Here is a 115,343-nt window from a genome sequence, read left to right on the forward strand (position 1 = left end):
AGTGAGGGGCAACGCAGCTATAAGTGTTTTTTTTTATTAGAACTCCACCGTAAGTCCGATTGACGGTAAAACTGTTCCACTTTCCTGTTTTAAATACTTCATTTTATATCTTTGTTCTCCAATGGGAGCAGAAGGATTTTCAATAACTCCTGTACTCATAATCACATCCTGCTGTTTCAGTTTGCTTCCTGTTATATTCTGTATATCAATGTAAAAGCCTACCATGCAACGATGGAAATAGAAAGACTTATCTATACGAACATCGAATTGGGCAAAGTTAGGAAGTCGTTCCGTATTATACTTTGAATAATCATAATAGGGACGTCCTTGCGCATTCCATGCTTCAACCAATGAAGACTTATCTTCGTCATAAGGAGTATAAGGGGCACCACCGATATAACTGAGTTTGCCTCCAATGCTCCAACGGCGAGGCAGATTGTAGGTGCCACTGACGTTGAGGATAAAACGATTATCCCACGCAGAGGGGATATTACGGAATTCACTACGGAATAATGTGAGTGAAGATACAAAATTAAATTGTCCCGGTACTTGCCAACGCAACATGGTTTCTATGCCATAAGCTCGTCCACGCTCTGTAGGAATCAGTACTTCATTACCTACAGTACCATAATCATCTCCTTTACATGCCAATGGGATATTATCCCGTACGGAAAGGGGCATGCGTCCATATTGTTTGAGGAATCCTTCTGCCGAGATCATCAACCTGTCCTCCAAATGCCAATCAAGCCCAAGACTGGTTTCCAAAACCTGCATGTATTTAAGGTTCTTATTTATATAGATGCCGTCATTGTCTTTAAATCCTAAAGCTGTATATGGGGGGAGTTGATAGTATAAACCTGCACTTCCACTTAATACCCATTGTTTGGTAAGATCATAGGATAATGAAAAACGGGGAGAAAGTTGCTTCCATAACTCCTTCATTTCCTGATTGTAATTATTGCCATCTGTCCGGATACCTGCTGAAGCGGAGAACCGTTTGTTCGTGCTGATATAGTCTGTGGAGAAGAAGCCACCCCAGCTGAATATGTTCAAATCAGTATGGTAAATAGAACTGGAACTGAGTATCCGTTGTTTGGTGCGGTTGGTATAATTAGAATAATTTACTTCGGCACCTTCTTTCAAAGTCCATTGCCCCAGTCTTGTTCGATTTTCGAAACGAAAGGTAGTCTTTTGCTCTACAGATCGCAGACGGAGGGTTAGATTATCTTCGGAAGAATCATCGTTATTCAGATATTTCACATTACGGTTATTCAGATAATTATGACTTAGCGTGAGTGTCTGTACGTGTTTTCCTGCATAATGGCGATAAGATGCTCCTATGGTGAATGTTTCCTGATGAATGGTAGGGAGATAACTTAATATATATTCCGCATCTTCTCCTTTCTCGTCCGTGTTCAGTTTCATTTTATCAATTCCTACCAGACCCAGTACAGTCAGTTCATCATGTGCTGATAATTTTGTCTTTAGTTTGAATTGCCCGTCAATGAAATTAGGCAGGAAAGGTAGGCCCAATGCCTTGAATAATAATTGCAGATACGATTGTCGGATAGAGAACAAGTACGTCGTTTTATCACTCAGATGTCCGTTACCACTGAAGGATACTTCGGAAGCTCCCAAGGTTGCTTTATAAGTCTGTTTATCCGGATTACCATCTCTCAAACGGAAATCTAATACAGAACTCATTGCTCCGGAACGATCCGCAGGAAATGCTCCGGTATAGAAACTGATTTCCCGTATCAAATCTGCATTAACGATGCTAACCGGGCCACCTGATGCTCCTTGTGTAGCAAAGTGATTGATATTCGGGATTTCTATTCCATCCATATAGAAACGATTTTCCGAAGATGATCCACCCCGTACAATCAAATCGTTTCTGTATCCGATAGGTGAGAACGATACACCTGGATATGCCCGCACAATTCGCGAAATATCCCGGTTTCCACCCGGACTTTTTTCTATCTCTTGTAGCCCAATAATACGCATACTTACCGGACTCTCCACCGTTTTCCTGAAAGGAGAGGGGGTAACCACAATTGCAGCCAGCATATTTTCATCTTCTTCCATCTCAATCTCAATGAAAGGTGTAGAGGCAGAAACCAGATACTCGGAAGTTACAGCACTTTTATATCCTATCAGCGTTGCTTCGAAACGATAAATCCCAGGTGGTACTTGTTCTATATGGAATATACCCAGTGAATCTGTGGATGCTCCTTTTCCTGGGATACCTGTAACCACTACATTGGCGTATGCTACCGGTTGCCGGGATTGTTTATCAATGACTTTTCCGCGCACGGAGTAGTTGACTGTAGCAGCGTAGATGCACACATTGCACAGTAGCAGTGAAAGTGTCAGTATAATCAGTATAATATGTTTGCTTGTTGTCATATATGCAAATATAGATATTATTGATATATAATAGATGGAATGGGGGTATAAAAAAACTGTCCGGAAATTATTCCGAACAGTTCTCATTTGTTGTTTAGCTGTAAGATTAATATCTTCCACCGCGGTCGCCGCCATAGCCACCACCACGATTGCCGCCGCCGTAACCACCGCCACGGTTGCCACCGCCGTAACCGCCACCACGGTTACCGCCGCCGTAACCACCACCACGGTTGCCGCCTGCGGGTCTTTCTGTTCTGGGGCGAGCTACGCTTACTGCGATATTCTTGCCTTCAAATTCTGTTTCGTTAAGAGTGTCAATAGCCTTCTGACCTTCTTCATCATTCGGCATTTCTACGAAGCCGAAACCGCGTGAACGTCCCGTCTCTCTGTCGTTAATAATGTAGGCTGAAGTTACTTCGCCATACTGTGAAAATAATTCCTGTAAGCTGTCACTGTTTGTGTTCCAGCTTAAGTTTGCAACATAAATGTTCATTTCTTTTTGTAAGTTAAAATTGTTATTTATTAATGATTGAGATCCGCACGGCGTTCATACCTCGCGTACCGCGTTCAATTTCAAATGTAACGTTGTCTCCTTCTGTTATACCTTCAGGAGCAGAAGTAATATGGAAAAAATATTTTTCACCACTTCCTAAATCTTTTATAAAACCATAACCTCTGGATACATTAAAATGTTCAATGCGTCCGTTTAAAGGCAGAATTTCTTCTGCTTCGCCTTTTTTAGGAATTGATATTTCTATTTCAGAAGCATCTATTTCCTCTTTAGGCTTTACACCTTCGGGTGTAGAATGAAGAATACCGTTTTCGTCTACGTATGCCAGCATCTCTTCGAAGCTACGGCTACCACTGCTCAAGCGTTCTTCTTTTCTTTTCTGTTTTTCTTCTCGCTTACTCTGTTTCGCTTTTTCTCTGTCTCTTTTACTTGATGTTACTCTTTTTACTGCCATTCTAAAATTATTATATATTATGCAGTTTAAAAACACTGCACTTAGTTTTTCTGCATGCAATCATTCAGGACTAGCATACAACAATTGAATCGTATAATGAACAAAGGAGCTGATTGTGAGGTCAAATTTGGAATGGAATAATTTGCGGAATCCCGCAAAGGCAAACATGCACAAAGAAGATTTCAGAATAAACCCTATTGTTTATGGTACAAAGATACAGATAAAAATGAGCTATCCATTTGTTTTTTCAATTATTTAAAGCTGTAGCTACTTATTTTTTTATGTACATTTGTGCTTCTTAATATAAACACATAGCAAAAATGAAGAAAATTTTATTGTTAGGTTCCGGTGAACTGGGTAAGGAGTTCGTTATTTCTGCCCAACGCAAAGGCCAATATATCATTGCCTGCGATTCCTATGCCGGAGCGCCTGCCATGCAAGTGGCTGATGAGTGTGAGGTGTTCAGTATGCTTGACGGCGATGCTTTGGAACGTGTAGTACGCAAACATCAGCCGGATATTATTGTACCGGAAATTGAGGCCATCCGCACAGAGCGTCTTTATGGTTTTGAAAAAGAAGGTATTCAGGTAGTACCCAGTGCGCGTGCTGTGAATTTTACTATGAATCGCAAGGCTATCCGTGATCTTGCTGCCCAGGAATTGGGCTTGAAAACTGCTAAATATTTTTATGCCAAATCTTTCGATGAGTTGAAAGCTGCTTCTGAGAAAATTGGTTTTCCTTGTGTGGTGAAACCATTGATGTCTTCTTCAGGAAAAGGACAGTCTCTTGTGAAGAGCGCGGATGAACTGGAACATGCCTGGGAATATGGTTGCAACGGTAGTCGTGGTGATATAAAGGAACTTATTATTGAAGAATTTATAAGGTTTGATAGCGAAATAACTCTGCTCACTGTAACGCAGAAGAATGGTCCTACATTATTTTGTCCTCCTATCGGTCATGTGCAGAAAGGAGGAGACTATCGTGAAAGTTTCCAGCCGGCTCATATTGATCCTGCTCACTTGAAAGAAGCACAGGAAATGGCTGAAAAAGTAACACGCGCTCTGACGGGTGCCGGTCTTTGGGGAGTTGAATTTTTCTTGAGTCATGAAAATGGGGTGTATTTCTCGGAACTTTCTCCGCGTCCACATGATACGGGCATGGTGACTTTAGCCGGTACACAAAACCTGAATGAGTTTGAACTTCATTTGCGTGCAGTACTCGGCCTTCCCATTCCAAATATCAAACAGGAAAGGATAGGAGCCAGTGCTGTTGTTCTCTCAACGATTGCCAGCCAGGAACGTCCGAATTATAGAGGTATTGAGGAGGTAACAAAGGAAGAAGATACCTATATTCGTATTTTTGGTAAGCCGACAACACGTGTTAACCGTCGTATGGGAGTAGTGTTGTGTTATGCCCCTCTGAATTCAGATTTGGATGCATTACGGGACAAAGCAAAACGTATTGCTGAAAAAGTAGAGGTATATTAAGATTTACTTTCTATATAATAAGATAACAGTTGTCACATTCTTTGCGACAACTGTTGTCCTATTTCGCAACTACTATTTCAACATCATATCCGATAAAAAGTCCGCTTTCAATGACTCCGGTAATCGCTTTTAAATTTTCTTCCAAAGAAGGGTCAATATAACTGAAGCGGGTATCAAGAATAAAATTACCATTTTCAGTCAGAACAGGTCCATCTTTTCCACCGGCAAGACGCAGTGTTATTTCAGAAGCTCCTAATCGCCGCATCTCACTCTCTACAAAAGTCAATGCGCTTGGAAATACTTCTACAGGTATTGGAAAGCGGCTCCCCAAATGATCAACCAGTTTTGTGTCGTCAATAATAATGAAACTCTTACCACTACTTTTTATCAGAAGTTTTTCTTTAAACATGGCTCCACCCCGTCCTTTTATCAGACTCCGTTCCGGATCTACTTCATCAGCACCATCAAAAGCCCAATCCGGACGTTTATTCCAAAGAGTAGTTTGTGGTATACCCAGTTGTATGCAGCTCATGGAAATTTCAGCAGAGGCAGGGATAACCTCTATGTGCAGAGATTCTTTGCGAATACGTTCCGCCAATGCAAATAATGTAAGGTAGACAGTAGAGCCGGAACCAGCCCCAATCACATCACCTTCTTTCGCCATTGCAGCAATTTCTTGCGCTACGATTTCTTTTCCTTCACGATTGATAATTGCATTCGACCATTGCAAATGATTTATCAGTTGATTATCCCATTTCATAATTGGAGTGTTAATCGTTATTGTCTTCCTCGTCGTCAGTCAGATTGTTCAACTCTACTTCAAGGTCAACTAACTCTTGTTCCCAAATTTTTCTGATGTTTGCCGGCGTATCTTTGGGAGCTTCTTTGATACGTTTTTGAGCTAATGATACTTCATGCTCCAGCTGTGAACGTCTGCTCATAAGTCATTCTTTTATATAGTTATATAAGTAAATTACACATTATTCTGCGTATTTGTTTTCATTTTTTGTAAAAACTATGTGTTATCCGAATAGCTCGGGATAGATTTCTCCATCACCACCGGATACATCAAGACTCTGTAGTAGTTTACCGTCAGGAGCATAGAAAAGCTGAATTTCTTTGTCGGAGTTATACTCTTCTATATCGATGATTACTACAGTAGGCATTTTGGGGAAGGTAATTATCTTTATATATCTGATTCGTATGGGAGGTGTCTCTGTCTGCATGAATGCTTTAGCTATGGGAGCAGGGACGTCCTCCAGGCTTCCGACATTTGTCTCTGTCATTATCCACTGGGCATTGTTGCCGAACCAAACGTTCATTTCGTGGTTATCCGATACGAATCCGGCAATATGGTAATCATTTTTATGTTCCCATTCTACGTTCGCTACTTTAGGGTACATCTTTCTGAATACTTCCTGCACCTTTTCGGGTGTATTGTCGGCATGCACAGAGACAGATATCAGCAACAATATGCTTCCCAATAAATTGATTTTAAACTTTTTCATAATCAAGGTCTATTTTTGCTTGTCATTAGAAACAACCTGAGGAGGCTTTTGTTTGCGGTTTTTTTGATCCAATGAAACAATTCGTTGAGTCTGCGATATCAAGTATCGTTTAATGTACTGTTTTTTTTAAGTAACCCGTTGGCGGGATTACCGGTTTCTTCCTTGTACCCGGAAAGGGACAAAGCCGGACTTGGAGCATACTTGATCCGTACCAACTCCGTACCAAATTCGGTTGAAGGTACCTCTATACGGGAATGGTACGGAGCAAGTAGGGGCTTGATCCCTTTTTGGTGCGTCTCTGACAGGAGGCTGAGTCATTTCTAATCCCTTCGGTATATTCTTAATTCCTGTTTAAAATATAGCGTTATTTCCGTCTTTTTCTTGGCAAACTGTTAACAAGGTGGATGCAACTATTAAACCTTGTTGTAAAATGCAGTGAAATGACTCTGAAATTTGGAGAAATCAAGAAAAGCCGTACCTTTGCAATGTGTTTTTCATAGTATTAGATTTAAGGTTAACAAAAGATTGGCTGTCTGGGATAGATAGCCTTTTTTTATGTCTTCTTGTTACTACTCTTCTCCAAGAAAATCATAGGACGGTGCAAAGAACAGAGTTCCTGTAATTGCAGTACTGAAATCCAATAAACGATCGGTGTTACCTACCGGATTTCCAATAAACATACTTTCCAGCATCTGACGCGTAGTACTGAATGTGCTTGCATAACCTATAAAATAGGTTCCATATTCTCTTTTTGCTGTATTTGCAAATGGCATATTGGCACGTACTATTTTAAGATCATCACCAATATTAGCAACTGCATTGTGAGCATTCGCCGGTTTTTCTTCATCCGATAACTCCACATCATTGAATTTACGTCGGCCTATCACTTTTTCCTGTTCTTCTACCGAAAGGGCATTCCAGGCATCCATGTCATGAATATATTTCTGCACAAATACATAACTTCCACCGGCAAAATCAGGATCTTCTTCACCAACTACGGCAAAGTGATAAGGATTTTCGTCTACAGCCGGAGATTCTGTTCCATCTACGAACCCAATGATTGCTTTGCCATCCATATATCTAAAACCATGAGTTTCATCAATAGCTTCAACAGCGCCTTTCAGCTTTTCATCAATAATAGAGGCAAACTCGTAACATAACCCCATTTGCTTAGCGCGGATATGAAACAATATATCACCAGGGGTAGATACTGCTATTTGTTTACTTCCCTTGATTTCCTTAAAAACTTCCAGTTCTTTGGGCCTACCTTTGCCTGGGAAAATACGGTCCCATACGTCTGCACCAAAGCTTATCGTGCTACTGAACTGTGCATCGGGAAAACGGTTACGCATACTACGTATTAATGCCGAGAAATTGGCACATACATCTTTTACTTTCTCAACTGAATCAGGAGATTGATTTAATTTGTAAACAATGAAAATGGCATTTTCGCCTTGTCTTTCAGTTACATCCTGTGGGGTGTTTCCTGCGAATGGATTTTGGTGTGAATTCATGCTTTTTCCTTTCATTAAATTTATACTTCAAAAGATAACTTGCTAAATGTTGTTTTGTTCATACAAAAATAACAGAATTCCTTCTTTGTATCTGTTGGTGAATGTTTAAGCAACGTTAAATGGATGTCGCTTTTTTGTTCTGATTGTAGTAATAATAGTTCAAAAGGGTATAATTTATAGAAAAAACGTTTTCATAGAGTACAATCTGAAAGTTTTTGTGTTTACATTTGCAAAGTTGCTTATGTAACTATCCCGTTAGAATTAAGATTTGAAGCTTTGAACAAAAACTATTCAATAGGTGTTAAGCTCATAGCAGCGGAATGACAAGAACGCGACTCGAAGAGTTTAGAAAAAGAGAAATTATATAAAAAGATTGCTTATGTCACAAATTATCGGACATATCTCTCAGGTCATCGGACCGGTAGTAGACGTCTATTTTGAGGGTACGGATGCCGAATTGATGCTTCCAAGTATCCATGACGCACTGGAGATAAAAAGATCAAATGGAAAAACATTAATCGTAGAAGTGCAGCAACACATCGGCGAGAACACGGTGAGAACCGTAGCCATGGATAGTACAGACGGCTTGCAGAGGGGTATGAAAGTGCATCCCACAGGCGGTCCTATTACTATGCCGGTGGGCGACCAGATTAAAGGTCGGTTAATGAATGTAGTAGGTGATTCCATCGACGGTATGAAAGAGCTAGACCGTGCCGGTGCTTATCCCATACACCGTGATCCTCCTAAGTTTGAAGATTTGACTACCGTACAAGAGGTGCTCTATACAGGTATCAAGGTTATCGACTTGCTGGAGCCTTATAGCAAGGGGGGCAAGATCGGTTTGTTCGGTGGAGCTGGTGTAGGCAAAACAGTACTGATCCAGGAACTCATCAATAATATTGCCAAGAAGCAGCATGGTTTTTCTGTGTTTGCAGGAGTAGGAGAGCGTACCCGTGAAGGTAACGACCTCTTGCGTGAAATGATTGAATCCGGTGTGATCCGTTATGGTGAGGAGTTCAAGAAAAGTATGGAAGAAGGAAACTGGGACTTGTCTAAAGTGGATTACAATGAAGTGGAGAAATCACAGGTTTCTTTAATATTCGGTCAGATGAACGAACCACCCGGTGCGCGTCAATCTGTGGCATTATCCGGACTGACAGTAGCTGAGTCTTTCCGCGACCAGGGTGCTGAAACCGGTGGCTCGCGTGATATATTGTTCTTTATAGATAATATTTTCCGTTTTACACAAGCTGGTTCCGAAGTATCTGCTTTGCTGGGACGTATGCCTTCGGCTGTAGGTTACCAACCAACGTTGGCTACTGAAATGGGTGCAATGCAAGAACGTATTACTTCTACCCGCAATGGGTCTATCACTTCCGTGCAGGCTGTATATGTACCTGCCGATGACTTGACTGACCCGGCGCCTGCTACTACCTTTACGCACTTGGATGCTACAACGGTGTTGAGTCGTAAGATTACTGAGTTGGGTATTTACCCTGCTGTTGATCCTTTGGAATCCACTTCACGTATTCTTGACCCGCATGTTGTAGGAGAAGAGCATTATGAAGTGGCACAACGGGTGAAACAAATCTTGCAGCGTAACAAAGAACTACAGGATATTATTTCTATTCTTGGTATGGAAGAGCTTTCGGACGCCGACCGTACATTAGTGAATCGTGCACGCCGTGTACAACGTTTCTTGTCGCAACCGTTTGCAGTTGCCGAACAGTTTACCGGTGTACCGGGAACGATGGTGCCAATAGAAGATACTATCAAAGGCTTTAAGATGATTCTGGATGGTGAGGTGGACTATCTGCCCGAACCTGCTTTCCTGAATGTTGGTACGATTGAAGAAGCAATAGAGAAAGGCAAGAAGTTATTGGAACAAGTAAATGGTTAAAAATTAGAAGAAGGGAAAGAGGCTATGAAGAAGTTGTATTTGAACATAGTGTCTCCTGAAAAGGAAATATATAATGGAGAGATTGAAAGTGTAACGCTGCCTGGAACGATAGGAACGTTTACCATTCTTCCGCAACATGCACCCATCGTGTCCTCACTTCGTGAAGGAAAGGTGATATATGTACCGGAAGGGGGCGAAGAACAGACTCTTGATATCGAAGGTGGGTTCGTTGAGTTAAGCGGTGGAGTGGTTTCCGCCTGTGTTGACTAATGTTTCCTTTTCCGGAATTATCTTTTATTTCTAATTTTTAATTTAGTACTATGAGTATCAGCTTGACAAAACGCAATTTCTTATACCAGATCACCCTGTTAACGTTAATAGCAGGATGGGTGGGCGCAGGGATTTTACATTATCTATTACCTGGACACTATTTCGGAGGATACCCTTTTATTCCGGTGTATTTCTTCTTGTTCGGTTTTTTCGAAATATCTATGTTCGACGCGTGTCGTAAACATGCCCCGCAGAAGATGTTGCTGCTTTACATGGCGATGAAAGTGATGAAAATGTTGCTCTCCGTGATACTCTTGGTGGTGTATTGCTTTGCAGTACGTGAAGAAGCCAAGTTATTTCTGTTGACATTCATCCTTTATTACATAGTCTATTTGATATATGAGACGTGGTTCTTCTTTACTTATGAAGTAGGAAAGAAACAGAAAAAAGAAAAGAAAAATGAGACAAATGCGTAATCTATTGACTGGAATACTCCTGATGCTGGGAATGCTGTTCACCACTCTGCCCGTTGCGGCACAGGGGGGTGAAGCGGAGCTTGACAGCATAGCCAAACGGGATGATGTCACTTCTGCCGAACAGAAAGAAAATACGGTAGATGTGAAAGAAATCGTCTTCGGACATATTGGCGATGCTTACGAATGGCACATCACCACATGGGGAAAGACGCATGTTACTATTCCGTTGCCTATTATCGTATATAGTTCGCAGACTGGCTGGCATGCTTTTCTCTCTTCTCGTTTGGAAGAGAATGAAGGTTCTTACGAAGGATTCTCTATCGCCCCGGAAGGTAGTAAATACGAAGGTAAAGTGGTAGAATATGACGCAGCTGGAAATGAAATACGTCCTTGGGATATTTCGATCACCAAAGTGACGTTGTCATTGCTGATTAACAGTGTATTGCTACTGATTATTATTTTGGCTGTTGCTCAGTGGTATCGAAAACATCCGCAAGGCAGTGCAGCCCCGGGTGGCTTCATCGGTTTTATGGAGATGTTTATTATGATGGTGAACGACGATATCATCAAGAGTTGTGTAGGGCCGAAATATCGGAAGTTTGCACCTTACCTGCTGACAGCGTTCTTCTTCATCTTTATAAATAATATCATGGGGTTGATTCCCATCTTTCCGGGTGGAGCCAATGTGACAGGTAATATCGCTATTACGATGGTGCTGGCACTCTTTACGTTTGTTGCCGTCAACCTGTTTGGAACGAAAACTTATTGGAAAGATATCTTTTGGCCGGATGTGCCCTGGTGGTTAAAAGTACCTGTGCCGATGATGCCTTTTATTGAATTCTTCGGTATCTTTACCAAGCCGTTTGCTTTGATGATCCGTCTTTTTGCCAATATGTTGGCCGGGCACATGGCAATGCTGGTATTGACGTGCCTCATCTTTATTTCTGCCAGCATGGGTCCTGCATTAAATGGTACGCTGACCGTAGCCTCTGTGCTGTTCAACATCTTTATGAATGCGTTGGAGTTGCTGGTAGCATTTATCCAGGCATATGTATTCACTATGTTGTCTGCCGTATTCATCGGATTGGCCCAGGAAGAACATAAAGAAGTTAAAGTGAAAGAAAACAACAATTAATAATAAACCATTTAAAAATTAAGAATTATGTTACTATCTGTATTATTGCAAGCTACTGCAGCTGCTGCTGGAATTAGTAAATTGGGTGCAGCACTTGGCGCCGGACTTGCCGTTATCGGCGCAGGTTTAGGTATTGGTAAAATTGGTGGTTCAGCTATGGAGGCTATTGCCCGCCAGCCGGAAGCATCAGGAGACATTCGTATGAACATGATTATTGCCGCTGCATTGATTGAAGGCGTTGCCCTGTTGGCGGTAGTTGTGTGTCTGTTAGTGTTCTTCTTATAATTAAAATATAGATAAATTATGTCATTGTTATTACCCGATAGTGGTCTGCTGTTCTGGATGCTTTTGTCATTCGGCGTGGTGTTCGTGGTGTTGGCGAAGTATGGCTTTCCTGTCATTACCAAAATGGTAGAAGGTCGTAGAACCTACATTGACCAATCGCTGGAAGTGGCAAAAGAAGCTAATGCGCAACTTCAAAGGCTGAAAGCTGAGAGTGAAGCATTGGTTGCTGCTGCCAATAAGGAGCAAGGGCGCATTCTGCGGGAGGCGATGCACGAGCGTGACAAGATTATCGTCGAAGCACGCAAGCAGGCGGAAGTTGCCGCGCAGAAAGAGCTGGACGATGTGAAGAAGCAGATACAGCAAGAAAAAGAAGAGGCAATACGTGATATTCGTCGCCAGGTTGCCGTGCTTTCTGTAGATATTGCGGAGAAAGTAATCCGTAAGAATCTGGATGAAGAGCACGAACAAATGGAGATGATAGACCGGATGCTGGACGAAGTGCTGGCAGCCTCAAGAAGCAATTAAGTAGCGATAAAGCGATTGGCGATGAGTGATTAGCGTAATGCTGATTATGAATCGCTGATCACTAATAATTAAAGGAAATGGATATAGGAATTGTTTCGATGCGATATGCCAAAGCGTTGATAGAATACGCGAAAGATACGGGGGCAGAAGACCGCGTATATCATGAATTGCGTATGCTGGAACGGAGCTTTCGTAAGCATCCTGATTTACGTGAGGCGTTGGATAATCCCATTTTGAAAATCAAGGAGAAGTTTGCTCTGATTTGCACCGCTGCTGTAGGCAATGGAGAAGTGAGCCGGGAATTTTCCCGCTTTATCACCCTTGTGCTGAGAAATCGGCGGGAGTACTATTTGCAGTACATCTGTCTGACTTATCTCGACCTATACAGGAAGTTGAAGCATATTGGCGTAGGAAAACTGATTACCGCCGTACCTGTGAGCCGGGATGTCTGGGAACGCATTCGGAATAGTGCTTCTGCTCTGCTACATGCACAGATGGAGTTGCAAACTGAAGTTGATCCTTCTATTGAAGGAGGTTTCATATTTGATATTAACGATTTCCGCCTGGATGCCAGCATTGCCACGCAACTTAAGAGAGTGAAACAACAGTTCATTGATAAGAACAGAAGAATTGTATAAGCACTAATCATTAATCACTAAAGAAACATGTCTGAAAATATAAAAGTAAGCGAAGTCTCCGATATTCTCCGTCACCAGTTAGAGGGAATCGATACCCGTGTGCAGTTGGATGAAATCGGTACGGTGCTGCAAGTCAGTGACGGTGTGGCACGTATCTATGGACTGCGCAATGCCGAAGCAAACGAACTGTTGGAGTTCGATAACGGTATCAAGGCGATTGTGATGAATCTGGAAGAGGACAACGTAGGTGCTGTTTTACTGGGCCCTACAGATAAAATCAAAGAAGGCTACGTCGTAAAGCGTACCAAGCGAATTGCTTCCATTATGGCGGGAGAGGGTATGCTGGGGCGTGTTATAGATCCGCTGGGAGCACCACTGGATGGTAAAGGACTCATTGGTGGAGAACTATGTGAGATGCCTTTGGAACGTAAAGCACCGGGGGTTATCTTTCGTCAGCCTGTAAATCAGCCGTTGCAAACCGGATTGAAGGCCGTGGATGCTATGATACCTATCGGTCGCGGACAACGTGAGTTGATCATCGGTGACCGTCAGACGGGAAAGACGGCTATTGCTATCGATACGATCATCAATCAACGCGCCAATTATGAGGCAGGAAACCCTGTGTATTGTATCTATGTAGCTATTGGTCAGAAAGCTTCTACGGTCGCTACCATTGTAAACACATTGCGTGAATATGGCGCAATGGATTATACGATTGTTGTTGCTGCTACGGCAGGTGATCCGGCTGCGTTGCAGTATTATGCTCCGTTTGCAGGTGCTGCCATTGGTGAATATTTCCGTGATACCGGTCGTCATGCATTGGTAGTTTATGATGATCTTTCTAAGCAGGCTGTAGCTTATCGTGAAGTATCACTGATTTTACGCCGTCCATCAGGACGTGAAGCATATCCGGGTGATATCTTCTATCTGCACTCCCGTTTGCTGGAGCGTGCTGCGCGTATTATTAATCAGGAAGAAGTGGCACGTGAAATGAATGATTTGCCGGAAAGCCTGAAAGGTAAAGTGAAAGGTGGCGGATCACTGACTGCATTGCCTATCATCGAAACGCAGGCAGGAGACGTATCTGCCTATATTCCGACGAATGTGATTTCTATCACCGACGGACAGATATTCCTTGATACTGATTTGTTTAACCAAGGTAACCGTCCGGCTATTAACGTAGGTATTTCCGTGAGTCGTGTGGGTGGTAATGCTCAGATTAAGGCGATGAAGAAAGTGGCCGGTACATTAAAGATAGACCAGGCGCAATATCGTGAACTGGAAGCATTTACAAAGTTCAGTGGCGATATGGATCCTGTTACAGCACTGACCATTGATAAGGGACAAAAGAATACCCGTTTGTTGGTTCAACCGCAATATAGTCCGATGCCGGTAGAGAAGCAGATTGCCATTCTTTATTGTGGTACTCATGGACTGTTGCGTAATGTTCCGTTAGATAAGGTGACTGATTTTGAACGTAGTTTTTTGGAAGCACTTGAAATGAATCATCGTGCGGATGTACTCGATGTACTAAAGAGTGGTGTCATTGATGATGATGTTTGTAAGAAGATAGAGGAAACTGCGGATCTCATGTCGAAACAATATTTGGATTAGTGATTAACGTTTAGTGACAAGTGATTAGTGGTATGCGCTCATGTGCCGCTTATCACTAATCATTAATCACTTACCACTAAAAAAGATGCTATGGGTTCTTTAAAAGAAGTAAAAAACAGAATAAACTCCGTCAAGAGTACGCGTCAGATTACATCGGCGATGAAGATGGTGGCATCCGCAAAGTTGCACAAAGCACAATCGCGGATTGAGAATATGCTGCCTTATCAACAGAAACTGAATGAAATTCTGACAAACTTCTTGTCTACAGATGCCACGTTCGAGTCGCCTTATACCGAAGTGCGTCCTGTAACGCGGGTAGCGGTCGTGGTTTTCTCATCCAACAGTTCGCTGTGCGGAGCTTTCAATGCGAATGTGGTAAAGAAGCTTGGAGAAACGCTGGAAGAATACAAATCACTTGGTAAGGAGAACATCCTGATATATCCTATAGGAAAGAAGGTGGAACAAGCTACTAAGAAGTTAGGCTATACATCGCGAGGAAATTATCAGGGAATGGCAGAGAAACCATCCTATGTGCAAGCATATGAACTTGCTGGATTGTTGATGCAAGAGTTTGTAGAAAAACAAATCGACCGTGTAGAGCTGATCTACCATCACTTCAAGTCGATGGGGTCACAGATACTAACGCGTGAGGAATATCTTCCTATTGATTTAAGTAAGGTGGAAGCAACTGCTGCAACAGAAGGATCGGGAAAACGCGGTTTTCAGAATGATTATATAGTGGAGCCATCTGTCGGACAACTTATTGCAGATTTGCTGCCAAAGGTGTTGAGCCAGAAGCTTTTTACTGTACTTCAAGATTCCAATGCCTCTGAACATGCTGCCCGTACACTTGCTATGCAGACTGCAACAGATAATGCGAATGAACTGATACAAGATTTGACGAAGCAATATAATAAAAGCAGACAGCAAGCGATTACAAACGAATTATTGGATATAATCGCGGGAAGTCTCAAGTAAGAAAGCTACGGGTTACAAGCTACAAGCTACGAGTGCCTTTCGGAATATAGTGCAGCCACTTGTAGCTTGTAGCTTTTTTCATTTTTATGTAAAAAGATGTGCCGATAGGGCTTTTCCTCTTTTATTTATGTTACCTTTACACCTCCAAACAACATTTATGAAATAATGGAACAAAACCCGGAATTGTCACTTGCATGGCAATTTATAGAAAATACAGGCACTCATCTCTTCCTGACCGGTAAAGCAGGTACTGGAAAAACTACATTCTTGCGACAATTGAAGTCCGGAAGTCCTAAACGTATGGTTGTTCTTGCCCCGACAGGCATTGCGGCTATTAATGCAGGTGGTGTAACTATTCATTCTTTTTTCCAGCTACCTTTTGCTCCTTACGTACCCGATACTTCATTCAGTGCGGATGGTAAGGCACAATACCGTTTCCGTTTCGGAAAAGAGAAACTTAACATCATGCGTAGTATAGACCTGCTTGTGATTGATGAGATCAGTATGGTACGTGCCGACCTCTTGGATGCGATAGATGATGTGTTGCGTCGTTTCCGTGACCGTAGCAAGCCTTTTGGTGGTGTACAATTATTGATGATCGGAGATTTGCAGCAACTTGCTCCGGTTATCAAAGACGAAGAATGGCAGATGCTAAACCGCTATTATGATACTCCCTATTTCTTTTCCAGCCATGCATTGAGGAAATCGGAGTACTGTACCATTGAATTGAAGAAAGTTTATCGGCAGAGTGATACTCATTTTCTGGATATGTTGAACCGTATCCGGGAGAATCGTTGTGACAAAACTTTGTTGGATGAACTGAACTGTAGATACATTCCAAATTTCAATCCTGCGAAAGAGGAAGGATATATCCAACTTACCACCCATAATTACCAGGCGCAACGTATCAATGAATATGAACTGGCACAACTGCCCGGACGTTCTTTTACCTTTCGCGCCCAGATAGATGGAAAATTCCCGGAGTATTCTTATCCTACTGATGAAGTACTGGAGTTAAAACGTGGTGCGCAAATCATGTTTGTAAAGAACGATTCATCCGGTGAACACCGTTATTACAATGGCATGATCGGTGAGGTGGTAAATGTATCCGCTTTAGGCATTGAGGTGCGTAGTAAAGGAAGTGAGGACGTCTTTATGCTGCAAGAAGAGGAATGGACCAATGCAAAATACGTGCTGGATGAAGAGACAAAAGAGATTACAGAAGATATAGAGGGAGTCTTCAAACAATTCCCACTGAAACTGGCATGGGCTATAACCATTCATAAAAGTCAGGGGTTGACGTTTGAGCGTGCAATAATTGATGCCAGCGCTTCCTTTGCACATGGACAGACGTATGTGGCTCTGAGCCGTTGCAAGACGTTGGAAGGTCTGGTATTAAGTGCTCCATTATCTGCCAGGGCAGTAATCAGTGACAGTGCTGTGGATACCTTTACAGAAGATGCACGTAGAAATGAGCCTGATGAAACGCGTTACCGGAGATTGCAACAATCGTATTTTCTGGAATTGTTATCAGGATTGTTTGATTTCTTACCATTGGAACTGGCATTGAAGCGTTTTGTGAGGTTATTGGATGAACACTTGTACAAACTCTATCCTAAACTGCTGGTTGAATATAAATCAGAAACGGAACGTTTCCATGAGAAGGTTACGAAAGTTGCTCAAAAGTTTAGCTTACAATATACTCGCCTGGTTGATGGTACAGCGGATTATGCTACAGATAAAAGTTTGCAGGAGCGCATTCACTTGGGAGCAGAATATTTCAAAGAACAATTGACGCCCTTGGATGCCATCAGAAGTAGTACAATTGTAGAGTCTGACAATAAAGAGCTAAAGAAACAGTTGAAGGCTGTCAGTGAAGAGTTGGATGATTTGCTTCTCTTGAAAGTCGATTTGCTGGAATTCGTAATTGATAAGGGATTCCATGTAGGCGAATATCTGAAACAAAAGTCCGTCCTCTCCATTGACGATGCCGCATCGGGTAAGGATAAAGGAGAAAAACGCGGCGGCAACTTTTCCGGAAGAAGAAAACGTAAAGAGGAAACTGAAGACGGTGGAAGTAGTTCTGCACGTAAAAGGGCGGCAACTGTGGAAGTACCTTCGGACATCCTGCATCCCGAATTGTACAAGCGTCTGGTGGCATGGCGCAATGCAGAAGCATCCCGGTTGGGATTACCGGTATATACTGTAATTCAACAAAAGGCAATTCTCGGTATTACGAATTTATTGCCGGAAGATAAGACCACTCTTCTCCGCATTCCTTACTTTGGTAAAAAAGGAGTGGAAAAGTATGGAGATGAACTCTTGGAAATGGTACGAATGTATAAAAAAGAAAGTGGGATTGCGGAAACGTTGTTTAGTGATTAGTGGTGAGTGATTAGTAGTTGGAATGTTATACAAACTTGGCTAATCACTCATCACTAAACACTAAACATGAGTCTTATCCCTTCTTCCAGAGTGTGTGGCTGGTATCCTAATTCCCTGCGTGCTTTTTCTATGCTCAATCCACTGAAGCGGGGGCGGGGAGTTGCTTCTTCCATTTGCTTGGTGGTGACTGGCAGAATTAAAGAATAGTCCAGGTTCAGGATATCTGCTATGCGGTAGGCAATATCAGCTATTGTCAGACATTCCGAACCACAGATATGGAAGATGCCATTATTAGGATAGTTTATCAGCTTCTCTATTCCTTGCGAAACATCACCTACATAAGTTGCTGTACGCCACTGGTCGGAAACGACTCGTATTTCTTCGTTGTTTCTTAAACGGTCGGCAACCAATTGTAGTACATTTCCATGTTGTCCCGGTAAGGCAGCGCCATAGACTACTGCTACACGGGCAATGGCGTAATTACTACATAACTCAGCTGCCCGTTTTTCACCTTTCAGCTTGGTGACACCATAATAGTTGACTGGATCAGGCGTATCTACTTCCGTATAAAGCTGCGTTGTATCTCCATTGAATACAAAGTCGGTAGAAAGATGGATAAGGCGTGCAGCGGATGCTTCACACCGGAATGCCAATTGTCCTACAGCATTGACGTTGATACTATCCGCTTCCTCATGGTGAGCTTCGCAATAATCAGGAACAGATAAGGCAGAAGTGTTGATCACTACATTAGGGCGTACTTCCCTGAACAGTGCACTTTGTTCTCCCATCTGGCAGATGTCTGCACTGATAAAACGATAATTTCCAGAACCGGGAGCAATGTCATCATGCAGGGAACAGCCCGTTACAATGTATTCGTCGTTGCGCGACAAATCATTTAATATCCGGCGTCCTGTAAACCCGTTGGCGCCTATAACCAAGATTTTTTTCTTCATATTCATATCTTCTTTAATAAGGTGCTGTTCTTCCTTGTTGCACTTCGATTCTTATGCCGAATGATCCATTCGCTGATTTCAGTTCAAAAGCGCCTTTAAAATTATTCCGTTCCCACGGTAAAGCAGAAGGATTTGGAACTTTCCATCCGTCCTTGTTGTATTCTCCATAGGTATTGATACGCATGCCATTCTTCAATCGGAAACTTCCCATCTGCAGGTTTTGAGGAGATGAACCAAAACCTGTCAATCCGAAAGGATTCATACTGTATAGGGTGGAACTACCCAAGCTAAACAGGTGTGAGTAGCCTTGAGAGTAGGTTCTGTTCGGGTCCAGGCGAAATAAGAAACTATAATCTTTGCTGGCATCCGGAATTTCCAATTTCATTTTAGGTACTTGGGGAGCTGCCATCTTCATTAAATTCATATCCAGAAGAAAACCATCAAAATCCTTTGTTTCCGGCATATTCATACTACGCACGCTGTCAGCAGGTATTTCATTCTGAGCATTTACCCGGAAGGAGAAAAGACAGAAAAGTATGATTAGTCCTATATATTTCATTACTTAATAGCCTTTATTTAATGGCGAATATATGAAATAAGTATGAATTATGGAAATATATAGCATTTATTAAAATAAAAGTTGTATATTGTATACGGTTGTTTGGAAATAGTTATTATCTTTGAGGTGTAAATAATTGAATTAGTAGATAAGCAATCTATTTTGTTCCTCTCTAACCAGTAAATGAACGGGCTGTATCTCGTGTAGAAATGCAGCCCGTTTTCTTATTTCCGTAACAGAAGTTTCAGTTGATGATAAGTTTGTATCCGATGCCTCGGACATTGACAATGCGGATACGTTCGTCCTTGGAAAGTTTATGCCGTAATTTAGTGATGAACACGTGCAGGCTGCGCGAATTGAAGAAGCTGTCGTCCCCCCAAAGATCGAGCAGGATATTCTGGGTATTCACTACCTGATTACGGTTTTCGCACAGGCGCTTCAGTATTTCGGTCTCGCGGTGGGAGAGTTCCTGCTCTATTCCGGTATGGGACAATATCTGTGTGACAGAGTTGAAATGGTAATCGCCTATCTCGAAACAAGTTTCTTCTTTCTTCGGTTCCTCTTTAAATGTAAATGCTTTGCCTACCAGCGCTTTAATGCGCACGATAAGTTCCTGCATGCCGAAAGGCTTTTTCAGATAGTCGTTGGCTCCGAGTTCAAAGCCTTCCACCACATCGTTGATGGAAGAACGGGCAGTGAGAAAAAGTACCGGAGTTCGTTTGTCGGTTTGGCGGATGTGGCGTACCATTTCAAAACCATCCATACGGGGCATCATAACATCTGCTACCAGTACATCAGGGCGTAAGTCGAAGAACATACGCAGACCTTCCTCGCCATCGGCAGCAGTATGGATGATGAAGTTCTGGCCTTCTAGTGTATCTTTGATAATCATGGCGAGGGTTTGTTCATCCTCAACCAGCAGTACCTTGATTTTGTCCATATCTTGATTCTTTTTTATAACAAGCAATGTAATGCATCATAACAAGCAACGTTATTCAGATTCTTATTGTAAAAGTACTTCCTTTTCCCGCTTCACTTCGTACGGTTACAATTCCACCGTGCTTTTCTACCATTGTCTTTACGTAGAAAAGCCCCAGCCCGTAGCCTTTGGTATTGTGGATATTTCCTGTCGGAACCCGGTAGAATTTATCGAAAATGTGAGGCTGTTTATCCGTAAGGATACCAATACCGTGGTCTGTAACCGAGATTTCCACTTGTTCCGTTTCCTTTTTCCGGCAACAGATCATTATGTCGGCTTTATCCGGAGAGTATTTGATGGCATTATCTATCAGGTTACTCAGAATATTACTGAAGTGTGTACGGTCGGCAATGATTGTCAGGTCTTCCGGTGCAATGTCGAGATTGATTTCTACAGGCTTACCTGCTTTCAGTTTATGCTGTTCGATGAGTGCCGGGAACAGATCGTGCAAACTGAGCGCCTCCGGATGCAGACGGAAGGTTTTACGGCGTTCCATACTCATGGAGAGAATTTGTTCCACCAGTCCGCTTAATCGCTGTAGCTGTTCCTGGCAGATACCCAGATACTTATCCCGTTGTTGCTTGTCTTCTGCCAGATTAAAATTAAGCAAAGCATCGTTGGCGGCATACGCCACGGCAATAGGTGTTTTCAGTTCGTGGGTGATATTGTTGGTAAAGTCGCTCTTCATCTCTTCCAGTGTTTTCTGCCGCAAAATGGTGCGGATAAGAAACCAGAAGGAGAAGCCTAATATAATAAGGATAACGAATGATGTGGTAAGAATACCGCTCATCTGCCGCAATACAAGCTTATAAATAGGTTCTATCGTGAGGCGGTAACTTTGATTGGAGTGAATGTCGAAAGCATAATTATATTGTTTCGCTTTTTCACTGGGTATGTATCCGGGAGTCCCGACAATGGCGATCGTATCAATGTAAACCAGCGTTGAGTCCAGATCCGCACCGGAATGAAGGCGCTCCAGTCGGTAGGGAAGTTTAAGCCCCCGTTCTTGCAGATAGGTATTGAGCAGACTGTCATAAACGGCTATATCAGGTTCTATAAAAATATCCAGTCCCGAGTGCATTCCACGTTGGATGAAAGTGGCAAGTTCCACCATACTGCTTTGGTCACGCAGCATCATGTCTATTCCACCTTCGGCTCTTAAAGAAGCCTGAGGTTCATCCTCATTAATCACTGTATCTTCCAGGACCTCTTTTACTGAATCTCTTTCTGCCCAGACTGAAATATTTGTGCCTTCCTGTTCCCGTGTGAAAAGGATATCTCTTGTCGAGTCATTCGGATAACTTACTAATACACTGTCATACTTCATAGGGATACCTTCTTTTAAAAGTGAACGACTTCCGGCACTGTCTGTTTGGTTAACAGTTGTACTGCTGCGGACAAATGATTTTCCGGAATCGGAATTGTATCCTGCTGAAACCTCTACGGAACCGTGGGCTTTATTTTCTTTTTGCATCTCCTTTACACGCAGCATCATCTCATTATAATCACTCATGCGCATGGCTTCTACGATGCTTTGTTCCAGTTCGTGCTTCATCGTTTTGTATAGCCCTGTGATCCAGTATGCCTGGTAAATAAAGATACCCAGCAGAGAGATTATGACTAATATGGCAATAGGTTTGAATGGCAGTTTCATGTAGCTCTTGTATTTATATGGACAAAGATAGGAAAGATAACCACTACATGTATGAACGGTAAGACTAAATAACACTTCAGATAACACTAGATAAGACTACGTAAGTTCCGGATAACACAAAGTCCGGAAGATTTCACCGTACTTTGCAGTGCAAGAGCTTAAGGGATGATTCGGTTTTGCACAAGGCATCTTTTGCAAAAGATATAGGGATAATCCAGTTCGTTCCCTTGCATAATTGGGTGCTAACCTTGGTCAACAGGTCTGTCAACCTTGGTTAACAGGCTTGTCAACGTTGGTTAATAGGCCTGTCAACCAAGGTTAACATCCAATAATATCTAAGTCTGAACACATTTATGTCGTATCTAAAACAAATGAACATGAGGTCTTATTACTATCTTTCCCTGATGCTATGTGCATTGAGCGCAGGAGTTTCCGCTCAGGAAATAACGAAAAGTATGGATATTGAGAGCGAACGGACGCTCAGCGCAGACAGTATTATAACACAAGACAAGCAGCTGGACAGTCTTTATCAATCTCTTCCCGAAATAATGATTACCGGGCAACGTCCCATCGTGAAAGCGGAGCAAGGTAAACTGGTGTACGATCTTCCGCGCCTTATCGGTAATCTACCCGTAGATAATGCTTATGACGCTGTGAAGGAACTGCCGGGCGTAACCGAGATGAATGGCGGGTTGATGTTGGCAGGGCAGGGGGTAACTGTAATATTGGATGGCAAAGTTACCACCATGAGTACCGAACAGCTTTATTCTTTATTGAAAAGCATCCCGTCCAGTCGCATTGAGAAGGCGGAAGTGATGTACAATGCTCCGGCACGCTATCAGGTGCGGGGTGCACTTATCAATATCACACTGAAACAAAGCGCCGGAGGCCCGTCCTCTTGGCAGGGAGAGCTTTATGGCAAATATAATCAGAAACATTACGAGAGCTTCAACGAACGTGCCAGCCTGATCTATAACGGAAACAAATTCTCAGCAGATTTTCTTTACTCACACAACCACGGACGGGGATATTCTTTAACCGATAAAGAAGCTATGCACTCTCTGGCGGACGGTTCGGTTCATCACATCACAACCGATGAGATGGGCCGGAGCCGTTCACATACCCATAGTTTCCGGGTAGGGGCGGATTACAATATTGCCAAGGATCATCAGCTGAGTTTTGTTTATAATGGAAGTTATTCGACTTACCACAGTCTGATGGATATTTACGGTACGCAGCAGTCCAACACCCGTAGCAGCAGTACTGATTGGCTGCACAACGGGCGTCTGGATTACCGTACACCTTTCGGACTGAAAGTTGGTGCTGAATTGACTTATTACCGTTCTCCATCCGATCAGTTATTGCATAGCAGCATGCAAGGTGAAGAGCTGGCCTTTTATACTGAAGACTGTCAGCGCATCAATCGCTGGAAATTCTTCCTTGCCCAGGAGCATAATCTGGGGCGTGGATGGGGATTGAATTATGGTGCCGTTTATACTACCAGTATCGACCACAGTTATCAATATTATTATGATACGGAGAAGGGTGCGGGAACAAAGGCAGGTGTAAGCACAGGTATTCCCGATAATATGCAATCCCGCCGTCGCGAACAAACTCTGAACTTCTATGCGGGTTTCAATAAAAGTTTTGGTGATAAACTTTCCTTGGATGCTTCGCTTGCCGTGGAGCATTATAAGACACCGGTATGGAATCAATGGGATTGGTATCCTACCATTAACCTAAGTTATATGCCCGCCCCCGGCTATGTTTGGCAATTGGCTTTGAGCAGTGATAAGGATTATCCTGATTATTGGGCGGTACAGGATGCTATTTCTTATCTGGGCGGTGGATATTCTGAAATACATGGGAACCCGTTCCTGAAACCGGCTCAGGAATATCAACTTCAGTTGACACATATTTTGAAGAGTAAATACATCTTCAGTGCATGGTTTAATCATACGAAAGATTACTCAGTCCAGACTCTTTATCAATCCTCCGAACGTCTGGTGGAGATCTATAAGCATTTGAATTTTAATTACCAGCAACAAGCAGGATTACAGGCTTCTATACCATTTGATATAAAGCAATTGTTAAATTCTCGTTTAACTTTGATTGGTGTATGGCATCATGAGAAAGATGAGGATTTCTGGGATATTCCTTTCAACCGGAATATTTGTTATGGTATTGCCGTACTGACAAATACTTTCACTCTTTCTAAGAAGCCTGATCTGAAACTGACACTGACGGGAATGGCTCGTAGTAAAGCGACTCAGGGAATTTATGATTTACCGTCTTCAGGGTATGTAAATGCTGCTTTGCGGTATGGCTTTGCCAAAGGAAAGGCTATTCTGAATCTTTATTGCAATGATATCTTTGAGACGGGACAGATAAAACCACGCATCCGTTTTGGTACGCAGAACGTGACGAATGATTATACTTGTTTCAGGGAAATCGGGGTGTCGTTTACGTATAAATTCGGAGGATACAGGGAGAAGAAGAGGGAGGAAGTGGATAGGTCGAGGTTTAAATAGTGACGAGCTACAAGTAGTTCTGCATTTTCATAAATATTCAGATAGCCTTCAGTTATCAGGATATTAGGAAGTTCCTCTAAAAATCTGAAACAGAAGGGTGTATAAGGATTTTAGTTGCGAGCATACATTTCTTTTAATTTGCGTTTACACTGTATGCGGAAATCCTCAACGGTTAGTCCCTGTTCCCATTCCTGCTCAAATTTATCTTTTTGTGCAATGCGTTCTTTCACAAACTCCAATACAGAATTTAATTCTTCCGGTTCGTCTATACGCATTATACGATTGACCAATTGAATCTTCATCGCATTTATATCTCCGTAGATACCTGACGGTTCGAAAGCGTTCGTTTGTTGCACTGGAATATCAGAATATTTTTTGGTCTCTTTCTTTCCCATATCTATCGTTTTTAATAATCGTTTCAATGATAGTACAAATATAGCATGTTTGCTTTATCTTTCAATGATTTGCTGCCATTTAAATGAAGAACTTATTTTTTTATGATTACTAAAAAGCATTCCGCACACTATAAAAATCAGAATCTTTTGTCCCTTCCTCCTCTATATTTCTTAATTTTGTCGGAACAAAATGAAGTATCAACCTTCCGCACACTCAATCTCAAAATGACACTGCGGAACTTAAATTATCGTATTATGATTAACAGATTCGTCTTGAACGAAGTATCCTACTTCGGACCGGGTGCCCGCGAAGTGCTCCCACAGGAAATTAAACGTCTCGGCTTGAAAAAAGCCTTTGTATCTACCGACAAAGATCTGATTAAATTTGGTGTAGCTGACAAGGTGCTTTCCGTACTGGATAAGGCAGGCATACCCTATGTTGTATTCAGCGATATTAAACCAAATCCTACGGTTAGTAATGTAAATGCAGGTGTGAAAGCGTTTGCAGAATCCGGTGCCGATTTTATTCTGGCTATTGGTGGTGGTTCTTCCATCGATACATCAAAAGCTATCGGCATTATCACTAATAACCCGGAATTCAGTGATGTGGTTTCTCTGGAAGGAGTGGCGCCGACTCAGAAGAAATCCGTGCCTATCATTGCTCTGCCTACTACAGCAGGAACGGCTGCCGAAGTGACTATCAACTACGTGATTACCGACGAAGTGAATGAAAAGAAGATGGTATGTGTAGATCCGAATGATATTCCTGCCATCGCCATTGTAGATGCCGAATTGATGTACACTTTGCCTAAAGGGCTGACCGCTTCTACGGGATTGGATGCATTGACACATGCTATTGAAGGTCTGATTACTAAGGGAGCTTGGGAAATGAGCGATATGTTTGAAATTAAAGCTATCGAAATGATTACCCGTTATTTGGAAACGGCCGTGTTTGAGCCGACAAATGCAGAGGCACGTAATGGTATGGCGGTAGCGCAATATATTGCAGGTATGGCATTCTCTAATGTAGGTTTGGGCGTTGTTCATGGTATGGCACATCCATTGGGTGCTATTTTTGATATACCTCACGGTGTGGCTAATGCGTTGTTGCTGCCTATCATTATGGAATTTAATGCTCCTGCTGCACTTGATAAGTATGTGGAAATTGCTAAGGCGATGAAAGTATATAAAGAAGGTATGAGCCAGGAAGAAGCTGCACGTGCTGCCGTAGATGCGGTGAGAGCGCTGTCAGTAAGAGTAGGTATTCCGCAACACCTTTCTGAATTAGGTATCAAGGAAAGCGATCTCGACAAGCTGGCTACGGCTGCTATTGCCGATGTTTGTACACCGGGTAATCCTCGCGAGGTGACGAAGGAGATTATTCTGGATTTATACAAAAAAGCGTTGTAATAAGTGATTAGGGGTTAGTGATAAGTGATTAGTCTCCTTGCGGCATTATAGCGTAGCACTAATCACTTATTAAACTATCGGGAACAGAAGTGTAAACGTGCTTCCTTCTCCCACTTTTGATTGCACCGTAATGCTTCCATGATGCTGGTGCATGATTTGGCGCGAGATGGTTAACCCGATACCTGAACCGGTCGGTTTTGTGGTGAAAAATGGAATGAAAATACGTTCCTGAACTTCCGGATCGATGCCGGTTCCATTATCAGTAACACGCAGGAAAAGGTGATTTCCTGGAGTGATGCCCGCGGAAAGAGTGATTTGTGTCGCTTCGTTTTCGCGGGCATTCCGTATCAGGTTGATAAGTACCTGTTCTATTTGCTCTTTATCTGCAATCAGGCGCAACGGAACGTTGGGAAGAGAGAGGTGTAGATCATCTGTATCATTTTGCATCAATTGAACGACTCCTTTCAGCAGTTCTCCGGCATTATAAAGTTTTAATAAAGGGTGGGGCAGGTGCGATACTTCCCGGTAGCTATTCATAAAGCGTACTAGACCGTTCCCTCTGCGACCGATGGTTTGCAACATCTGTCTGATTTCCATTTTGGTTTCTTCGTCACCTTCCAGACTGTCGGCGTGCTTGGCAAGAAGTTCTGTAAGCGAAATGATGGGAGTAATGGAATTCATAATTTCATGTGTCAGTACACGGATTAGCTTTTGCCAGGCTTCCGTCTCACGGTTATCCAGGGCAGAATGGATATTCTTCATTCCGGCAATCAAGAGTTTCCTGCCTTGAATGACAAACTCCATACCGGAAAGAGCGAATTGCACAGTCTCTTCTTCCTGTTTGATTTGCCATACGGACAAATCGCCTGCTTTCAGTGTATGCAGCTTGGCCGGGAGATCGGGGTGAAAGTCGACCAGATCATTTATCGTATGCGGGCAATCGATATGTATCAGACGTTTGGCTGCATCATTGACCCATTCCATTTGCCCGTCGGGCGTATAAACAAGAATAGCCATGTCTATATGATTGGCAAGTGCCTGAAAATACTGCAATTTGCTTTCTTTCTTTTGCAGGTTATTCCGGTAATGTTCAAGGGCATCCTGCATTTCGGTCAGCAGTTCTTCGGGAAGAGGCTGGGTGGCATTGAGATTGGAAGTGGGAGAAGAAAGAAATTCAGAGTAGCGCACAGCCCAGATAAACTGGGCCATGGCACGCGCAGAACGTAAGATATACCTATATATGGTATAAGCAACAAACGCCGTGAGGCAGAGTGCCACAAACAGGCTAAAATAAAAGCCGTGTACAGCCAACCAAGCTGAAACGAGGCAACATATCAATAATGCAATTGTGAGCCAAAGAGGCGTTTTTACCCAAGTTTGACTTTTCATAATCCGAACTTTTCAATCCTTCTATAAAGTGAAGTCCTTGTGATTCCCAGCATTTCTGCTGCCAATGTAATGTTACCGCCACACATTCTCATTACCTCATTGATCGCATCCTTTTCCATCCGTTCCAGATTATACTTATCTTTTTCAGATACAGTATTCGAAGATCGGGGGCTGCGTAACATGAAATCATCTGGAGCCAGCATGGTTCCTGTAGAGAGGATGACGGCACGTTCGATGGCATGCTCCAGTTCACGCACATTGCCCGGCCAACGGTAAAGTTGCAGCGTCTTTCGTGCTTCTTTGGAAATTCCCCGAAGCTCTTTCTTATACTTCTTCCGATAGCGTTGGAGAAAGAAATCGGCCAACAGGAACAGGTCGTTTCCCCGTTCCCGCAAAGGCGGAATACGAATTTCAATCGTATTGATGCGGTACAGTAAATCCTGGCGGAATTGTCCGTCGTCGATGGCGCTGTATAAATCCGTATTTGTGGCACAAATCAATCTTACATCTACAGGGTAGGAGGTGGTAGAGCCGAGCCGTGAGCTCTTTCTTTGCTCTATGACCGAAAGTAACTTCGCTTGAAGCGGAAGACTCAGATTGCCGATTTCGTTCAGGAACAACGTTCCGCCTGAAGCTACTTCCACACGTCCCGGCTTATTCTTGCGGGCGTCGGTAAATGCACCTTTTTCATATCCGAACAATTCGCTTTCGAATAACGTATCAGGAATACTTCCTAAATCGATAGGTACGTAGATCTCATTCTTGCGGGGGGACTGTTCGTAAACATAGCGGGCAATCAAGTCTTTACCTGTTCCGTTTTCTCCCAGGAGCAAAAGGTTCGCATCTGTTTCGGAGAACTTTCTTATCGTCTGAAAAATAGCTTGCATGGCGGCAGATTCACCGATGACGCGCGTTGGCTCAAGGGGAAGGGTCAAAGCTTCTGTTTGTTCTTTTAAAGTCTCCTTCTGTTGTTTCAGGGTTTCTACTTCCGTTCGGCTGAAACTGAGTTGCAGTGCGGAGGAGACGGTGGCTATCAGTTTCTCGTTTTGCCAGGGTTTGGGAATGAAATCTGTGGCACCTTGTTTAATGGCTTGAACTGCCTTTTCCGTATCCGCATAGGCGGTAATGAAGATAACAACAGCTTTCTCGTCCAGCTTCAGTATCTCGTTCAACCAGTGGAATCCTTCCTTTCCACTGACGGCATCCCGACGGAAATTCATGTCAAGCAAGATGACGTTGAAGTGGGTACGAGAGATGAGCGGCAGCAATTCACGTGGGTCAGTTGTCATAGTGATACTTTCTACCAAAGGACGCAGTAGCATTTTCAAGGTGAAGAGAATGTCTTCATTATCGTCTACAATGAGTATCTTTCCTCGTTTCATCATACTTAAAGTTAAGTTTAAAATGTGCGGATACAGGGCTCTTTTCCGGACATGTACAAAGATAGGTAAAGTTTTTGAAAAAGAAGTGTACGGAAGCGTGCATTTGGTGTACGATATCGTGCAATTTTGTGAAATGATATTGTGCTTAAGTAAATGAAAAACAATGTATTATTCTTTTGGTATAGTTCTTGCGAAACTTCCGTAGAAGAAAGTCTTATTCTAATAAATGCGATTATGATAAAGCATTATATAAAAGTTGCACTCCGGTTGATCAAGCGGAGCTTCCTATTTTCTACCATCAATATGCTGGGCTTTGTATTTGGCATGACGGCAGCATTTCTCATTTACCTCTGGGTGATAAACGAGCTGACGTATGATAATTGTTTTCCGGATGCAGACCGTATTTCCAGAGTGATAGAAGTGAGCCGGGAGACGAGTGGCGAGGTAAAGGAATCTCCTGAAAGTATACGCTCACTTGTGAAAGTTTTTAAGGAAGATTTTCCACAAGTAGAAGATGCGACAGCTATCAAATATGAAGATAACCTTACACTGGAGACAGATGATGAGAAAAGAATAATTGGTAAATATGTCCATGTGGACAGTACGTTTTTTCATGTCTTTCCCTTCCCTATAATAGAAGGTAACCCCGAACAACTATGGGATAATCTTGATAATGTTGTATTATCCGAGGTTATGGCACGAAAACTATTTGGAAATGCTTCTGCCATAGGAAAAAAAGTGAAAAGAAACTATGTTGGACGGACTGATGTACACACTGTTGTTGCCGTGGTTAAGATACCTGCGAAAAGTCACATACAGTTTGATGTTGCCTTTTCGATAGATGCATACGGTCTCTTCTCCATGGGGTGGAATTGGGATAGCATGCGTCGTGGAATGCATGTTTATGTAAAAATGAAACAGGGTGACGAGGGTAAGTTGTATCGTCAGGAGCAAAGAACAATGAGGCATGCTCTCAAAAAGTTTGGTGAGAAACGAACGCTATTGCGTTTCCAGCCGATAAGAGATATTCATCTACATACAACTTTCTCTGATGAAAACGTTAAGAATCATGGTAGCCTTGCCACTATGTACCTATTTGTGGCGTTAGCCATTCTGGTCATCTTTATGGGTGCATTCAATTTCATGACACTTTCCACAGCTCGGGCGTCACTACGCTATAAAGAAATAGGGGTGCGCAAAGTAACGGGTGCCAAACGGAAAACACTTATTACACAGTTTCTCTCAGAAAGTTTAGTACAATCATTTATTTCTCTGGTACTTGCTTTAGCTCTGACGGAACTTATGCTGCCTCTGTTCAACCAAGCTATGGAAACTGCTATAACATTAAGAATGAATTGGGATATTATTTTCTATATTCTGTTTGGTATTATAGGCATAGGTTGTTTGGCTGGTGCTTATCCAGCATTTTATCTTTCATCAGTCAATCCGTTGCTTGCTTTCAAAGGCGGACGAAAGACCGGCAAGAAAGGAGGGCTTATCAAAGGATTGGTTTGCATCCAGTTTTTCATAGCTATAGTATTGATGTTGATGACTTTCATTGTACTGAAGCAACTTCACTTCATGGAGAATAAGGATTTGGGACTTGACAGAGAGAATATTGTCTCCATCCATACAAGCTTATGGTACGAAGTTGCTGATTTCAAACAAGACTTATTGAGGAATCCCGATATTAAGAGTGTTTCGATGGGTTCGCCTATTGAAAGTTTTGGAGAAGGAAATCTGGAAAAGAAAAACGGACAAGCGGCAATCAGGTGGACAGATATAGATGGAAAGACAGATTCGTTGCAAATGATGGAGATATGGGCGGATGGTGATTTTGTAAAAACTTTCGGATTACAATTATTGAAAGGGGAGTTGATGGATTCTTATTTTGAGAATTACTGGATGCAGAGTGATTCTGATAAGCCTGTTCAGCCAACGATTGTCATCAATGAAACAGCATGGAAAGCGATGAAAGTTGCTGACCCGATAGGTATGGAAGTCTATAAAGAATTTAGTGGATGGGCCGTGAAATCCCGTATTGTTGGTGTGGTGAAAGATTTTAATTTTCAGTCATTGCGTGAGAAAATGAAACCTGCTTATATATACTATAATCCGGAGTGTCTGGGCGATATGTATATTAAGATAGCCCCCGAGCGTAAACAGGAGACTTTGAAATATATTCAGCAGAAATTTGAAGAATGGGCGGTGCGTGATGATATTTTCGTCAAAGAATTCAATTATCAGTTTTTCTCCGATACTCTGAACAAGAATTATGCCAAAGAGCAGCAACAAAGCCGGATGCTGTTATTTTTCACCATCATTGCCATTGTTATTGCTATGATGGGGGTATTCGGGCTGGTTGCTCTTTCTACCGAGCAGCGGACTAAAGAGATAGGTGTCCGCAAAGTGAATGGGGCTCATTCCGACCGCATAGTACGGATGTTCTGTTTGGAATATCTTCGCTGGATAGGCATTGCTTTCGTGATGGCTTGCCCGTTAGGATATTTCTTAATGCATCGTTGGTTGAGTGAATTTGCTTATCAAACGCCCATTAGTTGGTGGCTATTCCTGTTGGCAGGGGCAATGATAGCGGGTATTACTTCATTTACTGTCTTTGGACAGACATGGCGGAAAGCATCACAAAATCCGGTAGAATCATTGAGGTATGAGTAAGATTCATTTCATACATAATGAAAAATAGATTTGGATATAATGATAACGAGATTTGATTATAATGAAAAAAATAAATTGAATATGATAAAGACTATTGGACTCAGTAAGATATTTCGTACGGAAAGCGTGCAGACCACTGCATTGAATGAAGTAAGTTTGGAAATCAATCAGGGAGAGTTTGTTGCCATTATGGGACCTTCCGGTTGTGGTAAGTCTACCTTGCTGAATATGATAGGTTTGCTTGATAGCCCCACTTCCGGTGAACTTTGGTTTCTGGATCAGGAAGTTTCCCACTACTCCGAGAATGACCGTACGGATTTGCGTAACGGAAATCTTGGTTTTGTATTCCAAAGTTTCAATCTGATAGATGAACTTACAGTCTTTGAAAACGTGGAACTTCCTTTGCTCTATGCCGGAGTGTCCACGCGTGAGCGTGTGAAACGTGTCAATGAGGCTTTGGAGCGTATGCAGATAGCTCACCGCACCGAGCATTATCCGCAACAACTTTCCGGTGGACAGCAACAGCGTGTGGCCATAGCGCGTGCCATTGTTACCAATCCACGTATTATCCTCGCTGATGAACCTACGGGAAATCTGGATTCTACGAACGGTAATGAAGTGATGAGCCTCCTGAAAGAACTGAATCGTGATGGGGCCACTGTTGTTATGGTTACCCACTCTGAAGAGAATGCCCGTGAAGCAGAAAGAATCATACGGATGATGGACGGATATATATTGACTGAAAGTAAAAATATTCGGGTAGTAGATGCTTAATATTAAAGTAAACAGGTTATTACGAAATAATCGTAATTTTGTTTGCCGATCTCGGAGAAATCATATAGTTTTGTACGTAGATATATAATTTTATAACTAAACAGCACGTATATGAAGAAAGAGATTGTAACGCTGTTCTTAATGGCAAGCGTTTGGGCAGCACAAGCTCAAGGGACTTTTACAATAGAAGGGCAAGTGAAGAATGTAGAAGACGGAACTTTAGTCACCTTGTTTCGTTTAGATGGAAATGTGGGCAACAGTATCGGCGTTGATACGATTCGTAACGGACATTTTCGTTTTCAGGCAGAAACATTGGGAAATGAAACTGAAATAGTGGACATAATGGGAAGAAGTGACAAGTTTCCTTCTATGAGCTTAAGACTTTGGGTTCGTTCGGGAGATAATATACAGATAAGCGGTGAAAACACACTGATACGGACTTGGGATGTGAAAAGCACTGTTCCGGAACAAGTGGCTAATCAGGCTTTTATAAACGACTCACGCGAATTGTGGAATGAATATCAGCGCAATGCTTTATTGCAGCGTGCATACCGCCGGAAGTATGCAGGAAGTGCGGTGGACGAAGAAAGACAGGCGATACGTGCACAAGCTGATAGTTTACGAAAGCTGGAAGATGAAATTACGATCCGTATTGATGCCAACACTATAAAACGTATGAAGCAGATTCCTGTTGACGATATTTGGCTGGAGCACTTGGAGAAGCTGGCAATGTCAGCAAAGTATACGGAAAATTATCCCTATAAAGAAGAAGTGATTGCTCTCTATGAAGGACTGACCGATGAAAAAAAACAGACCAATTTGGCAATGAATACATATACATATCTCTTTCCTCCCCAAGTAGTGGAAGTGGGTGATGAAATGGCAGATGCTGATTTGTATGATCTGGAAGGGAATGTACACCACTTGGCTGATTTCAAAGGTAAGTATATCATGTTGGATTTCTGGAGTCGTGGTTGCGGTCCGTGTCTTATGGCTCTACCCGAAATGAAGGAAGTGGCTGAGATGTACAAAGATCGCCTGACAATAGTAAGTCTGAGCATCGATACCAAGAAAGGTTGGGAAACTGCCTCTAAAACCCATGAAATGACTTGGCAGAATCTGAATGAATTGAAAGGAAGCAATGGATTATTTGCCAAATATGGAGTACGTGGAATACCCAATTATGTCCTTATTTCACCTGAAGGACGCATCGTAGAAAATGGTTCGGATATAGTGCACACAGCTTGAAACGAAAATTTCGCCGCCTGTTAAATGCAAACGAATATGTGATGAGCTTAGGGGAAGAGAATGGACATAAAGTGGTGAACTTCCCGAAGGTGAAAAAAAGCAATAACGATATTCCTGAAATTCGCCAGGTTATATTAACGGATACTGCCACGATTCTGCGGATTCGTGCCTATTATATACCGAAATACTGGATACAAATAATGAAGAATATCCAGTTAGTAGCGGATAATGGAACAGTGTGTCCTGTTCTTCGTTCGGAGGGTATTCCTTTAGGGGAAAAATTCTACATGCCGGAAAGTGGGGAAGCTGATTATACTCTTTATTTCGCTCCATTGCCGGCCGGAACACGTTCTTTCGATATGATCGAGCCGGAAGGTTCAAACTCGGATCGTATAGAAGGTATCGCTTTGACACTTGAATAAGACAGCAGAGGCTTTCTTATTCTAAAATCTTGCTATCTGCACTCTTTTTCGTACTTTTGTAACTTTCAAAAAGAAAGTTTTATTTAAAGAAGTTCTCTGTATGAAATCAGACATTGAAATAGCCCGCAGCATAGAGCTGAAGAAGATTAAGCAGGTAGCCGAGAATGTAGGTATTCCACGTGAAGAAGTAGAAAACTACGGACGGTATATTGCTAAAATCCCTACACATCTGATTGATGAAGAAAAAGTGAAGAAAAGTAACCTGATTTTGGTAACTGCTATTACCGCTACCAAAGCAGGTATTGGTAAAACTACAGTTTCTATCGGTCTGGCTTTGGGATTGAATAAAATTGGTAAAAAGGCGATTGTTGCTTTGCGTGAGCCTTCATTAGGACCTTGTTTCGGCATGAAGGGGGGGGCAGCAGGTGGCGGTTATGCCCAGGTGCTTCCTATGGAAAAGATAAATCTGCACTTTACAGGAGATTTTCATGCCATCACTTCGGCGCACAATATGATATCCGCATTGCTCGACAATTATCTTTATCAGCATCAGGCGGATGGATTCGGGCTGAAAGAGATTATCTGGCAGCGTGTATTGGATGTGAACGACCGTTCTTTGCGTAGTATTGTCACGGGTTTAGGTCCCAGTACGAACGGTATTACCGAAGAATCCGGCTTCGATATTACCCCTGCATCCGAAATTATGGCTATTCTTTGTTTGGCAAAGGACATAGACGACCTGAAACGACGGATTGAGAATATTATTCTTGGTTTCCGATTTGATGGTTGTCCATTCACAGTGAAGGAGTTAGGTATTGCTGGAGCTATTACTGTATTGTTGAAAGATGCCATTAATCCGAACTTAGTTCAAACTACCGAAGGATCGGCTGCTTTTGTTCATGGAGGTCCATTCGCCAATATTGCACATGGTTGTAACTCTATTCTGGCAACGAAAATGGCCATGACTTTCGGCGACTATGTTGTAACGGAAGCCGGCTTCGGTGCTGACCTCGGTGCGGAGAAATTTTATAATATCAAATGCCGTAAAAGTGGATTGCAACCAAAGTTGACTGTGATTGTTGCCACTGCACAAGGTTTGAAAATGCATGGAGGTGTCAGCCTCGATCGTATTAAAGAGTCCAATATGGAGGGATTGCAGCAAGGGTTCGGTAATCTTGATAAGCATATACGTAATCTGCGTTCGTTCGGTCAGACGGTGGTGGTTGCTTTCAATCGTTTTGCCAGTGATACGGATGAGGAAGTGGAAGCGATCCGTCATCACTGTGAGGAAAAATTAGGCGTTGGTTTTGCTGTCAATAATGCATTTGCAAAAGGTGGAGAAGGAGCCGTGGAACTTGCTAATCTGGTAGTGGATACTATTGAGAAAAAAACTTCCGAACCTTTGAATTTCAGTTATAGTGAGAATGATAGTGTAGAACAAAAGATAGAGAAGATAGCTTGTAATCTATATGGTGCCAGTGTGGTGACTTATAGCATTCATTCACGCAAAATCATTAAACTGATAGAGAAGATGGGCATTGGCCATTATCCAGTTTGTATAGCCAAAACTCAATATTCTTTCTCTGCCGATCCGAAGATATATGGTGCAGTGAATAATTTTGAATTCCACATCAAAGATATTGTAATCAATAACGGTGCGGAAATGATTGTTGCCATTGCAGGAGAAATTTTACGTATGCCGGGACTTCCCAAAGAACCGCAGGCTATGCATATTGATATTGTGGATGGAAATATAGAAGGGTTGAGCTAAATCAGCTATTAGACATAAAAAAGAAATCCGCAGCCTGATGAAGACTGCGGATTTTTTATAACTAAAAGCTTTTATATACGTTTTCTTAGTATGCAAACAGCGGATATTTTTCCATAGTCTTATTCACGCGTGCGCGAACTTCGGTAATAACCGCTTCATTTTCTACATTGGACAGAACCGTTTCAATCATTTCTGCAATTTCCAGCATCAGATCTTCTTTAGCACCACGAGTAGTGATGGCAGGAGTACCCAGACGGATACCGGAAGTTTGGAATGCAGAGCGGCTATCGAACGGAACCATATTCTTGTTTACAGTGATATCGGCAGATACCAATGCTTTTTCAGCAACTTTGCCTGTGAGATCAGGATATTTGCTACGTAGGTCGACCAGCATAGAGTGATTATCCGTACCACCTGAAACGATTGTAAAGCCACGGTCGATTAATGCTTGTGCCAGTACGGCTGCATTTTTCTTCACTTGAGCAGCATATTCTTTGAATTCAGGTTGCAGGATTTCACCGAATGCAACAGCCTTTGCTGCAATAACGTGTTCCAACGGACCACCTTGGATACCCGGGAATACGGCTGAGTCGATCAACTGAGACATCATCTTGATTTCACCTTTCGGTGTTGTTTTTCCCCAAGGATTAGGGAAGTCTTTGCCAATCAAGATGATACCACCGCGAGGACCACGCAAAGTCTTATGGGTAGTAGAAGTAACGATATGAGCATACTTCACAGGGTTATCCAGCAATCCGGCTGCAATCAGTCCGGCAGGGTGAGCCATATCGATCATCAGGATAGCACCTACTTTGTCTGCGATTTCGCGCATACGTTTGTAGTCCCATTCGCGGGAATATGCTGAACCGCCACCGATGATCATTTTAGGTTTTTCGCGCAAAGCAACTTCTTCCATCTGGTCATAGTCTACGCGACCGGTTTCCTTATTCAGATTATATTCACAGGGAGTATAGATAATACCGGAAGTATTTACTAAAGAGCCGTGTGAGAGGTGACCGCCGTGAGCCAGATTCAATCCCATGAATTTGTCACCCGGATTCAATACAGCGAGGAATACAGCTGCATTAGCCTGTGCGCCTGAGTGGGGTTGCACGTTAGCCCATTCTGCACCAAAGATTTCCTTTATGCGGTCGATAGCAATTTGTTCGCTCTGGTCTACTACTTCGCAACCTCCGTAGTAACGTTTGCCAGGATAACCTTCTGCATACTTGTTAGTGAGACAGGAGCCCATTGCCTCCATTACTTGGTCACTTACAAAATTCTCTGATGCAATCAGTTCAATACCTTTGAGCTGACGTTGATGTTCTTTTTCGATGATATCGAAAATTAAATCGTCTCTTTTCATTTTGCTTACTTAGATAAGTTTGATAAATCTGTGTTCTCTTATTAAGCGCACAAATTTACGGTAAAAAAATGAATAAACTGTCAGAAAAGACAGAAATTTACTTTCTAAAAGAATACTCCAAAGGAAAAGCTGAGCACATTGTCTCGTCGGTGGAAACGTATTTCGTCGGCAGGTGGATCACCTTCGACGACACCGTCATCATAAGTCACTTTGCGCGATATATTATGTAATCCTATATCATAACGGAAGTCGAAGAAAATGCGGGAAATGGTGACGGCCACTCCAAGGGTGAAGCTGAGGTTCAATGGCCGCAATCTTTCACTGATTCCCTGCTGGTCAAAATTCTCAAAAGTGACTTCGCTTTTTTTATTCCAGATATAACGGAACTTTGGACCGCCGAATACAGCCAGGCTATAAGGCCCCTCCTTGATAACATTATATCCATAGATCACAGGAATATCTACGCTGTGAATGGATGACGTAATAGATGCCATTTCCAAAGGGGCATCCTCTGCGGCAGGTTTTTCGAAAGTAATGTTGCAACGGTTGATATTGTAGGATATTTCCGGTTGCAGGAAGTGGCGTTCAAAGTTGATACGCATGAAGACAGAACCGAAATAACCTATCTTATAGTTATTCTGCACCTCGTCTATTGTGATACCGTTCAATGTAAGGTTGGATACAAGAAAAAGGGAAGAGGTGAAGCCACCTTTAATACCGAAGTTCACCGGACGGTCATGGTGATGTTTGCTCAGAGGTTCTTCAACCGCCGTGCCAGGCACAAGATGAGATTGCCCCCACATTGTAGCGGGGAAAAACAAAAGGCACAGGATAAATATTTTCAAAACTTTGTTCATCACTTATCACTAACCGTTAATCACTATCTTTTCTTCTCAACAGACCAGCCAAATTTACCGATCTTTTCACCTAATTCATAGTACCCTCCATGTACATAAACTAGTGGATTAGCTTCCGCCAGCTCCAGTTTTCCGGTTTCCGTATTCAGGTTCCGGTCGTCGGCACGTACGTTTACCACATCGGCAATAAACATATCATGCGAGCCGAGTGACATGATTTCCTTTACACGGCATTCTATACACAAGGGGGATTCTTCAATAAGGGGAGCTTTGACCACAGTACTTTTTCCCGGTGTCAGATGCATTTCTTCGAACTTATTGTAGTCTTTCCCGGAACGTACGCCACACCAATCCGTTGCACGCGCCATATCTTTGGTCGTGAGATTAATGACAAACTCCATATTCCGTTTTAGAATTTCGTAGGAGTAACGTTCTGGGCGTACTGAAATATAGCACATGGGCGGGTTCGTACAAATCGTTCCCGTCCATGCAATTGTTACTATGTTGTATTCTTCCGGAGTGCTTCCGCAACTTACCAATACGGCAGGAAGCGGGTAAATCATTGTTCCGGGCTTCCAGTCTTGTTTCATGACTAAAGAGTTACGAGCTTTTATATTATTTCAATTTCGTTCCTGTTTTGTTCTTTCTCGCAATAGTGACATCGGATCACGCAATTTTCCTTATCCACTACATGGAATAACGTCGCCATGGGTTCGTTGTTCGTGATACATTTGGGGTTGGCACACTTTACAATGCCGCGAAGTTCTTCAGGAAGGCTAACTTCACGTTTTTCCACCACTTCATAATCCCGGATAATATTCAGCTTCACATTAGGTGCTACCACGGCGATGCGATTAATTTCATCATCGCAGAAAAATTTATCCGCAATTTTAATAATGCCTTTAGTACCCAGCTTTCCGCTTTTGAGATTAAAGCCAATGGTGATATTGTTGTTCATGTGTTCCAGTCCCAGTAAAGAGACTACAGTGAACAGATTTTCAGAGGGGATATGGTCGATAACGGTACCGTTTTCTAATGCGGCAACCTGCAATTCTTGTTTTTTTTCGCTCATCTTTCAATTTACAATTTAGCAATTTACAAAGTACAATTTAGGCTTTCACCTCATCCAGTGTAATGCCTAATACATCGCAGAGGATAGCCTCACGAGCATACAGACCGTTTTGAGCTTGCTGGAAGTAGTAAGCTTTCGGATTATCGTCTACGTCATAAGCGATTTCATTGACGCGGGGCAGGGGATGCAGAATACATAGATTAGGACGGGTATGTTCCAGCATTTTGTTGCGCAGGATGTAGACGTTCTTCACCCGTTCGTACTCCATGAGGTCAGTGAAGCGTTCACGCTGCACACGAGTCATGTAGAGGATGTCGGCATCTGCTATGGTTTCTTCCGTAAAGTCCGTATGTTCCACGTACTTGATGCCATGATCGCGGCAGTAAATTTTGTATTCTTCGGGCATTCTCAATTCATCAGGAGCTATGAAGTGGAAAGTTGGGTTGAAGTGACGCATTGCCATCAGCAGTGAGTGTACGGTACGGCCATATTTGAGATCACCAACGAGGAAAATATTCAGGTTTTCCAGTGTACCCTGGGTTTTGTAGATGGAGTAGAGGTCGAGCATCGTTTGTGAAGGATGCTGGTTGGCTCCGTCTCCGGCATTGACGATAGGCACTGTGGTTACTTCGCTGGCATAGCGGGCTGCTCCTTCCAGATGATGCCGCATCACGATGATATCGGCGTAGTTGCTCACCATTTTGATGGTATCTTTCAGGGTTTCGCCTTTCGAAGAACTCGTTGCTTTTGGGTCACTAAACCCGATTACGCGGGCTCCTAAGCGGTTGGCTGCTGTTTCAAAACTGAGTCTTGTACGGGTGGACGGCTCGAAAAAGAGGGTTGCAACCACTTTCCCTTCCAGCAGCCTACGGTTGGGACGGGCTTCAAACTGCTTCGCCATTTCGATCATGTAGAGGATTTTTTCCTTGCTATGCTCGGCAATGGTGACTAAACTTCTGTTTTCCATATCGTTCGTTATTTTGTTTCTTTTCGAGAGTTCAAAGGTACGGAAAAGATGCGGAGTACGGAAGAAAGACGGGAGAAAATAATGAAAAAAAATATCTCATGAGACGAAAAAAACAATCCCATGGGATGAAACTGCTCATACGGTGAGATGGATGCCGGAATTTGTTTGGATCATTACCGGCATCAGCAGCAACTTTTCTTTTTCTTTTCTGCTGTTGTTATTATATAAAGAATATATAAGAAAGAAAAATGCACTATTTGTTTTGACTAAAGTATTGAATGATAGTGATTTATTCTTCATTTTTTTTACTTTTTTTCTAAGCGAAAACAGCATGGGAACGGTCGATTTCCAAATGAAAATGCCTCTAAAATGCTCAATTCTCCCCACTTTTTGGTCACCAAAATGCCATATTCTATCCCCTCAAACGCCACACTTTATCATCGGAAATGCCACACTTTGTGCTTGCTGAAGTGTGGCGTTTTACCCGTTAAAATGTAGTATTTCCGATGATAAAGTGTGGCGTTTTAAGAGTTTTCTATAGAATTTATAAGGGTGTTCCAATATAATTCCGTACCTTTGCCTTGTTATTTTTACAGGTAATCTATTTTATTGATTTAGTGAATTTACAGTAATAAACATGATAAAGAACATCATAAAAATCCTTTGGATATTCTTAGCCGTCATAGTATTGGCTTGCGTCACTGTTTTCTTCTCCATTGCTAAAGGTTGGATAGGCTATATGCCTCCTGTTGAAGATCTGGAAAACCCTAATTATAAGTTTGCTACACAAGTTTTCTCGGAAGACGGGAAGGTACTTGGTACTTATTCGTTTAGCAAAGAGAACCGTGTATATGTGGGCTATAATGATTTATCCCCCAATGTCATCAATGCATTGATTGCAACAGAAGATGTGCGTTTTGCCGAGCATTCCGGAATTGATGCAATTGCTCTGTTTCGCGCCATTGTGAAGCGTGGTTTATTATTCCAGAAGAATGCAGGTGGAGGTAGTACGATTACCCAACAATTATCGAAGCAGCTCTATTCGCCCAGCGCGGACAATGTAATGGAACGTTTGTTTCAGAAGCCCATTGAGTGGGTAATTGCAGTGAAATTGGAGCGTTACTATACCAAGGAAGAGATACTTACGATGTATCTTAATAAATTTGACTTTTTAAACAATGCAGTCGGTATCAAAACTGCAGCCAACACTTACTTTGGCTGTGAACCTAAAGATTTAAAAATAGAAGAAGCTGCCACTTTAGTTGGTATGTGTAAAAATCCGGCTCTTTATAATCCCGTTCGTTTCAACGAGCGTTCACGCGGACGCCGTAATGTGGTGCTCGATCAAATGCGTAAAGCAGGATATATCACTGCCGAAGAATGTGATTCACTGCAAGCACTTCCACTGACTTTGAAATATACCCGTGTTGACCATAAAGAAGGTATGGCAACCTATTTCCGCGAATATCTGCGTGGAGTATTAAATGCCAAGAAGCCTGTGAAGGGAGATTATCGAGGTTGGCAGATGCAGAAATTCTATGAGGATTCTCTTGACTGGGAAAATAATCCTTTGTTCGGCTGGTGTGAAAAGAATATGAAGAAAGATGGTTCAAAATATAACCTTTATACGGATGGTCTGAAAATCTATACGACTATTGACTCCCGTATGCAGCAATATGCAGAAGAGGCGGTAGAAGAACATTTGAAAGAACTGCAAGGCTATTTCTTCAAAGAAAAGAAAGGACGTAAAAAAGCGCCTTACAGCAACAGGATCACGCAGGAGCAGGTAGATGAAATCCTTGCCCGCACCATGAAACAGTCTGATCGTTATCGGACCATGAAGAAAGCCGGTGCATCGGATGCTCAAATTGAAAAGGCTTTCAATACACCTGAAGAAATGTCGGTATTCACCTGGAATGGTGAAAAGGATACGATCATGACGCCTATGGATTCTATCCGTTATTACAAACACTTCCTTCGTGCCGGTTTTATGTCAATGGATCCGCACAACGGACATGTAAAGGCGTATGTAGGCGGGCCTAATTATAATTACTTCCAATACGACATGGCAATGGTAGGACGTCGGCAGATTGGTTCTACTATGAAACCTTATGTATATTCACTGGCTATGGAGAATGGATTTTCTCCTTGTGATGAGATGCGGCATGTGGAGTTTCAGGGCTTCGATGAGAATGGTAAACCTTGGGCGCCTCGTAATGCAAATAATAAGCGTTACGGAGAGATGGTGACTTTGAAATGGGGACTGGCTAATTCGGACAACTGGATTACGGCGCGATTGATGAGTAAATTAAACCCGTATGAGTTAAAACGATTGTTACATAGTTTCGGTGTGCGCAATCGTGAGATTGTACCTTCTATTGCTCTTTGTCTTGGTCCTTGCGAAATCTCGGTAGGAGAGATGGTAAGTGCATATACGGCATTCCCCAATAAAGGAATTCGTGTGGCACCTATGTTTGTAACCCGTATAGAAGATAGTGATGGCAATGTACTGGCTACGTTCTCTCCGGAAATGGAAGAAGTTGTCAGCGTTTCCAGTGCTTATAAGATGTTGGTTATGCTGCGTGCGGTAATCAATGAGGGAACCGGTGGACGTGTTCGTCGCTTAGGCGTGAAAGCCGATATGGGTGGTAAAACTGGAACAACTAATTACAATGCAGATGGCTGGTTCATGGGCTTTACCCCTTCATTGGTATCCGGATGTTGGGTAGGCGGTGAAGAACGTGACATTCACTTCGATGGTATGACGCATGGGCAAGGTGCTTCTATGGCATTGCCTATCTGGTCAAAATACATGGTAAAAGTGCTTGGAGACAAAACACTGGGATATGATGAAAGTGAGACATTCCAACTCCCTGAGGGTTTTGATCCCTGTAAGGATAACGGAGACGTTGATCTGGAACCGGCATCGGAAATCGGTTTGGATGACTTCTTTGATTAAAATTCAAGTGTCGGTCTAAATTATTGATTTCGAAAGTGGTTTATACAATCAGCATCGGTAGTAACGAGCAACGGAAAAAGAATCTTTCGTTGGCGCGGAAGCGGTTGAAAGAACTGTTTCCCGGTATTCGTTTTTCTACGGAAGAAGAGACTAAACCGCTTTATTTCCGGCGTTCATCTTTATTTTCCAATCAGGTAGCACGTTTTATTTCCAATGATGATGCGGCGGAAATAACTTCTTGCCTGAAAGCTATTGAACGGGAAGCGGGACGGATACCTGAAGAGAAAAAACAAGAAATAGTCCGGTTGGATTTGGACTTATTATCATGTGATGATACGGTCTATAAACCCGACGATTTAAAAAGGGATTATATTTGCCGGGGATTGAAAGAGATAGAGTAATTTTAAATGGGTACGCGTATCTATTAAATCGTAAATATAAACATGTTGAAGTTTTTAGGAATCATTCCCGCCCGTTATGCATCCACGCGTTTTCCTGCAAAACCGTTGGCCATGCTGGGAGGTAAAACTGTAATACAGCGAGTATATGAACAAGTGGCAGGTATTCTGGACGATGCTTATGTGGCCACAGATGATGAACGGATCGAAGAAGCTGTAAAAGCTTTCGGAGGTAAAGTAGTGATGACTTCTGTGAATCATAAAAGTGGCACGGATCGTTGCTATGAAGCATATACTAAAATAGAGGGAGACTTTGATGTCATAGTCAACATTCAGGGTGACGAACCTTTTATTCAACCCTCCCAACTGGAAACTGTAAAAGCTTGCTTCGACGATATTGCGACCCAGATTGCTACACTGGTGAAACCTTTTACTCCTGAGAATGGATTTGAAGCTTTGGAGAATATCAATTCTCCGAAAGTAGTGCTGAATAAGAACATGAATGCACTCTATTTCAGCCGCTCCATTATTCCTTATCAGCGAAATGCGGAAAAACAGGATTGGCTGAAAAATCACACTTATTATAAGCATATAGGATTATACGCCTATCGTGCTGAAGTTTTAAAAGAGATTACTTCGTTGCCGCAATCTTCACTGGAACTGGCAGAATCGCTGGAACAACTTCGCTGGCTGGAGAATGGTTATACCATTAAAGCCGGTATTACCGAAGTAGAGACCATTGGCATTGATACTCCCCAGGATTTGGAAAAGGCTGAAGAATTCTTGAAAATATGTTAGACAGAACTATCCAGCCCCGTATTTGTGAGCCGGAACAACTGGCAGTGCCATCTCCCGAATGTCGGGTGATGAAAAATGGCATACCTTTATATATACTCAATGCCGGGGATAATGAAGTAGTCCGAATTGATCTGTTGATAGAAGGTGGACGCTGGCAACAGAGCCAACGTTTGCAGGCTTTGTTTACCAACCGGATGCTGCGCGAAGGTACCCGGCGTTATTCAGCCGCGGCCATTGCCGAAAAGTTGGATTACTATGGTGCCTGGTTGGAGCTTTCCAGCTCGTCCGAGTATGCTTATATCACTCTTTATTCTTTGAATAAATATCTGCCGGAAACTTTAGATGTTTTTGAATCTATCGTAAAAGAACCTCTTTTCCCTGAAAAAGAGTTGGGAGTGATTATCGACAGTAATATCCAGCAATTTCTTGTGAACTGCTCCAAGGTGGACTTTCTGGCCCATCGCACTTTGATAAATGCCGTATATGGCGATACGCATCCGTGCGGGCAATTAGTGCAGAAGGAAGATTATCATTTGATCAACCCTTCTGTCTTGCAATCGTTTTACGACCGATATTATCATTCCGGAAATTGCAGTATCTATCTTGCGGGAAAGGTCAGCGAAGACGCTATCCGTCGTATTGAAACTCTTTTTGGAAGTGAACCTTTCGGTAAAGATTTCCGGAAGCCGGAAAAACTGTCTTATGTTCCGGTAACTTCTTCTGAGAAACGTATTTTTACCGAGCGTGCCGATGCAATGCAAAGTGCTGTTCGCATGGGAATGCTTTCTTTGGATCGACGCCATCCTGACTATTTGAAAGTTCGCGTTCTGGTTACCTTGTTCGGAGGGTATTTCGGTAGCCGTTTGATGTCTAATATTCGTGAAGATAAAGGATATACGTATGGTATATCTGCCGGTATCATGCCTTATCCCGATAGTGGACTGTTGGTTGTCAATGCAGAGACTGCCAATGAATTTGTAGAGCCGCTTATCAAAGAAGTTTACCATGAAATAGACCGTCTGCAAAATGACCTCGTACCTGTCGAAGAACTTGCCATGGTGAGAAACTATATGTTGGGCGATATGTGTCGCAGCTATGAGTCTGCCTTCTCACTGGCGGATGCCTGGATCTTTATTCATACTTCCGGTCTCCCGGACTCTTATGTGAGGGATGCCGTAGAAGCTGTGAAGACAATTACTCCTGCCGAGATACGTGAACTTGCCTCACGCTATTTGTGCAAAGAGACATTAAAAGAAATCGTATCCGGCAAAAAAATGTCATAAAAGAAGTGGAATACCCCTTCCTTTTAGCAGATTAATTGTATCTTTGTGCAAATACTATATAGGACGTGTAACAAGTTGCTACGTTTACACGTCTTATTATTAAAATCGCTAATTTATAATTTTCAATGAAATATCTATATACTGCACTCATTCTGGTATTCATGTCCCAAGGCGGGGCGACGGCCCAGGAAAAGAAATTCGGTTTCTTCGACAAAGTAAAAACAACTTTCTCTTCTGAAATAAAGATAGGAACTCATACCTTCAAAGACGGTTCCGTATATACGGGTGAAATGAAAGGACGTAAACCCAACGGAAAAGGTAAGACGGTTTTCAAAAATGGCAATGTCTACGAGGGTGAATATGTGAAAGGAAAACGTGAAGGATATGGTACTTATACATTTCCTGACGGCGAAAAATACGAAGGACAATGGTTTCAAGATCAGCAACACGGTAAGGGTATCTACTATTTCATGAACAACAACCGTTATGACGGCATGTGGTTTCAGGATTATCAGCAAGGCAAAGGTACAATGTACTACTATACCGGTGATATTTACGAAGGAGACTGGGTGAATGATAAACGTGAAGGTCAAGGTACATACACTTGGAAAAACGGTTCCAAATATGAAGGTTCCTGGAAGAATGATAAGAAAGAGGGTAAAGGTACTTTTGTCTGGAATGACGGCTGTAAATACGAAGGTGACTGGAAGAACGATGTGCGTGATGGAAAAGGAACTTTCGAATATGCCAACGGAGATAAATATGTAGGCGACTGGAAAGATGATATGCAACATGGCAAAGGTATTTACTTCTTCCACACCGGCGACCGCTATGAAGGTGCGTATGTGCAGGGTGAACGTACCGGAGCCGGTATTTATTATCACGCTAACGGCAATAAATATGTAGGAAACTTCAAAGACGGCATGCAACACGGAAAAGGTGTGTTTACTTGGGCAAGTGGTGCGGTCTATGACGGCGACTGGAAAGATAACCAACGTGACGGCCGTGGAACATATAAATGGAATGTAGGTGATTCTTACGAAGGTGAATGGAAAAATAACCAGTTCAATGGTCAGGGAACCCTGATTATGACAGACGGAACTAAATATAAAGGTGGTTTTGTGAATGGTATGGAAGAAGGTAACGGTATACAGGAGGATAAAAACGGTAATCGTTACGAAGGCTTCTTCAAGCAAGGCAAAAAGCACGGTCCTTTTGTTGAAACGGATAAAAACGGGAAAGTAATAAAAAAGGGCACGTACAAAATGGGAAGACTGGAGTAGAGATTAAGATTTGAAACTTTAAATAAAAAATGAAGGCTGCGCAGTATATTGAATTGCGCAGCCTTTGTTTTTTATATCCAATTCTCTATTAGATAATATACTGCGAACTGATAGACTCATTATTCACCACTCTCTTAATGGTTTCTGCAAACATATCAGCAATACTGAGTTGTTTTACTTTCGCGCATTTCTTAGAGTAGGGGATACTATCGGTAAATACGATTTCAGTCAGACTGGATTCCTGTACACGGAAAGATGCCGGATCGGACATTACACAGTGGCTTGCAATAGCGCGTACTGATTTAGCACCAGCATCCAACATAATGTTAGCTGCTTTAGTGATAGTACCGGCTGTATCTACGATGTCATCTACCAATACTACGTTCTTATCGGTTACATCACCGATAATCTGCATGGATGCAACTTCGTTTGCTTTCTCACGTGATTTGTTGCACAATACCAGGGGAACTCCCAAATACTTTGAGAATGTGCTGGCACGTTTGGAACCACCCACATCCGGCGTGGCGATTACAAGATCTTTCAGTTTCAAGGACTCGATATAGGGTAGGAACACTGCCGAAGCATACAAGTGATCTACCGGAATGTTGAAGAAACCTTGGATTTGATCAGCATGGAGATCCATCGTAATCAAACGATCGATACCTGCTACTGAAAGTAAATCAGCTACTAACTTTGCGCCGATAGAAACGCGAGGTTTGTCTTTTCTGTCCTGTCGTGCCCAACCGAAATATGGAATGACTGCAACAACGCTTTTAGCAGACGCTCTTTTAGCTGCGTCGATCATCAGCAGAAGTTCCATTAAATTGTCGGAATTAGGGAAGGTGGATTGAACCAGGAATACATGTGCGCCACGAATTGACTCTTCATAGGAAACAGCAAACTCACCATCAGCAAAGTGGGTGATGTTCATCTTTCCCAGAGGGCAATCAAGGCTTGCGCAGATTTTCTCTGCAAGGTATCTCGAGTTAGTTCCGGAGAATACCATTACGGGTGCTTTTTCGCTCATTTTGTAATAGATGTTACCTATTTGTTTAATACGGCTGCAAAGTTATGAATTTCCCGCTACATTCTACAAGACTTATTGTAGAAAAATCTTTTTTCTTTCCCGGATTTATTTGTAGCTTTGCTAAGTGAAACGGTTTCCTCATATACGATTGGTGGGCTTACTGTGTTTTTGCATAGTAATGATTTCTTGTGTGGGTACTGCTCCCACCAAGGAAGTACATCTTATCGATTCGCTCAACCAAGTGGCTTATTCTTATCGTTATAAAGACCTGGACTCTTCTTGTCATGCTGCCACACAAGCTTATGGAAAAGTGAATCTGTATAGTCAGGGGAAAGCGGAAGCATCCAATAATCTGGGCTTTTGTGCTTTTATGCGCATGGATTTTGAGAAAGCGGAGAAATTTCATAAAGATGTGTATAGTCTGACAAAAAATGAACTGGAACAGCTGGTTGCCGATATCGGACTGATGAAAATCTATCAGCGGACAGCCATGAATAAAGAATTTTATGACTATCGGAACAGTGCCCTCCGCCGCATGAAACGTATAGATGAAGATAACAAGCTCTTCGTAGATAAGCACGAACGGTTGAGATTGAACTATGCATACTCCGAATTTTATATTGTTTCCGCTGTCTATTACTACTATCTGCAACAACGTCCGGAAGCGGTGGCTTCCATCAACGAAATCTATCCGCAAGAAGAACTTGCGGCAGACACGAACCAGTTATTGTATTATCATTATATAAAAGGATCAGCGGCGCTTTGTGAGGGCGAAACTGCAGACGAACGTCGTTTACGTGAATTCGACGAGCTGTATACAACGTGGAAATTGGCATCCCGTGGAGGATACTTGTATTTTGAAGGTAATGGAGTGCAGGGGCTTGCTAACCTGATGGCGTCTCCCGATAATTATGATTTCTTCCAAGGCAGGCGGTCTCATGCATTGAAACAGTTTGGTGTACCTGTGGATTCCCTGTTGCCTATGCATTTAGGACAATTGGCTTTGAAGAAATTCAAGCAATATAATGATGTGTATCAGATAGCCGGTGCCTATGTCTCTATTGGGAAATATCTGAATGCGCATGATAACTATGCCGAAGCATTGGACACTCTGACGCTTGCCTTAGAATGTGTGAACAGCCATCATCGCCGTTTTTATGATTGCCATGATAGCCTGGATTGGTTGAAAACCTATGATATGCGGGATACCATTTCTTCAGAAAAAGCATGGATAGAGCGTAAGTTACGAACCGTTCCAGAATGGATTTCACGTATTCGCGAACAACTGAGTGTTACGTATGCCGGACTGGAAATGAAGCAACACTCCGATTATAATCGCAATATTTATCTGGATATTCTGGAAGATACCCGTCAGGATAAGGAGTTAGAAAGCCGCTATCAGGCTTTGGAAAGTGAAGCCCGGCAACTCAATATTTTACTCTTCTTCGTGATTGTCGGTTTTATACTGGTGGTTATATTCTTTTGGATATTCAATAAGCGGTCTAAAGAACGTAATCATGTCCATTTGCACCGTTTGAGGCAGATGTTGGACATTTGTCAGAAAATAACTGCTTCTATTCCCACGGACGCGCAGACGGAAGAAGAGATTGTAGATGCCATTCTTTCTGCTGTGCAGACAGATATAGAGGAACTTTTCAGTGTAAAAGACATCCGGATAGAAGATGGGCAGTTGGTATTACCCAAACGTCTTACAAAGGATGAGAAGGCAATACTACATGTGATTGCTCCTTATATTACATGGGCGCTTGACAACGGTATGACTTCCATCTCGCTGGGTGACGAACGTCGCCGGTTGGAGAAAGAACGGTACGTGTACGAACAGCATATAGCCGGAAATAAACGTCAGAATCTTATAAAGAAAGCGTGTATGGCCATTGTGAATGGTATTCATCCGTATATAGACCGTATTATTAATGAAGTACATAAACTGACGGAAAAGGGTTTTATCCATGACGAACACATCAAAGCTGAAAAGTATCAATATATGGACGAATTGGTGACAACCATCAATGAATACAATGATATCCTTGCTTTATGGATTAAAATGAAACAGGGTAGCCTGAGCTTGAATATAGAAACATTCGGATTGAACGAGCTTTTCGATCTGATACGGAAAGGAGGCCGTGCCTTCGAAATGAAGCAGCAACAACTGGAAGTGACGCCAACGGATACCTGTGTGAAAGCTGACAAGGCATTGACGTTGTTCATGATAAACACGCTTGCAGAAAATGCCCGTAAATATACTCCAAAGGGAGGCAAGGTAAAAGTCTATGCAAATCCGACAGAAGAATATGTGGAAATCTCAGTAGAAGATACTGGTTATGGCCTTTCAGAAGAAGATGTGACGCGTATTGTCGGTGAGAAATTGTATAATTCGCAGGAAATAGGCGTACAGGATGCTGCCGACCGGGAAGAACTACTGAAAAACAAAGGGAGCGGCTTCGGCCTGATGAATTGTAAAGGTATCATTGAGAAATACCGGAAGACGAACGAAGTATTCAGAGTCTGTTTGTTCAATGTAGAAAGTACTTTAGGGAAGGGCAGTCGTTTTTATTTCCGTTTGCCTACAGGAGTGCGTAAAACTTTGATGGTATTTCTGTGCATATTCTTTTCTATAGGCATGAGTTCATGCAATAAAGCAGTAGAGGAAGCGGTGATGCAACCGGATGAAATCTATGCGCAAACGGCTCAGGATTCTTTGTCATTAGCTGCGGAAAATGAGTTTGAAGCTCTGTTGAATGAGGCGTCCGACTATGCCAATGATGCCTATTATAGTAATGTGGAAGGAAATTTTGAACAGGCTTTGGAATATGTAGATTCTGCCATGTCTTGCCTGAATGCGCATTATAAGAGGTATGCCCAGGAGCCGCAGCGCTATATGTCATTGAGAGGAGAAGGGGAGCCGGGTGAGTTATCCTGGTGGAATGATCTTTTCAATTCGGACTTTCATGTCATTCTGGATATCCGGAATGAGGCGGCTGTCGCTTTTCTTGCGTTGAAACAATGGGATGCATACAGTTATAATAATGCCGCTTATACGACTTTGTACAAATTGCTGGGTGAAGATCAGTCTTTGGAGGAATATTGCCGTCAGTTGGAACGTTCCACCAATAATAAGATGGTGGGGGTTATCCTGTTTATCGGACTTATAGCTATGTTGCTCTTGGGATATTACATCCTGTATATTCGCAAACGTCTTGTAAACCGTTGGAATCTGGAACAGGTTTTGGAAATCAATAGACAGATCTTTGCTGCCTCCCTGATACAAGTTCCCGAAACAGAAGAGGCATTGCAACGGGAAGAAGATACCCTGAAAGCTATTCCTCAACGTATCGTTGACGAAGGCTTTGATGCCGTAAATGAGTTGCTAAGTATTGATCGGTTGGGAATCGCCGTTTATAATGAAACGACACATCAACTGGAATATGCGTCAAATTCTATAGAAAAAGAGTTGTCCTCTACGGGAGATAATGGATCATCTGCGGCAGAAGATGAACTTTGGAAGGAAGTAGTTCAACGCTGTTTTGAACAGCATACTCAACTGTCCGCACCGGGATTTGAAGCTTTGCCTTTGGTGGTGGATGCTGCGGGTGATTCGCGCTGTGTGGGTGTGTTATATCTAGAACGGCAAGAGAATGTTGATCAAGAGACAGCTCATCTATTGCTGGAATTGATTGCGCGGTATATAGCGATTGTGGTCTTCAATGCAGTTGTGAAACTGGCAACAAAATACCGCGACATCGAAGCTGCGCATGAAGAAGCACACCGGGCGTCATGGGAGGACGGTATGTTGCATGTGCAGAATATGGTGCTTGATAATTGTCTTTCCACCATCAAGCACGAGACAATTTATTATCCGAATAAGATCAAGCAACTCATTGGTAAACTCCGTTCAGGTATTCTCTCTGAAACGGAAGAAAAAGAGACGGTTTCAGCTATCAGCGAATTGATAGAATATTATAAAGGTATATTTACCATCTTGAGTTCGTGCGCATCGCGACAGTTGGAAGAAGTTACGTTCCGTCGCGGGATAATTTCCGTACCGGAGTTGTTTGCTCTGGCAGAAAAGTATTTCCGTAAAGCAAATAAGGGAAAAGGGGTTGCTGTATCTTTCTCTACAAGAGCTATTGATGAAAGAGTGGTCGGAGATTTTATCCAACTCCGCTTCTTATTGGAGAATCTGATAGACGAAGCCTTGTCTGTTCCTCTGGATGGAGAAATACATTTGGCGGCAGCAGTAGACGGAGAATATATTCGTTTCCTTTTCACTGATATGCGAAGGACGAAAACCCGTGAGGAATTAAATCAACTTTTCTATCCAAACCTGGAACGTATGACGGCAACAGGAGAAAAAGGAGAGTTGCAAGGTACGGAGTATCTCGTCTGCAAGCAGATTATTCGTGACCATGACGAGTTTGCTGGAAAACGTGGCTGTCGCATCAATGCTGAACCGGCTGAGAATGGCGGATTTACAGTTTATTTTACGATACCGAGAAGAAAATAAAATTAAATAATATGGAAGACAAAAAATTCAAAGTAATTATTGTAGAAGACGTCAAGCTTGAACTGAAAGGAACGGAAGAAATCTTCCGCCATGAAATACCCAACGCGGAAGTTATCGGTACGGCCATGACCGAAAGTGAATTCTGGACATTGATAGAGGCCGGAGTTCCTGATTTGGTATTGCTGGATTTAGGGTTGGGTGGTTCTACTACTATTGGTGTGGATATCTGCCGGAATATCTTTAAGCGCTATCCGGGAGTACACGTACTCATATTTACCGGAGAAATTCTGAATGAAAAGCTTTGGGTGGATGTTCTGAATGCGGGTGCTGACGGTATTATTTTGAAAACAGGTGAGCTGCTTACGAAAACAGATGTACAGGCAGTAATGGATGGAAAGAAGCTGGTTTTTAATTATCCTATTCTGGAAAAAATTGTAGACCGTTTCAAGCAATCTGTTGCGAATGATGCTAAACGTCAGGAAGCGGTTATCAGTTATGATATTGATGAGTATGACGAACGTTTCCTACGCCATCTGGCATTGGGGTATACCAAAGATATGATTGCTAACCTGAAAGGCATGCCTTTTGGAGTTAAATCTCTGGAAAAGCGTCAGAATGATTTGGTAAACCGTCTGTTTCCACAAGGAGAGCGGGTAGGAGTGAATGCAACCCGTCTGGTTGTGCGTGCTTTGGAACTCCGTATTCTTGATATAGATAATCTGGAAGCAGATGATGAATAACAAATGGCGTCTACCGCATCCGGCAACAATGTTTCTCTTGTTGACGCTGGCTGTCATTGTCCTATCATGGATATTTGACATTTACGGCCTGAGCGTGTTTCAACCGCAAACAGGGGAGGAGATACGGGTACAAAGTTTGCTTAGTCCGGAAGGTGTTCGTTGGCTGTTGCGGCATGTGGTTACTAATTTCACGGGGTTTGCTCCGCTGGGCTTGGTAATTGTGGCTATGTTTGGTATCGGGGTGGCACAACATTCAGGTTTTATAGATGCTTGTATCCGCGGTGGGGCACGTCGTAAGCATAATCTATGGCGCATGGTGATACTGGTTATTTTCTTGGGATTGCTTTCCAATATAGTAGGTGATGCCGGATATATAATTCTTTTACCGATTGCAGCAACTTTATTCCATTCGGTCGGGCTGCATCCGGTTGCAGGTATTATTACGGCATACGTTTCTGTTTCGTGTGGGTATAGCGCTAACCTGATGCTGAGTACTTTGGATCCTATGCTTGCTGCCACTACCCAGGAAGCTGCGGACATGGCAAATGTATCACCTGGAAATACAGGGCCTTTATGCAATTACTATTTCTTGTTTGCATCTACTTTTTTGCTGGCTTTTATTATTTATCAGGTAACCCGCCGTAATCTTCTTCCGGCTTTGGGAGAATATGCCGGTCATATTCGTTTCAATGGTTATAAGCAATTATCCCGTAAAGAACGTCGTGCTATGATAGGTGCAGTATCTATCGGGGTGATTTATACAACCGTGATTCTTTGGGCTACTTTCTCTTCATGGGGTATTTTGCGTAGTGTGAATGGTGGTCTGATCCGTTCTCCTTTTATAGAGGGCATTCTGTTTCTGCTTTCTTTTGGTATCGGGCTTATGGGGATGGTTTATGGCTTTGCTTCCGGTCGTTATCGTACAGATGGAGATGTGATTGAGGGGCTTACTCAACCTATGAAATTGTTGGGTGTTTACTTTGTTATCACTTTCTTTGCTGCTCAGATGTTTGCGTGTTTCGAGTATTCTCATTTGGATAAATGTATAGCCATTATGGGAGCGGACATGCTTTCGTCCATCCATCTTGGGAGTTTATGGATACTCATTCTATTTATTCTCTTTACAGCACTTGTGAACCTTATTATGGTTTCTGCCACTGCCAAGTGGACTTTCATGTCCTTCATCTTTGTTCCGTTCTTTGCCAATATGGGGATTTCTCCGGATATGGTGCAATGCGCCTTTCGTATTGGTGACAGTGCCACCAATGCCATCACTCCTTTCATGTTCTACATGCCTCTTATCCTTACTTACATGCAGCAATATGATAAGCAAGCGACCTATGGTTCATTACTGAAATATACTTGGAGATACTCTCTCTATATATTATTAGCCTGGACTTTGTTATTTATTTTATGGTATGTAACTGGTTTACCATTAGGATTATAACATCTAATCGGATATAAAAGTATCTATTTACAAAATATTTTCTGCGTAAAATCTTTGCAAATTTCACAGAAAAGCGTACCTTTACACCGCAATTAAGGATGGTTCCGTAGCTCAGCTGGATAGAGCAACGCCCTTCTAAGGCGTGGGTCTTGCGTTCGAATCGCAACGGAATCACAGAAGAAAAGTCGCAAATCGCTAATAAATAAGCGTTTGCGACTTTTCTATTTCATTAATTAGGGTAATTCTGTAGAATACGGGGATTTTTCTGTATGATTTATTTTCATTCTGAATATAATCTATTTTGATTATGTGCACAATTTGTTTTTCTCATGCTGTTTGTCTCTAGATAGTTCCCCTTGAAATTTACGTAAAATAACATTTGTTACAGCTGTCCTAAAAACTACAAAAAAGTTAAAATGGTTTTGCTTCTATAGCTATGAACACTAATTTTGGAATATCAACTTTTAAAATTTAAAGCACATGAAAAAATTTTTGTTATCTATTGCGCTGTGTTGTGCAGCAACTAACTTTTTTGCGCAAACTACAGAACCTGGAAATCTAATTAACGAAGGAAAGGCAGCACTCGAAGCCAAAAATTACCAGGAAGCATTTACAAAATTCAGTACCTACCTGACACAGACAAACAATCAGGACTCTGTTATCGCTTACAACTGCGGCGTTTGCGCCGATAAAATCAAAAAACCGGAAGAAGCTCTCAAGTATTTTGATATTGCTATTCAAAAGAAATATAATCTGGGAAATGCATATGTAGGTAAAGCCGGTGCATTGAAGGATTTGAAAAAAGACAGTGAGTATCTTGCCACTCTGAAAGAGGGTATAGAAGCAGCTCCGGAAAACAAGACATTGAAAAGACTTCATGCTAATTATTATCTGAATGCCGGTATCAAAGCACAAAAGGCTAATAAACTGGATGATGCTGAGGAAGCTTTCAAACAAGTACTTGCTGACGATGAAAAGAATACCAATGCATTGTACAGCTTGGGTACACTTTCTTATAATAAGGCAGCTTTAGTTTTGAAGAATGCAGCACCATTGGCTAATTCAGATAAAGCTAAGTACGATGCACAGAAAGAAATCGCTGACAAGAACTTCCAGAATGCTAAAACGTATCTGGAACGTGCACTCCCCTTACTCTCGGCAGACAAACCTCGTGAAAAAAGTATGATAGATAATATTAAGAAACTATTACCGCAAATTGAAGCGCAATTGAAATAATCTATCGAAAAGAAGAATAAAAAAGCCGTGTTGGAATTTCCCGACACGGCTTTCTTATTTATAGTATGTTATTTATTTCGTTTTCTTCAATACTACTGCTGTACGGGCAGGAATATATAACTTCAACCATTCCTTCTTCTCTTTTTCATAAAGAGGATCAGCAATAGTGAAATGTTTTACAGTGTCATCAGTCAATCCATTACCGCCATAAGCAGGATTATCCGTATTCAATACTACTTCATATGTGCCCGGAGAAACCAGGAAGCCATAATCGGTAAATGACTGTTTGGGATTGAAATTGAACACAAAGACATAATCCTTACGCATATATGCCAATACCTGATCGCCGTCATTGTGCCAGATTTCCTGAACAGGTGTTGCCTGGAACGCTTTCACGCTCTTAATGATTTTGAGCATACCAGCATCAAAGTCAGCCATATAGTGGTAAGTAAGATTCTTGTTATCTACCAGATCCCACTGACGGCGGGCATACTTGCATGACCATCCATTACCTTCACGTGGAAAATCAATCCATTCGGGGTGACCGAATTCGTTGCCCATGAAGTTAAGATAACCACCATTGATAGTACTTGAAGTCAGTAAACGTATCATCTTGTGAAGAGCAATACCACGATTTACTGTGTAGTTTTCATCGCCTTTCTGCATATGCCAGTACATATCGGCATCTATCAGACGGAAGATAATCGTCTTATCACCCACTAATGCCTGGTCGTGACTTTCTGCATAAGATATGGTCTTTTCATCTTTACGACGATTGGTTACTTCCCAGAACATGCTGGACGGTTTCCAGTCTTCGTCTATTTTTTCTTTGATGGTCTTGATCCAATAATCGGGGATATTCATCGCCATACGGTAGTCGAAACCATAGCCGCCGTCTTCAACTTTAGCTGCAAGACCGGGCATTCCCGATACTTCTTCGGCGATCGTTATTGCTTTGGAATTTACTTCGTGGATAAGTTTGTTGGCAAGTGTCAGGTAGCAAATGGCATTGTCATCCTGATGGCCATTGAAATAGTCTCCATAATTACAGAAGGCTTCACCCAGTCCGTGACTATAATAGAGCATAGATGTTACACCATCGAACCGGAAGCCGTCGAATCCGTATTCCTCAAGCCAGTACTTACAGTTGGAGAGAAGAAAATGGATAACTTCATTCTTTCCATAGTCGAAACAAAGTGAGTCCCAAGCCGGATGTTCACGTCGTGCGCCGGGGTAGAAGTATTGATTCGGATCACCGGCAAAATTGCCCAAGCCTTCCACTTCATTCTTTACTGCATGAGAATGAACGATGTCCATAATCACTGCAATACCCAATCCGTGTGCGGTATCGATCAACTCCTTCAATTCTTCCGGAGTACCGAAACGGGAAGAAGCGGCAAAGAAACTGGATACATGGTAACCGAAACTACCGTAGTAGGGATGTTCCTGAATTGCCATGATTTGAATGCAATTGTATCCGGCTTTAGCTATGCGCGGAAGAGTTTTTTCACGGAACTCGTTGTAAGTTCCTACTTTATCTTCCTGTTGCGCCATACCGATGTGGCATTCGTAGATAAGCAAAGGATCCGTATTAGGTTTAAATGTACGCTTCTTTACTTTATATGGCTTTTCCGGTGACCAGACCTGCGCACTAAAAATCTTGGTTTGCTCGTCTTGTACCACCCGTGTTGCCCAGGCAGGAATACGTTCTCCGCAACCGCCTTCCCAATGTACAATGAGTTTGTATAAATCACCGTGTCTCATGGCATCTGCCGGAAGTTTGATTTCCCAAACACCATAATCCTTACGTTTCAGACTGTACTTCTTCAGTTCTTTCCATTCATTGAATGTGCCCACCATAAATATTTCTGTGGCGTTGGGTGCCCATTCACGGAAAATCCAGCCGTCAGCAGTACGGTGAAGTCCGAAATATAAATATCCCGAGGCAAAATCAGACAAAGTCTGTTTCCCTTTGTTCGTCAGTTCAGCCTCTTTGTCTAATACATGCTGATGACGGCCTTTGATGGCATCTTCGAAAGGTTCCAGCCAGGGGTCGTTTTTGATCAAATTCAATGTTTCCATAAAGGATGAGTTTTTGATTGATTGGATTATTATGCTTTCACTTTCACAATGACTTTCTTCACACCGTCAGGAGAAATGCCGGGAGCATGTCCGTCTTGAGGGAAGAATATAGCAAACATTCCAGGTTTTACAGTGATATAAGTTTCAGCCAGTCCTTCGAAGAAAGTAATATCTTTCTCTGCATTGTAGGGAGCATCAGCCGGTACGCAATCTTTTCCTGCGGTATAGCCCATTACTTCCGCACCGGAGAGAGGAATCTGGATATCTATAAATTCATTGTGTGTTTCCAGTTTGGCTTGTTCTTTAGCTTTAGGGGTAGTTTGAGCTACGTTTACAACCAGGTCTTTACCTTTCAGTTCGGTTTTGCCAACTTCCATTGCGTTCAAGTCATGCGATTGCAAGAATTCAATAGCTTGGGCGAACAAGGGGTTCAACGATGCATATTTTTCTAAATTTTCTAATCTATCTACTACCATAGCTTTAATGTTTTAAGTTAGTTATATTATTATCAAATTTTATTCAAAGTCGTCAATCGTGTAGTTCAGGAAATCAGCAAAAGGTTTCATTTGCTTGAAGATTTCCGCCGTACGATCTACGCAATCGGATGCCAGAAAGAAGCTGTCCGGTTGATTGCAGTAACAGGTATATTCCTTGCATTTCAGATATTGTACATATTCAAAATCCTTTGGAAACCCTTTGGGAGCTGTTTTCAGGAAATCTTCGCCTATTACCGGGAAGTATTGCTTGAAATCCGGATTTTCAACTATACCGCGAAATTCGTCTATGTTATCATACACTGCCTGTCGCACGGCTTTCAACGTCTTAGGAGGCAGGCAATAGCTACCACCTGCCAACAGACAGTTGCCCGGTTCAATGTGAACATAGTAACCGCAGTGGTCTGATTTCTTACCGCGGGCGTTGATGTATCCGCCCAAATGAGTTTTATACGGGGTCTTGTCCTGCGAAAAGCGCGTATCACGATAAATCCGGTAAGTACAGTCTTTGACTTGAACGCCACGAATACTTTCATCGAAAAGCGAGATACGGGTAATTATAGCCGATAACAAGTTCTCAAACTCCCCACGGGCTTCTTCATACAAGTCCTTATGAGCATTGAACCATTCGCGATTATTGTTAGCGGACACTTCTTTCAAGAATTGAAAAATAACAGGGATGTTCATATTGGTATTTTCCTTATTATCTGACAAAATTACGCATAATTTTCCTAACATGCTACAAAGAGGGACAAAAAAAGCATCGGCTCTGGTAAACCGATGCTCCTTACACATTTATCAATCAAACAGACGCTTCTGTTTTTGATGTACTTACTTATCACAAGCGGGTACAGTCTCCTTTAATTAATCTTATATCTAATACTATGAAAAACACAATTATATAACACACCTCCACAGAAAAAGTTCGAAGGGGTATGTGCGTTTTTATCATTTGTTTATATCTTTGTAGAAAAATTATACGAACGTATGGAATATAAGTATGATGAGGAAAGTGTGAATGCCCTGATGAAGTGGGCTGAGAACACACAGTTACCCAAAGAGTTACAGCTAAGTGAGGCCGAAAATATTATGAATCTTAAGCAATATGTGGTGGCAAATATAAATGATATCAAAGCACATTACCCGGATGAGTTTTACAATCCAGCCATTACGCGTCTGTACAGACTGAAGGAAAAACTGGAAGGAGAAAGAACCACGGAGTAGAACAGAACTCCGTGGTAGAAATCTTATTATAGCTTGATTTTCAACATCTTTCCACTGTATCCCTCTACTGAGATTTCCGTAGCCTTATAAGGCAGCAAACTAATACTTTCCGTCTTTCCGGTTAACAAATCTACTGCCGGATAAATATCCATCTGCGGTATTTGCAGGAAATCAAAGGCATGAGAAGGCACATTGATAGCTACATCTACTGAAATGTGGTCAAAGTTCACGATAATGAACAACAATTCTTTTCCAGCTTTGCGCAAGAATGTGTATTGCTTATGCTCATTGAAGCGCCAGCCATTTGTGTTGGCATACATCAGATCGAAGAATTCTCCTTCAGTGATTGCTTTTTCTTTGTTGCAAAGCGTCAGGATGCGTTGGTAGATACTATAGATGTGTTTTTGGTCTTCCGTCAGCATCTTGCCATCGAACTTCCCACCATTCCGCCAGCGACGAATGGTATCCACGCTCCAATAATCAAAAATAGTGGTACGCCCGTCTCTGCCACTGAAACCTTCACTATCCATGCCCAGTTCACCGAATTCCTGCCCGAAATAAATCATCATCGGATTGGTATTCATACAAGCTGAAACAATCAATCCCGGAATGGCTTTACGCGGATTTCCGGCGAAGAAATCAGAAGCAATGCGCTGTTCGTCATGGTTCTCCAGGAAATTCATCATCCGTTTCTCGATGCCACCCAGACTTTGCCAGGAACGGGTAATGGCCATAGCCGAATCATAGCCGCAAATCACATTGCGAAGCGTATCATAAAGCCCTACCTTATCATATAGATAATCAAATTTTCCGCGGAATAAGTAATTCTGATATTCTGCCGGATTATAAACCTCTGCAATGAATAACAAATCAGGATGCTTCTCTTTCACTTGTGGAATCACCCATTCCCAGAACTCAACCGGAACCATTTCCGCCATATCACAACGAAAACCGTCAATATTCTTGTCTGCCCAGAAAAGAAGGATATCTAGCATCTTTGTCCAGGTGTCCGGAGTGGGATTGAAGTGACAGGTTCCACCATTCTGATAGTCCACTCCATAATTCAGTTTTACGGTTTCGTACCAGTCGGTGATATTGGGATAAGCATCGAAACGATTGTTCCCCGTAGCCTTGGCAGGACATTCTTTATAAGGTTCCGCAGCCGATCCTTTCATATCAAACTGACCGTGCAATTCGGATTGAGGGATATAGTAAAAATTATTATATGGGCTGAAAGCGTAATTAGGATCATCATTTGCACCCAACTGTGAAGTTCCGTCAGGTTGTGCATCCGAATGATATTGGCGGGCAACATGATTCGGAACAAAATCAATAATGACTTTCAGACCGCTACGATGAGTACGTTGTACCAGATTTTCAAATTCCTTCATACGTTCCTGTACATCGTTTGCCAAGTCCGGATCCACGTCATAATAATCCTTGATGGCATAAGGAGAGCCTGCTTTTCCCTTAACAATAGCCGGATGATCGGGACGTATGTTGTAACGGCGATAATCCGTTTGCGTGGCATGTTCTATGATACCGGTATACCAAATATGGGTGGCTCCCAACTTCTTTATTTCATTGAGTGCCTTGGCTGTAAAGTCCGCCATTTTACCGCATCCGTTTTCCGTTATGTTCCCGTTATTGATGCAGTGATTATGATTGTTACCAAACAAGCGCGTAAACACTTGATAGATAATCATTTTTTCATCTTTCCCCATTCTATTTTTTATTTTATGATTTGATAATTACTTTCATCTTTCCAGATGGTTCCCTGATCCGCTTTCAACTGATCCAGAAGAGTGTTAGCGGCATTGTATCCCTGCATAAATATCTCTTCTGCTTTTTCCAGTTCGGTATTGCTGTATCCCTCCAGGTTATACGGTTCTATTAATAAGTCCGCTTTTTCCCGTTCAGGGAATGTATTGGCACGGAACATGAAGTGGTAGGAACGCATGGCAATACTTACAATATTCATCTTATATTTGTGCGCCAGTAGCGGACTAACATTTACTGCCACCACTTTGCTGCAAACACGCCGGATGGTAGATACAGGTAAGTTCATAAATACCCCACCATCTACATAATGCGTTCCTTCTATTTTTACAGGAGAGAAGAGGACAGGCATACAGCAGGAAGCTGCCACACGTTCGGCAATATTCCCTTTGTGGAAATGCACCACACGTCCGTGATCGAGGTCGGTTGCAGTGATGATGAGAGGTATTTGCAATTCTTCCATCGTCTTTGCTTTCAGATTGGTTTTCAGGAAATCAATAAATTCGCCTAACTCGAACAATCCCACTTTTGGTATGACTAATTTGGTCAGGTCCTGGAACTTATGCCCGGAGAAGTAATCCAGCACTTTATGCGGTTCGTTGCCGTCTGCATAAAACACGCCTGCCAAAGCCCCTGCGCTTACTCCCGAAAGGATATTAGGTTTGATGTCATGTTCCAACAATGACTGCATCACGCCCAGATGCGCGAAACCCTTGATAAAACCACCGCTCAAAGCATATCCTATAGGATATTTGTTCGTAAACCAATTATTTGATGTTGCCTCCATGTAAAAAAACTACCATATATTTGTTCGCCACGAAATTAGTGATTTTATTGTAGGTTGAAAGTAAAAAGGGAGAAAAATGTGCTAAGTATAGAGAAAAAGCAACGCCTGCCCCCAATTTATTCAATCGAAGACAGGCGTCAGTGGGAATCGGGAAAATATTTAATCAAAAGCCGAAATCATCCACCTGAATTTCTTCCTGATGATTATCGGTGAAGGGTTTAGCCTCTTGCTGTACGGCATTTCCTTCGATGTATACGGCGCGGAAGGGGCGGGCAGGGCAGACGTATTCACAACCGCCACAACCTACACAAATTTCCGTATCTATATGAGGAATTGTCAATCCGTCCTTGAAAGGAATCATCGACAGAGCTTGCGTAGGACAATGTTCCGAACAAGCCCCACAACTGGTTCCGTCACGGTAGACGATGCAGTTCTCTTCGATGAAGACAACTTTACCCATCTGTGTCAGGTGTTTCTGCTCTTTCGTCAATGGCAGGATAGCTCCATTCGGACAGACATCCCCGCATACGGTACAATCAAAATTACAGAAACCTTTTTCAAAGAAAACGGTCGGCTGCATCATTCCCCCTAAACCATACTCCATAAAAGCAGGCTTCAGTACATGAGAGGGGCATTTGCTGACACACAGGTGGCACGAGGTGCAATGTGCCTGAAAATGTTCCTGACTGATAGATCCCGGCGGTGTTATAGGCGTCTGACGTTTATCACTTTTCATTCCGGCTGCCGCAGCTGCTACGTTCTGGGCTTGTGCCATAACTTTAGGAGTTGCGGCGGCAGTTGTCAGCCCGGCAAGTAAAAAACGGCGTTTGGAAGCGTCAGTCACCTGTTTCTCTGTTTTGAGGGGAGTGGTATAACTAAGTGCATTCTGGCGACATTCACCCAGACAATCGAAACAATCTACGCAACGACTGTAGTCAATAGTCTGTTCCGGACTATTAATACATGAGGCTTTGCATTTAGTGGCACACAGTCCGCAATGATTGCATTTTTCTGTATCGATACGTACTTTAAACAGTGAGAAGCGACTCAGAAAGCCAAGCAACGTACCTACCGGGCATATTGTGTTACACCAGGTACGTCCGTATTTCCATGCCAGAAAGCCAATCACCAAGAACGTTAACAGTCCGATAATAAAGGACGAGATGCTCAGGAGAGAAACGTCCACCTGATAGAAAGTATAGTTATTGAAACTTGAAAATATGCTTTCCAGCAAATTGTTCCCTAACATATACACAGGTTTAAACACATTGGCCGTCATACGCCCGAAAGCGCTGTAAGGATCGAGCAGACCTAAAACGACCGTAAAGCCGAAAAGAAAAGCTATAGCCGTTACACCCAATACTCCCCAACGCAGTATATTCCTGGCAGGTGAGTAGCGGAAACGTTTCTTTTTCTTAGCCGTTTTCTTGGAGATCCAGGTCACTATGTCCTGAAAGATACCCATCGGACAAAGGGTGGAGCAATAGATACGACCCAATAACAAAGTGATCAGTACTGCCAAAATAATAAAACTGAGTGACATCAATGCCGGTACAAACTGTATATGCGCCAGTCTGTGGAAACTATTTGGCAATATTTCCGCAAAATCCAGAAAATAAAAAGTTATCAGCCCGAAGATGACAACGGACAGTATAATACGTGCTTTTCTCAACATAAATGTGTATACTTTATATAGCTTGAATTAAAGTCTAATACGCTTTACATTCAGCTTATCCAAATCCATCGTTCCAATCTTTAATGCCTGTCCGTTAGCGAGGTGCGCCACACTTTCAAGTGGCATTTCGCGAACCTGGTTAAAGAATTTGGTGGCGGCTGTATCTACGGCTACAATGTCCTGTGAAATAAATAATCCCTTGGTTAATACTACATCCGAAGCAGAACGTCCTCGCGGGCCATTCGTTTTCAAAACGCGATAGGCATCCACCACATTCAGCACTGCTTTTTTATCCATTGTGCAGATATCGGCAATACATTGCTGCAAGTCGTTGGAATGGAAGAAACCGCGATCCCAGACAATACCCATGTGATTCTTCATGGAAATCGTCAGATTGGCACCTCCATGGTTTTTCAGGATGGGTACATTGATCCATACATCACTATTCAGAATGGCTTCGTGTACCTTGGCACTTTTCATGCGTACACCTTTGGGCAATGAAACTGGTTTGTAATAGCTTTCCAGATGAGCCGGCATAACCTTGGCACCCGCAGCTTTGGCAGCTTCTTCAATGCCACTGTTCTTGTAGCACTTCTGCCAGTCATCGCAAGTATGATCAAAAACCGTAACCTCCTTGGCACCTGCGGCAAGACATTGCTTCACAATTTCCGCAACGAGCTTCGGATTCGTATTACCGGCCAGTTCGGGCACTTTATCCCAACCGATATTCGGTTTAACCACTACCTTTTGTCCCGGTTTTATAAACTGTTTCATGCCACCTATTTCTGTAATAGCACGCCTGAACATCGTTTCCGGTTCTCCACCCATCACAGCTACCAGATCCACCTTGCCACCGCCAGCATTTGTCAACTTTTGCGCCAGTATGTCCATTGCTTCGGAACGCTGCACGGTCATCACCGCACCCGTTACCGCCAGAGTTTTTAAGAAATCTCTTCTATCCATAGGCTCTTTTTGAATTATTAATTACTAATTATTAATTACTTATATGATCCACGGGAACTTAAAACACGTCTCGTCAAACAAGGCATAATCTGCCGTACCATTGACTGCGAATGTTTTTATCATACGTGCCTCTTTTAGTAATTCGCACGCCAGACGAATGGTAGAGCCTGTCTTAATACGGTCATCTACCAATAAGATGCTTTTATCTTTAAAATCAAAGTCAACCGGAGTAAGCAACTGGGGTGCATCGTACTTCGGATGTTGGTATTCATCCCGCAAATTGATACGTAGCAGATGCACTTCTTTTTGCAATCGCTGGTTGATGATACCTGCCGGAACGATACCGCCATTAGCAATAGCCACGATCATATCAAAATCATCGTGGAATTCAATTGTGCGGAAGCGTTCCAGCACTTCTTCCATTGTTTTTGCCATATTGATATGGGAGATAGTCTATTATTAAAGTTTGGAAATAGCTTTCAGCAGAGCGTAACCACCGAACCATTGGATCAGCATACCCGGAATGCCGATACGGAAATCTTGTACGGCCAGGAAGAAGTTACCACATATAGCCCATTCAAAAACAGTGCCTATCACCTGGTAAGCAAGAATCACACCAAGCAATGCAACTAAGGATATCTTTTTTGTATATCGTGCAGCAAATGCAGCGGCTCCTGCAAGCAAACCGGATTTAATGAGCAACACAGGCAATGCGGCGGCAGCGGGCATGCCAAACAATAAATGATTAATCACCGGAGAAAGTAAAGCCGTAAGCAGTCCTACACGGAAGCCGAATTTATAGGCGGCAATCAGTGTAAAGAAATAGATAGGCAGCAAAGTCGGTCCACCCATGGGAACCAAATGGCAAAGCTGCGGCAATGCTATATTTCCTGCAACAAATAGGAATACGAATAAATAGGTCTTTACGTTGCTGAACGACAAAGAGTAGAGTTTAGCAGATGTTTCCATTATTCAATAAATTAGATTTTAATTTGTTATTATTATGTTTCTTCAAAATACAAAAGTAGGAGATGAGCGTTCATTTTGTTTGAAGATTTGTCTCAATCCTTACAGGTTTTGTATCGGTATGTTTGTATTAAGACTCTTTTGGACGAAAAAGGTTTAAATCTTCACCAATTCATATTGCATATTGCCCAATCCGATCTTTCCCGCATGGCGCAATCCGGCCAGCCAGTCCGTATCCGGGTGCATCATGTGGAACTTGTCATGGCCGCACAAATCATCGTGCTCATGTCCGGCAGAAAGGCGGTTACCTGTGTGCAGTATAGGAGCTTGGATGACCATATCCGCGCATGCTTTATCCAGAGCCACCGGGTCTGTAGAAGCCAGAATACCGAGGTCGGGAACAATAGCAGCATCATTATGATTCCAACAGTCACATTCCGGAGATACATTCATTATAAAACTGATGTGGAAGTTGGGCTTATCTTTCACTACGGCCAGTGAATATTCGGCAATCTTATAGTTTAAGCGTTCGGACGTATCTTCATCGCCCATAATGGCGCCGTCATACTGGCACAAGGCGACACACTGTCCGCAACCTACGCATTTAGTGTAATCTATTTCTGCTTTGCGTCCTGCATTCAGGTGTACGGCATCGTGTGCACAGTGCTTCACGCAGATATTGCAGCCGATACAACTTCCCGTATCTATTTTGGGTTGAGAGGCCGAATGTAGTTCCAATTTTCCGGCTACGCTGGCACAGCCCATGCCTAAATTCTTTAAAGCTCCGCCAAAGCCGGCCTGTTCGTGCCCTTTAAAGTGATTCATGCTGATGATAATATCCGCATCGGCTATGGCAGTACCAATCTTGGGGGCGGTACAGTACTCACCGTTCAAGGGAATTTCCCGGCAATCCGTACCTTTTAATCCATCTCCGATGATGACCTGGCATTGGGCGGATATAGGATTATAACCGTTTTCCATTGCGCTTTGCAGGTGATCGACGGCATTGGCACGACGGCCTGAATATAGTGTGTTACAGTCCGTCAAGAAAGGTTTTGCACCATTGTTGCGCAATAGGTTTGCCATGCGAGCCGCGTAGTTCGGACGAAGATAAGCAAGGTTTCCCGGCTCACCGAAGTGAATCTTGATAGCGACAAAACTGTCTTTTAAGGGTAGCTGTTCAATACCTGCCCGCTTTACCAGGCGCTCCATCTTATCCAGAAGATTGGAAGTAGGAGAGGTACGCAGGTCTGTGTAGTAGACTTTTGATGTTTCCATATTACCTATTTATAGTTATAATATGTGCAAAAATAAGAGATATTATCCATATAAATAGGTATAGAAACAAAAAAAGTAGCGAAGTTCTTTCGCTACTTTAATTTGGCATTATCCTAACGGATCATCCTCTATACCACCGTCACCTCCCTGGCTACCGCCGCTACCGTTACCACCGGAACTGCTTCCATCCGTATAATCTGTATCAATGGGAATGGCGCGGGTTACGCTCATTTCTCCCAAAGTACGTTGGAAAATCTTCCCTGAAGTGAATACAATACGCTTACGTACTATATTGCTTGCCGTAACACCTTCTGCGGTATCCGCACTTTTGGCCTTAATGGTGGGGCGAAAGATGCCGAACTCTCCCAATTGAACGCTCTTTCCGTCATCAATATCCTCCGCCATCATATCAACCAGACCGCTGACTACCAAATCTACCACTTTTCGATGGACTCCGCAAAGTCGACTGACCTTTGCACACGTTTTACTAAAACTCATCTGTCCCGAACGTACAGATTTTGCTACATACTTCTCAGTCTTTGTGTCGTCAAAGCCAAACACTCTCTTGGTCACTACATACTCTAAAGCCATAATAATTAAAGTTTAATAGGTTGAAAAAATAAGGTTTACTGTTGTCATTTGTTTCAGATGACTTTGCAAAGGTACTATACGGCACAAGGGAGATTGTCCCCTTTCGGTACCTTTAAACAAATAATTCGGAGGAAAATATTAATATACATTTCTATCTAAATAAGAACCAATACTTTACCCCAAATACCGTGCGATTCTTTTTTTATCTTTTTATCGTAAAACCTATATATTCACCTTTTAGATTTATAAACTTTATAATAATTCATTATGCAAATAGATGCAAGCATAATCACTATTCCAACAATTTGCAGGGAACCTATTTGCTCTTTCAACACTATTCTTGCACAAATAATGGCAACGGGAAGCTCTACAGTCATTAGTATAGAACTGATACCGACACCAATCTTTGAAATGCCGGAGGCAAACAAGGCTGTCGGAACAGTCGTACCCACAACGGCAAGAAATATAGCCCAACAGAAGAATTTGTCATTTAGATAATCACTTGACAGAATTATTTCACTGTTTATTGAAAATAGACACAATGAAGATCCCATCATTATAACCATGCTTTTAGTTTGCCAACGAACACTCTTGCTAACCCGACTGTTGGCTATGATATACACGGTATAAGTGAGTGAAGAGCTTAATGCAAACAGGACGCCTTTCATCGAAAACTCCCATGCTTTTGCCCCAAGGATATTTCCAGCCATTATCGTTCCGACCAAGATAAATGAAACAGTAATCAATTCAGGTTTGGACGGTTTGCTTTTAAATATAAGCCATTCCAACAACAGGCTGAACCATGTGAACTGCATAAGGATGACGATAGCCAATGATGCCGAGATGTAACTTACGGATTCATAATAAAAGAAATTTGTTAGTCCGATAGCACTGCCTGTAAAAAGTAAGAATATAAAATTGCCGAAGGTCAACTTACCCTTGATATTCTTTCTTGTGGAAAAAGCATATATTGCAAGTAATAAGGCGGCGATAAAAGCCTGCCAAAAAGATATTTCAGCGGCATTGAAGCCTTTTGTGTACGATAGTTTCACAAAGGAAGACATCGTACCATACATGGTTCCACCGAGCAGAACCATGAAAATGTATTTCAGATTTTTCATTTCAAAGTTGTTTTTATATTAATAAAACCAAAAGATTTGGCTGAACAACCTTGAATAAGGAATAGGTATAATCCTTCTATTCCAATACCCTTGAAAGGTAGGAAAATGATATAAATGGAATCCGGTTGCTCAGCTTTTAGACTGCTACCGGGGGATTGTTTGTAGTAAACAGGTTATTGTAATACATCTGTAGTTCTCTTAAGAATATCTGCAAAGATAGGAAAAAACACGATAAATAGTACTACCTTTGTATGTTTAACAGTAAATACTAGTACTCACCAGATATTGAAGAATCAGATGAATAGCAATTATAAAGTTGGGGATTTAATTTATGATGCGAATATTTATGATGGAATGAATACCCATATAGATGATTTGCTATTTTACAAGCGATGGCTGCCTAAAAACAAGTCTGCCTGTATACTTGAACTTTGTTGCGGTACAGGCAGACTTACTATTCCGATAGCACAGGAAGGATATGATATCAGCGGGGTAGACTACACTGCTTCTATGCTTGAACAAGCGAAAGTAAAAGCTGCCGGAGCAGGATTAGAAATAGAATTTATTGAGGCTGACATCAGAATTCTCGATTTAAAGAAGAAATATGACCTTGTCTTTATTCCTTTCAATTCGATCCATCATTTATATCAAAATGAAGATTTGTTTAAAGCATTACGTGTGGTTAAAAATCATCTCAAAGCAGGAGGCATATTTTTGTTAGATTGTTTTAATCCCAATATCCAATACATTGTAGAACATGAAAAAGAGCCAATAGAAATTGCTGAATATACCACCAAAGATGGGAGAGAAGTATTGATAAAGCAGATGATGCGATACGAGAGCAAAACTCAGATAAATCGCATAGAATGGCACTATTTCATTAATGGTGAGTTTGATTCTGTTCAAAATTTGGATATGAGGCTATTCTTTCCTCAAGAGTTAGATTCATACCTGGAATGGAACGGTTTTGAAATTCTTCATAAGTTTGGCAGTTTTGAAGAAGAAGCATTTTGTGATTATTCGGAAAAACAGATTTTTGTTTGCCAATGAGCTATTAATGAATAATATGAAAGAACTATCTACAAGAAAGCATGAGAATCATAGATCATAAACCTGTTTTATTTGAAAAGTCCGCTCATAACATTTGGACCGACCCGTATATTCAGCAGCAGATATTAAAAGATCACCTTGATCCGCAATCTGATGGTGCCAGCCGAAAGCGGGAATCAGTTCTGAAGATAGTGGATTTCATACTCCAGCACACAAAGCCCCAAAGTCATTTGCTTGATTTAGGTTGCGGTCCGGGACTGTACACATCGCTTTTAGCAGATAAGGATTATATGGTGACGGGCATTGATTTTAATAAAGCTTCTATAGAATATGCCATTGGAAAACGGGAGGAAATCAACTATATTTTGGGTGACTACATCAATAATTATCCTATGGGTAAGTACGATGCAATCACCATGATCTATTGTGATATGGGAACCCATCCGGATAGTGATCGCGACCGATTGCTGGACAATATATATTTTTCGCTGACTGATGGAGGTATTCTCATTTTTGATGTTTTCTCGGAAGGGATTATTGATGACAGACAGGAAAGCCGGGATTGGAAATATGCCCCTTGCGGTGGGTTCTGGAATGAAAGTGAATATTTACTTCTAAGCCAAACATTCCATTATCCGGAGAACAAAGTTTTTGCATATCAATATAACCTGATACTTGAAGACACAGCCAAACATTTCATCATTTGGGAAAGGTATTATTCGGAGGAAGAAATAACAAGTATATTGAAAAAGGTAGGATTCCGCAAAATTACACTTTCAATATATAATGGTTTATTCTCCCAAGCGGAAATCGCTAACATTATCGTGAGACAAAGAAATTTCTTCAAAACGACTTGTGCAGCTGCCTTTTTGAGGACACTGGCTACTGATGCCCAAATAGATGTTCTTGGGATAACAATTCTTGTATAGACGAACCATGTTCCATCTTTTCTTGTCGATGGAATAATAGCTGGCAATGGTTTTTGTATCAGATGAAATCTTCAGGTAAACAGATGAAACATCTAATTTATCATGATTATTATCATCGGATGTTCCTTGTGTTCTTACTGTAACAATACGGTGGTTACCGTATTCATCCTGTTCAAATGCCAGTTTCTGCCAGAGTGAATCACAAGAATATACAAAAAGGTCAGCTGCATTATACAATCCCTCCGTTGTGAATTCCGGAGTAACCTTGGCTATTAACGTAAAAGGTTTCGTGTTCTCAACGGGGACAAGCAGAATAGGAAGCGTTGTATTTGACAGTTTTCCATTCGGGTCACTGAAGAAATCCAGTCCTTCGGCACAATGGAATTCCAATGCGCCATCATCAAGCAGTTTCACGCAATTTTCAGCTCCATTGATGGCATTAGTGAAAGTGATGTTTCCCGCACTGATTTTGCAATCTGTAACTTTGTTCATAACTGTTTCGTTCATTGTTTGTTGAGACTCATCTTGCTTAGCAGAATTGTTAGATTGGCAAGAAGCCAATATGATGCTTCCTGCAAGAATTACTTGACAAATAGTATTACTTTTCATTGCTTAATAGATTATGAATGATTAATTTTTTGCAAAAATAGTCTGTTTCGACCATTCACACAATGGTGAAAAATAACCAAATTCATAAAGGGACAATAAACTGGTTTGGGAAAGCATCACGAATTAGTGATATACAGCACATCGATATTCTGATTACACGAAAAGTCCGGTTAGTTGAGGAACAATTAGCTTATGGAGATGTTTTTAATCTTATACTATAGAATTAATTCTATGGGTATCCTGAAGTTTTTTAGCTCTAAGGAAAAGTATAATAGTATTATAACATTTTACAGCATTATGAATTTAGACGAAGTCCTCCATTATCGTCGCTCTGTGCGAGCGTATGACAGAACAAAACTGATAGATCCGGAACGAATAAAACATTGTCTGGAATTGGCAACATTAGCTCCCAACAGCTCGGATATGCAGTTGTGGGAGTTCTATCATATCACTCAGCCCGAATTACTGGCAAAGGTTTCAAGAGCTTGTCTCGATCAGAAAGCCACTTCTACAGCTTCACAAATAGTCGTTTTCGTGGTGCGGCGTGATTGGTACAGGAAACATGCGCGGTTTGTACTTGACTTCGAGCGGGAGAATATCCGGCGTTACAGTCCGAAAGAACGTCAGGCCAAACGCATCAAAAACCGGGAATTATACTATGGCAAATTGATGCCGTTTGTTTATGCCCGTTTCTTTGGAATTTTGGGATTATTCAGAAAACTACTGGTTAATATCATCAGCATTTTCCGCCCGATAATGCTCGAAGTCTCCGAAAATGATATGCGCGTGACTGCCCATAAATCTTGTGCACTCGCTGCTCAAACGTTTATGATTGCTATGGCAAACGAAGGGTATGACACTTGTCCTCTGGAAGGTTTAGATAGCCGTCGGCTAAAAAGGATACTGAAATTGCCTCATGGTGCTGAAATAAATATGGTTATCCCCTGTGGAATACGGGACGGAAATAAAGGAATTTGGGGAGAACGGTGCAGAGTACCATTTGATGAAGTTTATCGTAGAATTTAAAGTCGTTTTTTGATTATCAGTTCATGCTATATGTCAGGTATTGTAAAAATGTAAAGTTCGTTTATACTAAGTAAAATAGAATATATCATAGTCTCAAATATAGACAAATTATAGGCGTTTTTCTGCCTTGTTCAGCTTCCTGTTATTCGTTTTTTAAGAATAACGGGAACGTTTTTAAAGAATGTGCTCAACGTTTATTAAAAACGTAAAAAGCCTCTTTTAGGCCTAAATTTGATAAATATCAACAAAAAAGGCGGTGATTCTTATGAAGAACAACCGCCTTTTCTATTTATTATCTATTATTATTCCGGGAATGGATCACCCAGATTCTCTATTATCAGCCCGTATTGCTTGGGAGAGAGCCAACGATGATTATAAGGCTGATAGCCCGTTTCAACTAAAGCAGTCGCCAGATTTGTACACCTTTTAATGCTTCGTTGTAAAGATCTTACCGCATTTTTCGGAGTGGAACAACCGGGGAAATACATACCGGCCAATTCGGAGAAAGAAAGAATCAGTTTTGCCATTTGCTAAGGTTTTAGGTTTAATATTAAAATTCAGTTTTTTAAAGCTCTACAAAGATACTACATCAGAAAGGCGAAGTCAAGTATTTGGGTTGGTTTTTCCGACTTTTATTTTTTCTTTTTTTATTCTTCTCATTTTTCTGAGATAACATCTTGTATATTCGTTTTTTTTTATAAATTTGCCCAATTTACAACATAACAAAAAACAATATGCGACACTCTTGTATTTCCTTTCTCGGCATCTCTCTTTTTCTTCTCACGGCTTGTTCCGGAGAAAAAGGTTCACATGATCAGGTTTCTACAGTCAGTATTGATAAAGGCGTCGAACACTTTGATGCGGACTACACTTCGGCACAATATCAATCTCTTTTCAAAAATCCGAAAACGATTCGGTTGGAAACGAATGATAAATGCTTGTTGAGTGCTAATGCGTACCTGCTTAATGTGACTCCAAAGTACATAGTTATCGGAGATAAGACGAGTTTTTATTTCTTTAATGCCGAAAACGGTTCTTTTCTTTCTGTGATGGACAGGAAAGGAAATGGACCTGAAGAATATGCCGACATCTTTTCCCGCTTTTTTGATGAAGAAAAAGAGTTGATTTATGTTGCTACTCCTAATAAGACTAAATTATATAAGCCGGACGGGACTTTCGTCAGCGAATACCCCAAAGATAGTATATCCAACTTTATTGGTGTATCCAACGGATATTGGGGAACCTACAAAAGAGAATATCAGAAATCGCACTTAGTAGCCTTCTTTGATAAGGACTGGAACATGAAACAATCTTTCTTTCCTTTCGATGTTGAATCGGTGACGGGCTTTTCGGGTGGCTACATCGTGCCCAGATTCAGAGACGGAAACGACCAAGTGTGTATTGTGATTAATGATACGCTGTATGCCAGCAGAAAGGAAAAACTCATTCCCGCTGTGGCCATCAATCAGGGCAAACTAAAGATGCCGACAGATTTGAATGGCGATCTTGAACGTATGCTTACGGAAGGGAAGTATTGCATCAAAGCGGAAAATGCTTTATTGGTGAATGGCCTGTTGTTTTATGATTTCTTCTGGAATGAGAGCAGGCATTATACACTATGGGATACAAATAGCGGGGAATTGTTGACTCATTCGGAAAAAGGATATGTCATGCCTTATAATGAGAAAGCAATTGTAAATACTCCCGTTTCCCTTATCCGGAACAACAAGGCATATACATTGCTTTCTATTGATAAATTGGTTCAATATGGTTTAGCTAATGAGGAGGATGACTCAAATCCTACATTGCTCTGTGTGGATTTAGGAAACTGAAATATAGTGTCCAGCAAGTCCAACCAATGTTCCCAATATTACGGCATTGAATGCTATTATTGGCAAAGATTTCTTATCCGAATGTCCTACTTGAATAAGCATCGGGATAGTTAGTGCCAAGCCTACAACACCTCCTTCCAGCCACCAGGGAATATGAGGTATGTCTACATTGAGAATAATGATTGAAACAAAGAAGTAATGGAAAAACGCCGAAACGGTGGAGTAGCGGGGAAGTTTCTGCATAATCATAGGAATGATGTCTATGACTCCGGCAATCAATCCGATAATTGCCGAGAAAAATAATTTGTCCATGTCAGATATTATTTAGTTAGTGATGAAAAATCATCTGTTTTAAGCAGATTGAAAAGATATTCTTTGGCTTGCTGTTTAGAAGAGTGTCTGAGTAAGTTTGAATACAGAGCTGTCGCGGCATCAATGTTTTCCATGGCAGACTTCGATGTGGAGATTCTCTCCGGTACCAATGATGATGAGTAAGGCAGGGCAGGATCGATACGATGTTGGCTGAGGGCATAATTTACCCGGTTCATACAGTTACATTTCTTGCCTCCTGCGTGCTCGCAATATTCTGACAGGAAAGAACTCATTACTTTTCTGGAGCGTGACAGCCGTTGCCTGAAGTTGTCAGCCGACAATCCTGTAATCTCACTTCCCAGCCGGCTGTCTACATCAAACATGGTTCCCAGAATGAAGATTAACCTGTCAAATGGATTTAAGCATTGAAGCAAAACGTTGGTGCATGACAGTTTCAGCTCTTCCGAGAAAATCTTTTTCTCAGCCAGATTCGTTTGGTCAACTGAAGAGGCGACATATCTGTCTATATCACTCCCGAAGATTTCAAAAGACAAAGGATGATTTGCGAAGTCTTTATTCTTCTCATTGATTAAATGGTTTACGGCTATTTTATACACCCATGTCGAAAATAAACTTTTTCCTTTATAAGAAGAAAGGCTTGTGATGACCTTTATCAGAATGTCTTGCTTTGCGTCTTCGGCATCTTCAATCCGCCCGAGCATGCGCAATGACAAATTAAACACCGGGCCTTCAATATTTTCAATGATTGCTTCTAATGCCTCTTTAGAGCCATTTATCGCTTGGTCCACATGATAAATTTCTATTTCCATGATTTCTGTTTTATATATTTAGACATGGGCCGAAGAGGATTGTGACAGTCATTTGTGTTTTTAACATTAAAAAAATGCAGAGACTATTCTTTTTATCGGATAATCTCTGCAATACCACATACATGCTTTACACTCAGCGGAGTTTTATAGTGATTATAATAGAATGAATTTCTATTCTATAACATAGCTGTAATTTGCTTCTCCAGTGCTTGTTTGATGAAAGCATTGATAGAGATACCTGCACGCTGTGCCAGCATTGCGATATGGCTATGTATCTCAGGAGTCAGACGAACATTTAATGATCCTGAATAGCTTTTGTGCGGTTGTACCCCTTCTTCTTCACAATAAGCCAGATAATCATCGACTGCTCCATGAAATGCTTCTGTCAGTTCTTGAACACTCTGTCCTTCGAAATTAACCATTCCATTTATTCCTTCTATTTTACCGAAAAAAACGCTGTCTTCTTCACTGAAGTTGACAGACCCAATGAAACCTTTGTACCTTAATGTATTCATAATAATACTCCTTTCTTCATTTTATAAAACCTGCATCCATCAAATCATTTAATACTTGTTTCATTGCATACCCTTTGATAAGGTTGCCGGGATGAGGTTTGTGAATCATTATAGGGCGTTTGTCTCCATTCTTAAAGATAACTCTCGAACCGGAAGTTTTACCTTTATTCGATTTTTCATAACCAAATATCGACAACAAGCGTTCCATTTCTTCAAATGTAAAATTTGCTGGTAACGACTTGAAACGTTCGATAAGTTTTTCTTTTGTTCCCATTCATTTATAAGTTTCAGCAAATGTAACTACAAAATAGTTACAATCCAATAATAGGGGGTATAAAGTATGTCAAAAGGAGATACATCCGTAATATTGGTTATATATTCCGTAATTTATATACCTGCATACTGGGTAATACTCCGTAATTTTGTATCATTGCAATATGCTTCCCGAATCGAAGCGTTTGCTACGGAAAAGTAATCTATGTTTGAACTAAATAATATATCGTATGAAAAGACTTACATTCTTTATGGTAGCGATTATGGCGTTATGTTTGACCGCAATCGCACAGAAACAAAGTTCTAAGACATTGGTTGCCTATTTCTCGGCAACGGGAACAACAGAAAAAGCAGCCAAGGTCGTTGCTGAAGTCACAAGTGGTACTCTCTACGAAATACAGCCTGCGAAGAAGTACACCTCTGCTGATCTGGATTGGCACGACAAGTCCTCACGCAGCAGTGTGGAGATGGCGGATGCTAAATCACGTCCTGCCTTAAGCTCCAAAGCGGAAAACCTGGCGGACTATGATACTATTTATATTGGTTTTCCCATCTGGTGGAATTTAGCTCCGAGAATCATTAATACTTTTATAGAAAGTGGTGATTTTTCAGGTAAGACAGTGATTCTGTTTGCCACGTCGGGCGGAAGCAGTATCTCCAATTCCGAAAAGGAATTGCAGAAAACTTATTCCAATTTGAAGTGGCAGAAAGGCAAACTGCTGAACGGTGCAACCAAAGAAGACATTAAACAATGGACTCAAAAATAAATTAGTATGAGAAAGAATTACGGAGCAAAACCCTTTTCCTATCCGCAGCCGGTGTTTATCATCGCTGCTTATGATGAAAATGGACTCCCCAACGCTATGAATGCGGCTTGGGGTGGTATCAGTGAAATGAAAGAGATCAGTATTTGCATCAGCGAAGGACACAAGACCACTGCGAATATCCTGAAGCGCAAAGCATTTACAGTAAGTATGGCGGAAGTGGGGCAGGTTGTTGCATGCGATTATGTAGGTATCGTTTCCGGCAATAAGGTAACGGATAAATTCGCCCGTGCAGGCTTCCATGCCACCCGTTCGGAGTTCGTGGACGCTCCGTTGATTGACGAACTGTCCGTAGCGATGGAGTGCAAACTGAAAGATTATAATCCCGAAACCTGCATCTTGCGTGGAGAGATCGTAAATGTGAGTGTAGACGAGCGTGTACTTGATGAAAACGGGAAAGTAGATGCTTCCAAAGTAGCTCCTATCATCTTCGATCCGTTCAACAATGATTATCTGAAGGTGGGCGAAAAGGTGGGTAAGGCTTTTTCGGATGGTAAGGCATTGAAATGATTCTAAAATCAGGTCTTCCCCAAAAATATTCCTCAAAGTATGACTTAAATACTTTGAGGAGTACAGAGCAATGATATATTGTGATCGTTTCTGTCAAACGACTTCATTATCAATTTGTTTAATCACCCTGCAAGGATTTCCTACGGCTACGCAGTTGTCAGGAATAGAGCGAGTTACTATACTGCCGGCACCTATGACACTGTTTTTTCCAATTGTCACTCCTGGTAGGATTATCGCACCACCACCAATCCACGCTCCATCATTTATTCTTACGGGGAGTGCATAGGTTTTGCAAATACCTTCTCCTGCTTCCCAATCCGCTACGACTCTTTCTTGCAATTTGGTAGAGTGGGTGGCGGTGTATATCTGTACATTGGACGCTATCAACACATTGTCGCCTATCTCAATGATGTTATTGTCTACAAACGTACAGTTCATATTGATGATAACCTGATCACCGATGAAAATATGCTTCCCGTATTCACAATGGAAATCAATATCAATATGGACATGTTCTCCCATTTTGCCAAACAAATCATGAAAGATTCGCTTTCTCTGTTCCGTGTCGGCATAGTCCGTTTCATTTAGCCGCTTCAACAATCTTTTAGCATTCAGCGTCATATCTGCCAATACTTTGTCACCGCCGTTGAACGGTTCTCCGGCTAAGCACTTTTCCAATTCTGTTTTCATATATTGCAATCTACTAATTTTTAGAGCATTCCAATTACTATGGAGGTGAATTACTCGTCACATTATGTGACAAAGATAGGAAAAAGATGTTTCCCTCCATAGCTTTATCTTTTTTATTGAAATCCATAACTCTATATATGAATAGGGAAATCTCCCTAAATAATAGGGAAAAAGATAATATTATATGTTTTTCTCCACTTATATTTGTAGCAACATAAAAAGTAAAAAACAATATATGCAATGAAAACAATAAAACTGACATTAGCACTACTGGCATTTATGATTGGCATAAATAGCTGCGCCAGCATTATCGGATCGAGTAAAGACATCATGATGAGTGTCCAAAAAGGGATGACCCAAAAAGAAGTTTCTTCCATACTTGGAAAACCACAATATCGCCGTTTTGACCAAGAAACAGAGCAGTGGGAGTATGTGAAACTTGTTGCCGGTGGCAATTTATCTACTGTGACTACATCGATTGTCATAGATTTCGTAAACGGGCGTGTTGTAGGGATGAATTCTTTTAACACAGCTCCTCATCCGCCTGTTGCTGTATATCCTGCTATTGAAGTAGGTGATGGAACTGCTTCCTCCCGTCCGCACGTTAGTGGTGGAAGAGGGATGAATGAGAGGGATTTCCAGTCGCTTTACAACAAAGTGAAGAGCAAACCTTTCAAGGACGACCAACTGGAATTATTGGAAGCCGGAATCGGTAACAGAGGATTGAGTTGCAAACAGTGTGTGCGGATGATGTCGATATACCGGTTTGATGACGACAAACTGGAAGTTCTGAAAATTATAGCTCCGAATATCTCCGATCGGGAGAATTATGACGAGATAATCGATGCACTCGATTTCATCTCCAGTGAAGAAAAAGCAAGAAATATTTTGGGAATAAAAAAGTAAAATGATACCAGGATCTATAAGCGAACTCAAAAACTAAACTTCATATATTTCAACGGAAAGGCGGCAAATCCACGCGAGGAAATACCGCCTTTTACTTTGTATGAAGTTATACTGTCATTTATTCTTTTCGGCAGATACAACCCGCCAGATGGTCGTTAACGAATCCCGCAGCCTGCAAGTGGGCGTAGCAGATCGTAGATCCGAAGAACTTGAATCCTCGTTTTTTCATATCCTTGCTCATGGCATCGGATTCGGGAGATGATACCGGAATCTCACTCAAGGACTGAAAGGTATTGATGATCGGTCTTCTATCGGGAAAGAACGATAGTGTATATTCATAGAAACTACCGAACTCCTTTTGTATGGCGAGGAATAACCTTGCATTTGTGATGGTCGATTTGATTTTCAGACGGTTCTTTACGATGCCATCAAAGTGCATCAGCTGTTCGACATCTTCATCGGTCATTTGTGCTACCTGTCCGGCATCGAAACCACAGAAGGCTTTGCGATATCCCTCGCGCTTTTTGAGGATGGTTATCCAACTTAATCCGGCTTGGGCGCTCTCCAGCACAAGAAATTCGAACAGTGTCTTGTCGTCGGTTACTAAATTTCCCCACTCTTGATCATGGTATTTCACATACAGTTCGTCAGTTCCGCACCAACCACAGCGTCCGTTTACAAAATCTTGCATAATTATAGTACTTATAATGAATGTACAAATATACTTGATTCACAACGGCGTGCCAAATTTCAATAAGCTATTTTACGATGGAAATCATTTTCCACGTTTCCCGGGTTTTCTTATTTCAGATTCTCGTTGAAGAATGCCACCAATTTATCGAATGGTTTGCATTTACGCGGTTCATGTTGTACATTGTAGAGGCAACAGTAGCCTTGATGCGTGTGTCAATAGCAGCTGCATAAAGTGCCAGACCGCCCCATCCGCAAATGCCGATATATCATCTCATCTCCATCGGTCGGGGCATTTATTTTATAATCCATAAGAATACTTTTTAAGCGCTTTCTGCAAAAATAGCATAAAGCGGAGAATTATTCTTTTGAAATCTGTTTTTTCTTTCTGATTGCGTCTCATTTCGCAAGCCTTCTTCTTAACTGGTGTTTTATTCTCGCTTTTTATCTTTATCTTTGTCACTGAGCATACTCTGTATGCTGATCTGAATGTTCCGCAATATGGATAAGTTCATTCCTCTGAACTATATCTCGTTTATCAATTTTAATAAAGATGGTAAAGCAAAGGTGAAACTGAACGGCGAAACTTTTTTATAGATGCGAAAGGAAATCGGGTTGAATAAACATGAAAATAACTTCAATAAGCTTATGATCGATAAGGATGAAATTGTATTAAAGCCTTTACTTAACGAAGATATACCATTGTTTGACAGGTGCTTGAGTAAAGATTATATCTATAAGTGGCTGTGTCCAGATGGGGAAGAACAAAGAAAAGTCTGGATGGATGAAGTAAACAACAGAAATGGCAAGTATGAAACGGGAACTTATTTATTTATCTTTTTCAGAATATTCCGTATGGTAGTCTTAACGCCCGTGGAATAATATTCGGTATCTGCATTCTCTAATATGAGTTGTAGCTCTTTCAAAAGTTCCGGCTCAGACTTGCAAAGCTGGTAAGCCATTCTGATAGATAATGCCTGCACACCGATACTTTCTTGTGGGGCCAACATATGATCCAGGCAATAATTCAGCAAATCGACAGAGGCAGGACCAGATGTAGGTACATTATATAATATAGACAGCAACAACCGTTTGGAACCATCATGTTGGCAGACCAATAATCGCTGAATAATATCATCCAGCAATGGAACAAACCAGCCGGGATGCTTCTCACTTACTTTCTCACATACCCATATAGCCCGCCATGAAACGACAATTTTATCGTCGGAAATCAACCGATATATATCTTTAAGGTATTCCGGATGCAGGCATATTTCCTGCACCAGCTTATCTATTGATAGTTTGCAAAGAGGCATTGCAAGGGTGTTTCTGTATTCGTCGATTTTCTCCATCTATTCTGTTTATTTATAAGAAGAAACAAACTTAGCAAAAAACTGTGATATTTTTAATGATAACCATAGAAACCTTCGTTTTTGCTAATATCCGATCCGGAGAACTACGGGCATTCTTTATTTTAGGATAAAAAATGTGCAAAAACACATTTGTAGGGATTACGCCCCATAACGAATCCCCAAAAGCTCCGACAACACCTACAAAGGCGATTCATCTCTTGCGAACCCTACATTTGTACGTTTTTATATATCAATAATTGTATGTAATTTCGTACCATATTTAAGAACGATACAACTGCTGAACAGCTTTCCCCCACACTATGAAGCCCTTCTATCCTTCCTGAATGAAAACTAAAAAATAACCAACTCATTAAGCATGAAAAAAATAACATGGTTTAAACACCCAAACGACCTGTCGAACGACAAAAGGTTATCCGCACTCATCGACCACGAAGGAGGAAGAGGATTCGGAACGCATCTGTATGCTATCAATAGAACTACAACTCATCCACAAAAAATGGCACGGAAACTGCACTGGATTTGCCAGACAATTGGCAAGAAACTGATAGAGAACTACCAAACAACTGACAAAGAACTACCAAACAACTTGGAAACTCTTTGCAAAAACAAAGAGAAACAATATGATGATAACTACCTGAATACCAGTGATAAAAACAGAAAACCCGCCCTCGTGCGCGTAAGAGTAGAAAAGAGTAGAGAAGAGTAGAGAAGATAAGAGCAGAGTAGATGAGAGTAGAAAAAACGACTTCGTCGTTAAAAGAACGGCGACGAAGGAGAAGTACAAGCTACGCAAAATGCCATGCCCCTTTCCCGCTCCTGGGGGGAACTGATAGGCAGCCTAACAGAAGGCAGCGAATGGAAGGACAGAGTCTGCAACCCAAGCCCTCCCAATGCCACACCTGAGCGGGGCAAATGCCACACCTGAACAGGGTAAACGCCACACCTGAACAAGGTAAACGCCACACCTGAACAAGGTAAACGCCACACTTCACGGTCGTCCAAGTGTGGCATCGACACCCGCGAAGTGTGGCATTGCGGACGTTGAACCCCAGCATTGGAAAACATTCAACTGAAAAATAAACTTAAAAACAATTCAACTGAAAATGAGATACTTTCATCAATACGGAATCGATACCAAAGGCCGCAACAGCGATGGTAAGATCAAAAACATCTGCCCTCAGTGCTCTATGTTTTTTGTTTTACTGAATATAAAAAAAGACCGCTCTTGTGAAAAAGCAGTCCTTTATATGTTTTATAACAACGTATATCCTTCCGGATTATGCAATACCGTGAGCAGATACCTCCGGTGCAATCTTCTTGATCAGACCTTGCAGTACAGCACCTGGGCCACATTCTGTGAAGTCGGTAGCACCATCAGTAACCATATTCTTAACAGTCTGCGTCCAGCGTACAGAAGCTGTCAGCTGAGCAACGAGATTCTTCTTGATTTCTTCCGGATCAGTATGAGGCAATGCATCTACATTCTGATAAACCGGACATTTGGGAGCGTGGATTTCAGTAGCGTTGATGGCTGCTTCCAATTCAACTTTTGCAGGATTCATCAGCGGAGAGTGGAAAGCGCCGCCTACCTTCAAAGGCAAAGCACGTTTTGCTCCGGCAGCTTTCATCAGTTCGCATGCCTTGTTGATGCCTTCGATAGAACCGGAAATTACGATCTGTCCCGGACAGTTATAGTTGGCTGCAACGCAAACTTCACCTTCAGCGGTTACTTGCTCGCAGATTTCTTCTACTTTTTCATCGGAGAGGGCAATGATAGCCGCCATTGTAGAGGGCTGTATCTCGCAAGCTTTCTGCATAGCCATAGCACGGGCATAAACCAGCTTCAATCCATCTTCGAAACTCAATGCACCGGCAGCAACCAGAGCAGAGAATTCACCCAATGAGTGACCGGCAGTCATCTCAGGCTTAAAATCATCACCCATACAAAGTGCGGAGATAACGGAGTGAAGGAATACGGCAGGCTGAGTAACCTTCGTCTGACGCAGGTCTTCGTCCGTACCGTTGAACATAATATCCGTAATGCGATATCCCAGGATATCATTGGCTTTTTCAAACAATTCTTTTGCTAAAGCGGAGTTTTCATACAGGTCTTTTCCCATTCCTACGAATTGGGCACCTTGACCCGGAAATACAAATGCTTTCATACTGTTCTTGTTTTAGTGGTTAATTAAAAAAGTGGTGCAAAGGTATAGCTTTTTCTGATATTGACCGCACAAACGAAGGATTTTTGTGCAATAAGCTATTTTAACTCCCTCCCTTCTCCGAACAGAGGGAGTTGGGAAGTAGAGGGATAGATGAGAAAAAAATCTTTTTATGGCACTTCAACTAAAATACAATAAGAGGTACTTGTCTTTTTAATCTTCCGATATACTAAAATCCTTAAAAATAAAGCACTTCACTCTTATTGTACTTCCTACAATTACCTGATTCTTCCGTTTATCAATAATACATATTGTACTTTCAACGATAAGGATATGTTCTGATATTGTAAAATATACGATATGTATTATATTGAAAAATAGTGCTTTATAACATGATAAAAATTAAGTTTTTCACGCTTGCGTATTCAAAAAACCTGTTTATATTTGCAGCGCTTAAACATGGATATTATGCAAAACATGGAACATAAAACCCCATTAGCGAACAATCATATATCAGTAGACTGTGTAGTGATTGGCTTTGACGGAGAACAATTAAAAGTTCTGTTGATAAAACGTGTAGGTGAGGAGCAAGGTGAAATTTTCCACGATATGAAGCTTCCCGGAAGTCTGATCTATATGGATGAAGATTTGGACGAAGCTGCCCAGCGTGTGTTGAATGAACTAACGGGTTTGAAGAACGTCAATCTGATGCAATTCAAGGCATTCGGTTCTAAGAATAGGACAAAAGACCCGAAAGACATTCATTGGCTGGAACGCGCCATGCAATCAAGAGTGGAACGTATCGTTACGATTGCTTACCTGTCACTGGTGAAGATAGATCGGGCACTAAGTCGAAATCTGGCTGATTTCGAAGCATATTGGGTGGCATTGCAAGATATTAAGGCATTGGCTTTCGACCATAATCTGATTATTAAAGAAGCACTGGTGTATATCCGCCAGTATGTGGAGATTAATCCGTCAGCCTTGTTTGATCTGCTTCCCCGTAAGTTTACAGCATCACAACTGCGTACTTTATATGAATTGATATATGGCAAACCTATTGATGTACGGAACTTCCACAAGAAAATAGCGATGATGGAATACGTTGTTCCATTGGAGGAAAAACAACAGGGAGTTGCCCACCGTGCCGCACGCTATTATCGATTCGATAAGAAGATATATAATAAGGTAAGAAGATAAGTATTAATAAAATAATTCATAAATCAAAACTCATAATTAATACCATGTATTTATTAGGCTATGACATTGGAAGCTCGTCCGTAAAAGCGAGCCTGGTAAACGCCGAAACCGGCAAATGTGTATCTTCTGCTTTCTTCCCGAAGACAGAAGCGGCAATCATTGCAGTTAAACCGGGTTGGGCGGAACAAAATCCCGAAAGTTGGTGGGAAAATCTAAAGCTTGCCACACAGGCTGTCATGAATGAATCGGGTGCAAACGCAGGTGAAATCAAGGCAATCGGTATCTCTTATCAGATGCATGGATTGGTATGTGTGGACAAAGACCAGAATGTGTTGCGTCCTTCCATTATCTGGTGTGACTCGCGTGCTGTGCCTTACGGACAGAAAGCTTTCGAAACGCTGGGAGAAGGGAAATGTCTCTCACATCTGTTGAACTCTCCGGGTAACTTCACTGCCTCTAAACTGGCATGGATCAAGGAAAACGAACCGGCCATCTACGAACGGATTTATAAGATTATGCTGCCGGGTGATTACATCGCCATGAAGTTGAGCGGTGAAATCTGTACCACTGTTTCCGGACTTTCGGAAGGTATGTTCTGGGATTTCAAGAACAATCGTGTAGCCGACTTCCTAATGGATTATTATGGTTTCGATAACTCTCTGATTGCGGACATCAAACCCACATTCTCTGAACAAGGCCGTGTGAATGCTGCCGCAGCAAAAGAATTGGGATTAAAGGAAGGTACACCGATCACATATCGTGCAGGTGACCAACCGAATAACGCTCTTTCACTGAATGTATTCAATCCGGGAGAAATAGCTTCTACAGCAGGCACTTCTGGCGTTGTATATGGTGTGAACGGTGAAGTGAACTATGATCCGAAATCACGCGTAAATACATTCGCTCATGTAAATCATACGGACGAACAAACCCGTCTGGGTGTGCTGCTTTGCATCAATGGTACAGGTATTCTTAACTCTTGGGTGAAACGTACGATTGCTCCCGAAGGCATCTCTTACAATGAAATGAATGTACTGGCATCACAAGCTCCTATCGGTAGTGCAGGTATAAGTATTCTGCCCTTCGGTAACGGTGCGGAACGTATGCTCGAAAACAAAGAGATCAACTGCTCCATCCGTGGCTTGAACTTCAATCTGCATGGTAAACAACACATTGTGCGTGCAGCTCAGGAAGGCATTGTATTCTCATTCAAGTATGGTATAGATATTATGGAAGGTATGGGCATCCCTGTACAGAAAATCCATGCAGGCCATGCAAATATGTTCCTTAGCTCCATCTTCCGCGATACGTTGGCAGGTGTGACGGGAGCAACGATCGAACTATACGATACGGACGGTTCGGTAGGTGCAGCCAAGGGAGCGGGTATCGGTGCAGGTATCTATAAGGATAACAACGAGGCATTCGCAACGCTGGAAAAACTGGATGTTATCGAGCCTAATCAGGCTAAGCGCCAGGAATATGCAGATGCCTATGCACGCTGGAAACATCGTTTGGAAAAATCAATGGCAAAATAATGCCAACTTAATTCTCCTCTGAAAACGAGGAGAATTAAAGTAATACAGTTAACAATCAAAACATAATTAACCCTTTAAAATTCAATTAAAATTATGGCAACAAAAGAGTATTTTCCCGGAATAGGAAAGATTAAATTCGAAGGTAAAGAGAGTATGAACCCGATGGCATATCGTTACTACGATGCTGAGAAGGTAATCATGGGTAAGAAGATGAAAGATTGGTTGAAGTTTGCTATGGCTTGGTGGCACACTCTCTGCGCAGAAGGTGGTGACCAATTCGGTGGCGGAACGAAACAATTCCCTTGGAATGGTGACTCTGACGCTTTGCAAGCAGCTAAAAATAAATTGGATGCAGGTTTCGAATTCATGCAGAAGATGGGTATCGAATACTATTGCTTCCACGATGTAGACCTGATTTCTGAAGGTGCAAGCATCGAAGAATATGAAGCTAATCTGAAAGCTATCGTAGCTTATGCAAAAGAAAAACAGGCTGAAACTGGTATCAAGCTGTTGTGGGGTACTGCTAACGTATTCGGCCATGCACGTTATATGAACGGTGCTGCTACCAATCCTGATTTCGACGTTGTAGCACGCGCTGCTGTTCAGATCAAAAACGCTATTGACGCTACAATCGAACTGGGTGGTTCAAACTATGTATTCTGGGGCGGTCGCGAAGGTTATATGTCTTTGCTGAACACTGACCAGAAACGTGAAAAAGAACACCTTGCAAAGATGTTGACTATCGCTCGTGACTATGCACGTGCTCGTGGCTTTAAAGGTACTTTCCTGATTGAGCCGAAACCGATGGAACCGACAAAACATCAGTATGACGTAGATACTGAAACGGTTATCGGCTTCCTGAAAGCTCACGGTTTGGATAAGGATTTCAAAGTAAACATCGAGGTTAATCACGCAACTTTGGCTGGCCATACTTTCGAACACGAACTAGCTGTAGCTGTTGACAACGGCATGTTGGGTTCTATTGATGCTAACCGTGGTGACTACCAGAACGGTTGGGATACTGACCAATTCCCTATCGATAACTACGAACTAACTCAGGCTATGATGCAGATCATCCGCAACGGTGGTTTGGGCAATGGCGGTACTAACTTCGACGCTAAGACCCGTCGTAACTCTACCGACCTGGAAGATATCTTCATCGCTCACATTGCAGGTATGGATGCTATGGCACGTGCTCTGGAAAGTGCAGCTAAATTACTGGAAGAATCTCCTTATAAGAAAATGTTGGCTGACCGTTACGCATCATTCGACGGTGGCAAGGGTAAGGAATTCGAAGAAGGCAAATTGTCTTTGGAAGATGTTGTAGCTTATGCGAAAGCTAACGGCGAACCGAAACAAACCAGCGGTAAGCAAGAATTGTATGAAGCAATCGTAAATATGTATTGTTAATATAATAAAGGTGGTAGGGTGACAGAGTGATAAGTGATATCACTCTATCACCTTTATCACTCTACTACTTATCTCTTTATCACTTTTTACTCATTTATCAACCTAATCTTTTTTATCATGAATGATGCTAACAATGGTAGTAAACTCTACCTATATTCTATTACAACCGTTGCCATTCTGGGAGGCCTACTGTTCGGTTACGATACGGCGGTAATCTCGGGTGCGGAGAAGGGCTTGGAAGCTTTCTTCCTGATGGCTACGGATTTCCAATATGACAAGGTGATGCACGGTATCACTTCTTCCAGCGCACTTATCGGCTGTGTGATCGGTGGTGCTCTTTCCGGTTTCTTCGCTTCCCGCCTGGGACGACGCAATTCGTTGAGACTGGCATCCGTGCTGTTCTTCCTGTCTGCATTGGGTTCTTACTATCCTGAAGTTTTATTTTTCAACTACGGTGAGCCAAACATGGAATTGCTCATCGCATTCAATTTGTATCGCGTATTGGGCGGTATTGGTGTAGGTCTTGCCTCTGCCGTATGTCCGATGTATATCGCAGAAATTGCGCCTTCTAATATTCGTGGAACGTTGGTATCTTGTAACCAGTTTGCCATTATCTTCGGTATGTTGGTGGTTTATTTCGTTAACTTCCTGATTATGGGCGATCACACGAATCCTATTATTGATAAAAGCGCTGAAGGCATATTGTCAGTGAATGCCGCTTCGGATATGTGGAGCGTACAAACAGGCTGGCGTTATATGTTCGGTTCGGAAGCATTCCCGGCTGCATTATTCGGTTTCCTCCTTTTCTTTGTACCGAAGACTCCGCGTTATCTGGTGCTGGTACATCAGGACGAAAAGGCATACTCTATCCTGGAGAAGGTGAATGGTGCAAGCAAAGCAAAAGAAATTCTGGCAGAAATCAAGGCTACTTCCAAGGAAAAGACAGAGAAACTGTTCTCTTACGGTGTGGCAGTTATCGTTATCGGTATTTTGCTTTCCGTATTCCAGCAGGCCATTGGTATCAATGCCGTACTCTACTATGCTCCGCGTATTTTTGAAAATGCAGGTGCTGAAGGTGGTGGTATGATGCAGACTGTCATCATGGGTATTGTAAACATTGTATTTACTCTTGTAGCTATCTTTACTGTAGACCGTTTCGGACGCAAGCCGTTGCTGATTATCGGTTCTATCGGTATGGCAGTAGGTGCATTTGCAGTGGCAATGTGCGACAGCATGGGAATCAAGGGTATCGTTCCGGTTCTTTCCGTGATTGTATACGCAGCTTTCTTTATGATGTCATGGGGACCGATTTGCTGGGTATTGATTTCAGAAATCTTCCCGAATACCATCCGTGGCAAAGCCGTAGCTATTGCAGTAGCTTTCCAATGGATTTTCAACTATATCATATCCTCTACATTCCCGGCACTGTACGATTTCAGTCCGATGTTCGCATACAGCTTGTATGGCATCATCTGCGTTGCAGCCGCCTTCTTCGTTTGGCGTTGGGTACCCGAAACGAAGGGTAAGACTCTGGAAGATATGAGTAAACTTTGGAGAAGAAACAAGTAAAATTCTCTCTCCTTTAAGATCTTATGAATGTAAAAAGGTGCAACTGAAACTATCGGTTGCACCTTTTCTTTTTTGATAAATATAAGTTCCGAATCTTTAATTGAACACGTATCGCAGGCCAATTTGAAGCTTCCAACATTCACTGTAATTCAGGTTTCGGGTGAAGCTTTCGGTAGGATAGTTACCGTCACTGTCTTTGTACATAGAGAAAACAGGAGTATTTCTTTCACCCGTACCCTTATAGGTAAGGATGCGTCCACCGTTAGCGCCGGACATGTTCTTTGTTACGCCCCATTTGCTGTTCAGTAAGTTACCTATATTCAGGATATCCAGGCTGAGTTGCAGCGTATTCTTAGTTTTGCCAATCTTCACGAAGAAGTCGCGGCTCCAACGGAAATCAAAGCGGTGTATCCAAGGAGCACTTGCCGAATAAGCTTCGGCATATTCGCCTTTATGCTTCTTCAGATAAGGGTCTTGATTCACGAACTTCCAGAAAGCATCTGCATCTTCAGCACTCGTGAATTTGATTTCATCTTTCGTCTTCGGGATATAAATGAGGTCATTGGTCACACCGTCACCGTTCATGTCATTAGAGTACATAAAACTGTAGCTGCCGGATGAGTAACCACTGTAAAAGAGGCTGAAATTAGAAGTACTTCTTTTGTTTACGTGTACACGCCAGTTAATGGAAGCTATTACACGGTTGGGAGTAACGTAACGTGAACGCATCAATCCTGAATTATTCGGACCGTTGATGGAAGGCATGTTTGTCCACGCAGAGTTGGCATCTGAACCGGGCATCCCACTGATTTCCTTGGATTCGGTGTGCGTGTAGGCGGCCATGATATTCACATTTTTCGCAGGTTCGGCAAATACGGTGATATTGCCTGTCCAGCCCCATCCTTTGGATGTATTGGTCAAGACGTTTGCACTGTTGATATTGGTGTGTTCCAAATAGTTTTCAGGATAGATGTAGCGCTCGTCTGGACCGTTGAAGCGCTGCCACGTATCTTCCGGACTCTTTATATTATAGTTAAATTGACGTACGGCATTGATATCTTTGGAGAACATACCCTCTAATGTAACGGTAAGAGGGAAGGAGGCGGGTATCTGATAATCCAGGGCAAGGGAGGTCTTCCACACTTGCGGCATTTTGAAATCAGGATCGATACCTACGATACCGCTTGGCAACACACCTTCTTCGGGAGTGATGGTAGTGGGAAGTCCTAATGTAGAAATCATTTGGTTTACGTCTATTATCATGTTACCTTTCAGTAACTCCAGACGCGGATCACGGTTTATAACTTTACCGTCCTTATATCGTGTGGTGATACTTACCAGATTCTGGATCATTCCGGAATTGGTTGGCATATTGGTAAAGAATACCAAAGGAATACGTCCTGTGAAAAATCCCGAACCACCACGCACTTTCAGGGTTTTATCATTGAATACGTCCCAAGTAAAACCCAGACGTGGTGAGAATTGCAATTTACTGTCAGGCCATGCACCTGTATCGATGTGCATGCCGTTAAAATCCAAATCATAAATAGCCTGATTGCGCATTAATTCGTTCAGGAAACTCAGGTTGTCCATACGTATGCCCGCAGTCAGTTTGAAGTTATCGCGAATGTTCCATTCATCTTGCAGATAGACGCCCAACTGGCCGAAATTCACATCAGCAGAAGGCTTTGTATTTCCGTTGTAGCCATAAGCCAAGGCGAAAGATTCGGGAGCAGCTCCATTTTTGAAATCCTCGAAGCTGGAGTATCGGTAATATCCTGTTCCGTTGCGCATGTAAGAGTTACTCGCCTTCTGGTGTTCGTAACTGATACCGGCTGTTAATTTATGGGTACCCAGGTAATAGGTGAAGTTGTCTACGATGGTCGTCACCGTATTCTTCACTTTATTATTGTAAGTAAACAATTCATAGCCGGCCGTCATATATGGTTCCAGAATCTGGTTACCCTCATTGTTATATCCGTACATGATGTCAATGAAAGGGAACAAGCCGGAATTTGTACCGCGTTCATCCGTCATATCACTGTAAGTAAATAGCAGCTGATTGGATATGGCAGATGTAAAACGGCTATTTAATTCGGCAGTAACAGAGTTTACAATATTCTGCAAGGAATAGCAGGAATTAGCGTATGACATGGAATATTGGGAAACACGGTCATAAGCCAGGCGATATCCGGTATTTCCGGAACTTCCATTTGGAGCATTCCAAGTTTTGTTGTTTGTAAAGTTATAACGTACGCTCAATTTATTCCCTTTATCTATATTCCAGTCGATACGCCCCAATAGTTTCAGATTAGTGATATTGGCAGGAAAGTTAGTGAAAGAACCGGTGTCATAACCATATTTGTCTTTTAGTATCTGAGAGAATTCAACCATATCTGCTGCTGTGGCACGGGAGATGGTAGAGTTGTTAGGAGTTTCACCTTCTTGGGCAGCGCGCCATTTTACAACCTGCTGCGGACTCTTTTCATACTCTACATTTGCAAAGAAGAACAGCTTGTCTTTAATGATAGGACCACCCAATGTAGCACCGTAAACAGTCTTGGACTCTTCGGCACGCGCCCCGAAATCAGTATTGCCAATTTTGTTACCGCGCATCACTTCATTGTTGAAGTACATATAAGCGCTGCCTCTGTAAGCGTTTGTACCCGATTTCGTAATGGCATTAATGCCTGCACCGATAAAGTTTGCCTGACGCACATCGTATGGGGCAATCACAACCTGTACTTCATCAATGGCATCCAGTGAAATAGGATTTCCACCTCCGGGCAGATTAGAAGACAAGCCGAAGTTATTATTTAAGTTCGCGCCATCTACCGTGAACGTATTGGAACGTCCGTCGCGGCCTCCAAAATTGTTTCCTGACGCATACGGGGAAATGCGGGTAAAATCGCTGATACTACGGTTAATACTGGGCAATGTGGTGAGCTGCTCAGAAGAAACATTGGTAGTAGCTCCTGTCTTTTCAGCACTGAACTTTGACTTGCTGGCTGTAATGGTGATTTCTCCCAATAATTCCGAAGCTTCGTGCAGGGTTACATTCAAAGAATAAGTCTCACCCAGTTGCAGCTGGATGCCTGTATAGATTGCAGTCTGATAACCTACATATGATACCGTTACCTTGTAAGGACCACCGGAGCGCATGCCTTGCAGACTGAAACGTCCGTCTATATTGGTAACAGCACCGTAACTGGTTCCGGAAGGTTCGTGTACGGCTACAACCGTAGCACCGATGACAGCTTCTTCGTCAGCCACCACTTTACCACTCATTCCGGCAGTAGTTACCTGTGCCTTGAGCATTCCTGTAAGGGAAAGCAAAAGCACAAACAGGAATAACATCTTTTTAGCCATGATTTTTTTAATTTAAAAAGGAATAAACTGAAAGTTGTAGAAAACGATGCAAAAGTATAAAAAAAGCAAAATACTCTTATTCCTAAAGTGTTAAATCCTCATTTCTTTTTTTGCAGAGTCACTTTCTCACAAAAATGTTTATTCCGGGAGACAATGTATAAGTTTAAACCGTACCTTTGCAGCGGATTTAACTTTTGGTATAAAAAAGAGACATTATGGACTCATTGAAAATCAACAAAGTACAGTTGCGTAATTTACAGATAGAAGACTACGAGCAACTGGCGCAATCATTCACCCGTGTATATACGGATGGAAGCGATGTGTTTTGGACACACAAACAAATTGAAAAACTCATCCGAATTTTCCCCGAAGGACAGATTGTAACCGTGGTAGACGAAAAAATTGTCGGCTGCGCACTTTCCATTATTGTGAATTACGATGATGTGAAGAACGATCATACTTATGCACAGGTGACGGGTAAAGAAACCTTCAATACCCATAACCCTAAAGGCAATATATTATATGGTATTGAAGTCTTTATTCATCCCCAATACCGTGGGCTCCGGCTGGCACGTCGTATGTACGAATACCGCAAGGAGCTTTGTGAAACTCTGAACCTGAAAGCTATTATGTTCGGTGGACGTATTCCCAACTATTATAAATACTCAGATCAGCTTCGCCCGAAAGAGTATATAGATAAGGTAAAGCAGAAAGAAATTTTCGACCCTGTATTGACCTTTCAGCTTTCCAATGATTTCCACGTACGCAAGGTAATGCGCAATTACTTGCCGAATGACGAGGAATCCAGGCATTATGCTTGTCTGTTGCAATGGGATAACATTTACTATCAGGAACCCACAGAAGAATATATTGCACCGAAAACCACCGTGCGCGTAGGATTGGTGCAGTGGCAGATGCGTAGTTATCAGACACTGGATGACCTGTTTGAACAGGTAGAATTCTTTGTGGATGCCGTATCCGATTATAAGAGTGACTTCATTCTTTTCCCCGAATACTTCAATGCCCCACTGATGGCAAAATTCAATAATGAAGGGGAGTCACAGGCCATTCGCGGACTGGCGGCTTATACAGAGGAGATTAGAGAACGATTTGTAAAATTGGCTATCAGTTACAACATCAATATCATTACGGGTAGCATGCCGCTCATTAAAGAGGATGGACTTTTGTATAATGTAGGTTTCCTTTGTCGCCGCGATGGTAGTTTTGAGATGTATGAGAAGTTGCACGTCACACCCGATGAAATAAAAAGCTGGGGATTAAGTGGCGGAAAGGCTTTGCAGACATTCGATACGGACTGTGCTAAGATCGGCGTACTGATTTGCTATGATGTGGAATTTCCGGAATTATCCCGTATTATGGCAGACCAGGGTATGCAGATTTTATTCGTTCCTTTCCTGACGGATACGCAAAATGCTTACTCGCGTGTAAAGGTATGCGCCCATGCCCGTGCCATCGAAAATGAATGTTTCGTTGTCATTGCCGGTAGTGTAGGTAATCTTCCGCGTGTGCACAATATGGATATTCAGTATGCACAGTCAGGTGTATTTACCCCCTGCGACTTTGCATTCCCAACGGATGGCAAGCGTGCAGAAGCCACACCGAATACAGAAATGATACTGGTATCCGATGTGGATCTGGATTTATTGAATGAATTGCATACTTACGGCAGTGTACGCAATCTGAAAGACAGAAGAAGCGACTTGTATGAGGTAAGGATGAAGAAATAAAACAATCGGATTATTTATTCATTTTATTGAAACGTAGCCAGACAATATGTATTTCCGTATTATTGTACCAATAATAAATTCTACATAGAGGATGAGATAGAATAGACCTATATTTCTTGTCTTTTCCACGTTTTTCGAGCTGGCCAACAGTGGGCATTAATAAAATCTTGCACATCGCTTCATCTACATTCTTTGCAAAGGTGACAGCGAATTGTATTCCCAGATTTACAGCATACCAATATGCAGTCTTTTGAAATACGGCAAGTGCCCGCTTTGTCCAGATTACTTTAAGTTCAGCCATAAATTGAAAGCGGCTTTTACTTCTTCATCAGTAGCAATACCGCTGGCTTCTGACTGTTTTGATTCTTTTTCAAATTCCTCATCAGTATATTGGCAGGGTATAGGTTTGCCTATCAGAAAATTCTCTTTTTCAAGTTCTTCTGCAAATTCCCTGTCAAGATGTGTATATGCAAATTCTTTGGCACGTTGATAACGCTCCTCAAAGCTTTCCTCATCTTTATCGAGCATGCTGCTGATTTTAGACAATAGCACGGCATCGTCCATTTGTTCTATTCTGTCTTTTATGTGATTGCGCAAGGCATTCAGCATCGGACGGCTATAGTAAGTTGCAGCTGACTCTTTTACTTTTCCCATAACATAACGTTTTGTACAAAGTTACACTTTAATGCCACAGTAACAAAAGAAATAAATCTTTTTATTTCTACTTTATCTCGAATCTCACCAGCATCGAATAATTCAGTTTTATCGTACGGAAAGCATCGTAAGCTTCTGACTGTGATGAACTCACATTGCTCTGAGCTGCAAAATACCGGGGATAACCTGCACTTTCCTGCGGTTCGACAATGCGGATGACATCTCCCAGGCGTTTGCCTAATGCTTCCACCAAATATCCTGCTTTCTTTTGTGCAGCTTTCAGTGCCTCTATCTTACCTTGTTGCCGATAAACCTGCATATCTTTATTCTTCAGTTCTCCGATGCGCATGTAGCTGATGCCTTTCATATCGATAACCTTTAGAATCTCATCAATCTGACTAAAATCGGTCAACGTAATATCAAACCGTTTAGATACCAGGAATTCAAATCCGCGTTCACGCCAATAATCACCTACCTCTTGTGTACGGATGGCGTCTTCCGGAATCCCAATCTTTCGCAAGGCAGCTCTCAAATTTCTCTCTATTCCGATCAATGGCACTTTAGTCCGATAATTCTCCGGTTTGGACTTTCCGTCAAATTCCTCTTCCCAATATTCTTTAATCTCGATAAGATAATGAATCTCGTCGGGCACAAGAGTTATTTCCGAAGTTCCAGTAACTTCGATATACTTCGCATTATCAGCCTCCTGACTGAATGCAGTGCTATAAACCAATAGAAATACGGCAAATAATAAAAATCTAGTTTTCATAATAGTATGTTCTTTTGAGAATTATACTTGCAATGATACAAAAAAAAGAGGATATTGTGATAATCATCTACTCTCATTTCAAGAATTCATACAAGAAATGTGATATCCTGAGATAACGGCAGAGTCTTTTTAGTTCTTATTTTTAATTGCCCATTCTTTTTCGATAGCTTGGCGAATCATTTCCAGATTATCCCAATTCCTGCCACCGGAAGCGTGCCAACGATTATTAGTAGGATTACAACGGCTATTATAAGCCATGTGCGGATTTCCGAGCTTCATATCGGATTTTTTGATTTGCAAAGTTACGGATGTGACAGAGAAAGGACAAATTTCAATCAGGAAAAGATAATAACTGGAACTTGTTTTTACCTTGAACGAGGTAAACTGACGTTAATAAATAAACTACCAATGCTCTCTTGAAAAAACTCTTTCTTTTCTCCTACGCATTTCATAAATAAATGATTTCTTTTAGAGAAATGAATTAAGTCCATAAAATGCTCTGAAATCATGACAAGTAAAAAGTCTTATTAATAACCGCAAACAACGTTTTTAAAGAATAACCGAAACGTTTTTTAAGAACGTATCCAACGTTTATTAACAGTGTAGAAATGAGCTTTAAACCTCAAGTTGAATATATGTCAACAAAAAAGGTGGAAAATCCTTGTGAGGAAATACCACCTTATCTTCTTTTTTGCCTATTATTATTCCAAAAACGAAATGTCTGAAATAACTATAATCAATTTAATTTGTTATCGAATAAACCGCCCATCGGTATTTGGTAGACAGCCTGTCTTAGATGAAATATTTGTCAAATTAACGCACCATCCAAAAGTGCTCCAAAAAGAAAGAATAACTTTTGTCATTTCACCAAGGGTTTAGGTTTATAATAAAACTTAGCTTAAAACTTTTACAAAGATACAACATTGTAAAAGCAAAATCAAGTGTTTCGACCGACATTTTACCAGCTATCTTCCGATTTATCTTTCCCGATAAGTGCCATCACCTGTTTTTTATAAAGGTCCGCTGCTAAGGCAATATTCTTTTCCGCATCGGGTGTTCCCATACCATACACCACAAAAGGAGTCTGCCATATCATTCCTGCATGTACAGCACCACACTGATAAGGACGCAAAAGTTCATCCACCGTGAAGCGGTTTCTTCCTCCGCTTCGGTACGCATCAAATTCGGAACCGGTAGTGGTGGCTACCAGTAAAGGCTTACCAGCTACTGCCGGAGTTTTTGCCAAATAGGTAAATATCCCGTCCTGCCATTTCTTTAATAAAGACGGTGCCGACATCCAATAAAATGGGAATTGATATATCACTGCATTGGCATGAGATATAATCCGGCTCCATGCATCCATATTAAGGATATTCTCATCCGGCATCTCATATAAATTGAAAATAGCCACATCATCCATTTCCTTTATGGCATCAAACAGGGCTTTATTGGCTTGTGAGTTTTCCATGTTGGGGTGTGCCAGAAGCACCACAACCTTTTTTAGATCTTTGTCCATACTATTATTTTTGATGTTTTGGTGAATAATCAATTACGACAGGCAAAAATAGTTTTTTTCTATTCAATAATATCTTTTCTCTAACTTTTTTGTAACTTTGCACCCTTAAAATAAGGAGGGTCGCTTTAGCACGTCTCAAAGTACCCCCTTAATCGTTAAATTGTAAATAGTTAAATTGCAAATAAGATGGGTAAGAAGTTTGCCGAATATTCGCAGTTCGACCTCTCAAAGGTAAACGCGGAAGTGTTGAAGAAATGGGACGAGAACCAGGTTTTCGCCAAGAGTATGACAGAACGTGAAGGCTGTCCTTCTTTCGTTTTTTATGAAGGACCGCCCTCTGCCAACGGTATGCCGGGCATTCACCACGTAATGGCTCGCTCCATCAAAGATATTTTCTGCCGTTACAAAACCATGAAAGGTTTCCTGGTGAAACGTAAAGCCGGATGGGACACACACGGACTTCCTGTGGAACTGGGGGTGGAAAAAGCAATGGGTATCACCAAGGAAGATATCGGTAAAACGATCTCCGTAGCCGACTATAACGCTGCCTGCCGCAAAGATGTGATGAAATTCACCAAAGAATGGGAAGATCTGACTCACAAGATGGGGTATTGGGTAGACATGACCGATCCTTATATTACCTACGACAACCGCTACATCGAAACCTTGTGGTGGCTGTTAAAGCAACTCTATACGAAAGGGTATCTTTATAAAGGATATACCATACAGCCTTATTCTCCCGCTGCCGGAACAGGTCTGAGCTCACACGAATTGAACCAGCCCGGTTGTTATCGCGACGTGAAGGATGTGACCTGTGTGGCACAATTTAAGATGAAGAACCCGAAGCCGGAAATGGCAGAGTGGGGAACTCCGTACTTCTTAGCATGGACCACGACTCCCTGGACATTACCTTCAAATACCGCGCTTTGCGTAGGCCCGAAGATAGATTATGTAGCCGTACAAAGTTACAATGGATACACCGGAGAGAAAATCACCGTTGTACTTGCCAAAGCTTTGCTCTACACGCACTTCAATAAGAAAGCGGAAGACATCGCCCTGGAAGATTACAAACCGGGAGATAAGCTGATACCGTTCAAAATTGTAGGAGAATATAAAGGTCCGGAACTTGTAGGTATGGAATATGAGCAACTGATACCTTGGGTGAATCCGGGTGAAGGTGCATTCCGCGTAATCTCAGGTGACTATGTGACTACGGAAGACGGTACAGGTATCGTACATATCGCTCCGACATTCGGTGCCGACGATGCCCAGGTAGCGAAAGCCGCCGGTGTTCCGCCGTTGCAACTCATCAATAAGAAAGGTGAACTCCGCCCGATGGTGGACCTGACCGGTAAGTTCTATAAATTGGACGAACTGGATGAGAACTTCGTGAAAGAGCGCGTAAACGTAGACTTATATAAGGAATATGCAGGCCGTTTCGTGAAGAATGCTTACGACCCGAATCTGACAGATCAGGACGAGAGTCTAGACGTAAGTCTCTGCATGATGATGAAAGCCAATAACCAAGCGTTCAAGATAGAGAAGCATGTGCACAATTACCCGCACTGCTGGCGTACGGACAAACCGGTATTGTATTATCCGTTAGATAGCTGGTTCATCCGCTCTACCGCTTGCAAAGACCGTATGATAGATCTGAACAAGACGATCAACTGGAAACCGGAAAGCACCGGTACGGGACGTTTTGGCAAGTGGCTGGAAAATCTGAATGACTGGAATCTGAGTCGTTCACGTTACTGGGGTACTCCGCTGCCTATTTGGCGCACGGAAGACAACAGCGAGGAAATCTGCATCGGTTCGGTTGAAGAGCTTTATAATGAAATAGAGAAATCCGTAGCTGCCGGATTCATGAAGTCCAATCCTTATAAGGATAAAGGTTTCGTACCCGGTGAGTACAATGGAGAAAATTATGATAAGATAGACTTGCACCGTCCGTATGTGGATGATATCATCCTCGTATCCAAAGACGGCAAGCCCATGAAGCGTGAAGCGGACCTGATAGACGTATGGTTCGATTCCGGTGCCATGCCGTATGCACAAATCCACTATCCGTTCGAGAACAAAGAATTGCTGGATAGCCATCAGGTTTACCCCGCCGACTTTATCGCCGAAGGTGTGGATCAGACTCGCGGTTGGTTCTTTACGCTCCATGCAATCGCTTCAATGGTATTCGATACTATCTCCTACAAGGCTGTTATCTCTAACGGATTGGTACTTGACAAGAATGGTAACAAGATGTCCAAGCGTCTGGGCAATGGTGTAGATCCTTTCTCAACTATCGAGAAATACGGGTCCGACCCCTTGCGCTGGTACATGATCACCAATTCTTCTCCGTGGGATAACCTGAAATTCGACGTAGACGGCATCGAAGAAGTTCGTCGTAAATTCTTCGGTACATTATATAATACGTATTCTTTCTTCTCACTCTACGCCAATGTAGACGGATTCGAATACAAGGAAGCTGACGTGCCGATGGCTGAACGCCCTGAAATCGACCGTTGGATACTCTCTGTACTGAATACACTGGTGAAAGAAGTGGATACTTGCTATAGCGAATACGAGCCGACAAAGGCCGGACGTCTGATATCCGACTTCGTAAATGACAACCTCTCCAACTGGTATGTTCGTCTGAACCGTAAACGTTTCTGGGGTGGTGAATTTACGCAGGATAAGTTATCTGCTTACCAGACTCTGTACACTTGTCTGGAAACCGTTGCCAAATTGATGTCGCCCATCGCTCCGTTCTATGCCGACAAGCTCTATATGGACTTGGTTACTGCAACGGGACGCGACAACGTGGTATCCGTACACTTGGCTAAATTCCCCGAATATAAGGAGGAAATGATAGACAAGGAACTGGAAGTCCGCATGCAAATGGCACAAGACGTAACTTCTATGGTATTGGCTTTGCGCCGCAAGGTGAATATCAAAGTACGCCAGCCGCTACAATGTATCATGATACCGGTAGTAGACGAGGAACAACGTGCCCACATCGAAGCTGTAAAGGCACTTATCATGAGCGAAGTGAACGTGAAGGATATCAAGTTCGTAGATGGTGCCGCCGGTGTGCTGGTGAAGAAAGTGAAATGTGACTTCAAGAAGATGGGACCGAAATTTGGCAAACAGATGAAAGCCGTAGCTGCTGCTGTAGCAGAAATGTCACAGGAAGCTATCGCTGAACTGGAAAAGAATGGTTCTTATACTTTGCAACTGGATGGTACGGATGTGCTTGTGGAAGCTACTGACGTAGAAATCTTCAGCGAAGACATTCCGGGATGGCTGGTTGCCAACGAAGGAAAGCTGACTGTTGCCTTGGATGTAACCGTAACAGAAGAGCTTCGCCGCGAAGGTATTGCCCGTGAACTGGTTAACCGTATTCAAAATATTCGCAAATCAAGCGGTTTGGAGATAACAGACAAAATAAAGATTACATTATCAAAAAATCAGCAAACAGATGATGCGGTAAACGAATATAAAGACTATATTTGTAACCAGGTTTTAGGAACCTCACTGACGCTGACCGATGAGGTGGAAAACGGCACGGAACTTAACTTTGACGATTTCTCCCTGTACGTAAGCGTTGTAAAAGAATAATAATACTAACGATTTAACACGTAAAGTTATGGCAGAAAAAACAAGATACTCGGATGCTGAATTGGAAGAATTCCGCGCCATTATTAATGAGAAGTTAGAATTGGCACAGCGCGATTACGAATTGCTGAAAGCCAGTTTAACCGGAGCCGATGGTAATGATACCGACGATACGTCTCCTACGTACAAAGTTTTGGAAGAAGGTGCCAACACCTTGTCCAAAGAAGAAACGACACGCCTGGCTCAACGTCAGTTGAAGTTTATCCAGGGTTTGCAGGCCGCATTGGTACGCATCGAGAACAAAACGTATGGTATTTGCCGTGAAACAGGTAAGTTGATTCCTGCCGAACGTTTACGTGCTGTGCCTCATGCTACACTGAGCATTGAGGCCAAAAATAACGGTAAGAAGTAAGGATGAACAAATACCTCACGAAAGGTCGCATTGCGCTGCTCGTTATTTTCTCGGTATTAATTGCTGACCAGATAATCAAGATCTATGTCAAGACTCACATGTATTGGCATCAGAGCGAAAACGCCATAAAATGGCTTTATGAGAAGCTGGGCATGGTAGATGCAGAACCGCCTACATGGTTTTATATTTACTTTACCGAGAATAACGGTATGGCGTTCGGTATGGAGATTTTCGGTAAGTTATTCCTTACCTTGTTCCGTATTGTTGCAGTAGGAGCGATAGGGTGGTATTTAACGAGAATAATCAAGCAGGGCTTGAAGACAGGTTATATCGTATGCGTATCTCTTATTCTTACAGGAGCGTTGGGTAACATCATCGATAGTGTGTTCTATGGTGTGTTGTTCAATGAGAGTACACATTCGCAGATAGCTTCATTCCTGCCGGAAGGCGGAGGATATGCTCCTTTGTTCTACGGAAAGGTGGTGGATATGTTCTATTTCCCTATCATTGATACGAACTGGCCTCAATGGATGCCGTTTGTAGGTGGGGATCATTTCATATTCTTCAGCCCGATATTCAACCTTGCCGATGCCGCTATCAGTTGTGGTATCATTGCCCTGTTATTATTTTACAGCAAATATTTGAATGACTCTTATCATGCAATAAAGAAATCATGAAAGGTCTGCATCGAATTCAATGGTTTAGCATATTCCTGTTAGCATTTTGTTTGACAGCCTGTCAGGTGAAAAGACCGAAGGTGGTTATATCGGATGCTAAGATGGAAAATGTGCTTTATGACTACCATATAGCAAAGGCTATGGGGGAAGAAGTCCCTTATACCGATGGCTATAAAAGGGTGTTGTACATTGAATCGGTGTTTAAAAAACATGGTATTACGCAAGCCGAATTTGACTCTTCAATGGTTTGGTTCACGCGTAATCCGGAAGTACTCACCAAGATTTATGAGAAAGTAAATGCAAGGCTGAAAGCGGAGCGGGATGTTGTCAATCATTTAATTGCCATACGTGACAATAAACCGAAGGAAAGTCTTCCGGGGGACAGTATTGATGTATGGGCATGGCAACGTATCTATCAGCTGACAGGTATGCCGATGGACAACAAGATTACTTTCGTATTACCCTCAGATACCAACTTTAAAGACCGCGATACTTTGCGGTGGAACGTTCGTTTTCGCTTCCACAACGGTGCGCCTGATTCCTTATATGCTCCCGTCATGGCTATGCAGATTGTCTATAAAGACAGCATAATCAGTGATATTCAGAAAGTATACAAATCGGGTATGGAAACGGTTTCCCTCTTTGCCGATACGTTGGGAGAAATCCGGGAAATACGCGGGTACATCTATTATCCCGCAGCACAGGCTACCCGTACATTGCTGACCGACCGCATTTCACTGATGCGTTATCATGCTACGGATACACTGTCGTTTGCTAAGAATGATTCTATTCAGAAAGATTCTGTTAAGACAGAGAAAATAGAACCTCAGGAACTCAAGAAAGAGGAACTGAAACCTGTGGAAGAGAAGATAAATGATAATCCGCGCAGACGTGATGCTGCCCGTCCTCGTCCATCTTCGGAACCTACACTGAAGAAGTTGGATAATCCAGAGCACGTTCAATTCCGTAAAGATAACCCCTGATGATCAAACGATTTGCTTCACACTTTATTTTTCTGCCCGGACATGGTTATCTCAAACAATATGTGGTAGGGGTGGAAGAAGGACAAGTTGTGTCCGCCTTTTCCTTGACAGAGGAGATTGAAGGAGTGGAATGGTTTCCCGGAGTCATTGCTTTATTGAATAATGAAGAAGATATTTCCGAAGGGTACTCCGGTATATTTCAGAAAGCAAATGAAGTATTACAGGAACTTCCGGAAATTTTCTGCCAAGAAACGTTTCCTTCCGGAATAAATGCTTATCTACTTTATCCTTTCGATTTTACAACGATGCTGCCTGTCGACGGAACTCGGCACAGACCACTGCGGTAGCAATTGCCACATTCAGTGACTCGGACGTTTCCCTCTCTGCGGGATAATTGGGAATATAAAGTTTGCGGTTAATGAGTTGCTCCACTTCTTTCCCGATTCCGTTGCCTTCATTACCCATCACAATCAATCCGTTGGATGATAATTTCTGTGTGTACATATTTTCTCCATCGAGGAAAGTGCCGTAAACTGGTATATCCTTCAGGCTTTGAATGAGGTCGGGCAGGGGAGTATAGTGCAGTTTCACACGGGCAATGCCTCCCATGGTGGCTTGAACCGTCTTTGGATTATATACATCTACGGTGTTCGGGGAACAGAAGATATGCTCTATTCCAAACCAGTCTGCCAGACGAATGATAGTACCCAGATTTCCCGGATCTTGCACATCGTCCAACGCCAGGCAAAGCGAGTGGCTGATGACGGAAGCATCCGTTTCATATTCCGGCTGCTCGAATATGGCAAGTACCTGTTGGGGAGTTTTCAATAAGCTGGCACGGGAAAGGTCTTCATCAGACACTTCCGAAACATCTTCTACCGGAAGCTTGGGATGTTGCGATAACCATTCGGGCGTCGCTGCCAGAAAGCGGCAGGGAAAATGTCCTAACAAATCTCCTACCAGTTTAGGACCCTCTGCCAGAAAGACTTTTTCTGTTTTACGATTCTTCTTCAGCTCCAACGAGTGGATATATTTGATGCGGTTTTTGCTCAGTGCCATAGCTTAAATGTTATCGTTTGGCAAAAGTACGTGATTATTTCTATATAATCAAAAAACGGAACACACTTCATCCGGTTTTTTATTTCGGAAAAGAAAAAATAGATTTATATTTGTAGTCAATTATGCGCAATTTATTAATTCTGGTATGAAGAAAGGCTTCCACTACGCACTACTTACTGCTGCCATACTTACATTAGCTTCCTGCTCGACCACCAAATATGTGCCGGATGGTTCATACTTGCTGGATGAAGTGCGCATACATACTGATAATAAAAATGTGAAGCCTTCTAATTTGTCCATATATGTGCGGCAAAATCCGAACTCCAAATGGTTTAGTCTGATTAAAACCCAGTTGTATGTCTACAACTGGTCGGGACGTGATTCTACCCGCTGGGTGAACAGGGCTTTACGCAGGCTGGGAGATGCCCCCGTTATCTATAGTAAGGAAGAAACCGAACGTTCACGGGAGGAAATGACGAAAGCCGTTCAGAATATGGGGTATATGGGTGCTACCGTAGAGTACGTTCCCAAAATCAAGAAGAAAAAGGTAAAACTGGCTTATAAAGTGAACACCGGAGAGCCGTATATTGTCCGTAGCCTGAAATATGATGTTCAGGATAAAAAAATCTGGGAATATATGCAGAAAGATTCTGCATTGACCTATTTATCCGAAGGTATGTACTTCAATGCCAACATACTGGACAGTGAACGCCAACGGATCACGGGCAACCTGCTTCGCAACGGTTATTATAAATTCAACAAAGATTATATTTCTTATACGGCGGATACGGTACGTGGCACATATCAGGTGGATCTGACCTTGCATCTGGCACGATACAGACAGCATTCCGGTGCTGAATTGCAGGACCATCCACAGTATACGATTAATAAAGTGAATTTCATTGCGGACTATGACGTCCTGCAATCTTCAGCTCTCAGTAGTGTGGAAATCAATGATTCGATACACTATAAAGGGTTTCCCATATATTATAAGGATAAATTGTACCTGCGTCCTAAAGTATTGACTGATAATTTGCGGATAACTCCGGGAGATCTTTACAACGAACAGGATGTGCAGCGCACTTACTCTAACTTCGGACGTCTGCCGGTATTGAAATATACCAATGTACGTTTCTTCGAAACACAGGTAAGTGATAGCGCAAAGCTGAATGCCTATGTTATGCTGACGAAGAACAAACATCAGTCTGTATCTTTCGAACTGGAGGGAACGAACTCTGCGGGTGATTTGGGTGCCGCGGCATCTGTATCTTTTCAGAATCGCAATGTATTCAGAGGTTCCGAAACTTTCTTGGTTAAGCTTCGGGGAGCTTACGAAGCTGTTTCTGGTTTAGGGTATAAGAATGACAACTATACGGAACTTGGTGTAGAAACCAGTATAAACTTTCCCCGTTTCATGTTTCCGTTCATATCCAATGACTTCAAGCGGAGGATAAGGGCAACCACGGAATTCGGGCTGCAATATAATTATCAGATGCGTCCCGAGTTTACACGCATCGTTGCATCCGGTTCATGGAGTTATAAATGGGGCTTGCAGAGACAACGTTCGCAGCATCGTATAGACTTACTGGACATCAACTATTTGTATATGCCGTGGATAGAACCCGAGTTTAAAAACAATTTCCTAAACGATGAGAAGAACTATCTGCTGGAGTATAACTATAAAGACCGTTTGATTGTCCGTACCGGGTACAGCTATATCTATAACAGCGCAGGACAAGCATTGATGAACAATGCGGTGATTGGTAATTCTTATAGTGTACGTTTCAACTTTGAGTCTGCAGGAAATCTCCTGTATGTGCTTTCTAAAATGAGCAATTTAAAGAAAAACGATCAGGACGAATATACCATCTTGAATATTCCGTATGCACAATATATAAAGGGGGACTTGGACTTTGCCAAAAACATCGTCATTGATAACCGTAACTCCATTGCATTTCATATTGGAGGAGGTATTGCCATTCCTTACGGAAACGCACGGATGATTCCTTTCGAGAAACGTTATTTCTCGGGTGGAGCAAACAGTGTACGCGGATGGTCGGTACGTAGTCTCGGTCCTGGTACTTTCTCCGATGAAAAAGGTAACTTCATGAACCAGTCGGGTGACATCAAGCTGGATGCCAGTATTGAATACCGCACACGTTTATTCTGGAAGTTCAGAGGTGCTTTGTTTGTAGATGCGGGAAATATCTGGACGATTCGCGAATATCAGGATCAGCCGGGGGGTAAATTCAAGTTCGACCAGTTTTATAAGCAAATAGCCGTAGCTTACGGTGTGGGATTACGTCTAGATTTGGATTTCTTTGTACTTCGCTTTGATGGTGGTATGAAGGCTATTAACCCTGAAAAGGGAAAGGATCGTTATCCCATTCTGCGTTCTGACTTCGGACGTGACTTTGCTTTCCACTTTGCAGTAGGTTATCCATTCTAAAAAAACGGAGGGTATAAAAAGCAACGGGCGAATGATTACTCATCCGCCCGCATATTCAGATTCTTTTCTTAATTAGCGTGCAGCGTAATAAGTGTTGATCATCGTTGCCTGACGAGCAGCAGCTACGCCTTGTGCATCCAATGTCACATTCATTGCTTCACCATTCGGCAGATACATCTGTGCAGTACCGTCACCGTTCATTTGCAACAATTCAGTGCTAACACCTTCTGCAACAACATTCCAAGTGTTCAATTCTTTGTCGTAAACCAGCTCCATAGCAGTGGTCTCACCTTCTTTTGTGATAGAGTAACCGTTCTCCAATGTTTTTACGAGATAGTTTCCGTTTTCACCTTTCACTTTCTTCACATCACCCACGTTAGCCATCGGATTGGAACCGCTCCAAAATTCAATGGAGTTGATTACCAACGCATCTGCCAGATAGCAAACAGGATATACGGGGATAATGTTACAAGCCAGATAAACAAGCTCATTAACAAACTTTGTACCAATACTTTGGTTCCAATTCACCAATTTACTGTGCAGACCGAAAGAACCGATACAAGAACTGAAAAGAAACGCGCCACAAATCATCACAGTTGCAGCCAAATTCAAATTACTCTTTTTCATAATTACTTTCTTTTGTTTTACTGAGTTTATTGATTTAACTCTTTGCTCTTTTTCTCTGGGCAAATATAAGTGCTTTTTATGAAAAATACACTTAAATAAGAGACAAAAACAAATTTTCAGTTAAACAGCCCCCGCAAAATTAAACTTTTTGGGGAGTCAAAGCCTTACCCAGCCAGTGGTCTACGGCAAACTTTCCGGGACCGATAATATACATCAGCACGTATACCACCAGATATATGAAAGCCAGTTCTTTGACCGCAAACGGATCGCTTCCGTGAATGACAAAGAATGCCATCCCCATTGTAAATATCATCGGCAGCATTGCCAGACGGTAAAGGAAACCAATGATAAATGCCATGGAACAAGCCAATTCACCGAATATGGCTAATCCCAAGGAAAGAGGACTGCCCACACCCAGCGGATCAGGAAATACAGTGGATAACTCCTGATAATTAGACCACTTCTCGATGCCATGGTTCATTAATAACACACCGAATATAATTCTCACTATTAATAATATTGCAGATATTGCTGCTCCATCCGGTTTAGACGGGAATAAAAATTTGTAAAGCATAGTCGTCTGTTTTAAACATTTATATTTAATATAACGAAAAATAAGGCATTATGGTTTATCTCTTCGCAAAGGTCTAATAATAACCCTTAAAGAAGGATCGTATGTAAAGTAACTCCACATCCAGTCTACAAAGATAAACAGACGGTTCTTTACACCGACAATACTCATTAAGTGGATGAATAGCCATACTGCCCACGCGGGGAAACCACCGAAACGAAGTTTTTTCAGTTCCACAACTGCATGATTGCGTCCTATGGTAGCCATGGAACCTTTATTATGATAAACAAAGGGTTGCATCTCAAGTCCCCGTTCCTTTCTATCCAGATTCTGGATCAGATTACGCGCTTGCTGAATGGCTGGTTGAACTACTTGCGGATGTCCTTTTGGGTATTCCTTGGAAGTCATAAGCGCAGTATCACCGATAGCAAAAATATTAGTATAGCCCTGAACACAGTTGTAGAGGTTTACAAGGAGGCGATTACCGGGACCATAAGCCTCTTTTGCAAGTCCCTCTATACTGTTGGCGCGTACACCTGCAACCCAAAAGACATTTGTTGTTTCTAGGGTACTGTTGTCGCTCAGTGTCATCGTTCCATTCTCATAATTCGTTACCTGTACATTAGTTCTGATTTCCACATCACGTTTTAACAAGTAATTTGCCACTTCTTCTGAAGATTTTTCAGAGAAAGCAGAGAGTAGGCGGGGAGCACCATCCACAAGAATAATACGCATCAGGGTCATATCAAGATCGGGATAATCCTGCGGAAGTACAAATTTTTTCATTTCCGCCAATGCACCGGAAAGCTCTATACCTGTAGCACCGCCACCCACAATGACAAATGTCATGAGGTGTTTTCTCTTCTCCAGATTACTGGTATTCTGTGCCTTTTCAAAACTTTCCAGTATCTGGTTACGATTAAACAAAGCTTCTGCAGTATTCTTCAGGGCCATCGTCCGTTGAGACAGCCCATCGTTACCAAAATAGTTGGTACGGCATCCGGTAGAGACAACCAGATAATCGTATGAAAGAGCTCCAATAGAAGTCTCCAGAATATTATCTTCGGGAATTACCCGTTGCGCCTCACAAATACGTATATGGAAATGTTTTCTCTTTTTAAATATCTTGCGGTAAGGAAAAGAAATTGCACTCGGTTCAATACCGGCGGTTGCTACCTGATAGAGTAGGGGTTGGAAAATATGATGATTATTCTTGTCCAATAACACTATCTGGAATTTATCGCTTTTCAATTTGCGTGCCAACTTCAATCCACCGAAGCCACCACCCACAATCACAAGTCGTTTTCGTCCCTCTTTATCGGGGATATCCATTTTTGTTTTCATAATGAAGTTCGTTATTCGTTCTAAAAGGATAACGTTAAAACGGGAATAAAGTTCTGAAATTCTTATTTCTTCCCCCTTTTTTCTTAATGGAAGAAGTTTGAACAAAACACTTCACAAAATTGTTGTTATATGGTTAAAATAAAACTAAATTTGCCGACGTAGTTTTCTACAGGTATAATCATGGACGCTAAACTAACGAAATGGGTACTACCGGTGCTGTTATTACTAATAGCCACCGATATATGGGCACAAGGCCCCACAGGAGCAGATGTTTCAGTCGAATCTTCTGTATCCGTAACTGACACTTTACCACAAAAGAAAAGTTTTTTCAAGAAATTCCTGGACTATTTTAATGATGCCAACAAAGAGAAAAAAAACAAGAAGTTTGACTTCAGCGTTATCGGAGGACCCCATTATTCCAGTGACACCAAGTTCGGCATCGGTCTGGTAGCCGCCGGATTATATCGTACAGACCTGAATGATACCATCCTTCCGCCATCTAATGTATCTTTATACGGTGATATATCTACGGTAGGTTTCTATTTGTTGGGGGTACGTGGAAATCATCTCTTTCCACAAGACAGATACCGTCTGAATTACAATCTTTATTTCTATTCGTTTCCCAGCTTGTATTGGGGAAAAGGATATGAAAACGGTTCTAATGACGATAATGAAAGTGATTATGAGCGCTTCCAGGCACAAGTAAAGGTAGACTTCATGACTCGTGTAGCGCGGAACTTCTATATCGGTCCGATGGCTGTCTTTGATTATGTCTACGGCCACGATTTTGAAAAGCCCGAACTGTGGGAAGGAATGAAAGCACGGACTGCCAATATAAGCCTCGGATTCTCATTACTCTATGATTCACGGGATTTCCTCACAAATGCCTATAGTGGCTATTACCTGAGAATAGACCAACGATTCAGTCCCGCATTCCTCGGTAATAAATATGCTTTCAGCAGCACAGAACTGACTACCAGCTATTATCATCCTGTATGGAAAGGGGGAATATTGGCAGGACAATTCCATGCGTTACTGAATTACGGTGATCCACCTTGGGGATTGATGGCAACATTGGGAAGTTCTTATTCCATGCGTGGTTATTACGAAGGGCGTTACCGTGATAAATGTGCCATGGATGCGCAGATAGAGCTTCGTCAGCACGTCTGGAAACGAAATGGCATGGCTATATGGGCAGGAGCGGGAACCGTGTTTCCAAAATTCTCCGGCTTCGAAGTTAAACATATCCTCCCTAATTATGGTTTTGGTTATCGGTGGGAGTTCAAAAAGAGAGTAAACGTAAGGTTAGATTTAGGGTTTGGAAAAGGCCAGACCGGATTTATATTCAACATCAATGAAGCTTTTTAAAAACATAAAGAAGTGGTTGGAAAATCAGGCGCATTTGTTCTATCTGTTTCTGTTGATCCTGATAGTACCCAATATCATCCTCTGTTTTACAGAGCCGATGCCTGTGGTGGCAAAAGTGTGTAATGTACTGTTGCCATTTGCTTTCTATTATCTATTGATGACTTTGTCAAGGGACTGTGGAAAGATGTTCTGGATCCTTTTCCTATTCATCTTCTTCGGAGCTTTCCAGATAGTACTGCTTTATCTCTTCGGACAGTCCATTATTGCTGTGGATATGTTCCTGAACCTGGTAACCACTAATTCAAGTGAAGCCATGGAGTTGCTGGATAATCTTGTTCCGGCATTAGTGAGTGTGATTATCCTTTATATACCAGCATTGATTCTGGCTGCAATCTCCATTATAAAGAAGCGGAAATTATCTTTGGAATTTATCCGTCGGGAACGGGACAAGGCATGGATTGCCTTACTCATCGGCTTTATCTCATTGGGTGCCGCTTATGGACTGGATAAACGTTACGAGCTGAAATCGGATTTGTATCCTGCCAACGTGTGTTATAATGTAGCACTCGCATTCCAGCGTAATGCCCAAACAAGGACGTATCACCGCACATCAGAGAACTTTACTTTTAACGCCCAGCCTTCCCATCCGGAAGACAGGCGCGAAATTTATATTATGGTAGTGGGCGAGACATCCCGCGCCCTGAACTGGAGTCTTTACGACTATGATCGGGATACGAACCCTGAACTTTCTAAAATAGAAGGAGTGACTTCTTTCTGCCATGTTCTGACGGAATCGAATACTACGCACAAGAGTGTACCCATGCTGCTTTCTCCCGTTTCTGCACAGAATTTCGATTCCATTTATTATCGGAAAAGCGTCATTACCGCTTTCAAAGAAGCCGGTTTCCAGACAGCCTTCTTCTCAAACCAGCGGTATAATCATTCTTTCATCGACTTCTTCGGAATGGAAGCGGATACTTATGATTTTATCAAAGAAGATTCGCAGGATTCCCAATACAATCCTTCGGATGACGAACTGTTAATGTTGGTAGAAAAAGAACTTGAGAAAGGAAATCGGAAACAGTTCATTGTATTGCATACCTATGGATCCCACTTCAATTACCGGGAACGTTATCCGGAAACTGCTGCTTTCTTCTTACCGGATTTCCCCGTAGATGCAGAAGTGAAATACAAAGATAACCTGATGAATGCCTACGACAATTCCATTCGGTATACGGATAATTTCCTGGCACGTATCATCCACTTATTGAAGCAGCAGCAAGTAGATGCCAGTATGCTTTACACGTCCGACCATGGGGAAGATATCTTCGACGATGGCCGACACTTGTTTCTCCATGCATCCCCCGTTCCGTCCTACTATCAGCTACACGTACCTCTCCTGCTGTGGACATCCGACAGTTATAGGGAAGAGTATCCCGGGATAGAGAAAGCTGCTTCGATGAACCGACAGAAAAATATATCTTCCAGCATTTCTTTCTTCCAGACCATGATGGAATTGGCCGGAATAGAAACTCCGTACCGCAATGACAGTCTATCTGTCACCAGCCCTCTCTATACAGAGAAATCGAGGGTTTATCTGAACGATCATAATGAACCGCGTCCACTGGATGATATAGGAATGAGAAAAGAAGACTTTGAGATGCTGAAAAAAAGAGGTATAGACGCGCAATAATACTATAAATGAAATGCCCCCAAAAGTTTTATATCTAACTTTTGGGGCATTTCATTTACTTTTTCTTCCTGATTTCCTCTTTCTCCAGATTTCTAACAGAAGGAATACACATCATCAGAATTGCAGTCAGCACAATGGCAAAACCACAGTATATAAATATGTTGCCTATTCCCAAAGAGTCGGCTACAAAGCTTGTGACAAGCAAACCGATGATAGAAGGGAACAAACTTATACTGTCGAAAAGCGAGAATACACGTCCCAGATAAATCGGTTTGAACTGCGTCTGCAATAGAGCGGTAAAGGGACCGGATAAAAATGGCACGATAAGCCCTTGTACCACTGTCAGTATGGCAAAAAAGACATACCCATTGCCGGGCAACATACCACATATAGCCAATGCCAGACCAAGTACCGCATAAGAGAACGCAATCATCAGTATCTTCCTAATCTTAGGATTCCAAATCCCCAATAAAGCCCCTCCAGCCAACATACCCGCCCCGAAAAGTGTTTCTATCAAACTAATCTGATAAGCTGTTCCGGAGAAAGTATGCAAAGTCATCAGCGGCATCAGGGCGACTATCGGCAACACAAAGAAAGTAATCAGGATTTCTGTAACCATCACCCAACTAACTCCTCGGTTGCGCATAATCACATGGAAACCGTCGCGCATATCGTTCAATACACTCTTAGCTGAGATATTTTCCTTCTTTGGATTCGGAATGTAAACAAACAGTAGGGAAGTGCAGGCAATGATTGCGCCTGCCACATCCAATAACATGACTACACTCATATCGAATGCCAGAAGCAGAACCGCTCCCAACGCAGGGCCACCGATATTGCAAATAGACTGGATAGCCTGGTTAATTCCCGCAATACGGGTCAGTTCCTTTTCCGGAGCCAGCAATGGAATAGATGATTTCATTGCCGGTGAATGGAACGAACCACCAATGGAACGAAGCGCCAATAATATATAGATGTGCCACAATTCCACTACATCCAAGTAAAATAACAAAGCGATGACACCGGAACAGAGTGCAACGAAACTATCTGCACCTATCACAGTCCATTTCCGGTTCCAGCGATCCACATATACGCCTGCAAATGCCCCTAACAAGGCTTGCGGCAACAAGGCGGCGATCATGGCAAAGGACAAAACTTCCGCAGAACCCGTTTTGAGACTAATCCATAAGACGATAGAGAACTGAGCGATGGAACTACTTAATATAGAAAATAGTTGCCCGCTCCATATTATGATAAATTTTTTCTTCCAATTATTCATGATGAGAGTGAAACAAGGTGAGATTAAAAAAGGTTCTGAAACTCAATTGTTTTCAGAACCTTATCTTCGTACACCCTCAGGGATTCGAACCCTGGACCCACTGATTAAGAGTCAGNNTACCAACTGAGCTAAGAGTGCATCGTATTTCTTATTTGCGGGTGCAAAAGTAGTCCTTTTATTTTATTCATCCAAGCAAAATAAAATCTTTTTTCGATGAATGCGGCTTTTTTTAATCAAACTCGTACAGATCGGAGGGAGTGCTACGCTTTAAAGCACAGAGTTGCACATCCTTACCTACCAATATACCTTTACTCTTTAATTTCCATTCCACCGTCTTGTAAGCAAGTTCCGGATGATTATTGTCTTTGCTCAAGTGGCAAAGCCAGATATATTTCAGGTTTTCCGTGATATTTTCCGCCAGAAACTCGGCTGTTGCAATATTGCTCATGTGTCCCGTACGGCTGGTGATGCGCTCCTTTAAATATTGCGGATATGTACCCATACGCAGCATCTCATCATCATAGTTAGCTTCCAGTATCAGGTAATTCGCTTTACGGATAAACTTGGCAGCAGTAGGGGTGATTTCACCAAGGTCGGTAAGGAACGAGAATACTTTTCCATCGATTTCAATGCAATAACCCACATTGTCCGTACCGTCGTGGGGAACTTCGAAAGACTCAATGTGAAAATCTTCCAGTACCATCGGTTCTTCTTTCTCCAGATAATGGACGGAAGAGTGGAGCTTCTCCGTCATGCAATAACTTTTATTGATTCCTTCGTGGATACGTGCAGTTGTGTAGACAGGGATGTGCAGTTTCTCACCCAGTCCGCCTACAGCTTTGATATGGTCTGCGTGGTCGTGTGTAACGAATACCGCGCGTATCGTCTCCATGCCGACACCCACCTCCTTCAATGATTTCTTAATAGTACGTACCGCTATACCAGCGTCAATAAGTATTCCGTATTTTTCAGTGCCTATATAATAGCAGTTGCCACTACTTCCGCTCGCAAGGCTTATAAATTTTACTTTCATTATGTTCTCCTCAATTTAGAAAAAGCCGCCACTTTTATGGCAAAGTGACGGCAAATATACATAAAAAATGAGATATTCAGACCTTGGCTTTCTTCTTTTTGTCGATGGATTGGGTGATTTTGGCAAATACTAACAGTGTCAGTGCAGATATCAGGCCGATAGCGGCGAAATAGTACCAGATATAATGCGCATTTGCGCTGGCAGCCTCCCATGCTTCACGAGTCTCAAAGAGGACAGGATCGGGACAGTATTTTGTCAACAATACTCCGGCGATACCAAAACCGAAGATGGAAGAGAGGAAGGAATGAAGATGGCTAAATCCGAGATACATACCTTCTTCACCCTTAGGCGCTTGCAGGGAGAAGTACTCCAGATAACGCGGTGAAATAAAACATTCTGCCAAAGCCTGTATCACGATACCCGCTATCATCATTAATGTGATATTGCTCATTCCGCTTATCACGTCATTTCCAAGCAGGTTACCGCATGCCATCAGCAGAGCCGAAAATGGGATAAGGAACATACCGATATTCATGGAAGTAATGGCCGAACGTTTCGCCATCAAACGCGTCACGAAACTAACGCAGCAAACCACCACAAACGGGTTTACATTGGCTATCCAACCCGGCTTAGCAGTTTCGCCCGCCATACGGATTACATATTTAGGCATTGTAGCGTATAACTGTTGCTGCACCATCCAGAATCCCGTTATAATCAGGATAAGAATCAGCAGACGCCAGTTCGTAATGATGCGCAGGAAGCCCTGACCGATTTCACGCATACTTTTTCCT

General features: G+C 42.2%; 101 protein-coding genes, 2 tRNA genes and 3 pseudogenes (1 of these 106 cut by a window edge). 49 read left to right on the forward strand and 57 right to left on the reverse strand.

The features are described from left to right. Nucleotides 1–36: 36 nt before the first annotated feature. The 3 genes from BWI44_RS14910 to BWI44_RS14920 form a co-directional block, all read right to left on the reverse strand. Nucleotides 37–2,406 carry a TonB-dependent receptor gene (locus tag BWI44_RS14910; RefSeq protein ID WP_229036202.1) on the reverse strand — a complete coding sequence of 790 codons (2,370 nt, stop codon included), beginning with the start codon at nucleotides 2,404–2,406 and terminating at the stop codon, nucleotides 37–39. Nucleotides 2,407–2,512: 106 nt separating this feature from the next. Further along, nucleotides 2,513–2,899, reverse strand: a complete 387-nt coding sequence (gene rbpF, locus BWI44_RS14915; protein ID WP_007662898.1) for an RNA-binding protein RbpF — start codon at nucleotides 2,897–2,899, stop codon at nucleotides 2,513–2,515. Nucleotides 2,900–2,921: 22 nt separating this feature from the next. Beyond that, nucleotides 2,922–3,371, reverse strand: coding sequence for a cold-shock protein (locus BWI44_RS14920; protein ID WP_007662897.1), 450 nt, complete (start codon nucleotides 3,369–3,371; stop codon nucleotides 2,922–2,924). A 320-nt stretch (nucleotides 3,372–3,691) separates the two neighbouring features. On the opposite strand from BWI44_RS14920, the gene purT reads away from it, so the two are divergent. Beyond that, nucleotides 3,692–4,858 (forward strand): formate-dependent phosphoribosylglycinamide formyltransferase, encoded by a 1,167-nt coding sequence (gene purT, locus BWI44_RS14925; RefSeq protein WP_195209461.1) that lies wholly within the window; start codon nucleotides 3,692–3,694, stop codon nucleotides 4,856–4,858. A 58-nt stretch (nucleotides 4,859–4,916) separates the two neighbouring features. On the opposite strand, the gene rpiA is transcribed toward purT, so the two are convergent. From rpiA to BWI44_RS14945, 4 genes are all read right to left on the reverse strand, one after another. Then, nucleotides 4,917–5,618, reverse strand: a complete 702-nt coding sequence (gene rpiA / locus BWI44_RS14930) for a ribose 5-phosphate isomerase A (protein ID WP_115503273.1) — start codon at nucleotides 5,616–5,618, stop codon at nucleotides 4,917–4,919. 10 nt (nucleotides 5,619–5,628) lie between these two features. Continuing rightward, nucleotides 5,629–5,799, reverse strand: a complete 171-nt coding sequence (locus tag BWI44_RS14935; RefSeq protein WP_195209460.1) for a hypothetical protein — start codon at nucleotides 5,797–5,799, stop codon at nucleotides 5,629–5,631. An 81-nt stretch (nucleotides 5,800–5,880) separates the two neighbouring features. Further along, nucleotides 5,881–6,366, reverse strand: coding sequence for a PepSY-like domain-containing protein (locus tag BWI44_RS14940; protein ID WP_118294691.1), 486 nt, complete (start codon nucleotides 6,364–6,366; stop codon nucleotides 5,881–5,883). 569 nt (nucleotides 6,367–6,935) lie between these two features. Beyond that, nucleotides 6,936–7,880, reverse strand: coding sequence for a Dyp-type peroxidase (locus BWI44_RS14945; protein WP_044154995.1), 945 nt, complete (start codon nucleotides 7,878–7,880; stop codon nucleotides 6,936–6,938). Nucleotides 7,881–8,259: 379 nt separating this feature from the next. Here BWI44_RS14945 and atpD point away from each other — a divergent pair, with 379 nt between their 5' ends. From atpD to BWI44_RS14995, 10 genes are all read left to right on the forward strand, one after another. Next, nucleotides 8,260–9,780, forward strand: coding sequence for a F0F1 ATP synthase subunit beta (gene atpD / locus BWI44_RS14950; RefSeq protein WP_007662878.1), 1,521 nt, complete (start codon nucleotides 8,260–8,262; stop codon nucleotides 9,778–9,780). Nucleotides 9,781–9,804: 24 nt separating this feature from the next. Next, nucleotides 9,805–10,050, forward strand: a complete 246-nt coding sequence (gene atpC, locus BWI44_RS14955; protein WP_007662876.1) for an ATP synthase F1 subunit epsilon — start codon at nucleotides 9,805–9,807, stop codon at nucleotides 10,048–10,050. 50 nt (nucleotides 10,051–10,100) lie between these two features. Next, complete coding sequence (locus BWI44_RS14960; protein WP_007662874.1) at nucleotides 10,101–10,526, forward strand: hypothetical protein; 426 nt, start codon at nucleotides 10,101–10,103, stop codon at nucleotides 10,524–10,526. Next, nucleotides 10,510–11,661 (forward strand): F0F1 ATP synthase subunit A, encoded by a 1,152-nt coding sequence (atpB, locus tag BWI44_RS14965; protein WP_118476997.1) that lies wholly within the window; start codon nucleotides 10,510–10,512, stop codon nucleotides 11,659–11,661. Before BWI44_RS14960 ends, atpB begins: the two co-directional genes overlap by 17 nt. Before the next feature lie 27 nt (nucleotides 11,662–11,688). Next, nucleotides 11,689–11,946, forward strand: a complete 258-nt coding sequence (gene atpE, locus BWI44_RS14970) for an ATP synthase F0 subunit C (protein ID WP_007662871.1) — start codon at nucleotides 11,689–11,691, stop codon at nucleotides 11,944–11,946. A gap of 18 nt (nucleotides 11,947–11,964) precedes the next feature. Then, nucleotides 11,965–12,471 carry a F0F1 ATP synthase subunit B gene (atpF, locus tag BWI44_RS14975; protein ID WP_007213987.1) on the forward strand — a complete coding sequence of 169 codons (507 nt, stop codon included), beginning with the start codon at nucleotides 11,965–11,967 and terminating at the stop codon, nucleotides 12,469–12,471. Between the two features lie 77 nt (nucleotides 12,472–12,548). Further along, on the forward strand, nucleotides 12,549–13,109 hold the full coding sequence (locus BWI44_RS14980; RefSeq protein WP_021967602.1) for a F0F1 ATP synthase subunit delta: 561 nt from the start codon (nucleotides 12,549–12,551) through the stop codon (nucleotides 13,107–13,109). A 27-nt stretch (nucleotides 13,110–13,136) separates the two neighbouring features. Further along, nucleotides 13,137–14,723 carry a F0F1 ATP synthase subunit alpha gene (gene atpA, locus BWI44_RS14985; protein ID WP_138292362.1) on the forward strand — a complete coding sequence of 529 codons (1,587 nt, stop codon included), beginning with the start codon at nucleotides 13,137–13,139 and terminating at the stop codon, nucleotides 14,721–14,723. A 90-nt stretch (nucleotides 14,724–14,813) separates the two neighbouring features. Next, nucleotides 14,814–15,701, forward strand: coding sequence for a F0F1 ATP synthase subunit gamma (locus BWI44_RS14990; RefSeq protein ID WP_021967603.1), 888 nt, complete (start codon nucleotides 14,814–14,816; stop codon nucleotides 15,699–15,701). Nucleotides 15,702–15,866: 165 nt separating this feature from the next. After that, nucleotides 15,867–18,086 carry an HRDC domain-containing protein gene (locus tag BWI44_RS14995; protein ID WP_195209459.1) on the forward strand — a complete coding sequence of 740 codons (2,220 nt, stop codon included), beginning with the start codon at nucleotides 15,867–15,869 and terminating at the stop codon, nucleotides 18,084–18,086. A 53-nt stretch (nucleotides 18,087–18,139) separates the two neighbouring features. Here BWI44_RS14995 and BWI44_RS15000 read toward each other — a convergent pair whose 3' ends face one another. From BWI44_RS15000 to BWI44_RS15015, 4 genes are all read right to left on the reverse strand, one after another. Continuing rightward, entirely contained in the window at nucleotides 18,140–19,039 is a 900-nt protein-coding gene (locus tag BWI44_RS15000) for an SDR family oxidoreductase (RefSeq protein WP_044533609.1), read from the reverse strand. Between the two features lie 13 nt (nucleotides 19,040–19,052). Further along, nucleotides 19,053–19,598 carry an occludin gene (locus BWI44_RS15005; RefSeq protein ID WP_195209458.1) on the reverse strand — a complete coding sequence of 182 codons (546 nt, stop codon included), beginning with the start codon at nucleotides 19,596–19,598 and terminating at the stop codon, nucleotides 19,053–19,055. Nucleotides 19,599–19,842: 244 nt separating this feature from the next. Next, nucleotides 19,843–20,538, reverse strand: coding sequence for a response regulator transcription factor (locus BWI44_RS15010; RefSeq protein ID WP_195209457.1), 696 nt, complete (start codon nucleotides 20,536–20,538; stop codon nucleotides 19,843–19,845). A gap of 55 nt (nucleotides 20,539–20,593) precedes the next feature. Next, nucleotides 20,594–22,231 (reverse strand): sensor histidine kinase, encoded by a 1,638-nt coding sequence (locus BWI44_RS15015; RefSeq protein ID WP_286814894.1) that lies wholly within the window; start codon nucleotides 22,229–22,231, stop codon nucleotides 20,594–20,596. A gap of 377 nt (nucleotides 22,232–22,608) precedes the next feature. Here BWI44_RS15015 and BWI44_RS15020 point away from each other — a divergent pair, with 377 nt between their 5' ends. Next, complete coding sequence (locus BWI44_RS15020; RefSeq protein WP_286814971.1) at nucleotides 22,609–24,762, forward strand: outer membrane beta-barrel family protein; 2,154 nt, start codon at nucleotides 22,609–22,611, stop codon at nucleotides 24,760–24,762. Nucleotides 24,763–24,872: 110 nt separating this feature from the next. Here BWI44_RS15020 and BWI44_RS15025 read toward each other — a convergent pair whose 3' ends face one another. Beyond that, the gene (locus BWI44_RS15025) at nucleotides 24,873–25,157 is read right to left on the reverse strand and encodes a hypothetical protein (protein ID WP_286814897.1); all 285 of its coding nucleotides are present in this window, start codon (nucleotides 25,155–25,157) and stop codon (nucleotides 24,873–24,875) included. A 255-nt stretch (nucleotides 25,158–25,412) separates the two neighbouring features. Here BWI44_RS15025 and fucO point away from each other — a divergent pair, with 255 nt between their 5' ends. Further along, nucleotides 25,413–26,567 carry a lactaldehyde reductase gene (fucO, locus tag BWI44_RS15030; RefSeq protein WP_044155199.1) on the forward strand — a complete coding sequence of 385 codons (1,155 nt, stop codon included), beginning with the start codon at nucleotides 25,413–25,415 and terminating at the stop codon, nucleotides 26,565–26,567. Between the two features lie 69 nt (nucleotides 26,568–26,636). Here the strand turns inward: fucO and BWI44_RS15035 are convergent, their stop codons facing one another. Together BWI44_RS15035 and BWI44_RS15040 are read right to left on the reverse strand one after the other, a co-directional pair. Beyond that, the gene (locus BWI44_RS15035) at nucleotides 26,637–27,956 is read right to left on the reverse strand and encodes a sensor histidine kinase (protein ID WP_044532934.1); all 1,320 of its coding nucleotides are present in this window, start codon (nucleotides 27,954–27,956) and stop codon (nucleotides 26,637–26,639) included. Then, nucleotides 27,953–29,338 (reverse strand): sigma-54-dependent transcriptional regulator, encoded by a 1,386-nt coding sequence (locus BWI44_RS15040; protein WP_195209465.1) that lies wholly within the window; start codon nucleotides 29,336–29,338, stop codon nucleotides 27,953–27,955. The genes BWI44_RS15035 and BWI44_RS15040 overlap by 4 nt, the downstream gene beginning before the upstream one ends. 234 nt (nucleotides 29,339–29,572) lie before the next feature. Here BWI44_RS15040 and BWI44_RS15045 point away from each other — a divergent pair, with 234 nt between their 5' ends. The 4 genes and pseudogenes from BWI44_RS15045 (at nucleotide 29,573) to BWI44_RS15060 (ending at nucleotide 36,229) form a co-directional block, all read left to right on the forward strand. After that, complete coding sequence (locus BWI44_RS15045; RefSeq protein WP_195209453.1) at nucleotides 29,573–32,014, forward strand: FtsX-like permease family protein; 2,442 nt, start codon at nucleotides 29,573–29,575, stop codon at nucleotides 32,012–32,014. Nucleotides 32,015–32,095: 81 nt separating this feature from the next. Then, nucleotides 32,096–32,788, forward strand: coding sequence for an ABC transporter ATP-binding protein (locus tag BWI44_RS15050; RefSeq protein ID WP_044155197.1), 693 nt, complete (start codon nucleotides 32,096–32,098; stop codon nucleotides 32,786–32,788). A gap of 111 nt (nucleotides 32,789–32,899) precedes the next feature. Continuing rightward, nucleotides 32,900–34,458: pseudogene (locus BWI44_RS15055) on the forward strand (redoxin domain-containing protein). A gap of 100 nt (nucleotides 34,459–34,558) precedes the next feature. Then, nucleotides 34,559–36,229 (forward strand): formate--tetrahydrofolate ligase, encoded by a 1,671-nt coding sequence (locus BWI44_RS15060; protein ID WP_195209452.1) that lies wholly within the window; start codon nucleotides 34,559–34,561, stop codon nucleotides 36,227–36,229. A gap of 85 nt (nucleotides 36,230–36,314) precedes the next feature. Here BWI44_RS15060 and glyA read toward each other — a convergent pair whose 3' ends face one another. From glyA to pyrB, 5 genes are all read right to left on the reverse strand, one after another. Continuing rightward, on the reverse strand, nucleotides 36,315–37,595 hold the full coding sequence (glyA, locus tag BWI44_RS15065; RefSeq protein ID WP_021967617.1) for a serine hydroxymethyltransferase: 1,281 nt from the start codon (nucleotides 37,593–37,595) through the stop codon (nucleotides 36,315–36,317). Nucleotides 37,596–37,699: 104 nt separating this feature from the next. Next, on the reverse strand, nucleotides 37,700–38,452 hold the full coding sequence (locus BWI44_RS15070; RefSeq protein ID WP_022391316.1) for a porin family protein: 753 nt from the start codon (nucleotides 38,450–38,452) through the stop codon (nucleotides 37,700–37,702). 23 nt (nucleotides 38,453–38,475) lie between these two features. Further along, complete coding sequence (locus BWI44_RS15075) at nucleotides 38,476–39,042, reverse strand: flavin reductase family protein (protein WP_115503281.1); 567 nt, start codon at nucleotides 39,040–39,042, stop codon at nucleotides 38,476–38,478. Nucleotides 39,043–39,062: 20 nt separating this feature from the next. Beyond that, the gene (gene pyrI / locus BWI44_RS15080) at nucleotides 39,063–39,524 is read right to left on the reverse strand and encodes an aspartate carbamoyltransferase regulatory subunit (RefSeq protein ID WP_007214025.1); all 462 of its coding nucleotides are present in this window, start codon (nucleotides 39,522–39,524) and stop codon (nucleotides 39,063–39,065) included. Between the two features lie 37 nt (nucleotides 39,525–39,561). After that, nucleotides 39,562–40,491, reverse strand: coding sequence for an aspartate carbamoyltransferase (pyrB, locus tag BWI44_RS15085; RefSeq protein ID WP_007214026.1), 930 nt, complete (start codon nucleotides 40,489–40,491; stop codon nucleotides 39,562–39,564). A gap of 637 nt (nucleotides 40,492–41,128) precedes the next feature. On the opposite strand from pyrB, the gene BWI44_RS15090 reads away from it, so the two are divergent. From BWI44_RS15090 to BWI44_RS15110, 5 genes are all read left to right on the forward strand, one after another. After that, on the forward strand, nucleotides 41,129–43,450 hold the full coding sequence (locus tag BWI44_RS15090; RefSeq protein ID WP_044532122.1) for a transglycosylase domain-containing protein: 2,322 nt from the start codon (nucleotides 41,129–41,131) through the stop codon (nucleotides 43,448–43,450). Nucleotides 43,451–43,485: 35 nt separating this feature from the next. Then, the gene (locus tag BWI44_RS15095; protein WP_044532125.1) at nucleotides 43,486–43,851 is read left to right on the forward strand and encodes a 2-amino-4-hydroxy-6-hydroxymethyldihydropteridine diphosphokinase; all 366 of its coding nucleotides are present in this window, start codon (nucleotides 43,486–43,488) and stop codon (nucleotides 43,849–43,851) included. Between the two features lie 45 nt (nucleotides 43,852–43,896). Beyond that, entirely contained in the window at nucleotides 43,897–44,646 is a 750-nt protein-coding gene (gene kdsB / locus BWI44_RS15100; protein WP_286814972.1) for a 3-deoxy-manno-octulosonate cytidylyltransferase, read from the forward strand. Continuing rightward, on the forward strand, nucleotides 44,640–45,929 hold the full coding sequence (locus tag BWI44_RS15105) for a M16 family metallopeptidase (RefSeq protein ID WP_115503283.1): 1,290 nt from the start codon (nucleotides 44,640–44,642) through the stop codon (nucleotides 45,927–45,929). Before kdsB ends, BWI44_RS15105 begins: the two co-directional genes overlap by 7 nt. Before the next feature lie 125 nt (nucleotides 45,930–46,054). After that, the gene (locus tag BWI44_RS15110; protein ID WP_195209451.1) at nucleotides 46,055–47,212 is read left to right on the forward strand and encodes an MORN repeat-containing protein; all 1,158 of its coding nucleotides are present in this window, start codon (nucleotides 46,055–46,057) and stop codon (nucleotides 47,210–47,212) included. Nucleotides 47,213–47,300: 88 nt separating this feature from the next. Here BWI44_RS15110 and BWI44_RS15115 read toward each other — a convergent pair whose 3' ends face one another. Next, nucleotides 47,301–48,239, reverse strand: coding sequence for a ribose-phosphate pyrophosphokinase (locus BWI44_RS15115; RefSeq protein ID WP_007214035.1), 939 nt, complete (start codon nucleotides 48,237–48,239; stop codon nucleotides 47,301–47,303). Nucleotides 48,240–48,417: 178 nt separating this feature from the next. Between BWI44_RS15115 and BWI44_RS15120 the strand changes: the two genes are divergently transcribed. From BWI44_RS15120 to BWI44_RS15140, 5 genes are all read left to right on the forward strand, one after another. Then, entirely contained in the window at nucleotides 48,418–52,764 is a 4,347-nt protein-coding gene (locus BWI44_RS15120; protein ID WP_195209450.1) for a DUF5113 domain-containing protein, read from the forward strand. Between the two features lie 11 nt (nucleotides 52,765–52,775). Further along, nucleotides 52,776–53,504, forward strand: coding sequence for a DUF5932 domain-containing protein (locus BWI44_RS15125; RefSeq protein WP_007214038.1), 729 nt, complete (start codon nucleotides 52,776–52,778; stop codon nucleotides 53,502–53,504). Beyond that, nucleotides 53,497–54,951, forward strand: coding sequence for an AbgT family transporter (locus BWI44_RS15130; RefSeq protein WP_115503464.1), 1,455 nt, complete (start codon nucleotides 53,497–53,499; stop codon nucleotides 54,949–54,951). Before BWI44_RS15125 ends, BWI44_RS15130 begins: the two co-directional genes overlap by 8 nt. Nucleotides 54,952–55,051: 100 nt before the next feature. Beyond that, nucleotides 55,052–55,125, forward strand: a tRNA-Arg gene (locus BWI44_RS15135). Between the two features lie 306 nt (nucleotides 55,126–55,431). Further along, entirely contained in the window at nucleotides 55,432–56,187 is a 756-nt protein-coding gene (locus BWI44_RS15140) for a tetratricopeptide repeat protein (protein ID WP_007218411.1), read from the forward strand. Nucleotides 56,188–56,259: 72 nt separating this feature from the next. On the opposite strand, the gene BWI44_RS15145 is transcribed toward BWI44_RS15140, so the two are convergent. From BWI44_RS15145 to BWI44_RS15155, 3 genes are read right to left on the reverse strand one after another with little or no spacing between them, the layout of a single operon-like run. Further along, nucleotides 56,260–58,269, reverse strand: a complete 2,010-nt coding sequence (locus tag BWI44_RS15145; protein ID WP_195209449.1) for an alpha amylase C-terminal domain-containing protein — start codon at nucleotides 58,267–58,269, stop codon at nucleotides 56,260–56,262. A gap of 29 nt (nucleotides 58,270–58,298) precedes the next feature. Next, complete coding sequence (locus BWI44_RS15150) at nucleotides 58,299–58,745, reverse strand: NanQ anomerase/TabA/YiaL family protein (RefSeq protein WP_007214042.1); 447 nt, start codon at nucleotides 58,743–58,745, stop codon at nucleotides 58,299–58,301. Nucleotides 58,746–58,784: 39 nt separating this feature from the next. After that, a complete protein-coding gene (locus tag BWI44_RS15155; RefSeq protein ID WP_022210103.1) occupies nucleotides 58,785–59,450 on the reverse strand; it encodes a DUF2461 domain-containing protein in 666 nt (221 codons plus the stop codon). A gap of 300 nt (nucleotides 59,451–59,750) precedes the next feature. On the opposite strand from BWI44_RS15155, the gene BWI44_RS15160 reads away from it, so the two are divergent. Continuing rightward, nucleotides 59,751–59,987, forward strand: coding sequence for a DUF6965 family protein (locus BWI44_RS15160; protein ID WP_195209448.1), 237 nt, complete (start codon nucleotides 59,751–59,753; stop codon nucleotides 59,985–59,987). A gap of 26 nt (nucleotides 59,988–60,013) precedes the next feature. On the opposite strand, the gene BWI44_RS15165 is transcribed toward BWI44_RS15160, so the two are convergent. The 9 genes from BWI44_RS15165 to BWI44_RS15205 all read right to left on the reverse strand — a co-directional run bounded on the left by BWI44_RS15165 (nucleotide 60,014) and on the right by BWI44_RS15205 (nucleotide 69,147). Next, the gene (locus BWI44_RS15165; RefSeq protein ID WP_007662785.1) at nucleotides 60,014–61,711 is read right to left on the reverse strand and encodes an alpha-amylase family protein; all 1,698 of its coding nucleotides are present in this window, start codon (nucleotides 61,709–61,711) and stop codon (nucleotides 60,014–60,016) included. Nucleotides 61,712–61,719: 8 nt separating this feature from the next. Beyond that, complete coding sequence (locus BWI44_RS15170; protein WP_117691398.1) at nucleotides 61,720–62,553, reverse strand: patatin-like phospholipase family protein; 834 nt, start codon at nucleotides 62,551–62,553, stop codon at nucleotides 61,720–61,722. Between the two features lie 163 nt (nucleotides 62,554–62,716). After that, a complete protein-coding gene (locus BWI44_RS15175; RefSeq protein ID WP_195209447.1) occupies nucleotides 62,717–64,228 on the reverse strand; it encodes a 4Fe-4S binding protein in 1,512 nt (503 codons plus the stop codon). Nucleotides 64,229–64,255: 27 nt separating this feature from the next. Then, nucleotides 64,256–65,191: a DUF362 domain-containing protein gene (locus tag BWI44_RS15180; RefSeq protein WP_117691399.1), complete on the reverse strand. Its 936-nt coding sequence runs from the start codon at nucleotides 65,189–65,191 to the stop codon at nucleotides 64,256–64,258. Nucleotides 65,192–65,230: 39 nt separating this feature from the next. Then, complete coding sequence (locus BWI44_RS15185) at nucleotides 65,231–65,626, reverse strand: phosphoribosyltransferase (protein ID WP_195209446.1); 396 nt, start codon at nucleotides 65,624–65,626, stop codon at nucleotides 65,231–65,233. Between the two features lie 24 nt (nucleotides 65,627–65,650). Then, the gene (locus tag BWI44_RS15190) at nucleotides 65,651–66,160 is read right to left on the reverse strand and encodes an ECF transporter S component (RefSeq protein ID WP_117691400.1); all 510 of its coding nucleotides are present in this window, start codon (nucleotides 66,158–66,160) and stop codon (nucleotides 65,651–65,653) included. Between the two features lie 153 nt (nucleotides 66,161–66,313). Then, entirely contained in the window at nucleotides 66,314–67,435 is a 1,122-nt protein-coding gene (locus tag BWI44_RS15195; protein WP_117691401.1) for a DUF362 domain-containing protein, read from the reverse strand. Nucleotides 67,436–67,543: 108 nt separating this feature from the next. Beyond that, the gene (locus BWI44_RS15200; RefSeq protein ID WP_195209445.1) at nucleotides 67,544–68,026 is read right to left on the reverse strand and encodes an HU family DNA-binding protein; all 483 of its coding nucleotides are present in this window, start codon (nucleotides 68,024–68,026) and stop codon (nucleotides 67,544–67,546) included. A 230-nt stretch (nucleotides 68,027–68,256) separates the two neighbouring features. Continuing rightward, on the reverse strand, nucleotides 68,257–69,147 hold the full coding sequence (locus BWI44_RS15205) for an EamA family transporter (RefSeq protein ID WP_044534502.1): 891 nt from the start codon (nucleotides 69,145–69,147) through the stop codon (nucleotides 68,257–68,259). Between the two features lie 297 nt (nucleotides 69,148–69,444). Between BWI44_RS15205 and BWI44_RS15210 the strand changes: the two genes are divergently transcribed. After that, nucleotides 69,445–70,197, forward strand: coding sequence for a class I SAM-dependent methyltransferase (locus BWI44_RS15210; RefSeq protein WP_007662766.1), 753 nt, complete (start codon nucleotides 69,445–69,447; stop codon nucleotides 70,195–70,197). A 41-nt stretch (nucleotides 70,198–70,238) separates the two neighbouring features. Then, a pseudogene (locus tag BWI44_RS15215) lies at nucleotides 70,239–70,958 on the forward strand (class I SAM-dependent methyltransferase); the annotation flags it as partial. Between the two features lie 30 nt (nucleotides 70,959–70,988). On the opposite strand, the gene BWI44_RS15220 reads toward BWI44_RS15215, so the two are convergent. Then, nucleotides 70,989–71,735, reverse strand: a complete 747-nt coding sequence (locus BWI44_RS15220; RefSeq protein WP_021967548.1) for a DUF1349 domain-containing protein — start codon at nucleotides 71,733–71,735, stop codon at nucleotides 70,989–70,991. Between the two features lie 297 nt (nucleotides 71,736–72,032). Between BWI44_RS15220 and BWI44_RS15225 the strand changes: the two genes are divergently transcribed. Next, entirely contained in the window at nucleotides 72,033–72,761 is a 729-nt protein-coding gene (locus tag BWI44_RS15225; RefSeq protein ID WP_195209444.1) for a nitroreductase family protein, read from the forward strand. Between the two features lie 302 nt (nucleotides 72,762–73,063). On the opposite strand, the gene BWI44_RS15230 is transcribed toward BWI44_RS15225, so the two are convergent. Beyond that, the gene (locus BWI44_RS15230; protein WP_007214061.1) at nucleotides 73,064–73,288 is read right to left on the reverse strand and encodes a DUF4248 domain-containing protein; all 225 of its coding nucleotides are present in this window, start codon (nucleotides 73,286–73,288) and stop codon (nucleotides 73,064–73,066) included. Between the two features lie 207 nt (nucleotides 73,289–73,495). On the opposite strand from BWI44_RS15230, the gene BWI44_RS15235 reads away from it, so the two are divergent. Further along, nucleotides 73,496–74,593 (forward strand): DUF4934 domain-containing protein, encoded by a 1,098-nt coding sequence (locus tag BWI44_RS15235; protein WP_195209443.1) that lies wholly within the window; start codon nucleotides 73,496–73,498, stop codon nucleotides 74,591–74,593. Here BWI44_RS15235 and BWI44_RS15240 read toward each other — a convergent pair. From BWI44_RS15240 to BWI44_RS15255, 4 genes are all read right to left on the reverse strand, one after another. Beyond that, nucleotides 74,582–74,905 carry a hypothetical protein gene (locus tag BWI44_RS15240; protein ID WP_044534728.1) on the reverse strand — a complete coding sequence of 108 codons (324 nt, stop codon included), beginning with the start codon at nucleotides 74,903–74,905 and terminating at the stop codon, nucleotides 74,582–74,584. The two genes, BWI44_RS15235 and BWI44_RS15240, sit on opposite strands and share 12 nt — an antisense overlap. 8 nt (nucleotides 74,906–74,913) lie before the next feature. Then, nucleotides 74,914–75,735, reverse strand: a complete 822-nt coding sequence (locus BWI44_RS15245) for an RNA polymerase sigma factor (protein ID WP_195209442.1) — start codon at nucleotides 75,733–75,735, stop codon at nucleotides 74,914–74,916. Between the two features lie 176 nt (nucleotides 75,736–75,911). Beyond that, the gene (locus BWI44_RS15250) at nucleotides 75,912–76,250 is read right to left on the reverse strand and encodes a type II toxin-antitoxin system HicB family antitoxin (RefSeq protein WP_007662757.1); all 339 of its coding nucleotides are present in this window, start codon (nucleotides 76,248–76,250) and stop codon (nucleotides 75,912–75,914) included. Between the two features lie 16 nt (nucleotides 76,251–76,266). Continuing rightward, nucleotides 76,267–76,524 carry a type II toxin-antitoxin system HicA family toxin gene (locus tag BWI44_RS15255; RefSeq protein ID WP_007218435.1) on the reverse strand — a complete coding sequence of 86 codons (258 nt, stop codon included), beginning with the start codon at nucleotides 76,522–76,524 and terminating at the stop codon, nucleotides 76,267–76,269. A gap of 229 nt (nucleotides 76,525–76,753) precedes the next feature. Between BWI44_RS15255 and BWI44_RS15260 the strand changes: the two genes are divergently transcribed. Beyond that, nucleotides 76,754–77,290 carry a flavodoxin gene (locus BWI44_RS15260; RefSeq protein ID WP_007662747.1) on the forward strand — a complete coding sequence of 179 codons (537 nt, stop codon included), beginning with the start codon at nucleotides 76,754–76,756 and terminating at the stop codon, nucleotides 77,288–77,290. A gap of 6 nt (nucleotides 77,291–77,296) precedes the next feature. Next, the gene (locus tag BWI44_RS15265; RefSeq protein ID WP_007662745.1) at nucleotides 77,297–77,857 is read left to right on the forward strand and encodes a flavin reductase family protein; all 561 of its coding nucleotides are present in this window, start codon (nucleotides 77,297–77,299) and stop codon (nucleotides 77,855–77,857) included. A 93-nt stretch (nucleotides 77,858–77,950) separates the two neighbouring features. Here the strand turns inward: BWI44_RS15265 and BWI44_RS15270 are convergent, their stop codons facing one another. Next, entirely contained in the window at nucleotides 77,951–78,547 is a 597-nt protein-coding gene (locus BWI44_RS15270) for a sugar O-acetyltransferase (protein WP_138292292.1), read from the reverse strand. A gap of 240 nt (nucleotides 78,548–78,787) precedes the next feature. Here BWI44_RS15270 and BWI44_RS15275 point away from each other — a divergent pair, with 240 nt between their 5' ends. Then, entirely contained in the window at nucleotides 78,788–79,453 is a 666-nt protein-coding gene (locus BWI44_RS15275) for a DUF4476 domain-containing protein (protein WP_138292291.1), read from the forward strand. A gap of 118 nt (nucleotides 79,454–79,571) precedes the next feature. Here the strand turns inward: BWI44_RS15275 and BWI44_RS15280 are convergent, their stop codons facing one another. The 3 genes and pseudogenes from BWI44_RS15280 to BWI44_RS15290 all read right to left on the reverse strand — a co-directional run bounded on the left by BWI44_RS15280 (nucleotide 79,572) and on the right by BWI44_RS15290 (nucleotide 81,495). Next, nucleotides 79,572–80,144: a DNA-3-methyladenine glycosylase I gene (locus BWI44_RS15280; protein WP_138292290.1), complete on the reverse strand. Its 573-nt coding sequence runs from the start codon at nucleotides 80,142–80,144 to the stop codon at nucleotides 79,572–79,574. A 154-nt stretch (nucleotides 80,145–80,298) separates the two neighbouring features. Beyond that, nucleotides 80,299–80,409, reverse strand: a pseudogene (locus BWI44_RS15285) (alpha/beta hydrolase); the annotation flags it as partial. 558 nt (nucleotides 80,410–80,967) lie between these two features. Then, complete coding sequence (locus tag BWI44_RS15290) at nucleotides 80,968–81,495, reverse strand: HEAT-like fold family protein (protein ID WP_195209441.1); 528 nt, start codon at nucleotides 81,493–81,495, stop codon at nucleotides 80,968–80,970. A gap of 376 nt (nucleotides 81,496–81,871) precedes the next feature. On the opposite strand from BWI44_RS15290, the gene BWI44_RS15295 reads away from it, so the two are divergent. Next, a complete protein-coding gene (locus tag BWI44_RS15295) occupies nucleotides 81,872–82,222 on the forward strand; it encodes a hypothetical protein (protein WP_195209440.1) in 351 nt (116 codons plus the stop codon). Nucleotides 82,223–82,793: 571 nt separating this feature from the next. Here the strand turns inward: BWI44_RS15295 and fabD are convergent. Then, nucleotides 82,794–83,681, reverse strand: a complete 888-nt coding sequence (gene fabD, locus BWI44_RS15300; RefSeq protein WP_195209438.1) for an ACP S-malonyltransferase — start codon at nucleotides 83,679–83,681, stop codon at nucleotides 82,794–82,796. A gap of 465 nt (nucleotides 83,682–84,146) precedes the next feature. On the opposite strand from fabD, the gene BWI44_RS15305 reads away from it, so the two are divergent. The 4 genes from BWI44_RS15305 to xylE all read left to right on the forward strand — a co-directional run bounded on the left by BWI44_RS15305 (nucleotide 84,147) and on the right by xylE (nucleotide 89,392). Beyond that, entirely contained in the window at nucleotides 84,147–84,878 is a 732-nt protein-coding gene (locus BWI44_RS15305; RefSeq protein WP_044155189.1) for an NUDIX hydrolase, read from the forward strand. A gap of 44 nt (nucleotides 84,879–84,922) precedes the next feature. Continuing rightward, entirely contained in the window at nucleotides 84,923–86,413 is a 1,491-nt protein-coding gene (locus BWI44_RS15310; RefSeq protein WP_195209437.1) for a xylulokinase, read from the forward strand. Between the two features lie 93 nt (nucleotides 86,414–86,506). Next, a complete protein-coding gene (gene xylA, locus BWI44_RS15315; protein ID WP_007214097.1) occupies nucleotides 86,507–87,823 on the forward strand; it encodes a xylose isomerase in 1,317 nt (438 codons plus the stop codon). Between the two features lie 117 nt (nucleotides 87,824–87,940). Beyond that, nucleotides 87,941–89,392: a D-xylose transporter XylE gene (xylE, locus tag BWI44_RS15320; RefSeq protein ID WP_195209436.1), complete on the forward strand. Its 1,452-nt coding sequence runs from the start codon at nucleotides 87,941–87,943 to the stop codon at nucleotides 89,390–89,392. A 96-nt stretch (nucleotides 89,393–89,488) separates the two neighbouring features. On the opposite strand, the gene BWI44_RS15325 is transcribed toward xylE, so the two are convergent. Further along, nucleotides 89,489–92,761: a TonB-dependent receptor gene (locus tag BWI44_RS15325; RefSeq protein WP_195209435.1), complete on the reverse strand. Its 3,273-nt coding sequence runs from the start codon at nucleotides 92,759–92,761 to the stop codon at nucleotides 89,489–89,491. 215 nt (nucleotides 92,762–92,976) lie between these two features. Here BWI44_RS15325 and BWI44_RS15330 point away from each other — a divergent pair, with 215 nt between their 5' ends. Continuing rightward, the gene (locus tag BWI44_RS15330; RefSeq protein ID WP_115503305.1) at nucleotides 92,977–94,509 is read left to right on the forward strand and encodes a carbon-nitrogen hydrolase family protein; all 1,533 of its coding nucleotides are present in this window, start codon (nucleotides 92,977–92,979) and stop codon (nucleotides 94,507–94,509) included. Between the two features lie 10 nt (nucleotides 94,510–94,519). Here BWI44_RS15330 and BWI44_RS15335 read toward each other — a convergent pair whose 3' ends face one another. From BWI44_RS15335 to BWI44_RS15355, 5 genes are all read right to left on the reverse strand, one after another. Then, the gene (locus BWI44_RS15335; protein ID WP_138292285.1) at nucleotides 94,520–94,810 is read right to left on the reverse strand and encodes a type II toxin-antitoxin system RelE/ParE family toxin; all 291 of its coding nucleotides are present in this window, start codon (nucleotides 94,808–94,810) and stop codon (nucleotides 94,520–94,522) included. Then, nucleotides 94,792–95,163 (reverse strand): hypothetical protein, encoded by a 372-nt coding sequence (locus tag BWI44_RS15340; RefSeq protein WP_118422618.1) that lies wholly within the window; start codon nucleotides 95,161–95,163, stop codon nucleotides 94,792–94,794. The genes BWI44_RS15335 and BWI44_RS15340 overlap by 19 nt, the downstream gene beginning before the upstream one ends. A 67-nt stretch (nucleotides 95,164–95,230) precedes the next feature. Then, entirely contained in the window at nucleotides 95,231–95,932 is a 702-nt protein-coding gene (locus BWI44_RS15345) for an SIMPL domain-containing protein (RefSeq protein WP_286814968.1), read from the reverse strand. A gap of 129 nt (nucleotides 95,933–96,061) precedes the next feature. After that, complete coding sequence (locus tag BWI44_RS15350) at nucleotides 96,062–96,211, reverse strand: hypothetical protein (protein ID WP_171032159.1); 150 nt, start codon at nucleotides 96,209–96,211, stop codon at nucleotides 96,062–96,064. 679 nt (nucleotides 96,212–96,890) lie between these two features. Then, a complete protein-coding gene (locus BWI44_RS15355; RefSeq protein ID WP_195209433.1) occupies nucleotides 96,891–97,448 on the reverse strand; it encodes an NAD(P)H-dependent oxidoreductase in 558 nt (185 codons plus the stop codon). Between the two features lie 186 nt (nucleotides 97,449–97,634). Between BWI44_RS15355 and ileS the strand changes: the two genes are divergently transcribed. Genes ileS through BWI44_RS15380 form a run of 5 tightly spaced genes read left to right on the forward strand, consistent with a single transcriptional unit; the run spans nucleotide 97,635 to nucleotide 103,476 of the window. Beyond that, nucleotides 97,635–101,060 (forward strand): isoleucine--tRNA ligase, encoded by a 3,426-nt coding sequence (gene ileS / locus BWI44_RS15360; RefSeq protein ID WP_195209432.1) that lies wholly within the window; start codon nucleotides 97,635–97,637, stop codon nucleotides 101,058–101,060. A 28-nt stretch (nucleotides 101,061–101,088) separates the two neighbouring features. Continuing rightward, a complete protein-coding gene (locus BWI44_RS15365) occupies nucleotides 101,089–101,469 on the forward strand; it encodes a TraR/DksA family transcriptional regulator (RefSeq protein WP_007218473.1) in 381 nt (126 codons plus the stop codon). A gap of 2 nt (nucleotides 101,470–101,471) precedes the next feature. Further along, nucleotides 101,472–102,146, forward strand: a complete 675-nt coding sequence (locus BWI44_RS15370; protein WP_007662715.1) for a lipoprotein signal peptidase — start codon at nucleotides 101,472–101,474, stop codon at nucleotides 102,144–102,146. Next, complete coding sequence (locus BWI44_RS15375; protein ID WP_117691409.1) at nucleotides 102,143–103,129, forward strand: DUF4296 domain-containing protein; 987 nt, start codon at nucleotides 102,143–102,145, stop codon at nucleotides 103,127–103,129. Before BWI44_RS15370 ends, BWI44_RS15375 begins: the two co-directional genes overlap by 4 nt. After that, entirely contained in the window at nucleotides 103,129–103,476 is a 348-nt protein-coding gene (locus tag BWI44_RS15380) for a hypothetical protein (RefSeq protein ID WP_195209431.1), read from the forward strand. Before BWI44_RS15375 ends, BWI44_RS15380 begins: the two co-directional genes overlap by 1 nt. Here the strand turns inward: BWI44_RS15380 and BWI44_RS15385 are convergent. Beyond that, nucleotides 103,427–104,188 carry a TrmH family RNA methyltransferase gene (locus BWI44_RS15385; RefSeq protein WP_138292280.1) on the reverse strand — a complete coding sequence of 254 codons (762 nt, stop codon included), beginning with the start codon at nucleotides 104,186–104,188 and terminating at the stop codon, nucleotides 103,427–103,429. The genes BWI44_RS15380 and BWI44_RS15385 overlap by 50 nt on opposite strands. Before the next feature lie 145 nt (nucleotides 104,189–104,333). On the opposite strand from BWI44_RS15385, the gene tamL reads away from it, so the two are divergent. Continuing rightward, nucleotides 104,334–106,637 (forward strand): translocation and assembly module lipoprotein TamL, encoded by a 2,304-nt coding sequence (gene tamL, locus BWI44_RS15390; protein WP_195209430.1) that lies wholly within the window; start codon nucleotides 104,334–104,336, stop codon nucleotides 106,635–106,637. A 72-nt stretch (nucleotides 106,638–106,709) separates the two neighbouring features. On the opposite strand, the gene BWI44_RS15395 is transcribed toward tamL, so the two are convergent. The 3 genes from BWI44_RS15395 to BWI44_RS15405 all read right to left on the reverse strand — a co-directional run bounded on the left by BWI44_RS15395 (nucleotide 106,710) and on the right by BWI44_RS15405 (nucleotide 109,179). Further along, nucleotides 106,710–107,264, reverse strand: coding sequence for a DUF3332 domain-containing protein (locus BWI44_RS15395; protein WP_007218478.1), 555 nt, complete (start codon nucleotides 107,262–107,264; stop codon nucleotides 106,710–106,712). A 139-nt stretch (nucleotides 107,265–107,403) separates the two neighbouring features. Beyond that, entirely contained in the window at nucleotides 107,404–107,838 is a 435-nt protein-coding gene (locus tag BWI44_RS15400) for a DoxX family protein (RefSeq protein ID WP_117706396.1), read from the reverse strand. Between the two features lie 48 nt (nucleotides 107,839–107,886). Next, nucleotides 107,887–109,179 (reverse strand): NAD(P)/FAD-dependent oxidoreductase, encoded by a 1,293-nt coding sequence (locus BWI44_RS15405; protein ID WP_195209429.1) that lies wholly within the window; start codon nucleotides 109,177–109,179, stop codon nucleotides 107,887–107,889. Nucleotides 109,180–109,359: 180 nt separating this feature from the next. Here BWI44_RS15405 and BWI44_RS15410 point away from each other — a divergent pair, with 180 nt between their 5' ends. Both BWI44_RS15410 and BWI44_RS15415 read left to right on the forward strand, forming a co-directional pair. Beyond that, nucleotides 109,360–110,547: a BamA/TamA family outer membrane protein gene (locus BWI44_RS15410; RefSeq protein WP_182424486.1), complete on the forward strand. Its 1,188-nt coding sequence runs from the start codon at nucleotides 109,360–109,362 to the stop codon at nucleotides 110,545–110,547. Next, nucleotides 110,534–112,240 (forward strand): phosphoethanolamine transferase family protein, encoded by a 1,707-nt coding sequence (locus BWI44_RS15415; protein ID WP_195209428.1) that lies wholly within the window; start codon nucleotides 110,534–110,536, stop codon nucleotides 112,238–112,240. Before BWI44_RS15410 ends, BWI44_RS15415 begins: the two co-directional genes overlap by 14 nt. Before the next feature lie 55 nt (nucleotides 112,241–112,295). Here BWI44_RS15415 and BWI44_RS15420 read toward each other — a convergent pair whose 3' ends face one another. The 4 genes from BWI44_RS15420 to BWI44_RS15435 form a co-directional block, all read right to left on the reverse strand. Continuing rightward, on the reverse strand, nucleotides 112,296–113,519 hold the full coding sequence (locus BWI44_RS15420; RefSeq protein WP_195209427.1) for an MFS transporter: 1,224 nt from the start codon (nucleotides 113,517–113,519) through the stop codon (nucleotides 112,296–112,298). 69 nt (nucleotides 113,520–113,588) lie between these two features. Then, nucleotides 113,589–113,657 (reverse strand) — tRNA-OTHER (locus tag BWI44_RS15425). A 91-nt stretch (nucleotides 113,658–113,748) separates the two neighbouring features. After that, nucleotides 113,749–114,552 carry an MBL fold metallo-hydrolase gene (locus tag BWI44_RS15430; RefSeq protein WP_118294723.1) on the reverse strand — a complete coding sequence of 268 codons (804 nt, stop codon included), beginning with the start codon at nucleotides 114,550–114,552 and terminating at the stop codon, nucleotides 113,749–113,751. Nucleotides 114,553–114,628: 76 nt separating this feature from the next. After that, nucleotides 114,629–115,343, reverse strand: the 3' portion of a protein-coding gene (locus BWI44_RS15435; RefSeq protein WP_118294724.1) for an MFS transporter. It continues 674 nt past the right edge of the window; the window shows 715 of its 1,389 coding nt (coding positions 675–1,389); the start codon falls outside the window, past its right edge — the gene reads right to left on this strand; the stop codon is at nucleotides 114,629–114,631.

Source organism: Bacteroides sp. Phil13, from assembly GCF_001940965.1.
Taxonomy (GTDB): Bacteria; Bacteroidota; Bacteroidia; order Bacteroidales; family Bacteroidaceae; genus Bacteroides; species Bacteroides intestinalis.

Bases quoted from the DNA above. Each gene is read 5' to 3' on its own strand.
- BWI44_RS14910 (WP_229036202.1), bottom strand. From the start codon at position 2,406: ATGACAACAAGCAAACATATTATACTGATTATACTGACACTTTCACTG.
- rbpF (WP_007662898.1), bottom strand. From the start codon at position 2,899: ATGAACATTTATGTTGCAAACTTAAGCTGGAACACAAACAGTGACAGC.
- BWI44_RS14920 (WP_007662897.1), bottom strand. From the start codon at position 3,371: ATGGCAGTAAAAAGAGTAACATCAAGTAAAAGAGACAGAGAAAAAGCG.
- purT (WP_195209461.1), top strand. From the start codon at position 3,692: ATGAAGAAAATTTTATTGTTAGGTTCCGGTGAACTGGGTAAGGAGTTC.
- rpiA (WP_115503273.1), bottom strand. From the start codon at position 5,618: ATGAAATGGGATAATCAACTGATAAATCATTTGCAATGGTCGAATGCA.
- BWI44_RS14935 (WP_195209460.1), bottom strand. From the start codon at position 5,799: ATGAGCAGACGTTCACAGCTGGAGCATGAAGTATCATTAGCTCAAAAA.
- BWI44_RS14940 (WP_118294691.1), bottom strand. From the start codon at position 6,366: ATGAAAAAGTTTAAAATCAATTTATTGGGAAGCATATTGTTGCTGATA.
- BWI44_RS14945 (WP_044154995.1), bottom strand. From the start codon at position 7,880: ATGAATTCACACCAAAATCCATTCGCAGGAAACACCCCACAGGATGTA.
- atpD (WP_007662878.1), top strand. From the start codon at position 8,260: ATGTCACAAATTATCGGACATATCTCTCAGGTCATCGGACCGGTAGTA.
- atpC (WP_007662876.1), top strand. From the start codon at position 9,805: ATGAAGAAGTTGTATTTGAACATAGTGTCTCCTGAAAAGGAAATATAT.
- BWI44_RS14960 (WP_007662874.1), top strand. From the start codon at position 10,101: ATGAGTATCAGCTTGACAAAACGCAATTTCTTATACCAGATCACCCTG.
- atpB (WP_118476997.1), top strand. From the start codon at position 10,510: ATGAGACAAATGCGTAATCTATTGACTGGAATACTCCTGATGCTGGGA.
- atpE (WP_007662871.1), top strand. From the start codon at position 11,689: ATGTTACTATCTGTATTATTGCAAGCTACTGCAGCTGCTGCTGGAATT.
- atpF (WP_007213987.1), top strand. From the start codon at position 11,965: ATGTCATTGTTATTACCCGATAGTGGTCTGCTGTTCTGGATGCTTTTG.
- BWI44_RS14980 (WP_021967602.1), top strand. From the start codon at position 12,549: ATGGATATAGGAATTGTTTCGATGCGATATGCCAAAGCGTTGATAGAA.
- atpA (WP_138292362.1), top strand. From the start codon at position 13,137: ATGTCTGAAAATATAAAAGTAAGCGAAGTCTCCGATATTCTCCGTCAC.
- BWI44_RS14990 (WP_021967603.1), top strand. From the start codon at position 14,814: ATGGGTTCTTTAAAAGAAGTAAAAAACAGAATAAACTCCGTCAAGAGT.
- BWI44_RS14995 (WP_195209459.1), top strand. From the start codon at position 15,867: ATGGAACAAAACCCGGAATTGTCACTTGCATGGCAATTTATAGAAAAT.
- BWI44_RS15000 (WP_044533609.1), bottom strand. From the start codon at position 19,039: ATGAAGAAAAAAATCTTGGTTATAGGCGCCAACGGGTTTACAGGACGC.
- BWI44_RS15005 (WP_195209458.1), bottom strand. From the start codon at position 19,598: ATGAAATATATAGGACTAATCATACTTTTCTGTCTTTTCTCCTTCCGG.
- BWI44_RS15010 (WP_195209457.1), bottom strand. From the start codon at position 20,538: ATGGACAAAATCAAGGTACTGCTGGTTGAGGATGAACAAACCCTCGCC.
- BWI44_RS15015 (WP_286814894.1), bottom strand. From the start codon at position 22,231: ATGAAACTGCCATTCAAACCTATTGCCATATTAGTCATAATCTCTCTG.
- BWI44_RS15020 (WP_286814971.1), top strand. From the start codon at position 22,609: ATGAGGTCTTATTACTATCTTTCCCTGATGCTATGTGCATTGAGCGCA.
- BWI44_RS15025 (WP_286814897.1), bottom strand. From the start codon at position 25,157: ATGGGAAAGAAAGAGACCAAAAAATATTCTGATATTCCAGTGCAACAA.
- fucO (WP_044155199.1), top strand. From the start codon at position 25,413: ATGATTAACAGATTCGTCTTGAACGAAGTATCCTACTTCGGACCGGGT.
- BWI44_RS15035 (WP_044532934.1), bottom strand. From the start codon at position 27,956: ATGAAAAGTCAAACTTGGGTAAAAACGCCTCTTTGGCTCACAATTGCA.
- BWI44_RS15040 (WP_195209465.1), bottom strand. From the start codon at position 29,338: ATGAAACGAGGAAAGATACTCATTGTAGACGATAATGAAGACATTCTC.
- BWI44_RS15045 (WP_195209453.1), top strand. From the start codon at position 29,573: ATGATAAAGCATTATATAAAAGTTGCACTCCGGTTGATCAAGCGGAGC.
- BWI44_RS15050 (WP_044155197.1), top strand. From the start codon at position 32,096: ATGATAAAGACTATTGGACTCAGTAAGATATTTCGTACGGAAAGCGTG.
- BWI44_RS15060 (WP_195209452.1), top strand. From the start codon at position 34,559: ATGAAATCAGACATTGAAATAGCCCGCAGCATAGAGCTGAAGAAGATT.
- glyA (WP_021967617.1), bottom strand. From the start codon at position 37,595: ATGAAAAGAGACGATTTAATTTTCGATATCATCGAAAAAGAACATCAA.
- BWI44_RS15070 (WP_022391316.1), bottom strand. From the start codon at position 38,452: ATGAACAAAGTTTTGAAAATATTTATCCTGTGCCTTTTGTTTTTCCCC.
- BWI44_RS15075 (WP_115503281.1), bottom strand. From the start codon at position 39,042: ATGAAACAAGACTGGAAGCCCGGAACAATGATTTACCCGCTTCCTGCC.
- pyrI (WP_007214025.1), bottom strand. From the start codon at position 39,524: ATGAGCGAAAAAAAACAAGAATTGCAGGTTGCCGCATTAGAAAACGGT.
- pyrB (WP_007214026.1), bottom strand. From the start codon at position 40,491: ATGGAAAACAGAAGTTTAGTCACCATTGCCGAGCATAGCAAGGAAAAA.
- BWI44_RS15090 (WP_044532122.1), top strand. From the start codon at position 41,129: ATGATAAAGAACATCATAAAAATCCTTTGGATATTCTTAGCCGTCATA.
- BWI44_RS15105 (WP_115503283.1), top strand. From the start codon at position 44,640: ATGTTAGACAGAACTATCCAGCCCCGTATTTGTGAGCCGGAACAACTG.
- BWI44_RS15110 (WP_195209451.1), top strand. From the start codon at position 46,055: ATGAAATATCTATATACTGCACTCATTCTGGTATTCATGTCCCAAGGC.
- BWI44_RS15115 (WP_007214035.1), bottom strand. From the start codon at position 48,239: ATGAGCGAAAAAGCACCCGTAATGGTATTCTCCGGAACTAACTCGAGA.
- BWI44_RS15120 (WP_195209450.1), top strand. From the start codon at position 48,418: ATGATTTCTTGTGTGGGTACTGCTCCCACCAAGGAAGTACATCTTATC.
- BWI44_RS15125 (WP_007214038.1), top strand. From the start codon at position 52,776: ATGGAAGACAAAAAATTCAAAGTAATTATTGTAGAAGACGTCAAGCTT.
- BWI44_RS15130 (WP_115503464.1), top strand. From the start codon at position 53,497: ATGAATAACAAATGGCGTCTACCGCATCCGGCAACAATGTTTCTCTTG.
- BWI44_RS15140 (WP_007218411.1), top strand. From the start codon at position 55,432: ATGAAAAAATTTTTGTTATCTATTGCGCTGTGTTGTGCAGCAACTAAC.
- BWI44_RS15145 (WP_195209449.1), bottom strand. From the start codon at position 58,269: ATGGAAACATTGAATTTGATCAAAAACGACCCCTGGCTGGAACCTTTC.
- BWI44_RS15150 (WP_007214042.1), bottom strand. From the start codon at position 58,745: ATGGTAGTAGATAGATTAGAAAATTTAGAAAAATATGCATCGTTGAAC.
- BWI44_RS15155 (WP_022210103.1), bottom strand. From the start codon at position 59,450: ATGAACATCCCTGTTATTTTTCAATTCTTGAAAGAAGTGTCCGCTAAC.
- BWI44_RS15160 (WP_195209448.1), top strand. From the start codon at position 59,751: ATGGAATATAAGTATGATGAGGAAAGTGTGAATGCCCTGATGAAGTGG.
- BWI44_RS15165 (WP_007662785.1), bottom strand. From the start codon at position 61,711: ATGGGGAAAGATGAAAAAATGATTATCTATCAAGTGTTTACGCGCTTG.
- BWI44_RS15170 (WP_117691398.1), bottom strand. From the start codon at position 62,553: ATGGAGGCAACATCAAATAATTGGTTTACGAACAAATATCCTATAGGA.
- BWI44_RS15175 (WP_195209447.1), bottom strand. From the start codon at position 64,228: ATGTTGAGAAAAGCACGTATTATACTGTCCGTTGTCATCTTCGGGCTG.
- BWI44_RS15180 (WP_117691399.1), bottom strand. From the start codon at position 65,191: ATGGATAGAAGAGATTTCTTAAAAACTCTGGCGGTAACGGGTGCGGTG.
- BWI44_RS15185 (WP_195209446.1), bottom strand. From the start codon at position 65,626: ATGGCAAAAACAATGGAAGAAGTGCTGGAACGCTTCCGCACAATTGAA.
- BWI44_RS15190 (WP_117691400.1), bottom strand. From the start codon at position 66,160: ATGGAAACATCTGCTAAACTCTACTCTTTGTCGTTCAGCAACGTAAAG.
- BWI44_RS15195 (WP_117691401.1), bottom strand. From the start codon at position 67,435: ATGGAAACATCAAAAGTCTACTACACAGACCTGCGTACCTCTCCTACT.
- BWI44_RS15200 (WP_195209445.1), bottom strand. From the start codon at position 68,026: ATGGCTTTAGAGTATGTAGTGACCAAGAGAGTGTTTGGCTTTGACGAC.
- BWI44_RS15205 (WP_044534502.1), bottom strand. From the start codon at position 69,147: ATGAAAAATCTGAAATACATTTTCATGGTTCTGCTCGGTGGAACCATG.
- BWI44_RS15210 (WP_007662766.1), top strand. From the start codon at position 69,445: ATGAATAGCAATTATAAAGTTGGGGATTTAATTTATGATGCGAATATT.
- BWI44_RS15220 (WP_021967548.1), bottom strand. From the start codon at position 71,735: ATGAAAAGTAATACTATTTGTCAAGTAATTCTTGCAGGAAGCATCATA.
- BWI44_RS15225 (WP_195209444.1), top strand. From the start codon at position 72,033: ATGAATTTAGACGAAGTCCTCCATTATCGTCGCTCTGTGCGAGCGTAT.
- BWI44_RS15230 (WP_007214061.1), bottom strand. From the start codon at position 73,288: ATGGCAAAACTGATTCTTTCTTTCTCCGAATTGGCCGGTATGTATTTC.
- BWI44_RS15235 (WP_195209443.1), top strand. From the start codon at position 73,496: ATGCGACACTCTTGTATTTCCTTTCTCGGCATCTCTCTTTTTCTTCTC.
- BWI44_RS15240 (WP_044534728.1), bottom strand. From the start codon at position 74,905: ATGGACAAATTATTTTTCTCGGCAATTATCGGATTGATTGCCGGAGTC.
- BWI44_RS15245 (WP_195209442.1), bottom strand. From the start codon at position 75,735: ATGGAAATAGAAATTTATCATGTGGACCAAGCGATAAATGGCTCTAAA.
- BWI44_RS15250 (WP_007662757.1), bottom strand. From the start codon at position 76,250: ATGAATACATTAAGGTACAAAGGTTTCATTGGGTCTGTCAACTTCAGT.
- BWI44_RS15255 (WP_007218435.1), bottom strand. From the start codon at position 76,524: ATGGGAACAAAAGAAAAACTTATCGAACGTTTCAAGTCGTTACCAGCA.
- BWI44_RS15260 (WP_007662747.1), top strand. From the start codon at position 76,754: ATGAAAAGACTTACATTCTTTATGGTAGCGATTATGGCGTTATGTTTG.
- BWI44_RS15265 (WP_007662745.1), top strand. From the start codon at position 77,297: ATGAGAAAGAATTACGGAGCAAAACCCTTTTCCTATCCGCAGCCGGTG.
- BWI44_RS15270 (WP_138292292.1), bottom strand. From the start codon at position 78,547: ATGAAAACAGAATTGGAAAAGTGCTTAGCCGGAGAACCGTTCAACGGC.
- BWI44_RS15275 (WP_138292291.1), top strand. From the start codon at position 78,788: ATGAAAACAATAAAACTGACATTAGCACTACTGGCATTTATGATTGGC.
- BWI44_RS15280 (WP_138292290.1), bottom strand. From the start codon at position 80,144: ATGCAAGATTTTGTAAACGGACGCTGTGGTTGGTGCGGAACTGACGAA.
- BWI44_RS15290 (WP_195209441.1), bottom strand. From the start codon at position 81,495: ATGGAGAAAATCGACGAATACAGAAACACCCTTGCAATGCCTCTTTGC.
- BWI44_RS15295 (WP_195209440.1), top strand. From the start codon at position 81,872: ATGAAAAAAATAACATGGTTTAAACACCCAAACGACCTGTCGAACGAC.
- fabD (WP_195209438.1), bottom strand. From the start codon at position 83,681: ATGAAAGCATTTGTATTTCCGGGTCAAGGTGCCCAATTCGTAGGAATG.
- BWI44_RS15305 (WP_044155189.1), top strand. From the start codon at position 84,147: ATGCAAAACATGGAACATAAAACCCCATTAGCGAACAATCATATATCA.
- BWI44_RS15310 (WP_195209437.1), top strand. From the start codon at position 84,923: ATGTATTTATTAGGCTATGACATTGGAAGCTCGTCCGTAAAAGCGAGC.
- xylA (WP_007214097.1), top strand. From the start codon at position 86,507: ATGGCAACAAAAGAGTATTTTCCCGGAATAGGAAAGATTAAATTCGAA.
- xylE (WP_195209436.1), top strand. From the start codon at position 87,941: ATGAATGATGCTAACAATGGTAGTAAACTCTACCTATATTCTATTACA.
- BWI44_RS15325 (WP_195209435.1), bottom strand. From the start codon at position 92,761: ATGGCTAAAAAGATGTTATTCCTGTTTGTGCTTTTGCTTTCCCTTACA.
- BWI44_RS15330 (WP_115503305.1), top strand. From the start codon at position 92,977: ATGGACTCATTGAAAATCAACAAAGTACAGTTGCGTAATTTACAGATA.
- BWI44_RS15335 (WP_138292285.1), bottom strand. From the start codon at position 94,810: ATGGCTGAACTTAAAGTAATCTGGACAAAGCGGGCACTTGCCGTATTT.
- BWI44_RS15340 (WP_118422618.1), bottom strand. From the start codon at position 95,163: ATGGGAAAAGTAAAAGAGTCAGCTGCAACTTACTATAGCCGTCCGATG.
- BWI44_RS15345 (WP_286814968.1), bottom strand. From the start codon at position 95,932: ATGAAAACTAGATTTTTATTATTTGCCGTATTTCTATTGGTTTATAGC.
- BWI44_RS15350 (WP_171032159.1), bottom strand. From the start codon at position 96,211: ATGAAGCTCGGAAATCCGCACATGGCTTATAATAGCCGTTGTAATCCT.
- BWI44_RS15355 (WP_195209433.1), bottom strand. From the start codon at position 97,448: ATGGACAAAGATCTAAAAAAGGTTGTGGTGCTTCTGGCACACCCCAAC.
- ileS (WP_195209432.1), top strand. From the start codon at position 97,635: ATGGGTAAGAAGTTTGCCGAATATTCGCAGTTCGACCTCTCAAAGGTA.
- BWI44_RS15365 (WP_007218473.1), top strand. From the start codon at position 101,089: ATGGCAGAAAAAACAAGATACTCGGATGCTGAATTGGAAGAATTCCGC.
- BWI44_RS15370 (WP_007662715.1), top strand. From the start codon at position 101,472: ATGAACAAATACCTCACGAAAGGTCGCATTGCGCTGCTCGTTATTTTC.
- BWI44_RS15375 (WP_117691409.1), top strand. From the start codon at position 102,143: ATGAAAGGTCTGCATCGAATTCAATGGTTTAGCATATTCCTGTTAGCA.
- BWI44_RS15380 (WP_195209431.1), top strand. From the start codon at position 103,129: ATGATCAAACGATTTGCTTCACACTTTATTTTTCTGCCCGGACATGGT.
- BWI44_RS15385 (WP_138292280.1), bottom strand. From the start codon at position 104,188: ATGGCACTGAGCAAAAACCGCATCAAATATATCCACTCGTTGGAGCTG.
- tamL (WP_195209430.1), top strand. From the start codon at position 104,334: ATGAAGAAAGGCTTCCACTACGCACTACTTACTGCTGCCATACTTACA.
- BWI44_RS15395 (WP_007218478.1), bottom strand. From the start codon at position 107,264: ATGAAAAAGAGTAATTTGAATTTGGCTGCAACTGTGATGATTTGTGGC.
- BWI44_RS15400 (WP_117706396.1), bottom strand. From the start codon at position 107,838: ATGCTTTACAAATTTTTATTCCCGTCTAAACCGGATGGAGCAGCAATA.
- BWI44_RS15405 (WP_195209429.1), bottom strand. From the start codon at position 109,179: ATGAAAACAAAAATGGATATCCCCGATAAAGAGGGACGAAAACGACTT.
- BWI44_RS15410 (WP_182424486.1), top strand. From the start codon at position 109,360: ATGGACGCTAAACTAACGAAATGGGTACTACCGGTGCTGTTATTACTA.
- BWI44_RS15415 (WP_195209428.1), top strand. From the start codon at position 110,534: ATGAAGCTTTTTAAAAACATAAAGAAGTGGTTGGAAAATCAGGCGCAT.
- BWI44_RS15420 (WP_195209427.1), bottom strand. From the start codon at position 113,519: ATGAATAATTGGAAGAAAAAATTTATCATAATATGGAGCGGGCAACTA.
- BWI44_RS15430 (WP_118294723.1), bottom strand. From the start codon at position 114,552: ATGAAAGTAAAATTTATAAGCCTTGCGAGCGGAAGTAGTGGCAACTGC.